This window comes from Alteromonas sp. 5NW40-0090 (assembly GCF_057552975.1).
The window spans coordinates 1-115,343 of record NZ_BAAJLT010000011.1 but is presented as its reverse complement, the minus strand read 5'-3'; the positions used below and the strand labels follow the sequence as shown (position 1 = coordinate 115,343).

The 115,343-nt window shown below is 42.6% G+C and carries 81 protein-coding genes (1 of these 81 running past the window's edge); 24 read left to right on the top strand and 57 right to left on the bottom strand.

Features of this window, described 5'->3' with window-relative positions; translation table 11 throughout:
* From AC27KT_RS14645 to AC27KT_RS14550, 20 genes are all read right to left on the bottom strand, one after another.
* Window positions 1–1,363: the 5' portion of a DUF2326 domain-containing protein gene (locus AC27KT_RS14645; RefSeq protein WP_487131134.1), read on the bottom strand. It extends 239 nt beyond the left edge of the window; the window shows 1,363 of its 1,602 coding nt (coding positions 1–1,363); the start codon lies at window positions 1,361–1,363; its stop codon lies off the left edge, out of view.
* Window positions 1,356–1,571 carry an ABC-three component system middle component 7 gene (locus AC27KT_RS14640; protein WP_487131132.1) on the bottom strand — a complete coding sequence of 72 codons (216 nt, stop codon included), beginning with the start codon at window positions 1,569–1,571 and terminating at the stop codon, window positions 1,356–1,358. Before AC27KT_RS14640 ends, AC27KT_RS14645 begins: the two co-directional genes overlap by 8 nt.
* Window positions 1,565–2,335, bottom strand: coding sequence for an ABC-three component system protein (locus AC27KT_RS14635; protein WP_487131130.1), 771 nt, complete (start codon window positions 2,333–2,335; stop codon window positions 1,565–1,567). Before AC27KT_RS14635 ends, AC27KT_RS14640 begins: the two co-directional genes overlap by 7 nt.
* Before the next feature lie 253 nt (window positions 2,336–2,588).
* Window positions 2,589–8,876: a DEAD/DEAH box helicase gene (locus AC27KT_RS14630; RefSeq protein ID WP_487131128.1), complete on the bottom strand. Its 6,288-nt coding sequence runs from the start codon at window positions 8,874–8,876 to the stop codon at window positions 2,589–2,591.
* Window positions 8,877–12,353: an STY4851/ECs_5259 family protein gene (locus AC27KT_RS14625; RefSeq protein WP_487131126.1), complete on the bottom strand. Its 3,477-nt coding sequence runs from the start codon at window positions 12,351–12,353 to the stop codon at window positions 8,877–8,879.
* An 86-nt stretch (window positions 12,354–12,439) separates the two neighbouring features.
* The gene (gene rmuC, locus AC27KT_RS14620; RefSeq protein ID WP_487131124.1) at window positions 12,440–14,092 is read right to left on the bottom strand and encodes a DNA recombination protein RmuC; all 1,653 of its coding nucleotides are present in this window, start codon (window positions 14,090–14,092) and stop codon (window positions 12,440–12,442) included.
* A 152-nt stretch (window positions 14,093–14,244) separates the two neighbouring features.
* A complete protein-coding gene (locus AC27KT_RS14615) occupies window positions 14,245–16,086 on the bottom strand; it encodes a DUF2357 domain-containing protein (RefSeq protein ID WP_487131122.1) in 1,842 nt (613 codons plus the stop codon).
* Window positions 16,086–18,509: an AAA family ATPase gene (locus tag AC27KT_RS14610; RefSeq protein WP_487131120.1), complete on the bottom strand. Its 2,424-nt coding sequence runs from the start codon at window positions 18,507–18,509 to the stop codon at window positions 16,086–16,088. Before AC27KT_RS14610 ends, AC27KT_RS14615 begins: the two co-directional genes overlap by 1 nt.
* Window positions 18,509–20,002, bottom strand: a complete 1,494-nt coding sequence (locus tag AC27KT_RS14605) for a hypothetical protein (RefSeq protein WP_487131118.1) — start codon at window positions 20,000–20,002, stop codon at window positions 18,509–18,511. The genes AC27KT_RS14610 and AC27KT_RS14605 overlap by 1 nt, the downstream gene beginning before the upstream one ends.
* Window positions 19,999–23,277 (bottom strand): DEAD/DEAH box helicase, encoded by a 3,279-nt coding sequence (locus AC27KT_RS14600; protein ID WP_487131116.1) that lies wholly within the window; start codon window positions 23,275–23,277, stop codon window positions 19,999–20,001. Before AC27KT_RS14600 ends, AC27KT_RS14605 begins: the two co-directional genes overlap by 4 nt.
* 4 nt (window positions 23,278–23,281) lie before the next feature.
* Window positions 23,282–24,763, bottom strand: a complete 1,482-nt coding sequence (locus tag AC27KT_RS14595) for a protein kinase domain-containing protein (RefSeq protein WP_487131114.1) — start codon at window positions 24,761–24,763, stop codon at window positions 23,282–23,284.
* A 24-nt stretch (window positions 24,764–24,787) separates the two neighbouring features.
* On the bottom strand, window positions 24,788–25,474 hold the full coding sequence (locus AC27KT_RS14590; RefSeq protein ID WP_487131112.1) for a PP2C family serine/threonine-protein phosphatase: 687 nt from the start codon (window positions 25,472–25,474) through the stop codon (window positions 24,788–24,790).
* The gene (locus AC27KT_RS14585; protein ID WP_487131110.1) at window positions 25,474–26,163 is read right to left on the bottom strand and encodes a vWA domain-containing protein; all 690 of its coding nucleotides are present in this window, start codon (window positions 26,161–26,163) and stop codon (window positions 25,474–25,476) included. Before AC27KT_RS14585 ends, AC27KT_RS14590 begins: the two co-directional genes overlap by 1 nt.
* A 51-nt stretch (window positions 26,164–26,214) precedes the next feature.
* Window positions 26,215–26,550 (bottom strand): hypothetical protein, encoded by a 336-nt coding sequence (locus AC27KT_RS14580; protein ID WP_458724226.1) that lies wholly within the window; start codon window positions 26,548–26,550, stop codon window positions 26,215–26,217.
* Between the two features lie 134 nt (window positions 26,551–26,684).
* Window positions 26,685–27,953 carry a hypothetical protein gene (locus AC27KT_RS14575; RefSeq protein ID WP_487131108.1) on the bottom strand — a complete coding sequence of 423 codons (1,269 nt, stop codon included), beginning with the start codon at window positions 27,951–27,953 and terminating at the stop codon, window positions 26,685–26,687.
* Between the two features lie 267 nt (window positions 27,954–28,220).
* Window positions 28,221–29,432: a restriction endonuclease subunit S gene (locus AC27KT_RS14570; protein WP_487131106.1), complete on the bottom strand. Its 1,212-nt coding sequence runs from the start codon at window positions 29,430–29,432 to the stop codon at window positions 28,221–28,223.
* The gene (locus tag AC27KT_RS14565) at window positions 29,429–31,003 is read right to left on the bottom strand and encodes a class I SAM-dependent DNA methyltransferase (protein ID WP_487131104.1); all 1,575 of its coding nucleotides are present in this window, start codon (window positions 31,001–31,003) and stop codon (window positions 29,429–29,431) included. Before AC27KT_RS14565 ends, AC27KT_RS14570 begins: the two co-directional genes overlap by 4 nt.
* 54 nt (window positions 31,004–31,057) lie before the next feature.
* Window positions 31,058–31,354 (bottom strand): hypothetical protein, encoded by a 297-nt coding sequence (locus AC27KT_RS14560; protein WP_487131102.1) that lies wholly within the window; start codon window positions 31,352–31,354, stop codon window positions 31,058–31,060.
* Window positions 31,355–31,364: 10 nt separating this feature from the next.
* Window positions 31,365–34,751, bottom strand: a complete 3,387-nt coding sequence (locus AC27KT_RS14555) for a type I restriction endonuclease subunit R (RefSeq protein ID WP_487131100.1) — start codon at window positions 34,749–34,751, stop codon at window positions 31,365–31,367.
* A gap of 72 nt (window positions 34,752–34,823) precedes the next feature.
* The gene (locus AC27KT_RS14550; protein WP_487131098.1) at window positions 34,824–36,329 is read right to left on the bottom strand and encodes a sigma-54 interaction domain-containing protein; all 1,506 of its coding nucleotides are present in this window, start codon (window positions 36,327–36,329) and stop codon (window positions 34,824–34,826) included.
* Between the two features lie 162 nt (window positions 36,330–36,491).
* Between AC27KT_RS14550 and dinB the strand changes: the two genes are divergently transcribed.
* A complete protein-coding gene (gene dinB / locus AC27KT_RS14545; protein ID WP_487131096.1) occupies window positions 36,492–37,586 on the top strand; it encodes a DNA polymerase IV in 1,095 nt (364 codons plus the stop codon).
* Window positions 37,587–37,624: 38 nt separating this feature from the next.
* Here the strand turns inward: dinB and AC27KT_RS14540 are convergent, their stop codons facing one another.
* The 14 genes from AC27KT_RS14540 to bamJ all read right to left on the bottom strand — a co-directional run bounded on the left by AC27KT_RS14540 (window position 37,625) and on the right by bamJ (window position 54,725).
* Complete coding sequence (locus AC27KT_RS14540; RefSeq protein WP_487131094.1) at window positions 37,625–38,206, bottom strand: hypothetical protein; 582 nt, start codon at window positions 38,204–38,206, stop codon at window positions 37,625–37,627.
* Window positions 38,199–40,964 (bottom strand): hypothetical protein, encoded by a 2,766-nt coding sequence (locus AC27KT_RS14535; protein ID WP_487131092.1) that lies wholly within the window; start codon window positions 40,962–40,964, stop codon window positions 38,199–38,201. The genes AC27KT_RS14540 and AC27KT_RS14535 overlap by 8 nt, the downstream gene beginning before the upstream one ends.
* Window positions 40,965–40,981: 17 nt before the next feature.
* Window positions 40,982–43,264, bottom strand: a complete 2,283-nt coding sequence (locus AC27KT_RS14530) for a hypothetical protein (protein ID WP_487131090.1) — start codon at window positions 43,262–43,264, stop codon at window positions 40,982–40,984.
* Window positions 43,254–44,480: a site-specific integrase gene (locus tag AC27KT_RS14525; RefSeq protein WP_487131088.1), complete on the bottom strand. Its 1,227-nt coding sequence runs from the start codon at window positions 44,478–44,480 to the stop codon at window positions 43,254–43,256. The genes AC27KT_RS14530 and AC27KT_RS14525 overlap by 11 nt, the downstream gene beginning before the upstream one ends.
* A gap of 424 nt (window positions 44,481–44,904) precedes the next feature.
* Complete coding sequence (nqrM, locus tag AC27KT_RS14520) at window positions 44,905–45,138, bottom strand: (Na+)-NQR maturation NqrM (protein WP_014950791.1); 234 nt, start codon at window positions 45,136–45,138, stop codon at window positions 44,905–44,907.
* Window positions 45,139–45,147: 9 nt separating this feature from the next.
* Window positions 45,148–46,173 (bottom strand): FAD:protein FMN transferase, encoded by a 1,026-nt coding sequence (locus AC27KT_RS14515; protein WP_487131086.1) that lies wholly within the window; start codon window positions 46,171–46,173, stop codon window positions 45,148–45,150.
* A gap of 134 nt (window positions 46,174–46,307) precedes the next feature.
* The gene (nqrF, locus tag AC27KT_RS14510; RefSeq protein ID WP_014950793.1) at window positions 46,308–47,540 is read right to left on the bottom strand and encodes an NADH:ubiquinone reductase (Na(+)-transporting) subunit F; all 1,233 of its coding nucleotides are present in this window, start codon (window positions 47,538–47,540) and stop codon (window positions 46,308–46,310) included.
* A gap of 20 nt (window positions 47,541–47,560) precedes the next feature.
* Entirely contained in the window at window positions 47,561–48,169 is a 609-nt protein-coding gene (nqrE, locus tag AC27KT_RS14505; RefSeq protein WP_487131084.1) for an NADH:ubiquinone reductase (Na(+)-transporting) subunit E, read from the bottom strand.
* Between the two features lie 3 nt (window positions 48,170–48,172).
* Window positions 48,173–48,805, bottom strand: a complete 633-nt coding sequence (locus tag AC27KT_RS14500) for an NADH:ubiquinone reductase (Na(+)-transporting) subunit D (RefSeq protein WP_014950795.1) — start codon at window positions 48,803–48,805, stop codon at window positions 48,173–48,175.
* Between the two features lie 10 nt (window positions 48,806–48,815).
* A complete protein-coding gene (locus AC27KT_RS14495; RefSeq protein ID WP_014950796.1) occupies window positions 48,816–49,580 on the bottom strand; it encodes a Na(+)-translocating NADH-quinone reductase subunit C in 765 nt (254 codons plus the stop codon).
* Window positions 49,570–50,772, bottom strand: a complete 1,203-nt coding sequence (locus AC27KT_RS14490; protein ID WP_014950797.1) for an NADH:ubiquinone reductase (Na(+)-transporting) subunit B — start codon at window positions 50,770–50,772, stop codon at window positions 49,570–49,572. The genes AC27KT_RS14495 and AC27KT_RS14490 overlap by 11 nt, the downstream gene beginning before the upstream one ends.
* Before the next feature lie 3 nt (window positions 50,773–50,775).
* A complete protein-coding gene (locus AC27KT_RS14485; RefSeq protein ID WP_487131081.1) occupies window positions 50,776–52,116 on the bottom strand; it encodes a Na(+)-translocating NADH-quinone reductase subunit A in 1,341 nt (446 codons plus the stop codon).
* 512 nt (window positions 52,117–52,628) lie between these two features.
* The gene (fabV, locus tag AC27KT_RS14480; protein ID WP_487131079.1) at window positions 52,629–53,807 is read right to left on the bottom strand and encodes an enoyl-ACP reductase FabV; all 1,179 of its coding nucleotides are present in this window, start codon (window positions 53,805–53,807) and stop codon (window positions 52,629–52,631) included.
* A gap of 297 nt (window positions 53,808–54,104) precedes the next feature.
* Window positions 54,105–54,725 (bottom strand): BamJ family beta-barrel-assembly machinery protein, encoded by a 621-nt coding sequence (gene bamJ, locus AC27KT_RS14475; RefSeq protein ID WP_014950800.1) that lies wholly within the window; start codon window positions 54,723–54,725, stop codon window positions 54,105–54,107.
* Window positions 54,726–54,958: 233 nt separating this feature from the next.
* On the opposite strand from bamJ, the gene ppc reads away from it, so the two are divergent.
* The gene (gene ppc / locus AC27KT_RS14470) at window positions 54,959–57,580 is read left to right on the top strand and encodes a phosphoenolpyruvate carboxylase (RefSeq protein ID WP_487131077.1); all 2,622 of its coding nucleotides are present in this window, start codon (window positions 54,959–54,961) and stop codon (window positions 57,578–57,580) included.
* A gap of 63 nt (window positions 57,581–57,643) precedes the next feature.
* Here ppc and AC27KT_RS14465 read toward each other — a convergent pair whose 3' ends face one another.
* On the bottom strand, window positions 57,644–58,675 hold the full coding sequence (locus AC27KT_RS14465; RefSeq protein WP_487131075.1) for an alpha/beta hydrolase family protein: 1,032 nt from the start codon (window positions 58,673–58,675) through the stop codon (window positions 57,644–57,646).
* Window positions 58,676–58,896: 221 nt separating this feature from the next.
* On the opposite strand from AC27KT_RS14465, the gene AC27KT_RS14460 reads away from it, so the two are divergent.
* On the top strand, window positions 58,897–59,685 hold the full coding sequence (locus AC27KT_RS14460; RefSeq protein ID WP_487131073.1) for a DUF2071 domain-containing protein: 789 nt from the start codon (window positions 58,897–58,899) through the stop codon (window positions 59,683–59,685).
* Between the two features lie 211 nt (window positions 59,686–59,896).
* Here AC27KT_RS14460 and mdh read toward each other — a convergent pair whose 3' ends face one another.
* The gene (mdh, locus tag AC27KT_RS14455; RefSeq protein WP_014950802.1) at window positions 59,897–60,835 is read right to left on the bottom strand and encodes a malate dehydrogenase; all 939 of its coding nucleotides are present in this window, start codon (window positions 60,833–60,835) and stop codon (window positions 59,897–59,899) included.
* A 237-nt stretch (window positions 60,836–61,072) separates the two neighbouring features.
* Here mdh and argR point away from each other — a divergent pair, with 237 nt between their 5' ends.
* Window positions 61,073–61,537: a transcriptional regulator ArgR gene (gene argR / locus AC27KT_RS14450; protein ID WP_025253953.1), complete on the top strand. Its 465-nt coding sequence runs from the start codon at window positions 61,073–61,075 to the stop codon at window positions 61,535–61,537.
* An 84-nt stretch (window positions 61,538–61,621) separates the two neighbouring features.
* On the opposite strand, the gene AC27KT_RS14445 is transcribed toward argR, so the two are convergent.
* Both AC27KT_RS14445 and AC27KT_RS14440 read right to left on the bottom strand, forming a co-directional pair.
* Complete coding sequence (locus tag AC27KT_RS14445) at window positions 61,622–62,305, bottom strand: type 1 glutamine amidotransferase domain-containing protein (protein ID WP_487131070.1); 684 nt, start codon at window positions 62,303–62,305, stop codon at window positions 61,622–61,624.
* Between the two features lie 193 nt (window positions 62,306–62,498).
* A complete protein-coding gene (locus tag AC27KT_RS14440) occupies window positions 62,499–65,672 on the bottom strand; it encodes a TonB-dependent receptor (protein WP_487131068.1) in 3,174 nt (1,057 codons plus the stop codon).
* 386 nt (window positions 65,673–66,058) lie between these two features.
* On the opposite strand from AC27KT_RS14440, the gene AC27KT_RS14435 reads away from it, so the two are divergent.
* The 5 genes from AC27KT_RS14435 (at window position 66,059) to AC27KT_RS14415 (ending at window position 70,950) form a co-directional block, all read left to right on the top strand.
* Window positions 66,059–66,952 (top strand): type 2 periplasmic-binding domain-containing protein, encoded by an 894-nt coding sequence (locus AC27KT_RS14435; protein ID WP_487131066.1) that lies wholly within the window; start codon window positions 66,059–66,061, stop codon window positions 66,950–66,952.
* Window positions 66,952–67,905, top strand: coding sequence for a hypothetical protein (locus AC27KT_RS14430; protein WP_487131064.1), 954 nt, complete (start codon window positions 66,952–66,954; stop codon window positions 67,903–67,905). The genes AC27KT_RS14435 and AC27KT_RS14430 overlap by 1 nt, the downstream gene beginning before the upstream one ends.
* Before the next feature lie 188 nt (window positions 67,906–68,093).
* On the top strand, window positions 68,094–68,717 hold the full coding sequence (udk, locus tag AC27KT_RS14425; RefSeq protein WP_014950808.1) for a uridine kinase: 624 nt from the start codon (window positions 68,094–68,096) through the stop codon (window positions 68,715–68,717).
* Window positions 68,718–68,729: 12 nt separating this feature from the next.
* On the top strand, window positions 68,730–69,941 hold the full coding sequence (locus AC27KT_RS14420; RefSeq protein WP_239302097.1) for a NupC/NupG family nucleoside CNT transporter: 1,212 nt from the start codon (window positions 68,730–68,732) through the stop codon (window positions 69,939–69,941).
* A gap of 169 nt (window positions 69,942–70,110) precedes the next feature.
* A complete protein-coding gene (locus tag AC27KT_RS14415; RefSeq protein ID WP_014950810.1) occupies window positions 70,111–70,950 on the top strand; it encodes an isopenicillin N synthase family dioxygenase in 840 nt (279 codons plus the stop codon).
* Window positions 70,951–71,005: 55 nt separating this feature from the next.
* Here AC27KT_RS14415 and AC27KT_RS14410 read toward each other — a convergent pair whose 3' ends face one another.
* A complete protein-coding gene (locus AC27KT_RS14410; RefSeq protein ID WP_487131060.1) occupies window positions 71,006–72,163 on the bottom strand; it encodes a tetratricopeptide repeat protein in 1,158 nt (385 codons plus the stop codon).
* Window positions 72,164–72,472: 309 nt separating this feature from the next.
* On the opposite strand from AC27KT_RS14410, the gene AC27KT_RS14405 reads away from it, so the two are divergent.
* From AC27KT_RS14405 to AC27KT_RS14395, 3 genes are all read left to right on the top strand, one after another.
* Window positions 72,473–72,979, top strand: a complete 507-nt coding sequence (locus AC27KT_RS14405; RefSeq protein WP_487131058.1) for a fasciclin domain-containing protein — start codon at window positions 72,473–72,475, stop codon at window positions 72,977–72,979.
* 236 nt (window positions 72,980–73,215) lie between these two features.
* Window positions 73,216–73,635, top strand: coding sequence for an MAPEG family protein (locus AC27KT_RS14400; protein WP_487131056.1), 420 nt, complete (start codon window positions 73,216–73,218; stop codon window positions 73,633–73,635).
* A 208-nt stretch (window positions 73,636–73,843) separates the two neighbouring features.
* Window positions 73,844–74,827: a GGDEF domain-containing response regulator gene (locus AC27KT_RS14395; protein ID WP_487131054.1), complete on the top strand. Its 984-nt coding sequence runs from the start codon at window positions 73,844–73,846 to the stop codon at window positions 74,825–74,827.
* On the opposite strand, the gene AC27KT_RS14390 is transcribed toward AC27KT_RS14395, so the two are convergent.
* From AC27KT_RS14390 to AC27KT_RS14375, 4 genes are all read right to left on the bottom strand, one after another.
* Window positions 74,824–75,510 (bottom strand): 3'-5' exonuclease, encoded by a 687-nt coding sequence (locus AC27KT_RS14390; RefSeq protein WP_487131052.1) that lies wholly within the window; start codon window positions 75,508–75,510, stop codon window positions 74,824–74,826. The genes AC27KT_RS14395 and AC27KT_RS14390 overlap by 4 nt on opposite strands.
* 5 nt (window positions 75,511–75,515) lie before the next feature.
* Complete coding sequence (locus tag AC27KT_RS14385; protein WP_487131050.1) at window positions 75,516–77,345, bottom strand: putative nucleotidyltransferase substrate binding domain-containing protein; 1,830 nt, start codon at window positions 77,343–77,345, stop codon at window positions 75,516–75,518.
* Between the two features lie 98 nt (window positions 77,346–77,443).
* Window positions 77,444–79,150, bottom strand: a complete 1,707-nt coding sequence (locus AC27KT_RS14380; protein WP_014980378.1) for a sodium:solute symporter family protein — start codon at window positions 79,148–79,150, stop codon at window positions 77,444–77,446.
* Window positions 79,151–79,153: 3 nt separating this feature from the next.
* The gene (locus AC27KT_RS14375) at window positions 79,154–79,420 is read right to left on the bottom strand and encodes a DUF4212 domain-containing protein (RefSeq protein WP_039216401.1); all 267 of its coding nucleotides are present in this window, start codon (window positions 79,418–79,420) and stop codon (window positions 79,154–79,156) included.
* 257 nt (window positions 79,421–79,677) lie between these two features.
* On the opposite strand from AC27KT_RS14375, the gene AC27KT_RS14370 reads away from it, so the two are divergent.
* A complete protein-coding gene (locus AC27KT_RS14370) occupies window positions 79,678–83,121 on the top strand; it encodes a PAS domain-containing hybrid sensor histidine kinase/response regulator (protein ID WP_487131047.1) in 3,444 nt (1,147 codons plus the stop codon).
* Window positions 83,122–83,132: 11 nt separating this feature from the next.
* Here the strand turns inward: AC27KT_RS14370 and AC27KT_RS14365 are convergent, their stop codons facing one another.
* A complete protein-coding gene (locus AC27KT_RS14365) occupies window positions 83,133–83,756 on the bottom strand; it encodes a mechanosensitive ion channel domain-containing protein (RefSeq protein ID WP_458731245.1) in 624 nt (207 codons plus the stop codon).
* Between the two features lie 274 nt (window positions 83,757–84,030).
* Here AC27KT_RS14365 and rimK point away from each other — a divergent pair, with 274 nt between their 5' ends.
* From rimK to AC27KT_RS14345, 4 genes are all read left to right on the top strand, one after another.
* On the top strand, window positions 84,031–84,936 hold the full coding sequence (gene rimK / locus AC27KT_RS14360; RefSeq protein ID WP_039216404.1) for a 30S ribosomal protein S6--L-glutamate ligase: 906 nt from the start codon (window positions 84,031–84,033) through the stop codon (window positions 84,934–84,936).
* Window positions 84,937–84,978: 42 nt separating this feature from the next.
* On the top strand, window positions 84,979–86,010 hold the full coding sequence (locus tag AC27KT_RS14355; protein ID WP_487131044.1) for a succinylglutamate desuccinylase/aspartoacylase family protein: 1,032 nt from the start codon (window positions 84,979–84,981) through the stop codon (window positions 86,008–86,010).
* Window positions 86,011–86,027: 17 nt separating this feature from the next.
* The gene (locus AC27KT_RS14350; protein ID WP_474874399.1) at window positions 86,028–86,462 is read left to right on the top strand and encodes an ATP-dependent zinc protease family protein; all 435 of its coding nucleotides are present in this window, start codon (window positions 86,028–86,030) and stop codon (window positions 86,460–86,462) included.
* 97 nt (window positions 86,463–86,559) lie between these two features.
* A complete protein-coding gene (locus AC27KT_RS14345; RefSeq protein ID WP_487131042.1) occupies window positions 86,560–87,531 on the top strand; it encodes a type 2 periplasmic-binding domain-containing protein in 972 nt (323 codons plus the stop codon).
* Here AC27KT_RS14345 and AC27KT_RS14340 read toward each other — a convergent pair.
* The gene (locus AC27KT_RS14340; RefSeq protein WP_474874397.1) at window positions 87,491–88,135 is read right to left on the bottom strand and encodes a response regulator; all 645 of its coding nucleotides are present in this window, start codon (window positions 88,133–88,135) and stop codon (window positions 87,491–87,493) included. The two genes, AC27KT_RS14345 and AC27KT_RS14340, sit on opposite strands and share 41 nt — an antisense overlap.
* Window positions 88,136–88,152: 17 nt before the next feature.
* Window positions 88,153–90,099 carry an acetate--CoA ligase gene (gene acs / locus AC27KT_RS14335; protein ID WP_487131039.1) on the bottom strand — a complete coding sequence of 649 codons (1,947 nt, stop codon included), beginning with the start codon at window positions 90,097–90,099 and terminating at the stop codon, window positions 88,153–88,155.
* Window positions 90,100–90,356: 257 nt separating this feature from the next.
* On the opposite strand from acs, the gene AC27KT_RS14330 reads away from it, so the two are divergent.
* Window positions 90,357–91,520 carry a DcaP family trimeric outer membrane transporter gene (locus AC27KT_RS14330; RefSeq protein WP_487131037.1) on the top strand — a complete coding sequence of 388 codons (1,164 nt, stop codon included), beginning with the start codon at window positions 90,357–90,359 and terminating at the stop codon, window positions 91,518–91,520.
* A 203-nt stretch (window positions 91,521–91,723) separates the two neighbouring features.
* Here AC27KT_RS14330 and AC27KT_RS14325 read toward each other — a convergent pair whose 3' ends face one another.
* From AC27KT_RS14325 to AC27KT_RS14315, 3 genes are all read right to left on the bottom strand, one after another.
* Window positions 91,724–92,878, bottom strand: coding sequence for a Na/Pi symporter (locus AC27KT_RS14325; RefSeq protein ID WP_487131271.1), 1,155 nt, complete (start codon window positions 92,876–92,878; stop codon window positions 91,724–91,726).
* Between the two features lie 101 nt (window positions 92,879–92,979).
* A complete protein-coding gene (locus AC27KT_RS14320) occupies window positions 92,980–94,032 on the bottom strand; it encodes an aldo/keto reductase (RefSeq protein WP_487131035.1) in 1,053 nt (350 codons plus the stop codon).
* Window positions 94,033–94,122: 90 nt separating this feature from the next.
* Complete coding sequence (locus AC27KT_RS14315) at window positions 94,123–95,181, bottom strand: chemotaxis protein (RefSeq protein ID WP_487131033.1); 1,059 nt, start codon at window positions 95,179–95,181, stop codon at window positions 94,123–94,125.
* A gap of 378 nt (window positions 95,182–95,559) precedes the next feature.
* Between AC27KT_RS14315 and AC27KT_RS14310 the strand changes: the two genes are divergently transcribed.
* The 6 genes from AC27KT_RS14310 to AC27KT_RS14285 all read left to right on the top strand — a co-directional run bounded on the left by AC27KT_RS14310 (window position 95,560) and on the right by AC27KT_RS14285 (window position 104,520).
* Complete coding sequence (locus AC27KT_RS14310) at window positions 95,560–98,037, top strand: S8 family peptidase (RefSeq protein WP_487131031.1); 2,478 nt, start codon at window positions 95,560–95,562, stop codon at window positions 98,035–98,037.
* A 92-nt stretch (window positions 98,038–98,129) separates the two neighbouring features.
* On the top strand, window positions 98,130–98,975 hold the full coding sequence (locus tag AC27KT_RS14305; protein ID WP_487131029.1) for a DUF6689 family protein: 846 nt from the start codon (window positions 98,130–98,132) through the stop codon (window positions 98,973–98,975).
* Between the two features lie 159 nt (window positions 98,976–99,134).
* Window positions 99,135–99,974, top strand: coding sequence for a GAF domain-containing protein (locus AC27KT_RS14300; RefSeq protein WP_487131027.1), 840 nt, complete (start codon window positions 99,135–99,137; stop codon window positions 99,972–99,974).
* 79 nt (window positions 99,975–100,053) lie between these two features.
* The gene (locus AC27KT_RS14295) at window positions 100,054–103,212 is read left to right on the top strand and encodes a protein kinase domain-containing protein (protein ID WP_487131025.1); all 3,159 of its coding nucleotides are present in this window, start codon (window positions 100,054–100,056) and stop codon (window positions 103,210–103,212) included.
* Window positions 103,205–103,894 (top strand): sensor histidine kinase, encoded by a 690-nt coding sequence (locus tag AC27KT_RS14290; RefSeq protein WP_487131023.1) that lies wholly within the window; start codon window positions 103,205–103,207, stop codon window positions 103,892–103,894. Before AC27KT_RS14295 ends, AC27KT_RS14290 begins: the two co-directional genes overlap by 8 nt.
* Window positions 103,891–104,520 carry a response regulator gene (locus AC27KT_RS14285; RefSeq protein WP_487131021.1) on the top strand — a complete coding sequence of 210 codons (630 nt, stop codon included), beginning with the start codon at window positions 103,891–103,893 and terminating at the stop codon, window positions 104,518–104,520. The genes AC27KT_RS14290 and AC27KT_RS14285 overlap by 4 nt, the downstream gene beginning before the upstream one ends.
* A gap of 138 nt (window positions 104,521–104,658) precedes the next feature.
* Here AC27KT_RS14285 and AC27KT_RS14280 read toward each other — a convergent pair whose 3' ends face one another.
* The 8 genes from AC27KT_RS14280 to AC27KT_RS14245 all read right to left on the bottom strand — a co-directional run bounded on the left by AC27KT_RS14280 (window position 104,659) and on the right by AC27KT_RS14245 (window position 115,281).
* On the bottom strand, window positions 104,659–107,106 hold the full coding sequence (locus AC27KT_RS14280) for a S8 family serine peptidase (RefSeq protein ID WP_487131019.1): 2,448 nt from the start codon (window positions 107,104–107,106) through the stop codon (window positions 104,659–104,661).
* Between the two features lie 232 nt (window positions 107,107–107,338).
* Window positions 107,339–107,887: a hypothetical protein gene (locus AC27KT_RS14275; protein WP_487131017.1), complete on the bottom strand. Its 549-nt coding sequence runs from the start codon at window positions 107,885–107,887 to the stop codon at window positions 107,339–107,341.
* 108 nt (window positions 107,888–107,995) lie between these two features.
* The gene (locus AC27KT_RS14270) at window positions 107,996–108,613 is read right to left on the bottom strand and encodes an ankyrin repeat domain-containing protein (protein WP_487131015.1); all 618 of its coding nucleotides are present in this window, start codon (window positions 108,611–108,613) and stop codon (window positions 107,996–107,998) included.
* Between the two features lie 150 nt (window positions 108,614–108,763).
* The gene (locus tag AC27KT_RS14265; protein ID WP_487131013.1) at window positions 108,764–110,380 is read right to left on the bottom strand and encodes a catalase; all 1,617 of its coding nucleotides are present in this window, start codon (window positions 110,378–110,380) and stop codon (window positions 108,764–108,766) included.
* Window positions 110,377–110,553 carry a hypothetical protein gene (locus AC27KT_RS14260; RefSeq protein WP_155279885.1) on the bottom strand — a complete coding sequence of 59 codons (177 nt, stop codon included), beginning with the start codon at window positions 110,551–110,553 and terminating at the stop codon, window positions 110,377–110,379. The genes AC27KT_RS14265 and AC27KT_RS14260 overlap by 4 nt, the downstream gene beginning before the upstream one ends.
* A gap of 274 nt (window positions 110,554–110,827) precedes the next feature.
* Entirely contained in the window at window positions 110,828–112,180 is a 1,353-nt protein-coding gene (locus tag AC27KT_RS14255) for an alkaline phosphatase PhoX (RefSeq protein WP_487131010.1), read from the bottom strand.
* A gap of 319 nt (window positions 112,181–112,499) precedes the next feature.
* Complete coding sequence (locus AC27KT_RS14250; RefSeq protein ID WP_487131008.1) at window positions 112,500–114,581, bottom strand: S8 family serine peptidase; 2,082 nt, start codon at window positions 114,579–114,581, stop codon at window positions 112,500–112,502.
* 379 nt (window positions 114,582–114,960) lie between these two features.
* On the bottom strand, window positions 114,961–115,281 hold the full coding sequence (locus AC27KT_RS14245; RefSeq protein ID WP_487131006.1) for a hypothetical protein: 321 nt from the start codon (window positions 115,279–115,281) through the stop codon (window positions 114,961–114,963).
* Between the last annotated feature and the right edge of the window lie 62 nt (window positions 115,282–115,343).

Genomic DNA, 115,343 nt, shown 5'->3' with positions numbered 1-115,343 from the left:
CTAGAAACGTTAAATCCAATGCAATCATATTGGCAAACCCTTTACCAGTTCCTCGATCATCTCCATGAATGAATTTGTAGTCCGTGCCTTTCAAAGACAATGATGGTGTTATTGCCTTATTGTGATATATGTTTTCAATCCAGTTCTTCATCCCACGGTTCAAGGACTTTTCTATCTCGTCGACTGAGCTTTTTATAGCTTCAGCAATTTCATTTTTTAACTGAAATATTTCTTCTTTAAGTTTACTTGCTCTACTCCAATATTTGTTTTGATTTATCATGTCTCGGTTGGCTCGATCAAGATCAATCAATCTTTCGAGCAAATATACTGATTCCTCTTTTGAGTTTACTATTTTTAACAGTTCTTCATCTATTCTTTCTATATCGAGATCTATAAGAGATATATTTTCCGTTAATAACTTTTTCTCAGCATTTAGATGCTGTTTAAGTATCTTCGTTATTCCTCTATGAAAACTTTCAACCTTTTCTAATCTTTCTGTGTCTATCTCAGGAAAGAAATCTATAACTGCTTTAAAGCTCTTCTTATTTCTTATCTTAGTACCATCTATGTTAGATTCTATTCTATCTAATTTCAAAATAAGAGAATTTCGCTTATCTAGCAGTTTATCTTTTTCCTTTTTCAATGAAAGATTCTTATCATTAATTATAGACTTGATATCAGTGACATTCTTTTTCAAAGAGTCTTTTATAGAATGAATTTCATCCGAAAGCTCGTTAATACTGTTAACATTCTTATTGTATTGTGTTTTTGTTATTTTTATAACTGCACCAGAACCGAATGTGCCTTTTATATCACTCAATCTTTTGGTCTTTTCTGATCTCTTTTCTTCTAAATTTGAAATTCGCCAATACTCTCCATATAATTTAAGCACTCTTTTTCGAATGCTATCCCAACTGTCTTTTTTCACAATATCTAACGGTCTTTTGTCATCGTAGTTATTTCTTTGAGATACTCTAAAAAAGCCACTAACACATTCACGAAATGAAATATCTAACTCATTAGGTAGATATTTTTCTTTGAGGAAAGCAGTGTACTCTTTTATAGTTTTTATCTCTTGAGCTTCAACAAAGTACACCGAGTCGGGTTCTGCGGTATCGCGCAAGAATGAGTATTTTTTATCGAAGTAAAATTCTATGCCTACTTTTAAATCACCAACGTTTTTTATTACATCGTCACATTTAATCGGAAAATCATTTCCCCCAAATGCGAAGTCAATAAGCATAAGAATTGATGACTTACCAATAGAATTTTGAGCATCATCTGCTCCAACGACTGAATTTAAACCCGCATCAAAAGTCAAAGGTGTTTCAACGATCTTTTCACAACTGATAGATTTAAGCACGATATATTACTCCATCTTTAACATCGATCTTCCCTAATATGTAGAGCATATCCAAAGCATCAATGTAACTAGCTATATCTGAATATTTTTTCTTATTGACTTGGTATAGCTCTACAAGCTCAATCGGTGATTGCAATGCATCTAATATTTGACAGGCTTTATATAAACTACTTTCTTCTAAAGATATTGTTTTATTAGGAACTAGCACTCCGAGAAAACCTCACAATTCTGTATAAAATAAGAAACCAATACCTCGGCCTTATCTCTTTCCGTTATGCCTGTGTTTGTCATAAACCAATTGCACAATTTTTCAAAAATTTCTTTTTGATCATAACCTTTCATCAATAGAAGCGTGTAGTAACTTTTAACCTGTGCATAAATAAATGCTGATTTTGCTTTTTCTTGAAGTTCGAGTAGCTTTAGTGCTTCCCGTATAGGGACAAAAAAGCTTACAACGTATTGCTTAACCTTCATTTCATTTATTATTCCAAAAGTATCGTCTGTTTTATCACTTACTTTTAAGGCATCGTGCGATAGTTTGGTCTTTGCAATTGTTTGCTCATCCATCGCACCTATTTTTGACGCGACTAATGATATGTCCTTATGGAGTGTTTGCTTGTCCCAAGTTGCGGCTAGCTCTTTCGCTTTATTTATATTCTTTTTTATAGCGACAAGTTGCCTGTATTCTTCTACAGTTTTTTGTGTATCGTAGACCTTGTGACACTCCTTACACAAAGCGATAAAGTTTGGTTCTGAATCAATATCAACTTCCAAAACTTCTTCATTTTCTAAAATTTTCTTTTCACGCTCAGTTGCATTCAAGGGATATATATGAGCGACATCAAACACCCTAACTGTCTTTCCGCCTTTTTTTATTACCAAATTCCGACTACATAATGGACACGCCCCTTGCACTTCACATAAGAGGCTCATTTTAACCGTGTCGTTTACATTAGCTCTTCTTGCTTTCATATTTATAAAGCCCATGTTCTAGACGAACTTTTAGGTACATACATCAAAATATACAAAATTAGAAATAACACCGATTTTTTCTGATTACCGTCGATAGATGCTTGTTGGTATGGGCTAACTTCAAAAGAAAACTGTTAGGCCAATGTGACTACTAGCTTTATCGAGCACAGTGAATCAAACTCGTTTAATTAAATCTAATCTAAACTTGTCGAGGTTAATCATCTCATGTAAGTCATGTACCGAAACGGCTAGACTAATCTTCGAATCTAACCACAACCTGTGTCCCGTGCCGCTCACTTTCATTAGCAACCTTAACTTTAAAGCTTGATAATGCTTCTTCGGGGCTACTGTTCGAAAAATCAAAACTAAGCTCGTAGCTCGGAACGCGATAATTGTTATCTACAATCCAATAGGCTAAACCTTGGTCAAGCCTTACTAACAATTTACTACCGTCAGAAAAGAAAACTTCTAACCGTCTGTAATGTGGTAAATTCCGTTTTTCTTTGGTATACGCAAATACCTTGATGTCAGAGTAAGCCAACACTTTTTGAATAGCCCGATCGCGGCTTTCAGAGTCTCCAAAATTGTCCCATAGTTTTGCTTTATAATTTGAAGATGAAGGTTCAGCACTATGAATTAATATTTCAGGAGTATCCCAACGGACGGCTACGTCGCGAAGGCCTTCAAGAAGCTCTGACAGTAGCGAAACCATCAAAGGTGTATTCAAATACCTATCGTAATAAGACACTTTTACGATATTTTTTGCTGTATCTGGATTGTCTAATAACTCAAACTGAGCCGGAGCTTTTGATTTGATAAAATCCCAAAACCTGCTTCCGAACCCAGAAACAAACCCATTGATTTCGTGCCTAATTTCAATTTCACAAGCGTTTGAATTAACTGTAGTATTGTGTCTTGTATAGGCGGCAAGATCGACTGCTTGATGAGGTGTAAGCTGCTGTTGATATGTTGCTTTAACTATGGGGGCGCTATTCCCAGTTTCAAAGAACAAGTGACCAGGTACGCCTAAGTTGTCTCCAGGTTGGCGACACCCCCACTTAGTTACAAATCTATCAGATTGTAATTCTATTAAGGTAAAGTCAACATCGTTGCTTTTAACGAGTGAGACGACATGCGATTTAACATAAGAGTTAAGTTGTTCAATAATTTCAGTATCCGCGCTTTCTAACTTTGCCTCATCGACAGCTAATTGAATATCGCAGCCAACTACCGACTGTTCCATTAAGAACTTTCTAAAATCGCGATTCAACAAGTCCCAATCTGCCGTGTCACCTTTCAAAAATATTCGTAATATAGGGTTAGATGACGCGAGAATACCGTCTCCTATAGCAGCCCTCAAAGGCCTAGTCTCTAACTCTGTATTCTCTCCAAATAACTTGTCACTTAAATCCAACTTTAACAAGCTTAACCAATGCTCATTGAAGAATTCTAACGCTGCTTTTCTATCAAGTTCTTTTGCTTTAAATTGCGTGTCATAGCTCAATAAACAATGATGACAAGCACTTTCACAATTCGCTTTGCAATGAAGTTTATTTATTGCTTTTTTTAATAATTCAGGAAGCTTGTCAGACACAGAAGACATAAATCCTGAACCACCTCCGGCTCTATCAAAAAGATAAATAGATTGAGCTTCCATACCATCTACTAAGGATGGTGAGACAGTAATTCCCACTTCCTCTTCTGCAATGCCTAGAAACTCAGTTGCAGCTTGTCTTAAGGCTACCGACGCTGAGAGGGCAATCGTTTTATTATTAACAAAAGTCGAGCAGTTTGGATCTTTTATCTGAAGTTCAAGTACGTCTGTTCGGTCTTCTACGCCAAAACTAATGTTCTTTTTGATTTTCCAGTCATCAAAACTTCCAGGACATATCGAACTATCATTATCCTTTCCCCCCCTGAGTCGCTTATGTCCAAGATCGCTAGAAAATTGGCTAAACTCGTCAAAATTTGAAGGTTCACTTCTTCCGCACTCCAAACAGATAGAGTAGCCTTGAGAAGTATTTCCATCATTAAAATGGAATACATGTCCATTAGATGTAGACCTAAAACGGCCTAAATCTTCGTTGACCAGGTTGACCCATTCACCATTAGCAGTAATCCAAGGCTCTCTCACAGGTAAATATTTAGGTCTTGAAATATCGTTATGAGTGGCCTCATAGATATCAACAGCAAACCCACTCGGTTCTGTAAATGTTTTTATATTTTCACTTTCAATTGGTTTACCGCATACAGAGCACTCTGTTGCTTCTTTTATTAAGTGACTCGAACCACTAGCCCCGCAAGAACTGCACCTCCATGCATACTTAAAGCCTTGAGGTTCTTTTGCTTTATCTTGGTCTGTTGGTACTTTCCAGTTTAGAAGTATCCCACCGGATTTAAAGACTTGCCCGTCAATAACAACTTCAGCTCCAGGCGCGAACTCTCTAATAGCCGAAACCATGTCCCTAGAAGGAAAATCTCTAGCCATCATTTTGTTATCAATACGATGACGATTTAGCTGATCATTTAGTCTATTTTTGTTTTCTTCAGCTATTGTTTGCAGTTGGGACAAGTTTATAGTGTTGAAATTGGCAATATGTGTAGGGAAACCATAACCAGGAAGAAAGCCACTTGTTGCTAGCTCGCTTAACAAATATTCGCACTCGACTCGTGTTATTTGTATATCAACTGCTTTCTCGGCACGTTTGTCACCGCCTATCAATCCTTGTTTTTCTTTGAGTAACCTATCTCGGCCATTTAACCAGTTCTCGCAAATTCTATTGAAATCCTTTCCAGCTCTTAATAACAATTCATCAGCTGACATTCGAGCCAAACAAGTCCCTCTAGTAAGCACTGTTAGCTTCGATATTTGCGATTGTGACCATACTCCTGAACCTCCATTAAGCAAATCTAAAAATTTTTTCGCAGGTGTTAACCCTCTAGACTCCGCGTCACCAAAAAAGGCGATACAATTTAGCTTGGTTAAATCTTGGTCACTCAGTAAGGTATTTAAGAAAAACGCCAAACACAAAGCATTGACATGCCTTTGAACTAATATTTGACTTTGGAAAGTAACTTTGGGAACAAATGTTGGTGTAGTAAAAGGCCACTTTGTATTACTGAAGATTAGGTTACCGTGAGGGTTTTGTTTACACAATGTAAAAGCAACAGCTCGGTTTTCTCCTCTTCGACCCGCTCGACCGGAACGTTGTAGATAGTTAGCAGGATGAGGGGGAGCATTATTCATAGCAACGACTGATATGCCTCCAATATCGACTCCCATCTCCATTGTTGTTGAACAGGATAGAATATTCAATTTGCCTTTCTTAAAATCATCTTCATATTGGCGAAGTCTAGAACCAGAAAGTTGTGCGGAATGCTCTACAGCTCTTATGAATGGTACTTGCTCGACTATTCGATCGTTTAAGTCAGTCCATATTCCAGAGCTTCTTATGACTTCAACATCGGCATTCTCCAGCAGCCATTTTTTCGCTTCGATTAGCTCTTCCTTTCTACTGTTACCTTTACCAAAGGGCGCGTCATAAATAGGGAGTTTAATTGGCTGACACACATACTTTTTTGGATCAGCGTATGAAGGCAAATATGGCGAAATGCCGTCGAGTGTCGTATCTAATACTTTATTGGTAATAGGACATTTCCATGCATTAGTTATCAAAGAAAACTCTACTTGTTTCCTGAGTTCTAGAAAGAAATTGCCGTCTCCAGTTTTAGTGAAAATCCCTACTTTGTCGCTTTTTAATACTTCAAAAGCCTGCTTCAATAAATTGCTGACTAATATCTGGTTAGCTTTAGTTTCAAGATCTATACTCAACCATGCTCTTAGAAGGTTAACCAAAGTAGGCAAACGGTCTGAATGACGGTTATAGGTCGGCCAAACAACTGTCCAGCCTGCTTCTTTGCGTGACAAGCCTAGTTGAGGATTCAACTCTTTTTGTCGAATTTTTTCGCCTAACCAGTTCCGCGTTGACTGAGATACTTCGACGGCAAAATTGCTTCGGACAAAAAAGTCGATACAAATTTTTAAAAAATCTTTCCAGCTATCTAGAGATTTCTTGCCTATCAGCTCAGTTGGTAGTTCATGCACCTTGTTTAACTTGGGATAGTTGAGCTTAACTAGCCCCATAGTTTCTGAATTATTCGCTCTCTTGGGTCGTCTTAGAAACTCTCTTTCAAGTACCATTCTTGAAATTCGCTCTACTCCAACCTCTTGTGTAAAAACTTTAGGAGCTAACCTTTTGTAAACGTCCATCATCCATTTAGATATCGACTTCTCGCCATTAGCTAAACTTCCTTCAAGACTTTGCCAAGGGACGCCAACCATGACATCGCCACTGAACTTTGCTAATTCCTCAAGCTTATCTGTAATCATTCTATCAAAAGTTACCTTCATGCTATCAGGTACAGTTGATTGTGTAGCTCTTAATGCATCAATTTCAGCTTCGATATTTTGTATGTCTTCAGCATTACCTGAAGCGTCAGCTTGTGCTCTCAATAAGTGATGATAAATGAGTGATCTAGCTCTATTCCTTTCTGCATCTTGTTGAAGTTTTGCAGCTATTCGAGCTGTCCCCTGCCTGCTATCAGTAAATGTAATCAAACGACGACCATTAAATGGCCCATGCGCTTCAAGGTCTTTACCTTCCGGAGCATATTCTAATAAGGTCTGCACTGCTGTAGTAATATGAGAGGGTGCCCCCAGCCTTGCTGGTCGAAACAAGTGCTCATTGTTATTAGGAGCATTACAGGAAGGGCAACGTACGGGACTATCAATTGACTGATTTAAGTGAATCGGAATAGCATCTGGTTCATCACTATCAAGCTCACTATTGGTTCTAGACAGTCTATCAATAATCGACTGTTTTCCTGGCACTCCAGATATTACAACCTTGCCGATATCAACTATTGGAGTGTCGTCTAGTTCGGATTCATCATCTTCATTTCGTTCTAGCTCTAAAGAAAAGTCATCTTCAACTTCAAAATCATCTGTAAGCGTCAGCCTTCCATCAGACAGTCTTTTAGCGTGCAAGTGAACATCACTACAGTCATTACAAATTTTCAACTCATAAACTGGTGCTCCGCAGTCACATTTTTCGCGCCTGTCGAAATATACACTCCCAAACTGCCAACGGGGGTCATCTAGCGGCTTTTCTTTGTGTAAACAATTCTTGTCTACACAAGCCCATAAACCAGACATGGTGGTGTGAAATAGGTGGGCTCTAAGTGGTAGAAATGTATCCGTCCGTCCTTTTTTATAATCCCTAGCCGTACCAGAGCATAAATCTAGCCAGTTTAGTGCTTCTTGCTTTTTATCCTTGCCATTCGCTTCACTCGCAAATAAAGTTGAACAAATTTCACTTAAGGTTGCAACTGGTGGTTCACTCTTAACAAATAACTCTCTCAGCTTCAGCGATAACGGGTTTGAACTTAACGCTTCAAATCTTTGCTGTGATAACAAATCCGAACTATCTAATTGAGATATCTCATTATTGGACGAGTTATTAGATTCTACGCGAGGTAAACTTGGAAACTCCCTTTCACCGCCGATTACCACTACTTGCTCTAACGCAACGCCTGCTATATCCGCCAAGAACTTCTGTAATTCATCCTTGCTATCTTTTCCTCCAATCGTGGCTGATGTAGCAACAAAACGAACATTTTTAGGATCTACTTCAAACGTCGATACCACGCGTCTTAATAACAGCGATAATTCAGCGGCCTGTGACCCTAAATAAGTATGCGCTTCATCAAGAATGATCCACTCTAACTTCCCCTTAGACTGTTCAATAATTGGTTTGTCATCTTTACGAACGAGCATGTACTCTAGCATCGTCGCGTTAGTAACAATGATCGGTGGTACATAGGCCCTTAAATCTTTCCTATTATCTACTTCTCTTGGGTATTCTGGATTTTTTCTTAGAGGTAAGTTAGGCGTTTCACCATTGTATAAACTAAATCGGACTTGCTTGTTTAGCCCGTGAGTCCAAGCTCTAAGGCGATCTCTTTGACTATTTATCAACGCGTTTAGCGGATACAAAAACAGTGCTCGGCAGCCTTGAAGTCCACTTCCTTTCTCAGCCTCTTGTTGTAAGCTATTTAACACGGGCACTAAGAAACACTCAGTTTTACCAGAGCCTGTACCGCTGCTTACTAACACAGATTTAGGTTTCTCTGCCGTTAGTGCTTTCCAAGCGTCAACTTGATGAGTGTATGGACTCCACGTAGATGAAAACTTGTAGTCTTTTTTTAAGTCCTTAGGGGGGTTCTCCATTGCTTCGACTAATGAAGGGGCCAGCAAATTGCCAGACAAGTCTTGCATCGTTGCATCAGCTTCTTTCCAACCAAATTTACCTTCAAATACAGGATCGCCTAACAAACAACCTGGTTCTCCAGGAGAGGAGTTAAATTTTTCTTTTAATAAACGAGTTAGAGGCTCATTAGCAATGTTCAATAAACCAATCGTCGAGTTGGCTGAGCGATTCACTAAATCTTTTGTTAAAGAAGAGAAATAATTGTTATCCATTTAAATTTTTTGTCCTAATCCGTAAATGAAGCCAACGGTATAAGCTGCTGTAAACCACTCTTTATCAAACCGAATTACATTGCGCATACTGTGAACATCTAGTGAAGAGCTTATTACTCCAGATCCCTTCTTACTTGCATGGTGAATGCCCAGTAAAACAGGAGTTAAAACGACTGAGGTACGCCATTTAGGTAAGTCACGAACTAAACAACTCAATAGTTGAATTGCTCTAGTATTGTCATTAGGAAGCAACCTATTTGTTAGCTCGTCTGTTAGGCTAGGCCAGCTTTCTTCAGCATTACGTCGAACTAGATCTTGATATTTTGAATCGTCATTTCGTGAGACTAGGGCATTGCAGGCGGTCTTTGCAGCGTCGAGTTCTGAAAAAATTTCAAAGCCTTTGTCTTTCTGACCAAAAATAAAATGCTTTAGTGCTCTTACGGCAATTGTTGATGTAGCCGAAAGGTGCGAGAGAGCGTCTAACCAATTTAAACACTGCGTTACTAGCAATTCATGCCCATTTGGCATAGCACTGAGCGCGTCTGCTAACTGCTTTTGCTTCTGTCCGAATGCTTTTTGCCATGCCTCGGGAGAAATACACTCCCATAAAAATGGCAGTTCTTGTGAAAATTTTTCTACATAGATACTCTTTTCAGAATCGTCAATAAACTTTAAGAATAGTTGTGCCATAGCTAAATCATTTTTTGTAAATCGCTCCCACAAAGCAAAAGTCGTGAGTGGTAGTAAATGAAATTCAGTGATGTAAGCATCAACAATTTTCCAATCTTTATGATTTAGGTCATCAGCGATTTCGGAAATAGCCCTATCAAACATTTGCTGGCGAACATTATAGTCAGACTCAGCTATTGCAGCTCTCAGGGGACTCGATTTAGTAGCATAACATTCTGTAGTGCTATTAGAATGACCCTCAATTATCAAGCGAGGACGTATTTTAGAATTTCTTTTTGGCTCAAAAACCAACCAAGGCCCAGTGTGTTTGGATAGATTAGGTACTAACCATCGATTAGTACAAACACCTTGTACTTTTATCGGAGGCAATTCAAACCCTCTCTCTTCTGGAAAATGGAGTGGCTTGGCTAATAAAATAGGTAAGTCTTTTTCTGACCTACTAATTGAACTGTCTTCAATATCATTAAGATACAAAGAATAACCATTTGATATCTCATCTGATTCTAAAAAACATGAATAGTGCACGATTCTAATGCTAATTACTTTTTCAGTACCAGACCTCACATTTACATCCATGTAAGCGTCTAAATCTTCCGACAGTGCAAATAACTGTTTGACTTCACTTTGAAAGTCAATCAATGGCTTTATCAAATGAAAGCTACCAGTAACTAACTCTCTATCTAATGTTAGCTTTATCGTTATATTAGCTAGCTTTAACAGTTCCAGAGGGTCGTTTGAACGCAAACTAAAGTCAATGTAATAGTCTTGGTGTAAGCTTGGGTCATTGTGTTGTATCTCAAGTTGAACTGTCCTTAACTCTTCCATCGTAATCAATGCGTTATGTTTAAGTTGACCGCCATCACTATCTACAAATCGACCGCCTGAGGTTGGAAATGGCAACTCAACACTAACAGGCTGATTACTGCGTTCAAAATCGAGTAAAACGTTTATTACTCTAGGGTTTTCGCCGTGAGCAGTGACTTTCAAACTATAAACAGAGCCTTCTCTATTAGTTGAATAATCAATTTGAGAACTCGAAATAGAAACAGACCTAAGCTGATTAGAGCAGAAAACGATTTCTCCTTGGTTAAAATAATCAACACAGCTATTGAACGAGATTTTTAAATCTCTCGGTAAAACGATCAGTTTTTTCCGGTACACTAGCTTACCGCCATCAAAAACACCGATATCAACAGCGCCGACAGCTGCTGCCAAATCCCCACGCCAGTTTCCACCTCGAACTCGCCAATAAATCTGAGAGATTGGTACTTCAGAATAAAAACTTTCTCCCACAACTTTAGTGATGTGTGGATTGCCAACTATAACCGCAACACTACTATTTTTTTGATGTAACTTATGCTCAGACCAAATTCGGTAGATAACGTTTGCTGGGGGTGATTCCAATTTGACTTTTATTTGGTATGTTTCGTCAGCGTCTACTCTAAACACAGAAGTATTCGTAATATCACAGACAGTCCTTCCATCTTCTGTACAACCTACATCTTCAAAAGAATCTCCGACCAAATGACCTTCTGCGGGAAGTATCACCCTCAAAATAGCTTCTGATGTACATACATCACCTTGACCTTGGTATTCCCAACTATCGTTTTTAGTTTGCACAAATCCAGTAGGTAGGTCTGGCTCTATTGCTTCACCACCTTTTAACAGGTGTCTTTCCGAAATAGCATTACCTTTACGATAAAAGCACAATTGCCAGTCTTCATGGCTTCCTGCTGATGGCAACGTTTTTATTAGTGGTGAGACTTTGAATTCTTCATTGCGCACAAGAGTAAGTGTTGCTATGGGCAGCTTTTTAGAACCGTTAATCGCTATCAAATCTAATTTATTACCGACTTTTTCTACTTGCCAAAAGTCCTTAAGGTCGGTTTCCGTCACCATACTTGGAAAGTTGATAACGTTTTTTATCGAGTACGAATTCCCTTTATTTTGAAGTCGGCGACATAGGTACACAGGGACATCTGATTTTTTCTTCACTTTCGACGAATGCACAATCAAGCTACTTATTAGAGCATTACCTTCATCCCCTTCCAAAGAAATAGGGAAGTGAGTGCGCCAGGCAGGAAAATTCTTATTTAAGTGTTCAACAGGGTCGTTTATTACGGCTAGATCATAATTTTCTCTTAGACCTATTACTGTTTGAATCACTTCGCCAACTAAGGTTATGAACTCAGCTTTGTGAAAGGCTGTAGCCAACATGTCCTTTCTTTTTTCGGCAAAATAGGGCGGAGTATAACCAGCTTCAGAGTATTGAATTGAGTCTTTCAAAACACCACGCAAATAACGGTCGAAGCCTGTGTTTTGCTTTAGTAACCCTAGCGGAATGCCGCCTTCAAATATAATTGTGCCTAAATACTGCTTTCCCTGAGTATTTTCCAATAGCTCCCTTTTCCATTTCTTTAATCCTTTCGTTACGATACTTCGAATTGTGGAATGAGTGAACTCATCATCTGATAGTTCCAATGACCGAGTAATACTGTCCCAACTCCAAGCACCTCCCTGATAATTTCTGCGCCACCACTCAGATGCATACAGAACAAAAAGAGCGTCCCACCTGGGCAAACGAGCTTCAATATTTTCAATACCAAAGGCCGCACTCATACTTAAGCAATTGGCTAATTGACTGTATTCATCCTGGCTGACTTGATAAGCAAATAAAGGCCGACCATCAGAGAAATCTAACTTACGGGAAGATAAAAACGCATCGAAAAACTTTTGAGGAACTAAAGAATTTAGTCCAGGACTTTTAGGTTTATTTATAACATCCATATTCTGTACTCCTATCCAAACACAAGACTATAGAAATAGTAGGGAAATAAAAAGCCATATCTCTGAAATATATGGCTTACTATCACTTATGCAGGTTTTTCTTCTAGAACAGATAGGTCAGCTTTTTCAATTAACTCAGGCGGCAAATCTTTATTGTTGCCTATTCTCAAACCCTTCATTTTTTCAGCCCGCTGAATTAGGTTACCCCTTCCCTCGCCGAGTTTTTTCATTGCTTCACCGTAGCTTCCTTCAGCACGCTCTAAATGAGAACCAAGCTTTTTCATATCATCAACAAAGCCGACTAATTTGTCGTAGATAGCTCCGGCCTTTTTTGCGATCTCCTGCGCATTTTGGTTTTGATATTCTACTCGCCACATGTTGTTGATGGTTTTCAGCGCAACCATTAGGTTTGTTGGACTAACCAGCATAATATTTCTTTCTAATGCCAATTGAATTAGCTCGCTGTCTTTTTCTACAGCTAGGTTGAATGCAGGTTCCACAGGAATAAACATCAACACATAATCGAGAGACTGAACACCGTGTAAGTCGTGGTAATTTTTGGTGGTCAGTTGCTTTATGTGGTTTTTAATCGCGTTTATATGCTCCTTTAATGCCTGCTGGCGAGTTGCATCATCTTCGGCATTAAAGTAACGCTCGTAAGCAGTCAGCACCATCTTTGAATCAATGACCACATCCTTTTCACCAGGCAAATGGACAATCACATCTGGCTTGAATGAACTGCCATCCTCGTTTTTTAATGAAACTTGAGTAACATATTCATGACCCAAGCGTAAGCCAGATTCTTGTAATACTCGTTCGAGTACAACTTCTCCCCATGTTCCTTGTTTTTTGTTATCGCCTTTGAGCGCCTTGGTTAGAGCCACAGCCTCTTTGGTCATTTGTTCATTTAACGCTTTTAAACTATGCACTTCTTGTTTTAGGGCATGGCGCTCTTTTGCTTCATTAGTGTAGACTTCGGTTACTTGCTTACTAAAAACACCTATTTGAGTTTTTAGCGGTGAAAGCAGCGAGTCCAGTGACAACTTATTTTGTTGTGACATTTCACCTGTTTTTTCTTTGAAGAGCTTATTTGCAGTATTTTCAAATTCTTTAATGAAACGTTGTTCTGTGCGTTCGAGCAGTTCGATCTTTTCCTGTTGTCCTTTTTTAGACTCCAGTAATGCTGATTTTTGGCTCGTCAGTTCAGTAATTTTCAAATCTTTCTCTGCCAAAGCAGACTTCAATTGTTTAACTTCGCCCTGAACTTCGACAAAACCTTTTAACTTTTCAGCGAGTTGTGCCTTTTCACTTGATAGCTGAGTAATTTGACCTTGGAGCGATTTAACTTGTTTGCTAAGTATTGTTGACTCTTCGAATAAAGTTGAATAGCGGTCATTCTTTTCTTCAAGATGAGCGCTTATTCGACTGAGTTCGGCTTTGCTTTCTGACAATAAGGATTCAACTAGACGCTTTTGCTCTTCTAATTCGTTTGAATGCTCTTCTATATTGGATAGGTGCTTTACGGTAACCTCCGCTGCGGCCAGTTTAGAAGATAGGATAGAATTATTGCTTTTCGCTAAATCAAGCTCTTCTTGTACAGTGATAAGCTCCTTCTTAAGTTCTTCATCTTCGTTAAGCTCAAACTGTGCTTGAGGTTTTTTTAGATACAATATGGCACCGATAACAGCTAAAAATGTGACTGATGCCATTATTGTGGTTTGGATAAATAAGTCGTTCATTTTTGAATACTCCAAAGTTGATAACGAAAGGAGTATTGCCAAACTTAGACCAAAGAAGAATTATCTATATAAATCATGGGTGTAGAAATAAACCCTCTATATAAAGAGCCCGTTAAAAATAACGATGATTACGTATATGTAACTTTTATTACCTATACATCTATAAGAGTATAAAATCTACCAATCCGCGCAAAGTCGTTTAAGAGGTCACTATCTAAGACCTTATTTGGTACGACTTTTAACATGCGGTTGCCATCCGCTTTTCGATTAACTTCCCACACGTGATTACAGTTAGAATTTCGAATGGCGAAGCAATTGTCATCCCTAGAAACCCATTGGTCTTCATCAGCTTTTGCACCACAACAAGGGCAATACAACAGCTCTTCAAACCTTTCTGCGGCCTCCGTCACGACATCAATTGCCTTAGCGATGGAAACATCTTGTTTATGCTCTCCCTTGAACTCTAATAACTTCGGCTTTACATCTATAAGTGGCTTTATCATTGTGACGCTATTATTTTCAAGCTGCCAATGTTGTTTCGCATTTATACTCTCTAAAAATCGTATCAGGGCTGACGGAATTTTATATAGCGTATTTCCAAGAGCTTGAACTACTTGGCTAGCTAACCACTTTGAAATCAATATTGCTAACTGTTCTAAAGAGTAAAAATTGATAGGAGAAGTACAAAGATTATATTTATCCATCTCTTCATCAGCACTAATAGAAAGCAATACTCTTTGAGAGTTTTCCATTAACTCTGTATCTGATAAGTCGGTGAAATTGGTGAAACATGGTACAAAGCTAAGATTCTGTCCAGATGAATCCAATCTAATTTCACCGACATCTGTCACCTCAAGCGAAACAGTTTGAACACCATTTCTTTCAAATGAATTTGGTGTCAATTCAACAAAACCGAGTTCATGAAGCGTTCGTTTCACTAAGTCGCAACAATATTGCGAATATGCACTAGACAGTTTCTTATTTCGCTCAAAGATTTGTTTAGGGTCGAGGTTATTAGCTTGCTGAGTATCTAGCCAACAGTTCCACAACCTTGCCACATGACGATAGTTCTGGTCATGTGACAAAACATTAGTCATATTTAGTTTTAGTGGTACATGAACCCTGTTAGTTAAAGAAATATACAAACCGGAATGCTGTAATGTTCTTACTTTTTTTAGCATCTTTGTTAACAGTTCAAGCGTGGCAACGCCATGAATTGCGGCATCATCTGCCTGTTCATCATCGGAGAAACCTTCTCCCCACAGTGTGAAGATAGTCTTGCGCAACTCGAAATAAATACCTTCTGCATTTTGGAAGCTCACCGCTTGTTGAAATATTTCTTCTAATCTTTTTACCTCTAATATGCGCTTTACCAAGTAGTGTTCAACATTCTCCAGCAGCTTTACATACACTCGATTTTCGTAGATGTTAAGCTGATCTTCACTTTCCAAAGCGAGTATTTGTTTAGGAATAACTCCTGTCAGAGTTCTAGCCTGCCAACACTCTGAATGTGAAGCCAAGTGAGCATTTGCGGAGCTTGCTATCTTTTTTGCTCTAGATACTGGGACAAGGTGCTCTTCATAAATCAACTCCATTCTTGGTCGCCTGGCAATTTCTTGCAGATGACCCTTTTTAAGAACATCAATTAGCAACTCTTCGAACTTTGTGAGTTCAAAGCGCGCAAGCAACTTATCGGGTATTAAAAAAGAGCGCGCCTTGTCCAAATCAACTGCATCTTGGTATGCCAGTATTGCACTTTCAATAATTTCTAATTCAATCTCACGTTGTTCCGACTTTTCACTATGAAAAAATGAACCTATCTGAGATCCGATGTGAAACTTCTCAGTTCCATCATTGATCAGAAGGTCGTCTGGCTGGATGTTTGAATGCCCATTGAAAGTACACGATTTCTGAGCCGCATATCTTCCAGACACAATATTCTCAGGAAGCTGTTTTACTAACTTCCCGTTAAATCTGTCATACCAAGTAACCATTAAAGGCTACTCTTTTTCTTCAATTCATTATTTAAGAGTTTAAAGCTCGCTTCAGGCTTGGAATTGAAGCCTTGAGTACGCCAAAACTCGCTTAATGCATCAATAAGGCTTGAAATATCTTCTTGCTCAGTGTCATAGCGGCCAGTCGCTTTTCCAGTTCTTAACACCTTAGTGGCTAACATATGGTCTAAGGCAAAACCTAAATCACTACCACATTCGAGCATAACGGGTATGAACCTACTAAGGTGTCTTTCTAGTCTATTGCCCCAACTGACATTTAACTCTTCCTCTAAAAGCATTGAAAACTCAGAATCATCAAGGTCTTTAATAAGTTTATTGACTGTGTTGCTATGTTTTTTTGTTGCGGCGTTGAAAGCTTCCTCTAGTGAATCGAAACTGTATGTAACTGGCTCAAGATCCTTGTTGATATGAAAGGTGCTTTTATGTCGTGGAAGCTCCATAACATGAGCACGGTCATAGGTCTTATCTGCAAATTCGAAAGTTGTTTCATCGTGGTTGGCTGTACCAATAAACCAAAGATTCTCAGGTATTTTGATTTTTCTACCATCAATCAACTTTTCAGGCCCGTTTGGCTGCCCCGTTGTCATCAACGTCAGAATACGGTCTTTGGGATCTAATTCTAAAGCAGACAAAAACTCAGCAAAATATTGCTCTGGTCTCGAAAGGTTCATTTCATCCAATAAAACGATGTAAGGACGGTCACTGTATGCCGGAGATTGTGCTTCATAAAGTGCTTGCAAAGTTTCTTGCTCGTAAAACTTCTTCTCGAACGCATTAAAGTGACCAATTAAATCTCCTTTATCACGCCAGCCAGCTTGAACAGATATGGTTTTCACACCACCGCCAACAGCTCTTGCAAATGCTTTTGCTAGGCTTGTTTTACCTGTGCCGCTTATCCCTTGTAGAATATGCAAACGGCTCATGGCAAGGCCAGCGATAAACAATCGAATGTCTTCAAGTCGATAGTACAATTCCTTCTGCTCGTAAGAGTCCCAAGCAATGCGATGTTGAAGCTCGTTTGCAAAGTCTTTTAGTGACGGAACAAATTCTGTTCTCCCTTTAGCTCTTAGCTTACTGTCAAGTTCTAAAAGCGCTGGGAACGCGGTCTTAGCTTGTTGCTTGTTCACGAGATCATCAACATCTGCACTTAATTGATCAACTGCCGCCTTTAACAATTGATTATGTTTTTCCAAAGCTTGTTTCTGTTTTTGAATCTGCTCTAACTCAATAACAGACATTCTATTTTTCGTGAGCTGCACTTTATTTTGCTGTAACTCTGCATGAGCATTGCTGTACTCCTGCTCTAGTGCCTCGTACGTCTTTTTGAGTTCTTTGAACTTCTCTTCAAGCTGTTCGCTAGGCTTTTCATCTAATTGTGAACGAAGGGTGTTTACTGTTTGCTTGTAATGATTAAGTTGCTCTAAAACCTCTTGCGGCGTAGCGTCTTCAAACTGTCTTTCTAATTCTTTAAAAGAACTTAGCTTTGCAAGTAATTGCTTTTCACCTTGATCATACTGAGCGATTTGCTTCTCAAGGTTTGCTTTCTGGTTTTCGAGTGAAGATATTTGATAAGCGAATTCTTTTTCGATTTCATCTTTAAGTGAAGTTTTATAACTGCTCGCTTCTTCGTCGGTTAATTGAGCTTGCTTACGCTTCCTTTCAATTAGCGCTTTTTCTTGGTTTAGCTGAAACTCTTTTTCATCTAATTCAGCTTCTTTAGCGAATAACTGTTGTAGCTTTTCATCCAGCAAAGTCTTTTCAGCTTCGTTTAACGTTTGCTTTGACTTGTTTAGTTCCTCTATTTCTTTCTCAAGTTTTAGCTTTTTCTCTTCCAATGATTCACGAAGCTTAGTTTGTTTTTCTTCAAATGAATTGAGCATTTCTATATGTTTTGCTGCAAATCCACTTTCAGCATCAAGTTCTTGCTCCTTCAACTCTTCTAGTTTTATGGCTAATTCAGCTCTATCTTCAGCAATTTTCTTTTTACTTGCCAACAGCTCTTTAGATTGCTTATCTAGCTCTTTCTTTTCAGCCTCGGCTTTCTTTTTTAGTTCTTCTTGTGCCGCTTCTAGTTGCTTCTGTCTCGCTAAGCTTTGTTTAACATCCAATTCTACTTGCTTGTTTTGCTCTACTAACTTCTTAAGCTCGCCAACCAAAGTTTGAATATCATTACCAAAGCTCTCTGAGGCTGCTTTCTTTTGTTGTTCACTAGCCGCATTATAAGAAGATGCTGCTGTCTTAAATTTTTCAGCCATAGCACCGAAAACAGAGCTGCTTTCGCTTTCTATTAAGTTATCTACAGCAGCCAGTGCATTATCTAATTTATGAACTTCTGTATTTGCTGTGTTTACTGTGGTGCTAGCGGTTGCCTGCGGCTTCCTTGCTCGGTTTCTTTTTCCCATTATTTACTTCCTAATAAACTTTCTAAAACTACTAATAATTCAATTGTTGATTCGAAGTGACTCATAGCCTCTTCTTTCGACAAAACTTCGCCACTGGCGTGGCTGGCCTTCTTATTTCTGGCATCGGCAAGACGAACTGCATTGTCTAACCAATTAGGCAGTTGAGTTGATAATTGCTCTACAACTTTCGGAAAAGTGAGCAACATTGCGGCAAGCATAGGCTTTAATGATTGCTCGCCTCTTGTCATTGCTGACTGAACCTGGCCCCCCCTTACGGTTGCTAGCCTGTTCGCTGCATAGGCACTAACGCCGCTTATTCCTAAATAAATTTGCTCAATAAGTCTTTTGTCATGCTGAAAAATAGGTCTATTACCGTTCCACCGCATGACTAGAACCTCCCAATCACTTCTGGCTTGATTGGGCTTCATAAAGGTTTTTAACCAAGCTTCGATGATTTTTTGCAACTCATTCAACAACCCTTCCAAAACCTCTGACCTAATTGTTTGAGATTGTTCAACCTGATTCTTAAATCGCAGTGTTGCTAATACATGTTTTTCTATCAGCGAATATTCTTGAACCCATGAGTAGTTTGCTAACAATTCTATTTTTGCCTGCTCCTCAAATAGCTGTTCTTGCTGCTTGTAATTGAGCGTATGTTCATCTTGAGCGATCCCCATAACCTCACTAACTCTGGAAGCAAAATGTTTATTTGAATCCAGCACCTGTTCAGCAACTTCATTTAGCTCCGGAAGTGTTTCCGTTAGTCCCGTTGGATCAGATAAATACCACGAGCGCTCACCAGAAATTGTTGAAAATAACTTGGTGTGGATAAACGCTGCGATAGGCTCAGGCTCAATAAACTCAATGGAATAGGTAACTTCTAACGTATCGTCAGATACATAAAAATCAGCTTGCTTTAACTGGTTCAATACTCTGCGATAGGCTCTTAAGCTGGTGTTCATTTGCTCTGAAGTTGGCGCTTCTGGCTTAACGGTATTACTGATTAACAAGGGCTTCACTAACTTACCTGAGCCTTTGCTTCGAACAAATTGTGGAAAGCGCTCAGTGAAATCCATGCTTTCTATATGGGGTAGTGTCGAGAGCACTCTCGGTAGCAATTTCCCTGTTATCGCATCTTGAAGCATGTAATAGCAAGTCTTCTCGTTTGTAGAGTTTTCTACACCTAAAAACAACTCCCTGGCTTTTTCTGTCTGCTTCCAACCATCGAGATAACCATCATTAGTTAATTGAGCCAAAATGTATTTAATAAGCTCTTTATCTAAATTGCTATATCGACATAATTTTTCGTTGTCATGGCACCCCGCCAAAATAAGCTTTAGCACTAACATCTGAAAAATATTCAAACTTGGTTTACTTTTGGGCGCAGCTACTCGCCATAGATAAAACGGCCAAAAGATATCCTTTTCATTCTGGTATCGATTCATCTTATTTTTTAAATAGCAAACATCCTGAATATCTTTATGCGTAATCATGACTTCACCTCACATAATTCGTGGATGAATGCCCACACTTGAGGAATGGCTTTTTGGGCTGTCTCACTTGAAAACATCTCTTTGTCACCAACAACTTTGATTAAACTCTTAGCTCGACTAAACGCTACGTTTAAACGGTTTGGTGTGCGAATGAAGCCATATTTTTTTCGATATGCATTCTCATCTGATGCTTTAATGTTATTTGAGCGAACCGTCGATAGGATCACCACATCAAACTCCTTTCCTTGAAACGCATCAACAGAGCCAACTCGAATTTTTTCGTCTCCCTCTTCAGTGGTTTTAAAGCCAGGCAGGTACTCCCAACCATCTTCTAATTTTTGGCAAATGCCTACTTGCGCAAGCTTATTAAAAATTAACTCTCGTTGGGCTGCAAAGAAGGTAATTACACCTACACTTAAATTAGGATTTTCTGCAAAAAGCGCTTGCACTTCACTAACAACTTTTTGTGCTTCGCAATCACGTTGCCAACTAGTCCCTGAACGTTGCTCTTTGCCAGACTGAAGCGGCAGGTCAATCCACTCGGCCACTTTACCCTTGTACTTAGCAATACCGAGATCGAAACGATCTTTGCTTAAGCCTGCTTCAAGTTTTGGCTCTCCTTCAGCTTCATAAAACGAACGACTTACAAAGCTACCGATATCTGGATGCATTCTGAACTGGGTATCTAACATCACAGTTCGTTGAATTCCGTCTTTGGCTTGGCGAGCCTTTAATTGCGTATATAGTCGCTCGAAAAGACTCATCTTGATTGCTTTAGCAGTCTCTTGTTGCAAGTCACCTGCTTCAATCATTTCTTTTTCAATGTCAGGTTCTAACATTTGCGGTAGTTGAAAGTGATCTCCAACTAATACGATTCGCTTCGCAGCTAAAGCCATTGGAATAAACAAATCAAGCGGGTTTGCTCTGGCAGCCTCATCTACAATAACGGTATCAAAGGTAAAGTCTCCGCCGACTTCATCCAAAGAAGCGTTAATTTGCTCTTTATATTTTACAACTTTTTGACCAGCAGAGCGTTGACATGATGCACCAATTGACGTCGTGTAATCTCTTACGCTATCGGCAAGGTAATCCGGTTGATACTTGATTAACTCCAAATACTCTTCGATAACGTCTGGTATTCCCGCAGCACAATTCATTGCGTGCTTAGCGATAACCTCATTCAATTGATGTAGCGTTGATATTTCTTCTTTTGAAAGCTCAACTTGTAACGACTTAGGTCGGTAATCGGGGATTAAATCATCGAGTAACTTATTTTTAATTTCTCTGAGTTTTTCAAAGTCTTCAGCACTAAGTGTCAACTTCTCGATAATTTCATCTAGAGCTTCTACTTCTTCTTCAAATCGCCCTGTTCTGCGTAAAGCAGATATACACTTGAAAGACTGTTCATAGCCATCATCGTCATACGCTCGCTCAGAGGTTCGTAAACCTCTAACTTGGCGCAGCAACAAACCATTAGAAGGCGCGTTGTTCTCATCAACTTGAGTGTCAAATTGTTGCTCAAGTTTTGCCTTCAAGGACTGAGGTATATCAAAACCGTGGTTTATTCTAAGATTATCGATATCTTCAAGAAGACTTTTTATCCGCTCGTGTTTTTGCTTTTTATCTACACGCGACGCTAATATGGCTGCTATGTCTTTTCGAATATTATTTATAATTTTATAACTGCTGTCGTTTTGAGCTAACTCATTCGCAACTTCAGTCAAATTATGTATTTGTTTCTTGCTCCATTGCTCCAAAAGAAAGGGGGCGCGCGCGTTGTCATCCGCTCTAATGGCGGGAATACCAAACGCTTCAGATCTGGCAATGACATTATCCACCGCATCATTTTGATAGCTGGTAAGTAGTATTTGCCCCGTTAATTTACTTTTATGTTCTTCCGCCAACCTATTTTGTAGTGCACTAATAACTTGAGTTTTACCTGTGCCTGGAGGCCCAAGAATTAACGCTATATCAGGGGTATTCAAAGCAACGTCTAGTGCTTCTATCTGTTTTGCTGTTGGCTCACCTTTGAATGAACTTCGCGCGGCTGCAGTGAGCGGCTTCAGTTTGTGTTTGGCCTGCTTTTGCCTAGATATACTAAAATCTTGGTCTTCCAATAACAGACGTAGATCTTTCATTGGGTTCAAGAAGTTTGTAATAGCATCCCTAGCCTGCTCGCGTCGCTGTGTCTGTACAATTGAGCCACTAATCGACAAATAAATAACACCTTTTTCTTCGGGCTTTCCGTAAGAGTTTAAATTGAGCGTTATATACTGATTAGTGTGCCCCGAAAATCTAGCAGAAATACTTTCTACCTTTTCATCCTTCTCAAGCCCGATATCACCAATATTATTCTCTAACCAGCTAGGCAAGCGCTTGTTTATCTCTAACGTATGGTTAGGCTCTTCTCTTAAAGTTGCGGCAATCTGTTTAACATTCTCAATATCTTTTTCTTGGAAGTAAAACTTCCACTTAACACCATCAACTGAGTCTTCTTTATCGATTTTGATATAACGAACAAAGCCAGCGTTATTGGCAAGTTCCACCGCCTTTTCTTTAACTTTTTGGTTGTATTGGTTCCACAAGTTTATGTATGTTGAATTATCACGATTTAACTCCTCAAGTTTTTGCTTAACTAAAGGGTCTTGAATGCGAGCTGCAACCGTATAGTCGACAAACGACAACTCACAATCTAACGAACTTAAATTGAACTTAATTTTACGATGTAGCTTTTTAACTGATTTCGCCCACACTCTTTGTTCGGGCGTAAATTGCACTTCAAGTAAGCTATTTTTACCTACAATCGTTAACCCTCTATTATCCGCGACGCTTGCATTAGATACCGCCGTTAACACTTTCGACTGATTATTAACTTCAAGTACAAACTCGCTTTTTAGCCATTCCGCTACGCTATCAATGTCTTTATTTTTTAGCTTTGCAAGTTTAGAAACTTGCTCAATAATGTTCTCGTCTACAGACACTTGTAGCTCATGAAAATCAAAATAATTTGGTAAGCAAGGTATCGTCTGAATAAGCACCTTGTTTTCTTGCTTAGAGATTGGTATCCAAATAAAGTGCTCAATATCACCATAGCTATCAAATACTTCTGCATTGGTAACTTGTGCCAAAAGCTCATTTTGCTTTATAAACAGCTCATCGTGGATTACATGAAAAGAGATATCTTGCTTAATATCAAGCGCCGAGATAGCCTCCTCTTCAATGGCAATTTCAATAATCGTTTCTTGAGTTAAATGTCTTAAGTCTTGCGTAACCATCAGCCTACCACCTCAACCTAAATAAATTAGCTATTTGTGGCTCCGGCGTATCAACGATCGGCACAATTATTAACCACCTATTCGCTCTTGTTGAGGCAGATATGGGCGTTTTAGAGTTGAACGTTTGAAGTTTATGTTTGTCGAGTTCTGACCTAAAGTCTGCAAAACCCATCTCAAAAGATTTAGCACCTATCGGAGTGATCTCTAAACCCTCTTTTGAAAAGCTTAGGGATAATAGTTCTTGTGATTCAGGCCAGTACAGGGAACCAGGACAAGAGTTTTTAATTACAATGGTTTCACCAATATTAAGCGTTTGGTTGCACCCAGTATTTATGTAAGCATCACGAACATCAGCATTTTCTAAAGCCGTGATCGACTCATCGTACAAATAGTTACGAATATACAAAATTTGGCGGCCGCCCATTAACGAATCACAGAAAGGACATTCTAGTTTTCGGTCACGCACCACATAGTTAAAAGAAGCATGGCATTCGCTGTTTTGGCACTTCACTAACATATGCGTAAGCTTTTCCAGAACCTCCGCCCATTCAGCTAAACTTGGCCTGGCTAGCGGTTCGTCTTTACCCGCGTTGAAGCACTGCTCGAATAAATTATAAAGTGGGTTTAACGCTACCAGTTCTAGTGGTATGCCTTTGGGATCATCTTCATCGAGGGCATTAGAATGATCTGTTGGGTGGTATATCCAAGGTAGCTCGCCCGCAAACGCTCTCTCTTCGTCTTCAGGTGTACCATTTTCAACCACCTCACCAATAAATGGGTGATTAGTTGTCAATAATTTCATCGCAACAACTGCAAAACTCCATGCATCTGTTAGCGACGAAACAAGGCTATCGCCATTAACTACTTCTGGAGCACCAAACCCTGGGCTAAAGATTCGACCTGCCTGCCCTTCTTGTTCTACTGAATCAAAGCTTTCGCGCTGATTAATGCAGATATTGTCACAATCAATCAGCCATACTTCAGAGTAATCAGCGTTTTCTGAAACAAATATATTAGCTGGTGATAAATCACCATAAGCTAATCCCCTCGCATGGAGATCTGACAGTGTTCTGGCAAGCTTTGCCAAAATAGTCATCCGACGCTTTAAGCCACCTGTATATAAGTAATGATCTATTGACCCCTCTGAATCGATTAACTCTTCAGTTTCATTCATAACTTTTTCTAGTGGAATTAACCCGTCCATCAGTTCCATTGCATAACCAAAGTTATTTCCTTTCATAGCAATGCGCGAGAAGGGTTTAGCAATGTTTAATTGCTCTAAAGGCTGCCTCATTAACCAATGAACATGCTCAAGCCATTTTCTTTTTTTATTTTTGTCTGGCTGCGTACTCATTTTTACCAGCACGTTATCAATCTGAGTTGAGCAAACAACTCCTTGCCCACCGTGTCCAATTTTTTTAACTAACTCAAAATCTTGTCCAAAAGTGTCAGTAACTATCCGTTTTTTAGTTTGTCCACTTGCCATTTTTATATCCCTTATTCTGCACAGCTAGCTCAAAACCATTAATGCAAGTGTTTTGTCATCTGTGTGATTAGGTGTACCCCAGTTCCTAAATTCATTTTTTAACCAAGCCTTGGCTTGTCTAATGCTTTTGCCATTAGTGCTTTCTACAATCGAATAAACGAACGCCAGTTCCATACCTTGATTAAGATCTTCACTAATACCGTCTGTCATCAACGCAATCACATCGCCTACTTTCAATCGCTGCTTTGTAACTTGCCAGTCTGAAAACTGTTTAGATTTTCCTAAGCCTGTAGTGACGTTGCCAAAATCGTTTGTATCTAGCTGCTCAGTTGCCTGTTGCGGAGTTAAAATTAATCCGTCACCTAACTGAAACGTTCTAAGCTCTCCTTCATCAGAAACCCAAGCAATCAAACACGTTGTCACCGCATCGCTGGCTTTAATATCGCCAAGCGAGTCCAGCCAATGTTGGTAAATCCGCTTGATAAGCGATTTGCTCTCAATATTGAAATCAACCGTTTTGATAACTTCAAAAGCAGCTCGACATGCTTGCCTTGATCCTATATCCGAATGAGGCTTAGACCCCATGCCATCGCAAACCACAGCTAGCCAACCATTTGGCACTCGCTTTACTAGCACTGAATCTTGATTAGCCTGACCATTTAACAAATGACCAGGCCCAATAACAGAAACGCTTAAATGGCGAATGCTCATCACAAGCCTTCTAGGTCTAAGCCTAAATCATCGTCATCGTTATCTAACTCATCAAAGTTGATAGGGGCAAGTTCGTTAGGCGTTCTACTTTGAGAGCGAGCTGTTACGCTCATTGTGACTGCTCTAAAAAAGCGGTGAATATCTCTGGCTTCATTACCTTTAAATACTGGCGCTTCTAAGTCATTGTTGAATGCTTCGAGTACATCGATATTAGCTTCAGCCCCTATTGCCATTGCAAAGCGACTGGCTTTTTGACCTCGCTCACTGTTAGTTAAACGTTCTAAACCAGCTTGCCAACTGTCGGTTGGAATACCGTCAGAAAGTAAAATTAACACAGGGCGATAGTCGCGGGAGGTAATAATTTCTTTATCTTCTAGCACCTCTGTAGCCAATTCGAACGCATGACCCATTGGTGTGCGACCAAACGCATCCAGTGGTTTCATAGCCTCAATTTCAGAAGCTTTAGCCAGTGGTAAATGCATTTCTGCGCTTTCGCCACCAAAAGTAATTAGCCCCACGTGAATTTCAGCTTGTCGCGCTGATTCTTGTTTAAATGTAGACACCATGTTCTGAATGGCTTCATTCAGCGCTTCGTCTTTCCCTTTTACCGACATACTTCCACTGGTATCTGCCAAAATAATAACTGGGAGTGCTCTTGCTTTTGCTACTGCGAACTTTTTTAGACTCATTTTTGTTTCTATCCTTTTAACTTAGATTGACGTAATTCAATCAACTGCAAATTAATGTAAGTGTTTATGGCTGTGCTTGAATGGACGGATCTTTCTGAGATCTTTGTTTCGGAAGGCTGTCAATACTGTTCCATTTGACGACACAACAAGCTGGATTCCATTCATCGCTTTTAATTCCGGCTCAATAGAGCCATATCTTTCAATTTCTTTTTTACCAATAACATAGTAGGTAGCGCGTCTCGCGTGAATAACGCGACCGTATTTATAAGCAAGCATTACCTGCTTTTTAGATATTCCTCTTTGCCCTTCTCTTGTCTTCGCGTGCTGGCTATTTGTTAGATCTGGTGCAATTAAAAGTCGCTCATCTTCTTTCACAATAAAGGTCATCTATTCTTCCTCATATGTTTGGATACACATGAGATAGCGAAAATCAGACCATCACGTATAACATTGTTTTATATAGACTTTAATTAAATCACGCCTATTTAATAGTAAATATAATTACTTTAAGATAAAAATAATTAACCTCTAGCCGCTGCAATAGACTCTTCGTAGGCTTTATCCCAATCCTCATATTTAAAGGCGTTTTTTACATTTTCTATAAACTCCTTCTTATTGAGGGTTTCGTAGGTTAAATCTTTAAACTCACACCTAAGTTCCATTTTTTTGATTAGCTTTTCTGCATAAGGGAAGACTTCATCCAATTGATCCATTACCCACTCTTTAATTTTTGCGTCATTCGTTGGATCTCCCACTTTAATCGTCATTCGTTCAGGTGGGTTAACTTTTAAAATTGGTAGATATAAATCTGCAATAGCTTTTTTAGAGTCGTCGATACTTTGCTGTAAATTCTTTTGCACCGCTTCGCCGTGCTTCACTAGCTTTTCTTTAAGAGCATCGATTTTCTGTAAGAACAGTTCTTTATTACGAACCAGTAACACTCGCCCCCTGTCTTTGCCCAATGATGAAGTAAACTGGTCTCGGATGTCTTTTAAGTGTTTTTCCAACTCTTTAGAAGAAAGTTCGTGATTTTTTGCTAATAAATCGAAACTTGTCTTAAAGCGACCTTCTAGCTTAGTTTTGTCAGTGCCTACAGCTTGCAATGCCTCTGGCATGGTTATTTTTTGACGCTGAACTGCTGCTCCTGTCATTGATAATTCAACATACTGCAAATATGAGCTATAAACCCTGACTTGCCGAGTTACATCGAACTTGACTAGGGGGTTACTTTTTATCGAGCTTTCAATTGACTCAATCGTGTTTTCACCCAATGGATTATTAGGAATTTCAGGAATAGTATCTGCTACTTCTGCACGTTGCTCGGATGTTTTACACGCTGCTAACGCAATTGCTTTGGCTGCTGGTGATAAACGTGTAGATGCTTCTTGTGCTTGCTGAGGCGTCAACTTAACGGCATTAAAGCCTAAGCTAGTAGATTGTTCACTTTCTAAATATAGCGCGGTTGGGGTAAAACTATATCCTTCTCCATCTATAATGATTAGAGCAAAGCGTAAGCTTGAAATATGGTTTATGTTGATACCGTGGGTATTTAAGTGGGAAATTGCTTCAATGTCACCAAAGCCCATTCTGATCGACTTTTCATCGGCATCCAGGCAGACGATAGTCATCTCTTCACCAAGATGAAAAGCTGCTTCTACTAACTTTTCAGCCACCGCAAATCGAAGACCTGGTGCGGCATAAATGATTGATTCCTTTGCTTGCTCAACTAGTTTGCATAGTTTATCTGTATCGATATTAGTAAAAAACTGAGATCCCTTTTTTTCCTGCATACATTTAACTCCTTTTAATTAGTTTTGGTTTATTGAGCCATATTATTTTTCAAACACATGTGCTTTTAGATTCTTGTTGATGGGTATCGAAGGTTAGACACCTAAAAAATTCGAACGTCACTTGCTGTGCTTTGTTCACTATCGTTTAATGCGCAATCTAGGGATTCACGGATGTAGTTTTCATCTTGTGGTTTAACGCCCGATAGTTGGCGCTCTTAAATGATGTTAAGTAATTGTCACATAAAACATCCTTGTCTTTACTGGGCTTTACAGCTCTCCTGAAAACGCTTTTTGGCTTAAAGAATTAAACAGATTATCAATCTCTGTTTCATCAAACTTTTGGACTGTTTTCTTAACGTGGCTTTGAATATTTAAAAATTCCATTTGTAGATTTAATGGAGGATTAATTACAGTCAACTCTTTAATTTTACCGACATTGAGTATTCCCATAGTTCCTCCATGAGACATATTAGCTATTTTGGTTAGCATTTCTTTAGTCGTTAAAAGGAACTTCATGAACCAAGGATTCGCTACTTCACTATCAAACTTCACTTTCATTAATCGAGGGTTAATTATTCCTTTTTTGTACTTGTTAGGAACAACTGAGATTTTGCCAAAGCTACCGACAAGACTAATGAGCATATCACCTTCATTTATCGAGCAAGATTTCAAAGTTTCAAATTTTTCTGAGTCAATGTAGTAGTCTCCAAATTCAAGATCATCTTTGATTACCTGCTCCTGTCCATAAATTTTGTATCCGCTCTCAACGTAATCTTCTTTTTTCAGAGCGGAACCAAATGGCCCAGCTTTTATTGAATATTTTTCTTTCGCTGCAATATCTTCAACTTTCTTAACTTCCCACCCCTTAGGGTTAGTCACCGGATCGCCGAACATATCTAAAAACACGCTGCGAAGAAACTCGTCGGCGAGGTCGATGGCTTGTTGGCGTTTACGGCGGATAGCATTGGCTTTATCTAAAATCGCCGCAATTCGCTTTTGCTCGTCGAGTGGTGGTAATGGGATTTCGACTTTCTTTAAATCCGTCAAATTAGTACGAGTACGTGTACTGCCCCGACTAAACTTCAAAACTTTTCTCTGTCCTGTAGGAGAGTTCAAATAATGGCACAAATATTTATAATCAATAAGCGACTTATCACCTCTAAACCGCACAACATCTGCAACTATAATTCCGGCAGGTGAACCTTCGGGAATTATACAGGCGGTTCCAACTGCACCAAGTTTAGCGATACAAACATCGCCAGCTTTGTATGAATGCCGACTTATTGAATTGGCTTTTTCTTGCGAAACAAATTTAAGATCTTTAGTTAAATATTTATTTGGCTTAATGTTTTTCAACTGAATCAAGGGAACTCCAGATTCAGTATATTCAGAAGACTTTAAGTTTGAGCCAAAAGGGCCATCCACAAAGTTTCCTTTTTCACCTTCTAACGAGCCAAGTGTCACCAAAGGCCAATTCACAACATCTTCTCCAATTCTTGTAAGTCAGCCAGAATTTCATTTTCCAATTCAACTAGCTTACCTAAGATTTCTTTTGGTGGATCGTATTGCTCTTCTTCATATACCACTTCTTTATAGCGGTTAATGGATAAGTCATATTTATTTGCAGCGATATCGGTTTTGCTGACCCAGAAATGTTTTTTATCGTCTGTAACAATGCGATCATTTTCTTCAGTTTCAGCAGCGTTCTTATCACGAGCTTTGAACGACTCAACTAAATCTTCTAAGTCGTTTTCTTTAATGATGGTGCGTTTATCGTCCAAAGAGAAGCCATCGTTCTGTAAGTCATAGAACCACACATGGTCGGTTACAGAGCCTTTGGTAATAAACAAAACCGCCGTCGAAACTCCCGCGTACGGCTTGAATACACCTGAAGGCAGTGACACAACGCCTTGTAATTCGTTATTTTCAACAATGTGTTTACGCAATTGCTGGTGCGCTTTTGATGAGCCAAATAAAACGCCGTCTGGAACGATAATCGCGGTTTTCCCACCGTTTTTCAGCATACGAAGAATTTGAGCAACAAATAACAGCTCGGTCTTTTTGGTTTTGACCATACGTAAAATGGCGTCGTCTACGTCTTCTTCGTCTAAGCTGCCTTTGAATGGCGGGTTAGCTAAAATCATCGAGAAGGCATCTTTACTTTGCTCTGGGTAGCGCTCGGCAAAACGGCCACTTAAAGTGTCTTGATAATGAATATCTGGCTCGGCAATACCGTGCATTACTAAGTTCATTGCAGCGATACGTAACATGGTGGAGTCAAAGTCAAAACCGTGGAACATGTCAGTGTCTACATGGTCACGATGCTCTAGCAACAGGTCACCACTGTAAATTTTTACCTGCTGCTCTTGGCCTTTTTCATCGATAACTGTTTCGGTATGAATGCCCTCAGGAGAGGTGTATTTCTCTAATAGGTATTCATAAGCCACGCTTAAAAAACCAGCTGTGCCACAGGCAGGATCGCATATGCGGTCATTTACCTCTGGATCTAACATTTCCACCATAGCGCGAATGATATGGCGCGGTGTACGAAACTGACCGTTAATGCCTGCTGTGGTCAATTTGCTCAGGAGGTATTCGTACAAATCCCCTTTGGTATCACTATCTTCTAACGGCAGTTTATTGATCATCTCAACCGCCGAGACCATCAAGGTTGGCTTTTGGATCATGCATTGGGCGTCTTTCATAAAGCCGCTAAACAATGAACCTTCACCAGCAATGTCTTTAAAATGCGGGAATACTTCGTCTCGCACAACTTTTAACATGGTATCTGCATCTTGGTGATGGAAACGATGCCAACGAATATGTTGCTGTTCCTCGCTAAAGCGACGCTTAAAACTGGTGCCTCGCAGCTGCGCACGTTTTTCATCGCGCTGCTCGTGTAAGTCGAGTAAACGGGCATACATTAGGAAAGTAATCTGCTCGATAACGGTAAGTGGGTTTGCGATGCCTCCCGTCCAAAATTCAGACCAAAGTTTGTCTACACTGCTTTTTAATTCGCCTGTGATCATAGTGCTCTCTTTATACTTCATATGTCCGCGCCAAAATGAAGGCACGGGCTATAACTGTTCAATTCGCTGATTAAATTACGTGAGTTGGTAAGATGTGATGGAGCGTTTATTAATGCCGTATAAGCCTTCGCGCTTTTTGGTGTTAGGAAGTGTCTTTGCTCTTACCGAAAAACCTTTTTTTACCACGTAATCCAACATGGTTTGTTCACAATCTACTTCAATACAATCGGTGAGTTTATTACCTTTTTCGCTAACGCGAAATGCAACCTTGCCCGTTTGAGTATTTTTCATTCGAACCGGATACAGATGGTCTCCTGACTCGTGTAATAGTTTAAGTCGCATACTCATTCGCGATTTTGTTATACCAGTCATTTTCATTTCCTTAATCACTTCTTCCTTCAATCGTTGAGATAGGGTCAGGTAGTTCGAGCGATTTTAGCAAAGCGAACACATCGTTTTCACTGTTACCTAATACACCTTCATAAATTCGGTTGTATGGCGCTTTGTCTAAGTCGGCCATTTTTATGCCGCCGCTGCGAGCGATATGACCGACTAACATATCGATTATACGCTGTGCTTGTGCGTTCATACGATGGTTTTGTAAGTGCTCGGTAAAACTTTTTTCAATGTATTTCGCATCCATACCAACAATGCTTCGAAGTAATGTATCAAGCGACTTACTCGACTCTGGATAAAACGATTTTAACGTTGCGATATCCACATCAGCATGACGTGTATGGATAATACTGTTTAACTGTAAAACCTCGCTTTCGGAAACAGCCTGGCCGTTTCTAATCTTTTGTAATACCGGATGGCTATCAAAAATTGGTTTTAATGCTTCTTCAACCTTCTGCAAATAAATCTTGTAATCAATAGATTCAATTTTGGAAGCGCGAGCACTGATTTCATATTCAGCAGCATCTTCCTTAATATCGAGCAATTTTGTTGGTGCAGGAGGCGGTAAAATCTCTCCTTCTAGAAGCCACATGATATCACGCAGTGCTAAACGAGATTGCTCCAGCTTTTCAAAGGTTGGAAAAAGCCAATATTCATCGCTGAGCAACAGTTTAATGTATTCAGCCTTATCTTGGACTTGTTTCATATTGACTGGTAAACGGTCAATTACAGAGAAGATTTCAGCTTTTAGCTCGCCAAGTTCAGTTGGCGCTTCAAACAACGTTTGCTGAGTTTGCGCAATGAGAATGTCCCAGCGTATAGCTTTACTCTGTTTGCGGGTGTCTAACCACTGCATCAGCGGTGCGATTTCTGTTTCTAGCAAATGCACCGTTTGTTTTGCGTATTGATTCAGCAGCTTTTCATCTGACATTTGCTCGACAATTTGCCAGCTATCGCGAATATTGATATTGCGTTTATCAAGTGCATCGATATCTTGTTTAAGCAACTTAGCTACTACTAAGAACGACTCGCGTTCAAACTTGTTGAGTGCAGTAGAGGCAAGCAGCATACGCATCTCAAAACGCTTCTGAGCTAACGATTTGGTAATAGTTGGCTCTATTTCCTCATAATCGAATTCGAAATAGTCAAAGTTATTCCAGTGGTCAAAAATTAAGAAGCGTGTTTTGTCTTTGCCCTTGCCAAATAGATCGGGGCATAAACGTGTACCACGTCCAATCATTTGCCAGAATTTAACCTTTGACTTAACAGGTTTTGCGAACACTAAATTGACCACTTCTGGCACATCAATACCCGTATCTAACATATCTACCGATATCGCTAGAGTGATATCTTTCTCTGGCTCGCCTTCTATCCCTTTGAATTGATCAATGAGGGCTTCTGCTCGTGGTTCGTCAGAGTGAATAACCTCACAGAAGCCATCACTTAACTCTGGATACATTTCGTCAAACAATTCTTTGAGCAAACGAGCGTGGTCGATACGGCGAGCAAAGATAATCGACTTGCCAATGAACTGTTCGTCTTTATCTTTGATACCATTTTCCATCAAGTTTCGAATTATTTGACGATTGGTATCAAGGTTCATAACCGCTTTATCGATGTCTTGAGCGTTAAACTCTAGCTCGTTTGGATCTTCGCCCTTGTCTTCTAGTTCCGCGATTTGCTCATCCGTTAATGAGCGCTGATTTATCCCTTCTCGTAGAAACTTAGTCGTCATTGTCATGATATCGAATGGCACTAAGTGATCTTCTGCAATGGCTTTTTCCAGTGGGTAATTCGCCGTTGGGCTTTTGTAGTCGCAACCAAATAGCTGGCAGGTAGAGCGAGATACCATTTCTACTGGCGTAGCCGTAAGACCGACTTGCAGACAATCGTAGTATTTAAAGATATTACCAAACACGTTATATACCGAACGATGTGATTCGTCTGCGATAATTAGATCGAAATAACCCACGTCGAACTCTTCATAAATACTCATCATGCCTGGGTAAGTAGCGATAAAAATACGCGCACTGTCGCGATATTTCTTTTCACTCTTACCCACTACATAAGGCTTAGCTTGCAAGAAGTCGACAAAAGCTTTGTTGGCTTGTTTACGCAACTCTTTGCGGTCACATAAAAATAGAATTCGTTTAGCCCACTTTGCTTCTTGGAGTGATTTAGTTAATGCTATTGAAACCCTAGTTTTACCAGTCCCCGTAGCTTGAACGATTAATGCCTTCCGGCGTTTTAGTTCGAACGTTTCATGAACACGTGTGATTGTTTCTAATTGATAGCGTCGGCCAGCGATACCGTGATCTATTTCAACCGTAGATAACGGCTGTTTCTCGACTCGCTGAAACTTCACCAAATGCTGTAGTGAGCTTTTAGAGTAATAACCATAAATTTTACGGGGTGGATACTTTTGAACGTCATCCCAGATGTATATGTCGTGCCCGTTGGTATAAAACATAACAGGGCGTTGCCCATACTGCTTTTCTAATGCATCTGCATAATCTTTTGCTTGTTTTTTACCTAGCCGAGCATCTTTTGAAGTTCGCTTAGCTTCTACTACTGCAAGCGGCTTGCCGTCGTCATCCCATAGCACATAATCAACATAGCCTATGAACGTCTTTGTTGGTTGATATTGAACTTCTATTTCTTGACCAACTTGCTCTGTGGATGTGCCATCATCAGACACATCCCAACCCACTTCCCTCAATTCTGAGTCGATGAGATATTTTCGTGTAGCGCTTTCATCGAAGTTTAAAGTTTGAGAAGCGACTTTGCTGAAATCCGTAAAGTATTGCATTGCAGCTTTATCGGCAACGGCTGTGGCCTGCTTATTCTTTTGAAGTAGCTCTTGATAGGCTTTGCGCTGCTCTTCTAACTCAGCCATTGCTTGTTTATGCAATGCTTCGCTTTGCTCAAGCTTTTTCTTTAATTGGCCGTCAGGTTTTTCTACTTCTTTGAATTCCGGAATAGCATCACTTTGTACATTGTGAAACGCACAATATAGCCACGCACCGACATGGTAAGCTTGCTTAACCGCAAACAATGCATCAGCTGTGGTGCCCTTGTTATCGTGAACGGCTTTGTTGCCTAAGTTTTTAAGTAAATGAAACTTATCTAGAATTGCCGACGATGACAGCTGAACAAAGTCCTCCCCCTTTAACTGTTCGTTAAATGTTGCACGGGGTAAACAAGGTAACTTAAGAGTTCGATAAATCCAGCCAACCAAATGTTCACTGTATGAGCGCAGCTTAATAAGCGAGCCAACAGGGTCTGAATAGGTGTATTCTTCAGCGTAACCGCCAAAGTCAGCTAGCTCAGGCCAGTCATTTCGTAAAAACTCAAAATTCATCGATTGCTTCATTCCGATTGATTTCCCTATTCCTTAAATTGCAGGTCGAGTGCCAAGTTTTTATTCAATAGCGCTGTAGGCATACTACTCTATTTCAATTCCAAGTGTTTCTATCCACTTAGTGATCACTTGTTGGCTATTTAAGCCTATCATTTTTGCTGCTTTCGTTTTGTTATTACCCGCAGCTTTCATTGCCGCTTTCACATACTTTTTCTTATATTTTTCAACAAGGTTGTTTATATCTACTCGTTGACCAAGTGATAAAGTCACGTCTGACTCATCAGTTGTTGAATTACGAATTATGAGAGCTTTTTGAATATCTACGTCGGTTATTGTTTCTGCGTCTGACCACAGAAAAGCACGATTAATTGTGTTCCATAACTCTCGGATGTTGCCGTGCCAAAGCTGTGACTTGATAAACTTTATTCCCTTTTCAGAAATATTCTTACTTTTATAACCTGGATATTTGTTAGCTGCTTGGTTGAGTTCATCAACTAATTCCAAGACTAATGGCTCAATATCTTCAAGGCGTTCTCTAAGTGGTGGAATATGTAGTAGACCAACTGCTAGGCGATAGAATAAGTCTTCCCTGAATTCACCTTGCTCAACAAGTTCCAGCAAATCCCTATGAGTCGCGGCAATAATCCTTACATCTACTGTTATCGTTTTTTTGTCACCAACTCTGGTAATTTCGCCCTGCTGTAACGCTCGCAACAGCTTTACTTGAACACTCGGCGTTAACTCCCCTACTTCATCAAGAAATAATGTGCCGCCATTAGCTTGTTCAAATAAACCCTCGTGTTTTTCGTTTGCGCCAGTGAAAGCACCTTTAACATGCCCAAACAAAATAGAATCTACTAGAGACTCTGGCAATGCTCCGCAGTTAACAGTTTTGAGTGGCTTGCCAGCTCTAGGACTTGCCGCATGAATAGCATTTGCAATGACTTCTTTACCCGTTCCCGTCTCACCCAACACTAAAGCTGGCAACTCAAGCTCGGTTTCAGCTACTCGCTTAGCTTTTGTGATTAGATTTTGCATTATCTGTGACTGAGCAGTGATGTTGTCGAACTGTTTGTGAGATGAAGGCGCTTTTACAGCTTTATCTGCGATGCTTTTCGCAGCTGATTTAACATAGGTCTCACCAAAATCGACTGGTACATCAACATTTTCGATGGTGTTATCACGTTTAGACTGAATGAAATACGTGTTGTGTTTACCTTTACCGACTAGTACCGATGCTACGCTCATTGCGGGTGTACCGGAGGTAATATTGATATAAAGCTCTTTACTTTCTTCTGATAGCTTTGAAACCCACTTTTCTGTTTCTCTTATTATTGTAGGGTAATCGGTTGGGCCTGCTATATTAGCTTTAAATATTGAAACATTGTCGGATGGACGACCGGACTCTCTGAGTTTCTTTATTAACCACTTCTCATAGGGTTGCCAATCACTTTCCCAATCGTTGGCAAAGATAAATATACGGTCGAATGCTTGGGGATTTTGCAGTGCTATCGTCGAAATAGCAGCATGTTCGTTTAGCTGCATATTCCTGATATCAGTGTTACCTATCCATGTATAAAGTGTATTCACGAGCTTTAGGTTCGTCCATGCGTTCCAACAGATAACTTATCTTACACAAAATAATTTTTTTTACTAATGTCTAAGTCGTCAACCTATTGCCTCTAAAGAAGTTATCTACCAACACCGCCAAGCACCATTACCATGGATAAATAAACAGTACATGTATACAATATGGACTCCGATGATTTTAATCACTTTAAAATGAAACAAAGAAAAATTATTCACGTCGATATGGATGCGTTTTACGTGTCAGTCGAAATCAGGGATAACCCAACACTAATTGATAAACCTGTTGCAGTTGGAGGCAGCCGAACATCTAGAGGAGTTCTTTCTACCTGTAATTATATTGCTAGGCAATTTGGAGTCAGAAGTGCTATGCCAACCAGCATGGCTCTTAAAAAATGCCCTGATCTTGTGTTAGTGCAAGGAAGAATGGAGGTCTATAAAACGGTAAGTGCGGAGATCCGTGAAATTTTTGAGCGTTATACAGACATAATTGAACCCCTCAGTCTTGACGAGGCCTATCTAGATGTTTCTCAAAGTAATTTGTTTGGAGGTTCTGCCACATTAATTGCAAGAGATATATGCCGCACTATTTTTGAAGAATTGGATCTTACAGCCTCAGCAGGTGTTGCTCCGATTAAATTTTTAGCGAAAGTCGCTTCCGATATCAATAAACCTAATGGAATTTACGTCATCGCACCGAACGAAGTAGATCTATTCATTGATAATATGGAGTTAAAAAAAATACCTGGTGTTGGGAAAGTGACAAATGAAAAGCTTAAGGCTGAAAACTTTGTATATGGGCGGGATATTAAAGCATCAAACTTAGAGTATCTGGTTTCTAGGTACGGAAAGCTTGGTCATTTACTTTGGGAAAGGTGCAATGGAGTGGATGATAGGCCCGTAATGACTAGCAGAACAAGGAAGTCTGTAGGGGTTGAGCGAACGTTCCCAGAAGACATTTTTGATATAGTAACGCTAGAAGAAATTTTACTTCAAAAACTGCTACCAGAACTCGAACGAAGAGCCGAGAAGCACCTAGAAAGTAGGTCAATTGGAAAGGTAGGAGTCAAAGTGAAGTTTTCTGATTTTCATCAGACCACTAAAGAATTCGCAACAGACAAACTCGATGGTTCCATCTTATCTGAATTACTTAGAGAAGCCTTTTCTAGGGGGAATGGCAAACGAGTTCGCCTTCTCGGAGTTCAGATTGGTTTATCGCCAAGTAAAAATTATAACGAGCAAATTTCATTTGAATGGTAATCTACTTGATATAAAAACGTGAATACAATTCAAGTGAATTAACCTGTTGTAAACTTCCGTTGTAAGTCTAACGGTAACCTTCCTATCGCCATATCAACTGTCTCTTTTACATGTTTGCGCTTCAAAGTCTGGTTTTCTTTTCGAAGCTGTTGAAGCTCGTCAACAATCCGTTCTTTCTTTTTTATTCTGATACCTGTTCTTGACTGAGGGTCAGTTAAAGAGTCCTGCTTTCTTTCGAAAAGTGAGAACAACGATTCATTTATGATGTCAAAATATTCTCTGATTCCTTTTTTCGCATCACTATCTTTGTCCCTCCCATAAAATATATTATTCGCGCTTTGTTCAATAGCTCTACCTACATCACTTTTCTTAATTGAGTAGACGCTTTTAGGAGTTTTAGGAGAAGCAACCTTGTTATAGTCATCAATAGCAGCTTTTCTCTCAAAATATAATTTATTAATTGTCGCCCAAGCCCTGTATAGATAGTGGGCTTGGTCTTTGGGGAGCCAGCTTGGCTCACTTCTTCCTATTGGCTCTAAAACTTCTTGAGGCTCACCTTGTTGATCAAGACTGTTCAGGAACTCTTCCGATTCTAATTTATCTAGTTCTTCGTTACGCATACATTGCCTGCTCAGCTTTCAGCTTTTTCTCTACACTATTGATTGCCTTTCTTATGACTAACAGAATTTTATCAACTGATTCGTTATTTTCTGAGGATTTAAGTTCATTAATTCGCTTGTAGCTAGAGCGTAATGTAGGCAGATGAGATTGAACCATAAACCCCATAACATCTTCATTTAGGCATTCTTTCACAAACGGCAACACTGTTTGCCATATTCCCCTGAGGTTTCCCTTAGTAATTACAGCATTCGTACAGCTCAAACAAAACACAGGTTTCGCGTTATGAGGTTGAATATCTCCCATTTCTGCACATTTAGCTCGAATCTCTCCACCTTCACGCGGTACACACGTTGCAAAATAGGAAGGATTAAGAGAAATAACACGTCTTTCGATAGATTCCTTCAGAGTTCGAATTGAATTATTTGTAATTGCATTTGTCATAGATACAGCTTTTTTTACATACCGAGCAAACCCTCCGAGATATTCACTGTCCACTTTGTCAGAGTCCGATATGATAGTATCAACCAGAGAATTGAGCACTTTTATTCGTGCCACTTTAACTATACTTTTTGCCTCTTTTTCTCGTAAATAGGCCATAAAAAACGATTCATCAAGATGACAAAACTGGTGACGAATTACTGCACCAATGTCCCCCTGATACCGTGTTAGCACAGCTTCAGCCCATATATGGCGAAATGAGTGTGGGGTTGGATAACGGATATCAGTTAGCAATTCACCAATGATGGTGGTAATCGCAGCTCTGTCGAGAATATTTTCTATGTCATCTTTGTTAGACTTCAGCCACGTTTTGGTATCCTCTGGCATCGATTCATCTATTAACCGCTTATAATCAAAATCCTCTATGTTTCCTGATTTACTGAACTCTACAAGTTTTTCTTTCAGTTCTGTACTTCGGGCGAGCTCAATTTTCGCAGCGTTTGACTTTATTTCTTTACCGGAATTTATAAGATGTTGAACTCTTGAACTGGATAAATCGTAAGACGCTTGTAAAACGCTAAATTTATTTTTTTCATCTAGTGACATTTCCTGGGTGGGAATATTAGATAATCTTTCTAATTCAAGCGCGTCGTTAAAAGGCTTGTAGTTTAGAGCGAAGTGTCCCCAATTACTCTGAATACGGGTTGAGATCGCTCTACCTGATTCATTCGAAGTAGGTTGGTTAAGTGCGCGCCCCCGATTTATGTACAAGCACGGTTGATCTTCGGCGGAATTGAATAACTCGTTTAATTGGGCTGCAACTTGATAGCATTGTGACGTAATTTCGCGGTCTATCTTGCTAGTACCGTTTGTTTTAGGACAATACCATTTCAATTTAAAGCGAAATGGGACATGAGAGTTATCTAGTATGTCCAAATTAGCGTGACCAGAAATTGCCTTTAACGGAAAACCGAACTCAGACTTACGGTAACCAAGCCAAGAGACGACTAGTGAGGTCATTGCATCTCCTACGCGGTCAAACTCTTGGACTAAAGAGGCGTAGCTTCGAGTCTTATTTTTTAACAGTTTTGCAATCCATTTATTTAATGAAGCTATAAACAAGTCACTACTTAGCTTGCCTTTACCTATTACTTCATCCATTTTCGTATAAATATCGTCAACAGTGAGTTTTTTAAGCTGGTCAGTATTGAGTTCAGTTTTGTTTAGTGACCGTAAATAGCCTTCCCATACAGACTTTGGCTTTTTTGCACCACCAAAATCATAATATTTCTGCAACATTAGCACTCGAATTACTTCTATTGCATCGAATCGCATTCCTAATCCCAACTCTAGCACTAAACGATGAATATTCTCCTCATCGAGTGATTCTACCTTATTGAACTGCATCTCATACTGTTCACATAGTGAAAACTTAATACATTGATAGAAATCGTTATAGTTTTGATTACCTTCTAGTATGATGCCCTGCTTCGCTTGTTCAAATGTGCCTAGCATCGTTTCTAATATCACCTCTCGATGTCTAGCTCCCCAGTCTGGAGTCTGCAAATTTCTTATAGTTGATTTACAAATCAGGGTGTAAAAGTAGTCGCGGTGAAAAACTCCTCTCAAGTGGTCAACATAATACTGCCCCATTTCTAATGTTAACGTATTAAAGCTGCCTCCTTGTTTATATTCAGGTAAAGCAAGCCCCAACGCTCCCTCACACGCTATGCCTATTTTTTTTTCTAAAACTTTTTTAGTTAAACCAATTTCTATCAAACCATCAACACCGAGCGAGTGCATTTTGGAACGTATATCTACGAAGTTACAATCCGTAAAACACGCCCTATAAGCAGGAGGAGACAGGCGGTTGTAACATCCCTTTTCGGTCACTTTCTGAGTAAGTACGTTAATATAAAAGTCTTCTGCATTGTTTTTATTTAGCGTTCTCGCTTCGTTAAAATTGAGATAGCCGCCCAATTGCATCAGAATATTGAAAGTAGCTAACGGAGGGTGCGAGTGAGTTTGTCTTGCGCTATTGGCTACGGCTAGCTTAGCGTATTCCTTTAAAGTTAAAGAGTAAGATTGGCCCTCTAGAGTTAGTGTACAAATTTCTCCTAACATTATGTGAGGCAGATCAAAAACGCTAAAATCTAATTTCGTTTTACTACCTTTGGTATTTTTGAATATCAATACCTCATCAAAAATGCTTCCCAAGTCATCACGAAAAGAATCGAAAGAACAAAGCTTTTCATTTTGGTCTTGCCAGAATCTCATCCAAGAGGAGCTTTTATGTCGTTTAAGACTTAAATTACCCATTCTACGCCTACCTTATTTCATATTGAGTGAAATACACTTACACACACTCCTGCATTTCTCATTTTTTTAAAGAGTTCCTGCCCTTCAGATATTGAAGCTTTGCTTAGACTCGATAAAACATGCTCCATCCACTCAACAGTAGGAAGTGCAGACCTGTAGAAATAATCTGGATTTCTGCATAAGATTTTTTTGTAATTATGTTCAAACTCATAAATGAAGTTCATCATCTTGCATACAGTCACAGGACTATCCAAAACGTAAATCGGAGCAAAGGCTTCATTTTCATCAGCTGAATATGACATTACCCCGACTTCATTTATTGCGCCTTTTTTCTGATTTGTGACAACTCGTAAACGAGAAAGTATTTCTTCTTTTTTATATGAGATGGTATCAGTGATGCTCGCGAATTCGTGATTGAAGGATGCTTTTTCTTTCTCCTCGCTCTCTTTGCTTAATCCAGAAAAATCCAGATCAAAAACGTTATTAATTAGATCAATCATGACTGAGCGGGTAATGCGACCAGAAGAATTTATCCACTCTTCATTATCTGGGGTAAGATAACTAGTCTTTTCAGTTTTATTTGTATGAGAGTTAAAATTAATCAAGTAATGTAATGTATAGGGGTCGCTGTATGCATGTACGGCAGAGTTTTTTATTGCCTGTAAACCGAACATAGAAGGCATACATGGGGCATTCGATTCTGCGACCAAAGCCTTTCTTTCAGGTAGTGGTGTGTTTTTTGGTACTCGCACGACATTTTGTACGTGGATGCCATTCTTAATAAGAGCCTTGAGAGCCATGGGCATCAGCATAGGAACCTCACCACTTATGTAATGAGCATGACGCAGTTCTTCATCAATCATAGGCTGGCTGAGTGTGTTGTACAATTCACCAGTTAACGAACTATTTCCTTTAGATAAAGCTATGTTAGTTAACTTTTGTGCTTCAAGTGAAGGGATTATTTGAGCTTCGGTTTGTTCAATGTAGGTAAGCAATGCTTTCCCTTCAAGTTTCTTAGTCGATAAGGAACGTGTGTTATAAAAAGCATCTGCTCTGCCTTTGAAATACTCACACTCAATACTTCTTACCTTTCCTCCAACAACAACAAGTCGAAAATCTTCCCTGCTCAATTTTGATATATCAGACGGCTGTACTGTCAAACACGCCATCAACCAAGCAAACATCATACTCTCCAATTCTGTAACAGGAAGTGAGTCGTTTGAGTTTATTAGTTGATAAAGGATATCAAGAGAGAATAAATTTCCTAGCCCGCTAGGGGTGAAGTTTTGTCTTAATTTGTATGGGCTTAAATCGCCTTGGCGAGTCAGAAACGTTTGTCTTAAAGAATCGTTGCTATACAAAACTAACTTATTCTCTTCTAGATATTGATCTGGAGAATTTGACTGAATTACCAAAGCTACGGCTAACTCTGAATACGTGGATGGATTTTTTTTATTTTTATGCGTCATCAGTAATTGGTAAACGACTTTACCAATAAACTTAGCCCTAGAATGCCTATCCATCTTTTTGAAACTATCAAAGTTGGAACCCGCTGGCAGTATACCGCTCTCTTTCAATAGCGTACGTAAGGCTAGCTTCGCTTTATAGATCTCAAGTATAACAACTGAGGCAACACATTGTAGAGAGCTAATGGAAAGTTTTGGCGAGGCAAAAACATTGTATAGCTCATTCCCAACACCTATGTTTTCATCTCTTAACCAATCTAAAGCACCAAAATAGCTTGCTAAAGACACTTGAGCTTTATTTATATTTGGACTAACTTTCGTTTTTAACAAATCAAGTAGATAGAGTCTTTCGTTTGAAGAAAGAGTGCTGTCAAATTCAATATCTCTAAAAGCTAGCTCAATTAATGCTTTTAATTTGACTAATCCACTTAACCCTCCGTGATTATTTAGCTTATCAAACATATAAGCTTCATATTCTTTCAAAGCTCTGTATCGACTGTTTATGTTGGTTGCATTTAACCACTCAACAAAATGATTCGCTGTTTGACTAACGAGCGGTTTACTCGATGTAGCCGCAGATTCAGAAGTAAATGCAAAGTTATATGCCGCTACTACGACTCTGAAAAGTAGAGCTTTATCTTTATCGTGTTCACTATCCAAAGTAAGAAGCCGTTCTGGACAATCCCGAAGTTTTGGAATCAATAATGAAGTATCACTGAGAGGTCGTCGCATCATTGCGATCGGACGGTCGCGCAGTAACATTTCACTAAGTTCTGACTCAAGAATATCTGAATCCCGTTGTACGCTCTTCTCTAGTTTTTTATCAAAAGACATCAGTCACTTCTCGAAGCAATGTTTCTCTATATCCACAAGAATGTATATAACTTTTAGTTACTTCTATAGCCCCTCGGCCATCAACTTTGTGTCCCAGTCTTCTTGCTGTTTCGATGTAAACACTAGATGTTGTGGTTATCGATTCAATTCGTTTATTTTGACCTTCGCATAGATTGTAAAAAAGATCTGTTCCAAAACTATGACGTAAAGTGTGATAACTCCAGTCAACATCAATTCTTTGCAAGTTGCTATACAGCTCTTTATGTTTGCTTGTCTCTTCTATTAACTCACTCTTAATTTTAAGAAACACATCAGAAGGAAATCCCTTACTAATACATCTGCCATTGCTATCATTATTTGAGTTTGAGACAAGTAAATGGTTGGAATCCGTTTTCGGACGTTCAGTCTTATAGTAGCGATACATTTTCTCAAGTAGTTGCCTTGGAATGTAAAGTGTTCTTGAGCGACCCATTTTGGTGTAAAGCGAGCTCAGATGGTACTCAAATTCATCTTTACTTGGATTGCTTTTCAGCTCTTTAAACAAGCTAAGTAAGCCTTTGTATCTCTTCTTGTTAGCATAGAAATCGTTGAGTAAGAAACCTTGATTTTCTTTGGCTCTACACCCTAAGTCCCCCCCATTTCTTAACACTATTTCATGAAGTAGTGTTTCAGCCTTTCTATAAAATAATTCACGAGTTGACGGTAAAAGATAGTTAATGTGAGAGGAACGTTTTGAATTGTTTCGTGCAATGGGCCTCAGTGATGGTTTTATAAAAATTTCTTTATGTCTGTTATCAAAATAATAGGCCAGAAAATTGTAGTAAGAAGTAAGTGAATCAGCTGCATCGAGGACAACTTGTTCACTTTTATTACACTCATTAATGAGATATTCGTTAACGTACGTGTTGATTAACTCGGGGGGAAAAGCACTGTGAGTGTTAAGAGAAACATGCTCTTCAGAAGTGTAGTTATCAATCCACTCTAAAAACCTTCCGAGGTGATTACAAATCTTGTAGCCAGCATCGTGGCCTATTTCCTTTTCCTCAATGAAATCATTGTATCGACCAGTCACCTCATTTCTTACTTTTTTTCTTATTATTTTTAATCCCAAAATTTCGGTGTAACGAGCAAAAATACAAGGCAGGACTAAGGGGTCATATGAGTTATCTAAGTAAATATGACATTTGTTAATGGTATTATCGTACTCTCTAAACATGCGCTCTTTTTAGTTTCTTCTTAATATAGACAAAGCATAGTAGAAGAATCGAATTACATACAATTTTTCCTTCAAATTAATACCCTAAAGTTTAAAAACAATCCATGTCGACGTGGATAATTTTTCGCATTACCTGCCTTTCTACTCTAGCTTTAAAATAAAACTGTACAAAAAGACAGTATATTATTATTAATCCTGAATTACACTATCTAATCATGGGTTCTAAATAGCATTGATAGCTCGAACAATGGCATTCCAACCAAGTAGAAGTACGAGCGAATTTATAGAAGCGATGGTGATTTCAAGTAAATATAACAACCAAAACGACGTAAACGAGGCTGCTGGCATACTCCCCAAATAAAAAAAGCGCTGTCGATTGACTCAAACAGCGCTTTTAAACCCTAAGCCAACAATGGTTTCAGCATTACAGTATTTGGTTTTGCTTCCACTCGTTTAGCTTTTTCTGGCGGGCTTCTTCTTTTTCCATGCGTGACTTCTTACGGTCACACGGTTCTGGACAGTCACAGGCCTTTTCAATACCTAGTGCACCTAAGCCACCACAGCTTCCAGAAATTGATTTTTTCTGAAAAAGGTAACCTACGGCCATAGCCAGTACCATTGTGAGAAAGAAACCAAAAGCAAGGATGAATGTAGACATTGCTACCCCCTAATTATGAACTGTGACCAGTTTATCAAATTCTGGCGACGCATACTCTTCAAATCCATCTTCTGTGCGACGAATGAGGAATACAGCAAGTTGTTCTTGCTCAGCGACCGCTATCGCTTGTTCCCACCCCATTACGTTAAACGCCGTGGCTAGACCATCTGACGTCATAGATGAAGGGTGTACTACAGTAACCGACACCAAGTTGTGTGAGATAGGTTTGCCCGTCGTGGGGTCGATTAGGTGCGAGTAGCGAACGCCGTCTTCTTCGTAATAGTTACGGTAGTCACCCGATGTAGCAACCGCGTTTTCCCCTATTGAGACAACTTTTTGAACAGCGCGTTCAGTGGTAACTGGCTTTTCAATGGCAATAAGCCATTCACTACCGTCGCCGCGTTCGCCTTTCACACGCATTTCACCACCTATTTCTACAAGGTAGTTTTCAATGTTGTGCTTTTCAAGGATCTCTGCCACTTCATCAACGCCAAAACCTTTAGCAATAGTCGACAAGTCGACATAAAGCATTGGGTGACTTTTCTTTAAACCTGTAGGCGTAGTTGACAGCTTCTTATAACCCACATATTCGCGAATATCGTCGATGTCTGTCTGACTTGGTACTTTTTCAGGGCGTTTAGTTGGGCCAAACCCCCACAAATTAACCAATGGGCCAACGGTAACATCAAGTACACCGCCACTAAGATTAGCCAAGCGCAGCGCTTCATTTACCACGGTTAACGTATCTGGCGACACGGCGAAGTTGTCGGTGTAGCGATATTGATTAAACCTGGATAGCTCCGACGTTGGGTCGTAAGTAGACATCATCTTATTAACGTCAACAAGGCGAGCATCTATTTCAGCCTGTAAGCCTTCTACCGGTGTCTCCACTACGAGGTACTTAACATTGTAAGTTGTGCCCATTGTCTGCCCTTGAAGGTGCACTACAGGCGTTTTTTCGTCGCTACAGCTTGCAAGTACAAGAATACCAATAGCAACAAAAGCGAGAAAAATTCGAATACCGAATCGGATCACGATGTTGTCCTTAGCTAATTTGCACATAATTCACTAATAATGTGCATTAAACGTTGTGCTTCAACAAAAAAGGGGCTTTCGCCCCTTTTAATATGCTTAATAACTTTTAAGCGAGTAGCTCTTAAATTAAACGCCTAGCCACCGAAGTCATCTAGCATGATGTTTTCGTCCTCAACACCTAAATCTTTAAGCATGTTGATTACGGCCGCGTTCATCATAGGTGGTCCACACATGTAGAACTCACAGTCTTCTGGTGCAGGGTGATCTTTCAAGTAGTTCTCTAGAAGTACTTGGTGGATAAACCCAGTGTAACCTTCCCAATTGTCCTCTGGCTGAGGATCAGAAAGTGCTACATGCCACTCGAAGTTATCGTTTTCTGCTGCTAGCTCGTCGAAGTCTTCTGTATAGAACATTTCACGAAGTGAACGTGCACCGTACCAGAAGCTCATCTTACGCTTAGACTTAAGACGACGAAGCTGATCGAAGATGTGTGAACGCATTGGGGCCATACCTGCACCACCACCTACGAATACCATTTCGTTTTCAGTTTCTTTCGCGAAGAATTCACCGAATGGACCAGAGATAGTTGCTTTGTCACCTTCTTTCAGGCTCCAAATGTACGATGACATTTTACCCGCAGGTAGGCTTAAATTATTAGGTGGCGGCGTAGCGATACGCACGTTCAACATAATAATGCCTTCTTCTTCTGGGTAGTTCGCCATTGAGTAAGCACGAATAGTCTCTTCGTCTACTTTAGACTCGATGTCGAAGAAGCCAAAACGCTCCCAGTCACCGCGGTATTCTTCAGGAATATCGAACTCTTTGTACTTAACGTGGTGAGCTGGCGCTTCAATCTGAATATAACCACCTGCACGGAAAGGTACGCTTTCACCGTTAGGAATTTTAAGCTTCAGTTCTTTGATGAAGGTTGCTTTGTTATCGTTAGAGATAACTTCACAATCCCACTTCTTAACACCAAATACCGACTCTTCCAGCTCAATTTCCATGTCTTGCTTAATAGCAACCTGACATGAAAGACGGCAGCCTTCGCGCGCTTCACCTTTGGTGATGTGGTCTAGTTCAGTTGGAAGAATCTCACCACCACCTGAGTGTACATCTACACGACACTGGCCACATGAGCCACCGCCACCACAAGCAGACGATACGAAGTAACCTGCGTCAGCTAGTGCACCAAGAAGTTTGCCACCCGGTGCAGTTTTGATTGCCTTGTCTGGGTCACCATTGATAGTGATAGTTACATCACCACTTGGTACCAATTTAGACTTGGCAAACATAATGATAAATACTAGCGCCAATACGATGGCAATAAACATGCCGACGCCAAGAAATATTTCTACGTTATTCATTTATATGCTCCCGAGCTCTATTACAGCTGAATACCAGTGAATGACTGGAAGCCAAGTGCCATTAGGCCAGCGATCATGAATACAGAACCAAGACCACGAACACCATCAGGCATATCAGCATACTTCAGCTTTTCACGTACTGCCGCTAGCAATACAATTGCTAGTGCCCAGCCCATACCACTACCAACGCCGTAAACGATGCTTTCACTGAAGTTGTATTCACGCTGCACCGCAAACGCCACACCACCGAAGATTGCACAGTTAACGGTAATTAGCGGAAGGAAGATACCTAGTGCGTTGTAAAGCGCAGGGAAGAACTTGTCTAAGCTCATCTCTAGAATCTGTACCAACGCCGCGATAACACCGATAAACGTTAGGAAGTTAAGGAAGCTTAGGTCAGCTTCTGGGAAACCTGCCCATGCTAGTGCGCCTGGAGCAAGAATGTTTACATAAATAACTTGGTTAACAGGTACAGAGATACCTAGTACCACGATAACAGCAACACCAAGACCCATAGCAGTTTTAACTTTCTTAGATACCGCAAGGAAGGTACACATACCCAAGAAAAGTGATAACGCCATGTTCTCAACGAAAATTGAGCGAACAAATAACGACAAATAATGTTCCATGACTTACTCCTTAGGCTCTACTTGCTCTGGACGGATAGTACGGATAAACCAAATCATACCGCCGATTAAGAAGAATGAGCTGAATGGTAGGATTAACAAACCGTTACCCTGATACCAGCCACCGTTTTGAACCAGTGGAAGGATTTCGAAACCTAAAATAGTACCGAAACCAAATAGCTCTTTAATTGTACCAATAACAATTAGAATGAAAGAGTAACCCAAGCCGTTACCAATACCATCAAGGAAGCTCATCAGAGGTGGGCTCTTCATGGCGTAAGCTTCAGCACGACCCATTACGATACAGTTAGTAATAATCAGACCAACGAATACCGACAGCTGCTTCGATATTTCATACGAATACGCTTTCAGAATTTGGTCAACAACGATTACCAACGATGCAATGATGGTCATCTGGATAATAATTCGAACGCTAGATGGAATCTGGTTACGAATTAGTGAAATAAACAAGTTTGAGAACGCTACAACGCTTGTAAGCGCAAGCGACATTACCAATGCTGTTTCCAGCTTAGTGGTAATTGCCAGTGCTGAACAGATACCCAATACCTGTAGGGCGATCGGGTTGTTGTCCAGGATTGGCCCAAAGAGGGCCTTTTTCATTTCTTTAGTATCTGCCATGAGACTTCCCTTATGAACGCCATGCTTGGTTCTTCAGGAACTGGCCGAAGCCTTGCTCGCCCACCCAGTAACGAATAGTGTTTTCAACACCGTTGCTGGTTAGGGTTGCACCTGAAAGCGCATCGATAGTGTGAGGATTGCTAGGGTTAGCATTTTTCACTACACGAATAGCAACTTCGCCATTCTCGTAAAGCTCTTTGCCGTCCCATTTGTCCTGCCAAGCAGGATTTTGCACTTCACCACCTAGTCCTGGCGTTTCTTTTTGCTGATAGTAAATAAGCTCGCGAACCGTTTGGCCGTCTGCGTCTACCGCTAAGAAACCGTACATAAGATCCCAAAGGCCGCTGCCGTGTACAGGAAGGATGATACGAGAAACATCACCTGCGTCGTCGCGAACTAAGTAAACACTTGCCACGTTAGGGCGGCGTTGGAAACCAACATTGCTGTTAGTTACCTTTGTGCTGTACTCAGTTTCTTTGGCTGCTTTATACATATCGTAATCTGGCTTAGGCGCTTCTACGAAAGTACCTTCGTCAAGATTAACAAAACGCTGTTCTACTCGCTCGCTGTACGTGCTTTCAATTGCGCTATTGCTCATGCCCATTTCATAAAGGCCTGCAGCATTAAGAATGTTGCTCTTTTTATCTAGAGCTGCGTTTGTTTGTTGTAGAGAGCGAAGGCCAACAGCCGCGCCAGAAACAACAATTGAACAAACTAAACATACGGCAACAACAATACCTACCGTTTTGCCTAAAGATTCTTTCTTAGCCGACACGTGCTACCCTCCGCTTGATATTGCTTTGTGCGACGAAATAGTCGAACAGTGGCGCCCACAAGTTAGCAAATAGAATTGCTAGCATTACACCTTCAGGGAAGGCTGGGTTTAGGACGCGGATTAGTACCGTCATGAAACCAATGAAGATACCGTAAGCCCACTTACCTTGGTTTGTGAACGACGCAGAAACTGGGTCTGTCGCCATAAAGAACATACCAAAAGCAAGACCACCAACAACAAAGTGCCAATGTGCAGGCATTGCAAACATAGGGTTAGTATCGCTGCCGATTAGGTTTAACAAGGTTGCGAAGAACGCCACACCAATTGCTACACCAGCAACAATGCGCCAGCTTGCTATACGCATGTACATGATGAACAAGCCACCAAGAATGATAGCAAGGGTAGACACCTCACCCGCTGAACCTGAAATAGTACCGATGAAGCTGTTCATCCACTGATCCATGTTCGCGTAATCAAGGTTGCCAGAAGCCGCTTGGCTTAGAGACGTTGCACCAGAATAACCATCTGCCGCTACCCATACTTGGTCACCTGAAATTTGTGCAGGGTACGCAAAGTAAAGGAATGCACGACCAGACAATGCTGGGTTTAGGAAGTTACGACCTGTACCACCGAATACTTCTTTAGCAATTACAACACCGAAAGTAATACCTAGTGCAACTTGCCATAGAGGAATAGTAGCTGGAAGTGTTAGTGCGAACAGTACCGATGTAACGAAGAAACCTTCGTTAACTTCGTGCTTGCGCACAGACGCGAACAATACTTCCCAGAAACCACCTACCGCGAACGTTACCGCGTAGATTGGCAGCCAGAAACATGCGCCATAGAAGAATAGACCTAATGTACCCGCATTTGCCAAGTCACCGCCAAGGGCAGCGAATAGGCCTGCTTGCCACGTATCAGGTAGTGTTCCTGCACCAGCAGCAATTGCTTCTTGCGCTTGGAAACCAATGTTATACATACCAAAGAACATAGCTGGGAATGTTGCCATCCATACCATGATCATGATGCGCTTAAGGTCAATGCTGTCACGCACGTGCGTGTTGGCTTTGTTTACTTTACCTGGGGTGTAGAAAATGGTCGCCGCAGCTTCGTAAAGCGCATACCACTTTTCATGTTTACCACCTGGTTCGAAGTTTGGTTCGATTTTTTCTAAATACGCTTTTAAACCCATGACTTAACCCTCTTTCTCTATCGTGGTCAAACAGTCGCGTAAGATAGGAGCGTAGTTGTATTTGCCAGGGCATACATAAGTACACAATGCCAAATCTTCTTCGTCCAGCTCTAAGCAACCCAACGTCTGAGCACCGTCAGTATCACCAGAAATCAGGTCCCTAAGCAGAAGCGTAGGAATGATATCTAGGGGCATAACGCGTTCGTAATTACCAATTGGAACCATAGAACGTTCAGAACCATTGGTAGTTGTTGTCATATCAAATTTCTTGCTGCCACTTAGGTGACCTAAGTAAGCACGAGTCACTGAGTGCTTATCTGAACCTGGAGTGATCCAGCCAAATAGCTTTTTCTCGCGACCTTCTTTTAGAAGTGAAACTTGGGTGTGGAAACGACCAAGGAAGCCGTGAACACCCATCGCTGTCGTACCGCTAAGTACAGAACCAGAGATAACACGTACTTCACCGTCTACTTGCTCACTAGCAGTAAGCTCGGTCAAGTCTGCGCCAATTACGGTGCGCACTAGGCGTGGGTTGGTTGCTGCAGGACCTGCAAGTGAAATAACACGACGGTTATCTAGCTCGCCAGATGTCAGCAATGCACCGATTGCCATAACGTCTTGGTAGTTGATGTGCCAAACCGTTTTGTTCATGCCAGCAGAATCAAGGAAGTGGATGTGAGTACCCGGTAGGCCCGCAGGGTGAGGACCGCCAAATTCTTCAACATCAACTGCCGCATCGCCAGTAGCAACAGACGCACCTGCCGCTTTACAAACGTAAGTCTTGCCACCGCTCAATTGCGTTAATGCTTTAAGACCATTTACGAAATCGTCTTGGCGCTCAGCAATAATCACTGCAGGATCTGCTGCTAGTGGATTGGTATCCATTGCTGTAACGAAAATTGAACTTGGAACAGAGTCTAGCTTAGGAGATTTGCTAAATGGACGTGTACGCAACGCTGTCCACATGCCTGACTCTACAAGGATTGACTGAAGTTGCTCGCGTGTTGCGCTCGCGATCTGGTCAGCTGCAATTTTATCAAATATCACAGCATCGCTGCCGTTCATTTTGATAACTACAGACTGAAGAACACGTTTTGCACCACGGTTAACCTCTACCACTTCACCCGCAGCTGGGGCAGTGAATTTAACGCCAGGGTTCTTTTTATCTTCAAAAAGAACCTGACCTTTCTTCACTACATCGCCAACTTGGACGTGCATGGTAGGGCGCATACCCACATATTCTTCTCCCAGAATGGCAACGCGCGTTGCAGCAGATGCATCAGCAATCTCCTGCTTTGGCGCTCCCTCAATTGGGAGGTCGAGACCTTTCTTGATTTTTATCATATGTAATCGCACTACTCTAATAGAAATACCCTTTTGCATGACCGCAGAAAACCTGCCTGTCAGCATGCAAAAGCGCACTATTAACAGGTGTAGAACACCTTTTCGTTGTTGATTGATGGAACTTGCTGCAATTGCTACGGTCAGCCTGTTATGAAGCCGTAACGCATAATTCCTTTTGCGGACGCTTAATTCGCCCTTTCTTTATAGACCACCAGCAGAAATTTACACTTATTATTGTTGTTGTGTAGCTGCAATCGCTACTGCTGTTTTGGTAGAGGCAGAAAAGGCCCCTACTTAATTTCGGGATTTTAGCATTAACCCATACGTTTGTGCCACGCTATTTCAAGATAAAGGCAAATTTTTCTACAATTTAATGTAAACCTTTGGTCTTATTCATTTACATTTTGCGGATCCATACGCCGTATCAACTTGTAATCAGGTACAAAAAAGCCGTCAAATCAGACGGCTTTTGCGCATATAAGCATTAGGTTAATTAATAATAAGTTTAGATTTTACCAATTAACCATTGGGTCAACTTCACTGTCGTAATCAACACTTGAAATGTCGAAACCAAACAGCTTTAAGAACTCATGGTTGTAACCTTTATAGTCACTTAAGTCATGAAAGTTCTCTTGTGTCACTTGATCCCATAACGCCTTAATTTTTGCCTGTGTTGCATCGTTAGTTTCTTTGCCATCCATGCGATAGCGATTTGCTTCATCTAACGTTGGTGTATCGCCGAACAGGCACTGTGTGAACAAGCCATGGATCTGCTCAATACACCCTTCGTGCGTGCCTTCCTCTTTCATCACTTTGTAAATAAGTGAAATATACAAAGGCATTACGGGAATGGCTGAGCTTGCCTGCGTTACCAATGCCTTCAACGAGCTCACATTGGCTTGCACAAGCAAATCACTGTTTTTACCAATAATGGCTGCGGCAGCGCGATCTAGGTCTTCTTTCGCTTTACCAATCGTCGCTTGACCATAAATAGGCCATGTTAGTTCTTTACCGATATAGGTATATGCGGTGGTTTTACAGCCTTCAGCAAGCACATCGGCTTCACGTAAGAAGTCCATCCAACGTTCCCAATCTTCGCCGCCCATTACTTTAATGGTGTTAAGGATTTCTTCATCGTTGGCTGGCTCTAGCGACACTTCATGCACTTTGTCTTTATCAGTATCGTAGGTTTTCGTAGTGTACGCCTGCCCTACTGGCTTAAGCGTAGATTTATACGTAACGCCTGTTTCTGGGTCGGTTCTACGCGGGGATGCAAGGCTATAAATAACCAAATCAACCTTGCCCATTTCAGCTTTGATTTTTTCGATAGTTTCATTTTTGATTTCATCGGAAAACGCATCGCCATTAATAGTTTCTGCATACAAACCTTTTGCTTTGGCTTTTTCGTGGAATGCAGCCGTGTTGTACCAACCGGCAGTACCCGTTTTGCGTTCCGTTGGTGCTTTTTCAAAACACACACCCAGCGTTTTTGCGCCATAGCCAAACGCAGAAGTAATGCGTGATGCTAAGCCATATCCCGTTGAGCTACCAATAACCAATACATTTTTAGGGCCTTCGCCTAAGTCGCCTTTTGCTTCTACATAAGCAATTTGTTCGTCAACCGCCGTTGCACAGCCAACAGGGTGCGCGTTTGTACAAATGAAGCCTCTCACTTTAGGCTTGATAATCATAATAATTTTCCTTATTTGAGCGTGGGGCTATTGTAATGCCGAAGCCACTGATAACAACTCGGAGCAGATGAAACCTAGCATATCGCAAACGCAAGGCGACACCAATGAAACAACGTACCAAATTGAGGTTTGCTTTGTAATTAAGAGAAAAGACAGAGAAGAGAAGAAAAGAGAAAGAAACATTAGGCCATAACGCTAAACTTAGCGAAGTGCGGGCTAATATTTAAAGTGCTATGAACTATGAATAAGAAGAGATGGAACACAGGTGTACAGAACTGCACACCTGTGAACAACACATTAACCTAGAACGTCAAGTAGCTCTACGTCAAAGATAAGCGTGCTGTACGGAGCAATAGCTGCACCCGCGCCTTGCTCACCGTAGGCAAGATCGTGTGGCACGTATAAGCGATACTTAGCACCTACTTTCATAAGCTGTAGCGCTTCAGTCCAACCTTTAATTACGCCGCCTACTGGGAATTCAGCTGGCTGACCGCGCTCGTAAGAGCTGTCAAACGTAGTACCGTTAATAAGTGTACCGTGGTAGTGAACACGTACAGTGCTAGCCGCAACTGGCGTTTCACCGTCGCCTTCAGCGATAACTTCATACTGAAGACCAGACTCAGTTACAGTTACTTCATCACGCTTTGCGTTTTCTTCAAGGTATTTTGTGCCTTCTTCAATAACCGCTTTGCTCGCTTCTTCTTTAGCCGCTTGCATACGCTTGTGAATTTCGCCGAACGCATCACGCAGTGTGTCGTTGTCAACCTGAGGGGCTTGACCTGCGAAGGCGTCTTTTAGGCCAGCTACAACAGCGTCAATCGCTAGTCCGTCAAACGGATTTGACTGTAATTGTTGACCCATTTGAAAACCAATGCCGTAACTCGCTTGGGTTTCTACTGTATTGAATGTATCAGTCACAAGAACTCCTGAAATTAAATTACAAATGCAGTACAAATTTCAAACAAAACGCATATCGCGAGAATGTTTCTGCATTTTCCGGTGCAAGAGTGTACCACACCATAAAATATCTTGCTTTGAGCAATATTAACTAGGGTGCAAAAGTATCAAAATGTTGTAAATTATAACCGAAAGTGGTTAGACAAGTCGCAAAGGACACAGTATGGTTAGGCCCATATATTTAGGAGGAAAGCATGCAAACACACTACGATGCTGAACTGAAAGATACCGTTCGATACCTTGGTAAAACCCTTGGTGAAACAATCAAAAATCAATTAGGTCAGGAGTGGCTAGACCGTATTGAAAAGATTCGAAAAGGCGGCCGAGCTTCTTATCAGGGAGACGCTACTTGTAGCGAAGAACTGAAAGAAACTTTCAAAACAATGTCTGACAGCGATTTGCTTACTGTTGGCCGTGCCTTCGCACAATTCTTGAACTTAGGTAATATTGCCGAGCAAGAATACAACGCAGCAATGAATGTTGATGCATCGATAGATGCACTGTTCAAACACCTAGATAAAGCTGAGTTAACCGCAGAGAAAGTTCAAGATGCGGTTGCTAAGCTAAACATCGATCTTGTACTGACCGCGCATCCTACTGAAGTTACGCGCCGTACACTTATCCACAAACATAAAGAATTGGCGAACTGCCTTCAGGCCATTCACCAAGAATCGCTTAATGACGTTGAGCGTAAAAAAATTGAAACCCGCATTGCCGACCTTATTGCACAGGCTTGGCACACTGAAGAAATTCGTTCTGTACGCCCTACTCCTGTTGATGAGGCGCGCTGGGGCTTCTCGGTTATTGAAAACTCATTGTGGGAAGCGGTACCTGATTTCATGCGCGAGCTTGACGGCCGTTTAAATGAAGATTATGAAGTTTCACTGCCGCTAGATGCTTCTCCTGTTCAATTTAGTTCTTGGATGGGCGGCGACAGAGACGGCAACCCATTTGTAACGTCAAAAGTGACTGAGCAAGTTCTCTTGCTTGCCAGAAAGCGTGCAGCCAAGCTTTTCGCTATTGATCTTGATCGCTTGCAAGTTGAGCTTTCAATGTACGACTGCAACGACGCGTTACGCGAGAAAGTTGGTGATGCAAACGAACCTTATCGCGCTTTACTTCGCCCTATTGTTGACAAGTTCATCGCAACTCGCGACGGCATTAGCGACTACTTAGCAGGTAAAAACCCAGATACTTCAAACTGGATAGAAAGCGACGATGAGCTAATCGAGCCGTTAATGCTTTGCTACCAGTCATTGTTAGACTGCGGTATGCAAGTCGTTGCGAATGGTCTGTTACTAGACACTATTCGCCGTGCTCGAGTATTCGGTATTCACCTTCTACGCCTTGATGTTCGTCAAGATTCTGAGCGTCACGCTGACGTCTTTAGCGAATTAACTCGCTATCTTGGTCTTGGTGACTATGCACAGTGGAGCGAAGCCGACAAGCAAGCATTCTTATTGCGCGAGCTTGGCTCTAAACGCCCGCTTTTCCCTGCTCAATGGGACGCGTCTGATGACGTAAAAGAAGTACTTGATACGTGTAAGGTTATTGCGAAGCACAGCAAGCACGGCTTTGGTATTTATATCATCTCTATGGCCAGTGAGCCGTCAGATGTCATGGCCGTTCAGCTGCTACTTCAAGAAAGCGGTGTAGATTGGCCAATGCCAGTGGCGCCATTGTTCGAAACGCTAGACGATTTGAACAACTCACCTGACGTAATGCGTAAATTGCTGTCTATTGACTGGTATCGCGGTTACGTGAAGGGCCGTCAGTTCGTTATGATCGGTTACTCTGATTCAGCGAAAGACGCTGGTGCGTTAGCTGCTGGCTGGGCACAGTATCAGTCGCAAGAAGCATTGGTTGCCATTGCAGAAGAATTCGACGTAAGCCTAACGCTATTCCACGGACGTGGCGGTACAATTGGCCGCGGTGGATTGCCAGCACACGCTGCTATTTACTCACAACCCCCTGGCTCACTAGAAGGTGGATTCCGCGTAACAGAACAGGGCGAAACCATTCGCTACAAGTTCGGCATGCCTAAACTGGCTAAACGCAGCTTAGGTATTTACGCTAGCGCTATAATTGAAGCCATGTTGTTCCCGCCTCCGGCACCGAAAGAAGAATGGCGAGAGCTAATTACCGCAATGGCAGCGCAAGGTCGCGACAACTACCGCGCAACAGTACGCCATGATGAAGAATTCGTACCTTACTTCCGTGTAGCAACGCCAGAGCAAGAGTTAGGTAAGTTACCACTAGGTAGCCGACCTGCGAAGCGTAAGCCTCAAGGCGGTATTGAGAGCCTACGTGCGATCCCATGGATATTTGCCTGGGCACAAACACGTTTAGTTTTGCCAAGCTGGTTAGGCGTTATGCGTGCTATCGATAGCGTGAAGACCCCTGAGAACGAGAAAGTGGTTAACGAGATGTTCAGCGAGTGGCCGTTCTACCGTTCACGTCTTTCTATGCTTGACATGGTGTTCCATAAAGCTGACCCACGTATTAGCGAAGCTTATGACGAGCGCTTGGTACCAAAAGAGCTTAAACACTTTGGTGAAGCATTGCGTAGCGAGCTTAAAGAAAGCATCTCGTCACTCTTGGCTATCACAGGCGATGACGACATTATGAAGAACGACCCGCAGGGTAAAGAGTCGATGGAGATCCGTGCAGGATACCTTCAGCCACTTCATTACCTGCAAATTGAGCTTCTAGATCGTATCCGTAAAGCCGGTGATGATGCACAGAACACCAGTCTAGAACGCGCCATGATGGTTACCATTGCCGGTATTGCCATCGGTATGCGTAATACTGGTTAAGTATGCTAATCCTTTAAACCAAAGAAGCCCGCTCCGTATTTCGTTGCGGGCTTTTTTATTGCGTTACTGAAAGTGCACCGCTAACCAACTATTGATTTCGCTTTCCACCTCATCGCGATAGAAAGTTAAACTGTGATCGCCGTTTTCGTAAACAACCAGCTTATGCGAGTGGTTATTGTCTTTTAGATGCTGTGCCGCCTTAAGCGAATGGGAAACATCAACGCGCATATCTGCACTTCCGTGCACTAGCAAAATAGGTACATTCGGATTTAGCTCATCAATCCATTTTACCGCTGAGCGTTCATCAAGGGCTTTTGTTTGGTTTTGCTCCATATTCGGAACAAGTTTATTAAGCAGCGCCCGCATGTCTGGACGGCGTGCCACAGCTGTATGCAAATCAGACGGGCCTGCTACAATAACTGCGCTGGCAATGTCACTTGTGTTCTTTCGAAGCGCCTGCCATGTCATCATGCCGCCACGACTCACGCCATATAAGGCAATCTTGTTAGAGTCGACATTAGGTAACTGTTTGGCTATTTCAATCAGTCGCAAAACGTCGTTTACATCATCGCCGCCAAATTCATCTTTCCCTTGGCTAAATTTAGCACCGCGGTAGTTACTCGCCAAGACAACATAGCCCTGCTGCGCAAGCGGCATTAAACGATCAACAACGGCTATTCGCGTTACATTATGCTTATGGTTACCACCGCGATTATAAATAATCACAGGGAGTTTTTTGTCACCAACATTTTTTGGCGACACCATAACACCTGAAATTTTCAATCCATCCGACTCGTATTCAATCCACTGGGCACTTGTATCCTTCATGAGTGCATTGAACTTTTTAGGGTTGACCGCTTTTTGCCATCGATCCACAAACGTAACTTTTTGATTATTACTTTGCACATGTGCAAACCATGCTTTGTAATCGATAAAGGGAAGTGCATCGCCTTTGAGCGTGAATGCTTCAGGCAACTGAGCAAACGCAGTGTCTGCAAATGGCGCTGTATTGCTTGTAGCAGCAACAGTATTTGCGTTAATGCACAAAGTTGAAAGTGCGATGGAAAGTAAAACAGTGCGCTTTAAAAGCCTCATAAAACATCCTTGTTGAATGCAAATAAAAAACAGTCAGAATGAGTCTAGTAAATAACGAAAACGTATGCGACTCAACAAAATACGAACCTGATTAGTAACAAAATTTGTCGTTGTGCATTGAATTAAACAGCCAATAGCGAAGCAGGTTTCTGCTTGTAGACGAAACTAAACGTTACTCTTCTTTTTCAACTTGTATTTATCTATTAAAGCAAGGAGGTATTGTGCAGGAATCAAGGAAGCTAGAAGACTATTTGATCGGTAGACCTAAACCAAGTGGAATTGATGTGCTATGCAGTTTAGAGAATTTTGCAATTATTACTTATGCAGTACCAGCCAAACGTTTTGAAGGAATTTTCCCAGAGAGGTTTCAACTCGACACAATTGAAATAAATGGTCAAGAACTTGGGCTTATATCCGTGGTACCTTTTATTGACGTTGATTTCACTTCCGCCGTGTTCCCCTTCCCTAAATTTACAATGGGGCAAACCAATTATCGCATTTACATCATCGATAAAGAAACAGGTGAGCGTTGTGTCTGGTTTCTTGGTACTACACTCGATTCCTGGACGCTAGCCGTTCCTCGATACGTTTGGAACTTACCTTGGCATTCAGGAAGGGTAAGTTTTAATTGTGAACGAGATGAAGTGAGTGGCCTCTACAACAAATATCAAATGATTACGGCGTCTGATTGGGCCCCTGCATCGGTAGAGTTAGTACAAGATGAAAATGACAAACTTAATTTCCCCGGTTTTCCCGACACAGAATCTGCTTTAGTTTATTTAACCCACCCTCTCGCTGGTTTTTATTATCGAAGGGATAACAAACTGGGGACTTATCGCGTCTGGCATAAAGAACTAGCTGTTAAACCCGCTAAACTTGTATCTGCGAGTTTCAAGCTTTTATCTGATCTCGACATTGTTAAAGAGTCAGAACAACATTCGCCTTACAGCGTCCTGATAGAACCCATAAATGAGTTTACTATTTACTTGCCACCGACTGTCATTAAATAACGCGAAGAGCTTATAAGCTCCTGTACCAAGGATGCCGCGACAAAGCCTACAAAGACGCAACAAAAAAGGCTGGATACGTAAGGTCGTAACAGACTGTCTGCAGCAGGGATGCCGCAGCCAAGCCTCCATGGATGGAATCTCGGCGTGTCTGTGTAGGCCTTACGTATCCAGCCTTTTCAAGCGGATGCTAATGCATCCGCTTTAAGCATTATTAGCCGTTTACGAAGTCTACGCCTAGCTTGATGTCACCACGTAGGCCTTCAAGCATGTCGTTTTTCGCTTTTTCTTCAAACGCGCTTAGCTCACCGTATGGCAAGATTTCTTCAACACCGTTTGCACCAAGGCGAACTGGGTGTGCGAAGAATGCTGCGTCGTCGCTATCGTCAGTCTGTACGTAAGTGTACTCAACCACGTTCTCACCTTGCATTGCTGCGACTAGAGATAGACAGAAACGTGCCGCTGCTTGACCCATAGATAGGGTTGCAGAACCGCCGCCCGCTTTAGCTTCAACCACTTCAGTACCCGCGTTTTGGATACGAGTAGTTAGGCTAGCAACTTCTTCGTCTGTGAACTCTACGCCTTCAACTTGTGAAAGTAGAGGAAGGATAGTTGTACCAGAGTGACCGCCGATTACCGGTACGTGCACAGAAGATACGTCTACACCTTTAAGTTCAGCAACAAAGGTTTCAGCACGGATAACGTCTAGTGTCGTTACACCGAAAAGCTTGTTCTTGTCGTAAACGCCCTTTGCTTTTAGCGTTTCAGCTGCAATAGCAACAGTAGTGTTAACTGGGTTAGTGATGATACCAACACACGCGTTCGGGCAGTTATCAGCTACACCTTCGATTAGGTTTTTAACAATGCCGGCGTTGATGTTGAACAGATCAGAACGATCCATACCTGGCTTACGAGGCATACCAGCTGGAATTAGAACAACGTCTGCTCCAGTTAGTGCATCAGCTAGGTCATCTTTACCGTGACCGGTTACTTTTACCGCAGTGGGGATGTGGCTCAAATCAACGGCAACACCAGGAACAACTGGCGCAACGTCGTATAGCGCTAAATCTGAACCTGCTGGCAATTGTGTTTTCAACAACAAAGACAGCGCCTGACCAATACCACCGGCAGCACCTAACACGGCTACTTTCATACCATTTCTCCTATGGGATTACTTCACGTATTTAAACGGAACGTCACACTAATGCAACGCGGGGGAAAACTCAATCACCGGATCGTCTTATTAACGTTATTTATGGCGATTTTCATTCGATATTCATTATCATGAATGATTATGCAAAGAAATTGCGCAAAGTCTACCTGTACGGCACAATAAGCGCATACTAAATATAATTCCTAACGATAACCCTTAAAATAGAAAAGAGCGCTAATGGCAAACGCAAAACAAGAGCAACTCATCAAGGCTTTTAAAGAAATTCTTAAAGCGGAAAGTTATGGTTCGCAGGGCGAGATTGTTGATGCTTTAAAAGCACAAGGTTTCGACAACATCAGCCAATCTAAAATCTCTAGAATGCTAAGCAAATTCGGCGCGGTACGCACGCGAAATGCCCGAGGTGATATGGTGTATTGCCTGCCTCCAGAGCTAGGTATGCCTACGGCTAAAAGCCCTCTTAAACAGCTGGTACTGGATATCGTTCACAACAATGTAATGGTAATCATTAGAACCAGCCCTGGTGCTGCGCAGCTTATTGCGCGCTTGCTTGACTCACTGAGTAAGAAAGACGGGGTTTTGGGCACCATTGCAGGTGACGACACTATTTTCATCGCGCCAGCGGATGTAACAAGAATTGAAGAGCTAAGACAACGCGTTGAAGATTTATTCGAAAATGTCTAGCTAGTTCGTCAAGAACTCGGTAACCGAAAACAAGAAACCGCATACATGATGCGGTTTCCAACTAGCTCCTAAGCGAATGCTTCCTTAAGACAGTAATTTGATAAGCGCATCTGCAGTTGGGCGTGATGACGGTGGGTTCTGTCCTGTCACCAGTAAACCATCAGTACACACTTTTACGGCGAAATCGTCTGCACTTTCATATTTACCGCCCTTTTTCACTAGCTCGTCTTCAACTAGGTATGGGACAACATCGGTAAGCTCCATTGCTGCTTCTTCGCTATTGGAGAAGCCTGTCACAGCTTTTCCGTCCACCAAGTACTTGCCATCTGGAGTTTTCACATCTTTAAGCACAATTGGCGCATGACACACGGCACCAACAGGTTTGTTTGCCGCAATTGTGTCTTCAATAAGTTTGATTGAGTGGGCGTTATCTGACAGATCCCACAAAGGACCATGACCACCTGGGTAGAATACGGCGTCGAACTCATCTGCGCGTACATCTTCAAGCGGTATAGTCGAAGCGATTGCGCTACGCGCTAATTCATCTTTCGTGTATCGAATTGCATCATCAGTCATGGCATCGTCAGATAAACTATTAGGGTCGATAGGCACCTGACCTCCCATCGGCGATGCCAACGTAATTGTGTAGCCTTGGTCTTTAAATGCGTAATAGGGTGCGGCAAACTCCTCAAGCCACATACCTGTTTTCTCACCCGTGTTACCCATAATTTCGTGAGATGTCATTATCATTAACATACGTTTTGACATAAGCCCTCCTTGCGAGCATTTAAAAAATGTAACGCTAATTATTTCGTTTAATGAAGGGCCTTAGATCACTAAAAAAGAGGAGGAACGATTAGTAGCAAATGAGTGAGATAAGTCGCAGGCATAAAAAAGTGCCACTTCCTGTTAAGGAGAGTGGCACCTAACACTACAACTTGTAGTTGGTGTTTACTACAGCTTAGAAGCGGTAGTTAACACCTACGCGGATTTCCCATAGAGAAGGACTGCGAGACACGCTTTGCTCTGGAAGAGAAACAGCGCTGTACTCGTATTGACCTGCGTCATTGAAGCTTGCATTTAACACTTCATCACCACCGAAGCTACCCTGACGGAAGTCACCCCATTGGTCGTTGATCAAGTTGGTCAAGTTTTCAATTACGAAGAACGCGCTTGCTGTGTGGCCTTCATAGAAGCCAGGAAGCTCTTGAGAAACACGTAAGTCAGCTTTGAACCACCAGTCAGCAGTTTCACTGTTACGCTCAAGAATCTCGCCACGTTCGAAGCCGTTGTTTTCAACCCAACGATTAAACAGTCTTTCTGCTTCTTCTGCTGTTTGTAGCACGTCACCATCACGGTTAGTTTGATCTACAAACACAACATTCGCGTCATTTACTTCAGGAATGTAAATAAGCTGACGAGCAAATACACCATCCCATGGGAATGCTGAATTGTTGCTATGAACGTAAGAGAAAGGCTTACCTTCGTTAGCCGTTGCAAACAAGTTGAAACGCGTTGCATAACCGTCAAAGAACTCAGCAGTATAGCCTAGTGAGAAGTTAAAACGGTTGCCAACAGCATAGTCAGACGTTGCCGCAGAAGGATTGTTAGGATCGCTAGTTGCAAAGTTCGCGTAGTTCGAGAAAGCAACTGCGCTAGTCATTGGGTTAGCATCTTCTGCATCAACATAAGCGTATGAAGCGCCCATATCGAAGCCATTGTCCCACTCTTTGCTTACGCCAATTGAAAGTACAAGTGAACTACCGTCGTCACTTGAATCTACGTTACCAAGGATAAAGTCAGACGTCTCGTTACGGTCCGCGTCAATGCGCTCGTAAATTGGACGACCGTCAAAACGATTTTGACCTGAGTAAACGATGTTTGCATCTCTAACAATCGCTGAGTCTTGGCGATCGGTATAGATCATATCAGCGTTAATTAGGTAGTCATTTTCAGTTACGTAGGTGAAACCTAGCGCGTATTTCCACTCAGACGGAATTTCAAAGTCTGGGTCAGTTGCGTTAGTGTTACCGTCACCATCCGTTAGGCTAGTGTTCGCTACTACGTCAAATAGCTCTTGTGGTACGTCGTAAATCGGACGACCTTGGCCAGTTAGCTCTAGGTCAAACAATGAAGTAGTGCCACTTACGAAGCCATTGATTTGACGTTCACGAGTACCGATGTTTGTTACACCGTCGTTAGAGTATGCATTTGAGATCCAAACGTTAGGGTTACCACCAGAGTAAAGACCTAAACCACCGCGTAGCTCTAAGCTTTCGTTAACTGTGTAAGTAAAACCAAAACGCGGTTGAAGAAGGTCAATACCGTCTACGTTTGCCGTGTTTTCGAAGCCGTAACGCTCAGTGAAGTTTTCATTCAAGCGAGGCGTGTCGTCAGAACCGTACGTATCGTAACGAAGACCGGCCATAATTTTTAGGTCGTCAGTTAGATAGAACTCGTCTTGTACGTAGAACGTGGTTACGTCAAATGCAAAAGAAGCACCTGCGTCAGCTGGGTTGTTTGTGCCCGCTGAGTTATTGTAATAAATACGGTCAACTAGGCCTGCTTCAAAATCATCAATGCTGTTGAAGCGGTATTCACCTACCGTGTGCTGCATAAACAGGTTAAATACGTCAGTTTCTTCGTATTCAACACCCGCTGTAATTTCGTGATCACCCCAGAAATAAGTACCAGCAAGCTTGAAGTTAAACACTTCGTAGTTAAGGTCGTTTGACTGACGAGAGTCATCAGGACCAATATAAATACGACCACCGCCGTCAGTAACAATTTGCGCTTCTGCAAAACCAGATGCAGCGTCTAGCGACTGCTGACGATTATCTAGGTCAGTGTGACCAATACGAAGCTCTGTCGTGAAATCGTCAGTCCAGTTTGAGTAAAGTGAACCAACAATTGTAGTTAGCTCAGCGCCACGCTCGTAGAAGTGGTTGCTAAGAGAAAGGTTAGTTGAACCACCATCAGATTGGCTTACGCTGAAACCGTCGTTCCAGTTGTAAACTAATGAAGCGCGGTGGTCTGCATTGATGTTCCAATCTAGTTTAATAAGAATTTTTTCATCTTCAACTGGTGCAGAGCCTGGCGTTCCACCAACATCGTAGCCGTAAACGTTTTGCGCGATTTGTGATACGCGGTCGATGTCGTCTTGAGTTACACGGCCGCCAAGCGCGTTGTAATCATATAACTGAACGCCTTCAAGCTTCTCGTATGCAGCAAAAAGGAAAAGGCTATCTTTAATTAGTGGAAGACCAACGTTGAAACCGTAACGTTTTTCAGTGTAGTTACCGTTGTCACGCTCTACGCTGTCAACTTCGTCGCCGCGGTAAGAATCAGACGTAAAGTCATAGAAAACACCGCCGTGAACTTCATTTGTACCTGATTTGGTTACTGCGTTGATGTTACACGCAGTGAAGCCGCCGTATTCTACGTCAAAAGGAGCAAGCTCAACCGCTACTTGTTGAATAGCGTCATAAGAGAAAGGCATACGCTCAGTTGGGAAGCCATTGCTGTTTAGACCGAAGTTGTCATTCATGCGAATACCATCTAGGGTCAAGCTGTTGTTACGCGGGCTTGCACCACCACAGCTAATTGAGTCGTTGAAGCTTTCATCAACGAAAACACGAGGGTCAACACGCACAATATCACCGATGCTACGGTTAATAGCAGGCGTATTTTCTAGCGCTTCAAGGTTGAATACTGTTTGTGGTCCTGTTGCACCAAACGCTGTAGCTGTTAATGCGCTACCGCTTACAGAGATAACTTCGATATCGCTTGCGTCTTCTAGCGTAAGGTTAACACCAAATGGGTTACCTAATTCAAGGAATACGCTATCTATAGTAGTGTCTTGGTACTCGTCAGAATCAATAACGATTCTGTAAGGACCACCAACGCGAAGGCCGCGAAGGTTAAACGTACCGTTAGTACCCACAACTACTTCGCGTGCTGTACCAGTAGGTTCGTGAATAACAGTAACAGATGTTCCCGCAGCAGGTGCACCTGTAGGGGTAAGGATGCGGCCTTCCATTGCAGATGACGTTTCTTGCGCCATTGCAGTGGTCGACAAACCGATTGACAGCGCAACCGCAGCCGCAATGCGGCTGAATTTAGCTGATGAGCTCATGTGTGTGTTTCCCTTTTTGTTTAAAATTCTTTTTTTAACACGGTCTAGTGTAGTGCAAAAATATCACATCTAGCCTGTGCTTATACCCGAATGTTTTAAATTGTCTTAAACGTTCGTGTCAGTTTTATTACAGTTTTACATTTTTATTTAACAGCAATCGCCCGAGGCTATTGAGTTTGAAAATTATTTCTTGACCATATGGTCAAGTTAATTTACTTGTTATTATTATTGTCAATCCATAACGATTAGCTGGACCTATTCTTGACAGATATACGACTAATAAACAGCGTTTAATAAAAATCAGGTTTACCCATAAAAATAAACTAAAAATCAAATACATAACTCTTTAAAATAAACTTACCTATTGCAATAAATAACCTTAACTGATGAAATCACACTATAAATCGTTAATTCATTTGGTCGTTTTTTTGACGAATTTCAGAATTGTTGCCTCCGGGAAATGGATAATTTTTATTATCGCTGCAATCACCTGCGGTGCGGTGAACTATTTCCAACACTCAGCCACGTACACTGATATTGCCCCTCAAACTGGTCAAAATATGAGCTGCAAGACAGACCTTGTGGGAAATTTCGATGTTTTTTCTGTTTATGTAACCGACGGCAGAATAGCTGAAATGGCAAAGGAGAAACTGTGCAGCGACCAAACTATTAAGCGACAATTCGGCGAAGTAAAGATAATCATCGGACAAAGCGATTACGACACGTTTCGTTATATCAATCACGGCGTTGTCGATTTGGCGTTGGTCAAGAGCAACGTAGTTGATGCTTTCGGAGCAGATCAGATTTACGGCTTAACTAAGATCGCGTCGCATCCTAACTATTCGGCATTTTTCATTGCTTTACGAGAAAGACCCGAACTTTCAAAAGAGTATCTTTTAGGAAAGCGCATTGGCTTATTGGACTATCCTAGCAGTCGCTCAGGCCATATTGTACCGAAGACTGTGATGCAAGACTTAGGGCTGAGCGACAATAATGTCGACATTGTATATTTTAGTTCTCATCAAGAACTAAGACGCGCGCTGCTTGCCGGTGATGTGGACATAATTTCTTCTTACTGGGCTGAAGAAGATAAAGAAAGGTTTTCACGAAACTACGCCACGCCGCTTTTAGAGAGCGTAAGCGGAATGCAATGGTTTTTGAAAATGCAAACGCAGAATACAGACTTGTTTTGTGCAATGCAGTCCGTCGTTCACGATATAGCGATGTCTCACCCCAGACCCTATTACAAAACTATTACATTGGAAGAGGGGTGTAACTAATGGGTAATAAAAAGGTTTATTTCAAGTCCAAGCCCCTAATTGCTATTAACGTTTTAGCTTTGATAGTAGCACTACAATGTGTGGCGATAACCGCACAATATTTCTCATACCAATCTTCTGTTCATCAAGCGCTTGATAATGTTCAGCGAAGAATTAGTTTAGATAGCGCCTTTTTAGATGTGGGTAATAAAACACTTAACACGCCAGTCAATCAATTCGCGATTCACCGATATCTGAGTAGATTGAACAGCAGCCTCAAAGAAAAAGACTATCCAGTTCTGGTAAAGGGTATTCAAGGTATAGAAACGAATTCTGAAGACTTCAGCCCATACCCCGGTAAACTGTCTTCGCGTTTCGTTAATGCTGAACAAGACATTATCGTCGAACTTCGTCATAAACTTCCTTCAAGCGCCTTAACGTTCAGTTGGATTGCTTTAATTGCGTCACTCTTTGTAGCGCCGCTATTCTTTATTTCGAATAGAACAAGAAAGGCTCGCAAAGCGCTTGAAGAAGTCATCCCCCCTGCGCCTAAGCTTGTAATTAATTTAAAAGACAAGACCATTTCAAATGGTATAGACGATAAAGTGGTTACGCTCCAAAACAAGCCGTTATGCTTTTACACTGCGTTAGTCAAATATTGTATAGAGTACCCACATACCCCTCTTCCTCCGCATAAGGATGTACCTTCTGAATTACTTACGCTAGCGAACAGAAGTTTTGGACGGCTTATTGAGCTTGGGCATACTAAACGCAAACGCCCTGATTTCAATGCGAACCTGGACAAAACCCTTAGTGAAATAAGAGCCGCCCTCGATGAAGTGTTTTCGTCTTACAACGAAGAAAAAGAAAAGTATTATCCGCCTCGTGCTCAGGGAGAAGGTTCGCGTTCAAAGCAACACTCTTACGCATTGCCACCGATAAAAGAAGAGGATATCGAAATTATTGGTAATTAATTAAAAACTGACCAATTGGAGAACTTTTTTGTATTTTAGGCGAGTTTAAAAAACAGCCCGCAATACCTTGAAAACACAATAAAGTTCTAGCAAAGACCGCGCCCAAAAGTAATAACTTGTGAATATAACATTGATTCGCGAGGCCTAAACGCGTATCTTTGCACCAACAAAACCAGCTTTATAGTACTATGCAATCGCCACTAATTATTGCCATTTCTGGAGCTTCCGGCTCTGGGAAGTCTCTTTTTACAAAAAATTTGTTTAACGGCTTCAGTGCTCAAGGCCGCCCTGTTCAAGTGCTGCGTGAAGATCACTATTACCGCGCACAAGATCATCTTCCCATGGAGCAGCGTGAGAAGAATAACTACGATCATCCCAATGCGTTTGAACATGAGTTATTAAAAGCACACTTGCAAGCATTGCGTGACGGTCAACCCATCGACTACCCGCACTACTGCTATAAAACGCACACTCGTTTACCGGAAACGGAGCGCCTAAACCCCGCCCCAGTCATCATTCTTGAAGGCATTATGTTGCTTGCTCGAACAGACTTGTTACCCTTGTACGACGTGAAAATTTTCATCGACACTCCTCTTGATATTTGTTTGATGCGCCGGATGATGCGCGATCTGAAAGAACGAGGTCGTAGCATAGAATCAGTGGCCAAGCAGTACGAAGAAACTGTGAAGCCTATGTATCATCAATTTATCGAACCTAGCCGCTTCACTGCCGACGTAGTAGTGACGCAAGGTGGCAAAAACCAAATTGCATTAGATGTGATTAAATCACACATTCAGCAAGCGCTTCTTTAAGGGAACATTACTATGGTAGGTTTACTGGGCATTGCAGTCCTTCTGGGTATTGCTTTCGCGTTATCATCGGCGAAACGCAGTATAAATTGGCGCACCGTTGGCGGCGCATTTGCTATTCAAGCATCAGTTGGCGCGTTTGTCCTGTATTCTGAAACAGGTAAAGAAGTATTGTTGAGTGCAACCAAATTTGTTGCCAACATCATTGCTTACAGCCAAGAGGGCATAAACTTTCTGTTTGGCCCTATTGGCGACAAGTCAATTGCGTTTATCTTCGCTTTTAACGTACTTCCCGTTATTGTCTTTTTCTCTGCTCTCATCGCGGTTCTTTATCACCTTAAAGTGATGGGTGTCATCATCAAAGTAATCGGTGGTTTCTTACAAAAGACGCTGGGTACCAGTCGCCCTGAATCCATGTCCTCTGCTGCCAACATTTTTGTCGGTCAAACCGAAGCGCCTTTAGTAGTTCGTCCTTTCATCCCACATATGACGAGCTCTGAGCTGTTTGCCATTATGGTAGGCGGGCTTGCGTCAATTGCAGGTTCTGTGATGGCTGGTTATGCCGGTATGGGCGTTGACCTTAAATACCTACTGGCGGCAAGTTTTATGGCTGCGCCAGGTGGCTTGTTGATGGCAAAAATCATCTTGCCTGAAACCAGTAAACCCAATGAAGATTTACATGACGTAGATGCGGAAGATACCGGCTACGCCAATGTTTTTGATGCTGCAGCCAGTGGCGCAGCGTCAGGCATGCAGCTTGCGTTAAACGTAGGCGCCATGCTGCTCGCTTTCATAGCGTTAATTGCCATGTTCAACGGCCTTATTGGCTGGACAGCAGAGCTATTTGGCTATGAAAACGTTACGTTTGAAGGGATCCTGGGTTATGTACTTCAACCTCTCGCATGGGCAATCGGCGTACCATGGGAGGAAGCACAACTTGCAGGTAGCTTCATTGGTCAGAAAATGGTGGTCAACGAATTCGTTGCTTACCTTAACTTCCTAGAAAACCAATCGCAGCTATCTGAAGCATCTCAGGCCATTATCACCTTTGCACTTTGTGGTTTTGCAAACTTCTCTTCTATCGCTATTTTGATGGGTGGAATTGGTGCTATGGCACCAACACGCAGAAAGGAAATTGCGAGACTGGGGTTAAAAGCTGTTATTGCTGCAACGTTATCTAACTTAATGAGTGCCGCGCTAGCGGGCTTTTACCTCTCTCTTGGTTAAATTTCATTAATTTGGACCAGTTGGTCAAGATTTTACTAGACTAACTGGTCAGGTTTCTGTAAATTACGCGCAAATTCTTCGCGGGGTTGATTCATGTCAATTTCTGCGACTTTTTTCTGTAGCCCGTCTACCTTTATAATGCCGCAGTCAAAATATACGGGATAAAGTTATGCAATTAGTTGCTGTTGATTATCAAGCGGAAAACGCACAAGAAGAATTCGTGAAGTCACTTCGCGAGACAGGGTTCGGTGTTTTAAAAAATCACCCTATCCAACAGTCATTAGTTCAAGGTATTTACGACAATTGGCAGGGCTTCTTCGACAGTGAAGAGAAGAATGATTACCTGTACAACAAGGGTAAACAAGACGGATTTTTCCCTCAGAGCGTTTCTGAGGTAGCCAAAGGCTTTACGAAAAAAGACATTAAAGAGTATTACCACTTCTATCCGTGGGGTCAGTGTCCAGAAGCACTACACCCGCAGATTTCCCAGTACTATGGGGAAGCAAATACACTAGCGAAAGAGCTATTGGGTTGGATAGAAAAACATTCTCCTTCAGAGGTGAGCGATAAGTACAGTCAACCGCTAGGTGACATGATCAAAGATTCTGATCAAACCTTGCTACGTATACTGCACTACCCACCACTAAAAGGTGATGAAGAAGTAGACGCAATTCGCGCAGCTGCACACGAAGATATTAATTTGATTACTATCTTGCCAGCAGCAAACGAGCCAGGATTGCAAGTACAAGCTAAAGACGGTAGTTGGATTGAAGTTCCATGTGATTTCGGGAACTTGATTGTGAATATTGGCGACATGCTTCAAGAAGCATCAGGCGGATACTTCCCATCAACTACGCATAGGGTTGTAAACCCAGATGGCGCAGATATGACGAAATCTCGTATCTCACTGCCACTGTTCTTACACCCAAGACCGGATGTTGTTCTTTCAGAACGTCATACCGCAGGGTCATACCTGCAAGAGCGCCTTCGTGAGCTGGGCGTTATATAAATTAAGTTCCTTTTGTAGTGTTATTCTTTTGCCGCAGCTAGTCTGCGGCTTTTTTTTAGCTGCTCGCCAATGCTGCCAGCTTCGACGAATAGCGCTGCTTTTCTTGTTCATTTGGGGAATGTCTCACAGCCCTTTCTAGATAACGCTGTGCTTCGCTGGCATCACCTAATTCATGATATGCTTTGGCCATACCGAACAGAATCTCGTGACGAACGCTATCGAGTTTTAACCCTCGTTCGTAATGCGTTATAGCAACTGCAATGTTGCCAGACTCAAAAGCCTGCTCCCCTAATATATAATGATAGAAAGGGTTACTTTTTCTCTTTTTTTCAACCATTTGTGTAATGAGCAGTGCTTCCTCACGTCTATCTTGGTGAGTATAGAGAATAGATAAGTTTTCCCATGCAGTAAGATTTTCATCATTGAGCGACAGTGCATGTTTGTAAGTCAACTCTGCTTGGTCATAAGCATCGACCATTCTATATAGCACACCTAAGTTCACCCAGCTTTGCTGTAATTCGGGAGATAACTGAGCGGCTGCGCGAAAATAGCTGTAAGCACGAGTGTAGCTATTGGCGACCAGTGCATCTGCCCCCTTATTGTTGTAGTACATAGATACTATTTTGTTTTTTGACACAGGCCTGCGAGGAAAATAATTTCGCAGCATTTGTGGGTCAAAATCCACGTCTGCCCACGTCCCTCCGACTAATGCTATTTGGCTGTCACTAGGCATTGAGATACGCATGTTAATATGCCCGTTTAGTAAGCTATATCCTTCTCTTCGCGTCCAGTATTCCGGAATATCTACTTCATAGAAAGTTGCGTCTAAACCTACATGCTCTGCCAGCGCGTACGTCATAATTGATAAAGATAAACAGTTTGCGGCTCGGTTATTAAACGTTGAATCCGCAGTAGTATTTGCACTATTGCGATATAGCATGCCGTAATCTGAATGATCGAAGATTGCTTTCACAAGTCCTTTAACATTTTTCTGCGAAATACTTTTGACATATACCGCTTTTTCAGCAAAAAGCTGAGCGTCTTCACCTAAACGAAAAATTTCGTCGATGGTCTCTACGGGAAACAAATGGTAGGACGGGAAGAGGCTGTCGTTTAATAGAGTAGGCGGCGATACTGTATGTGTACGGTCGGTAGACTGACAAGCGCCGAGCAAGCTACAAAATAGTAGAAAGAAAACTAGTCGAGTATTCATATTAGGCACCTTTTCTAGTTACTCGATAGTTTAAAATTATAGCACCAAAACGATTTTTTACATTTTATTTACAACCTATAAAGACGTACTTTCAGCGCAGAAAACAGTAATAATAGGGCTTACTGGCAGGCCTACTACTTCCATCCAATCATTGCTGATTGTCTCTTTATTGGTATTACATAAAGTTAATCATCAAATTACAGGATAGCGCCGTAACTACCTTCAATTCAGTAACTTTCGCTAGGTAGTAAGCAATACGAAGGATAGTGAATTTCACTTAATGCTAATTTACATGTTGAAGGAAATACTATGAAAAAATTAATGAGTGCGTTATTTATCGTCTTTCTGAGCACCAACGTTTTCGCTGGGCATCATGCCGAAGGTGAGCAAAAAGACATTGTTGATACAGCTGCAAGCAATAAAATGTTTTCAACACTTGTCGCCGCTGTGAAATCTGCCGACTTGGTCAGTACGTTAAAAGGAGAGGGCCCTTTTACCGTATTTGCCCCGACTGATGATGCATTTGCTGCATTACCTGACGGTACAATTGAAATGCTGCTCAAACCAGAGAACAAACAGACGTTAACTAAAATTCTTACTTACCACGTTGTGGCAGGTAAAGTAACAGCAAAGGATGTTTCAGCACTGACTGATGCCACCACGGTAGAAGGTGGTAAGGTCATGGTCTCTACTACCATGAAAAAAGTAATGATAAACGACGCGCAAGTTATCAAAGCTGATGTGATGACCAGCAACGGCGTTATTCATGTTATCGATTCAGTATTACTTCCCGCCGATGTAAAGGCGTCACTGTAATTTATCCGACAAAAATGTAAAAGAAGAGCATAGACCGACGATGCTTGGTCTTTGCTCCTCTAAATTAATACATAGATCTCTTCCAACAATTACCGCGTAAATAAAGACAGTTCAAAAAAAGCCTTTAAATGACCTTGTCAAAACCTAAGAGTGGAAAATAGATAAAGGCCTTCAACTCGATGTCACTAGACTTATAAATATCAAAGGTCTATCACTGAACCAGAGAAGGAGTTCAAATGTTTGCGGTTTACACATATAGTATTGCTGGGCTACTAGTCATTAGTTTAACTGTGTTTGTTCAAAACATCGTAGCCGCTGTTGCACATAGAAAGCAGTCTCGCTACATTCCTGGCAAAGTCAGTGAAGAATTAAGCCATGATAGCTTTGTATTTAGAAGCCACAGAACCTTTCATAACTCGCTTGAAAATATTCATCAATTTACCCTGCCCGCCCTACTTTGCATGTTCCTTGGAGCGCAAACAGACGTGCTCGCCATTTTGGTCTGGGCATTCGCAGTAAGTCGTATCATTCATATGGCGCTTTACTATGCTGTTGCCACGGAAAAGAACCCTAGCCCAAGAAGCTATTTTTACATGATAGGAGCGCTTTGCACGCTTGGCGTTTATGGGCTCGCGTTTACTAGTCTATTTATCTAAAGCACAAATTCGTCGTGAAAACTGAATAGATGCGTTCTTTTCTAGAAAAAAAAGCTGCAGGTCATTAAAGTTTTTTGAGAAAAGGCAGATAAATCAGAAGCTAAATTCAGCGCCTAAATATTACACTTTTGATTAATGTTCTTTTCGTGATTCAGGCGTATTCTTATTATTTGAACACTCGACCATGCCCATGTGTTTAGGAGATCCAGTGTATATTGACCAAGTCGGCGGTCGTACGTTAGCTGATTGCAACGTATTGATAGTCGATGACCAAGCTAGCAGCAGGCTCGTATTAGAAACTTTACTCGAAGAAACAGTAACTTGTTTTTCTGTTGACTCTGGTAAGGAGGCTATAGAGTATTGCAAGCACAACACGCCTGACTTGATCCTCATGGATGTTTCCATGCCAGAAATGGACGGACACCGTACCACTGCGCTGCTTCGCGCCACCCCCTCTTGCGAACATATACCGGTCATTTTCGTAACGTCTTCTTCATCTGAAGAGGAAGAGTCACGCTGTTGGGCATCGGGTTGTGTAGACTTTGTAGTAAAGCCTGTCAACGCCTGTACGCTGCGCAATCGCGTTAAGTCACATATTCAACACAAACTTAGAAGCGATTTCTTAGAAACGCTGATTTATCTCGACAAACTGACCGGGGCCTACAACAGGCACTATTTGGATGACTTTTTACCCCGACTTGTAAGAGACAGCGAGCGTAACGCTTCTCCTTTGGCTCTTGTAATCTTTGATGTTGATCACTTCAAACTGTTTAACGATATGTATGGACATTTAGATGGAGATAGCTGTTTATGGAAGGTCAGCAAAACGATAAGTGACGCACTCCTTCGGCCTATGGACAAGTTAGTTAGAATTGGTGGTGAAGAGTTCTTAGTGATTTTGCCAAGCACTGATGTGGAGGGGGCAGTAGCTGTCGCCGAACGTTTATTGCAAACCGTTTACGACCTCAATATTATTCATAGTTCCTCTGAGTATGGGCGTGTAACATTAAGTGCTGGCTTAGCGATAAAAAACGCCAACGATGATAAAACGATTGATTACGTAATGCTTGAAGCAGATAAAAACTTGTATTCAGCTAAAACCTCTGGCAGAAATCGGTTAGTGTCCCCTTCACTTTCGCCTACAAAAAAAGAAAAAATTACCGGCTCTTCACAACCAATGAAAAGTGTCTAGCTATCGCCTAATTGAATGCGTCCAACTGCTCCAGTGTGAATTAAGCAGTCCAGCGTAGCTTCTCTCGATATACCTAATTCCGTCAGTTGAGCTAGGAAGAGCTGCAGTGTAGCTAACGCATCATCTAGCGCATTATGCTCATTAAAAGCAGGAAGGCCTAAGCGTTGACGGCAGACACTCAGCGTAGCGCTATTACTTGGCAAAACTTGATGCCGCTTATTTAGCTGATATAGCGCAAGCTGCAGGGTATCAATGTAAAGCACATTTATCTTTGGTACACCGCACTGTTTAAAAGCTCTGTTTAAAGCCATTAAGTCCAGCCTAGCGTTGTGAAAAATAAGTACGTGTTGTTGAAATAACGGTACGAGTGCATCAATTGCCCCCGCTAGGTTTTCTCCTTTTTGCAAAACATCAAGGGTTAATCCATGAATCACGGGGCTTTGCCCTAAATCTGCGGTTGTGTTAATGACATGATAACCGCAAGAAGACAAATCAATACGGCTACCTATACCACTCACATAACCCACGGAAGTAATTTGTGTTGTAGAAGGGTTTAGGGACGTAAGCTCTAAATCAACTGCGGTAAACGATGTTTTATAAACGTCAAGATTGCTAAGGCGCTGCTTCAGCTTAGCTTTGCTAGAGAGCGTCTGTGAGCATGCCTTTATCCACTTCTTAATCATATTGGTTAACTTACGCCGCCAGAAAACTTCATCACCATGGCTTGATTGGTTCTCTCTATCGCTTTAAATGCCGCTTTAAGCTGATGCTTCTCAATGGAGGATAAGCTGGATATCGACACTCGGTTGTCGGTAACGTTGTTTTCAAGTTGATGGCGCCAGCGCAGGCGATTCAGGAAAAGCCAAATATCGCGAAGATTTGTTGCATCGCGCTTTGATAACTGAGAGCGGTCAGACAGAGCTTCCAGACGAGCAAGTGTATTAGGTAAAGTCACGCCATCGGCTAAAGCGTAAATTCGGGCGATATTATTAATTAAAGCGACGGCACGGGTTTTAAGATCGATAACGTCTTTTTGTTTTCTGCCCTTTTCATAAACAAACTTCTGAAACATGGAAAGCGGCACCGATATTTCATTACTATGTCTGGCAAGTGCAGCTAAAAACATGTTTTGCTGCATCGAAGGCGCACGCCGTTTTTGAAGCTGCTTGAATAAGCTTATATCTCCCGCTGCACATCGAACATCAAGAAAAATATTAAAATGCATAATCGCATCTTTGGTGGGCGCTTTTACCCATTGTTTCGCCTCTTCAAAAGCTTCATCCAATGACAACCTAAGCTTGGGGTTACTGGCCATAATATTGCCATCGCACAGTTTAATACCGCACTTCGCTAACCCGTTGCACACGTACTGAGCCATATTTGAAAAGTATGCGGATTGCGCTTCGGTAGGTCGTTCTGCAAGAAGCAAACCGTTGTCTTGATCTGAGCCCATTGTTTGGTCTTCTCTCGCTTGCGAGCCATACACCAACCACGCAAACATCATGGGAGCTTTACCGTTAGCTTGTTGGAAAAAGCCAATGAGTTTTCTGGTCATAATATCGGTTGCTTGTGACAGTATTTTTCCAGCAATATCGTAATCCCCCGCTTTTTTCGCGTGAGCAGAGAAATAGTGAGGCAGTTGCCAAGAGAGTCGCGTGAGTTCATATAAGTTCTCGGCTTTGCTTAGTTCACCAATGATGAACAGTACGTTCCCCCGCTGATGACGAATAATATCGCTGGCCGTTACCATTCCAAGTGGCACTTGCGTGTGGTGGTCGATAATAGGCAAATGATGAATATTTTTATCTGTCATTAGCGCTAATGCATCAAAAAGCGTTCTGTTTCCCATAATTTGGGCGGGGTTAGCCGTCATTATCTGACTAACAGGAAGATGAGTGTCTAAAGATGCCGCAACTACTCTCGACCTTAAGTCGCGATCAGTAATAATACCAATAAGCTTCTCTTCTTGCGTAACCAGCAAAGAAGAAACTTTTTGCGACGTCATTAACTGAGCAGCAACCGTAATGGGCGTTTGAGCATCAACGGAAACCGGGGCTTTTTCGATAGCATCAGTAAGGCCTTTGTAGAGCCACATTGAATTACTATCTGCTATAGCGTGACTTTGAAGTGCATTATTTCTAAGCCCATCAAAAAAGTGCCGTATTACTGGTATCTCTAGTAAAGGCTCAATGGCAAACGCATCAAAACAATAGACCAACCCTGGGCTGTCGACCGTTATGCTTAGTGGAAAATTGCCCTTTTCCATTATATTCGTATAACCGAAATAGTCCCCATCACTCAAATGGCGCGTGGGAGCATCGGAATCTTTCACAGAAAACTGTCCACTTTGAATAAGAAATAGCGACACCTTATCTTTGAGAACATCGTTGACATTGTCAGTCGTTAAATAGATAAGTTCTGTGTGCTTCACCAACGCGTGTTTCTGATCATTATCTAGTAGCTCAAAAGGCGCTGATGTATTGAGAAAGTCTTCAACTTGCTTAGCCATTGCAGTCATAGAAATTGTCCGGTACACAAAAAGAAAAAACCAACCTACTCACTTTCGCCAGTAGATTGGTTTTATTTTGCTAAAGCCTATCTTTAGGCAACATTAGCTTAGTGCGCTGATGCTTCACCCGCTCCCTTAGGATAACGAATGCTTTCAACCAGTTCTTGGATTTCTTCTGGCGCTTCATCTGTTGCTTTAAACACAAGGAAAGCCACAATGAAGTTCACCATCATGCCCAAAGTACCAATGCCTTCAGGAGAGATACCAAACCACCAGTTGTCAGGCGTATTCGCTGCTGGATTTACAAACTTAAAGTAAATAATGTAAGCCGCAGTAAACGCGATACCTGAAATCATCCCAGCAATAGCACCTTTATCGTTCATGCGCTTGCTAAAGATTCCCATGATAATTGCCGGGAAGAAACTCGACGCAGCCAAGCCGAAGGCAAATGCCACCACCTGCGCCACAAATCCAGGTGGATTAATACCGAAGTAACCCGCTATCACTATCGCCACACCAGCAGCCAGGCGCGCATACATAAGCTCGGCTTTATCGGTAATGTTTGGCATAAAGTTTCGTTTCAGTAAATCATGGGAAACGGAGGTTGAAATAACCAGCAGCAAGCCTGCGGACGTTGACAGTGCTGCTGCCACACCACCCGCTGCAACTAGTGCAATAACCCACGCAGGTAAGTTCGCAATTTCAGGGTTAGCCAATACCATGATATCGCGGTCAACTTTCATTTCGTTGCGCTCGTCACCCGAATAGAACATCTTGCCATCACCGTTCTTATCTTCATATGATATAAGGCCAGTTTGCTCCCAGTTTTTAATCCACGACGGCGCTTCTTCATAGCTGGTTCCCGTCATTTCAGGCCCATTAATAGTTTCAATCATATTCACACGGGCAAACGCTGCTAGCGACGGTGCTGTAGTGTAAAGAATGGCGATAAATGCTAAGGCATAGCCTGCAGATTTCCGCGCATCGTGAACTTTAGGCACAGTGAAGAAGCGAACGATTACGTGTGGAAGACCCGCTGTACCTACCATTAGTGCAAAAGTGATGAAGAATACATCGATAGTACTTTTCGTTCCCGACGTATATTCGTTGAACCCGAGTTCGACGGATAAATTATCGAGTTTCTGCAGCATATGCACCCCCGAACCGTCTGCTAAAGTAGCGCCAAAACCGGTTTGCGGCAGGATATGCCCTGTTACCATCATAGAGATAAACACGGCTGGCACAATGTAGGCGAAAATCATTACACAATACTGTGCAACTTGTGTGTAAGTAATGCCTTTCATACCACCAAGTACCGTGTAGAAGAACACGATAACCATACCGATAACTACGCCAGACACAATATCCACTTCTAAGAAGCGGCTGAATACCACGCCTACGCCACGCATTTGACCTGCTACATAGGTAAAGCAAACGAAGATTGCACAAAATACCGCAACGGTACGTGCTGTTTGTGAATAGTAACGATCACCAATAAAGTCAGGTACCGTAAACTTACCGAACTTACGTAGGTAAGGTGCTAAACAAAGTGCCAATAGAACATAGCCGCCGGTCCAACCCATCAGGTATACCGCACCATCATATCCCATAAATGAGATAAGACCCGCCATCGAAATAAATGATGCTGCCGACATCCAGTCTGCCGCTGTAGCCATACCGTTCATAACAGGCGGTACGCCACCACCTGCTACATAAAAGTCATTTGTCGACCCGGCGCGGGCCCAAATTGCAATTGCAATATACAGCGCGAATGACGCGCCAACGATAATAAATGTTAAAGTTTGAACGTCCATGATTTACTCCTCATCTACGCCGTAGCGTTTGTCCATGGCGTTCATCTTCGCCATATAGACAAAGATCAATGCAACAAATACGTAAATTGAGCCCTGTTGTGCAAACCAGAAGCCTAATTTAAAGCCAAAAAACTGAATTTCATTTAAGATATCGACAAACAGTATGCCGGCACCAAATGATACGATGAACCAAACGACTAAAAGCTTAGCTAGGAGTGCTAGGTTTTCACTCCAGTAGGCTTTTTTGTCCTCTTCGTTTCTAAATGCCATTGTTTCACCCTCATGTCAGGTTAACTAGTTGTTATGATTTTACAATTCCCTAACGCTCGGCTTTGTTAACGTTATTGCTGCGTTTGAAAATTTTGCATAAAGCAGAATCAAAGCAGCAAAAGTCAAGCATCTAGGAGGTCAGCTACTACTCTAGACCTGAGGTGTGAATTTCAAAATGAGACCATGGTCGTAGGTAGACCATGGTCGAAATGATTATAATATCGGCACAGTTGTTAAAACTAAGTTAAAGGAAGATTATGGTTTTTGGTTGGGTAACGCTTGCAGTCTTGTACCTCTTTTTGCTGTTTTCATTGGCAAGTTGGGGAGAGAAGAATTCGCCTACAGCAAGAGCATTAACTTCCCATCCCGCCATTTATTCATTGGCGTTAGCAATATATTGTACCGCTTGGACGTTTTTTGGCATGGTGGGGCAAGCAAGCAGAGATACATGGATTTATCTGCCAATTATGCTTGGCCCAATCCTAGTGTACGTGCTGGGATACAAATTTATTTATAAGCTGACATTAGTCAGTAAAAAGCAGCATATTACTACCATCTCCGACTTTATTGCCTCTCGTTACGGTAAGCGACAAACCGTTGCCCTGGTAGTAACCCTGATTGCATTACTCGCCACCATCCCCTATATCGCGCTCCAGTTAAAAGCGGTTGGCGCTACCTTTCAACTGTTAACTCAGCAACCCAACAGTAATGGTATTATCATCGCAGCCACAGGCTTTATCGCTGTTTTTGCTATCTATTTTGGTACACGCCAAACCGACGTTACAGAATACAGGCGTGGTCTAATGCTAGCCATAGCCTTTGAGTCAACCATTAAGCTACTTGCCTTAGTGTTAGTCGCCATTGTCGGCTATAGCGCTTGGAAACACACGCAATCAGGTGCATTCTTCGAAAGCTTTACGAATGAGGTAGCACTTGCTCAATTTGGCTCATTTAGCTTCATCGCACAAACAATTATGGCCGCGGCAGCCATTGTTTGCTTACCTCGTCAGTTTCATGTAGCCATTATTGATAATTTAAGCTTAGGTCATTTACGCACTGCGCGCTGGCTGTTTCCGCTGTACCTCACTATTATTTCTGCTGTTATCCCTGTTATCGCTATTGCGGGTAAAGCCATTTTTGCAGGTCAAGGCATCGAGCCCGACTCTTACGTTTTATCACTCGCTATGTTTTCTGAGTCAGCATTGCTTCAGGTCATTGTTTTTGTGGGAGGACTCTCTGCGGCCACCGCTATGATTATTGTCGCCACGTTAACGCTAAGTACCATGCTTACTAATGACGTGATATTGCCGCGTATTCTTGCATTTTCCGGCAACACTGATGATAAAAAAGACGTGTCGAAAAGGATCCGCCTTATCCGCCGTATCGTTATTGCCTTCATTTTATTAATGGCCTTTTTATACCACCAGCAAATGACCAGCAGTCGGTCTCTGCACTCTATTGGTCTTATTGCGTTTTCTCTTGTAATACAGCTAATGCCTGCCATTGTTGGCGGCCTATATTGGAAACGCGCTCACGCCCATGGTGTCTACGCAGGGCTCATGGTAGGGCTTGTTATCTGGGTACTGTGGTTAGTGCTTCCCATTGTGAGTGAACAAGTGTCTCAGATGGAACAAAACGAGCTTATTAGTCAAGGCGCCATGATTAGCTTGGCAGCAAATAGCCTTGTTTACATTCTATTTTCCCATTTTGCGCCCCAGCGTCTCATTGACAGAATGCAAGCAGAAGCGTTTGTTTCACCCGCTATATCTGGTACTAATACGGTTAAATCACAAGCGACCAATGTCACCGTGTCTGATCTTATCACCCTGCTTTCAACCTTTATGGGAACAGGCCGCTGCGATCAACTTCTTACTCAATATCAGCAGTTAAATAATTGCCAGCTAAATCATACTGATACGCCGGATGAGTCTTTTTTATCGTTTTGTGAACGGGCTCTCGGTGGTGTGATTGGAGCATCGAGCGCTAAGGTATTACTAGACAGTGCGCTGCGCGGTAAAAAAATGGATTTTACGGAGGTCATTAACTTCTTCGACGATACCACACAAGCGATGCAGTTTAATATGACGGCGCTATTAACCTCGCTTGAAAACATGGATCAGGGAATTAGCGTGGTAGATAAACATTTGAATTTAGTCGCTTGGAATAAACGCTACGCCAACCTCTATACCTACCCAGATAACTTACTTGCTGTGGGCACGCCTATTGAAAAGCTCATTCGATACAACGCGTCGCAAGGCGAGTTTGGAACTCACAATGTCGATGCTGAAGTAGAAAAACGTTTGGCGCACTTGCGATCAGGTATGCCCCATCGCTTTACTCGTCAGCGCAAAGATGGTCGAGTAATTGAAATGGTAGGTAATCCGCTACCTGGCGGCGGTTTTGTAACAAGCTTCAACGACATCACCGGGCACGTGGAAATTCAGCAAGCGTTAGAAGAATCGAATATTGATCTGGAAGCCCGTATTAAGAAACGCACGGAAGAAGTGCACTCCATTAACGCCGAGCTTCGCCTTGAAATAGAACGCCGCTCAGAGGCCGAGAAAGAATTGATAAGAGCACGAAAAGCCGCAGAAGACGCCAACGCCAGTAAGACTCGTTTCTTAGCCCTTGCCAGTCATGACGTACTGCAGCCACTTAATGCAGCTAAGCTCTATGTAAGTGCGTTGGAAGAACAGGAACTCTCTGATCAGGCCCAAGCTATTATTCAAAAGCTTGGTCATAGCGTTACGTCGAGTGAAACCCTTATCGGCACCTTATTAGATATCGCGCGTTTAGACCAAGGTGAAATGAAGCCCGACATCGAATCTATCGATGTTCACGTGCTACTCTCTCCGCTTGTTGATGAAATGGCCATGCGAGCCCGCGAGAAAGGTCTGGCCTTCAAAGCCATCATTCGCCCTTGCTGGGTTAAAGCTGACAAAACGTATTTATACCGAATAACCCAGAATTTGCTGTCAAATGCTGTGAAGTACACGGAAATGGGTCGAGTTTTATTTGTCGTAAAACCGGTGAAAGAAACCGTCTATTTCAAGGTTATCGACACAGGTATTGGTATATCAAATGATAAAAAAGACAGCATATTCGGCGACTTTTTCCGCGCGAACGAAAGTAAAGAGCATGGCTTAGGTCTAGGCTTGGGTGTTGTACGCCGCTTAAGTTTGCAGTTAAACAGTGATATTAGCGTTAACTCGAAAGTTGGAAAGGGAAGCTGTTTTTCATTTTCGCTTACCAAAGCTGAGCCCAAACTGGTATCTAATGTTATTGCAAAACCACGCAGCACCACATTTACTGGAATGAATGTACTCTGTGTGGACGACCAACGGGAAAATTTGGACGCCATGCAAACCTTATTACAAAAATGGGGAGTGAACGTTTTCTTAGCGAATAACTGGGATGATGCTCTGAAGGTCTGTGAGGTTATCCAGCCTCAAATCTTGCTAATGGATTATCAACTAAGCCACGATAGCGAGAAAAACGGGCTGGCGCTGATTGAAGAAATAAGACATCGATTAAACATCGTAGTGCCGGCAGCGCTGATAACAGCAACACCAGATGAGAGCCTAGTTACACAATGCAAAGCACAAGGCGTTAACTTTTTAGCCAAGCCGCTAAAACCAGCGAAGCTTCGTGCGCTACTTCAAAGTATGACCCGCTATATAAGAGAAGCGAAAAACGTTTAATGAAGACGCGCTTACAATAACTCGTCATGTGGTTTGGCTTCTTCTGTCTTAACCACCGGCGTTTCTACGCTCGACTTTGCGACGACTTTGCCCATTGCGCCCCACTTTTCTTTCGGGTTGAGTAGCACTGGGCGAGTAAGAATCAAATTGTTAGGGTACATTAAAGTTTCGCGGTCGGCGGTCAGTAAGCGCGTGCTAAATGGGCCAACATCCGCAATCACTCCCTCAATATAGTTGTCCCCATCAAGAATACGCACGTAGTTGCCGCGACGATAGGCTACATTGGTCAATAAAATAAAGTACGCAGTAATGTTGCTTATAAGCGACCAGCTTGCAAATAGCGCTACCCCAGTCACCGTTATGATAGACGTAGAAAGTACAAGTAAGCCCGAGAAATCAATGCCCCAAGCCAGTAAAAGAAGGGAAAGCGAGACCGTAGCTACGATCACACGCGCAGCAAAAAGCCCTTTTAAGGCGCTGTTAGATTTAAGTTTTGACTTTACGATATTCGTTTCTAACTTTGGCAGTAATTTCCGCGACATTGCCAAATAGATAAGCAAAACTAAACCACTGAACACGACGTTTGACTGGTACTGAGTTAACCACGCCAAAAAACCATGCCACCACTCATTCATTCACTCTTTCCTTACTGTTTTTGTAATGCATATTGGCGCTCTTACCTGTTTTTACTTAAAGAAGGCCATGGCGCTCTAATGCTAACGTGAATAAAAAACAAGTTCATGCATTAAAAGCAATCGACACAACAAGAATTATTCGTAAGACACTCTCTATCACTTCTATTAGTATGCGCGCAAAAATGACTTGTCTAATTAATAATCACGTTCTAACTTGGTAACTGACACGTCGATTCAACGACAAAACAAATCACAAACTACAGGCTTTTTCATAATGCGCATCGCTATTCTTTCAAGAAATCCACGTCTTTACTCTACTTCACGCTTGGTGGAAGCTGGGCAGGCTCGCGGGCATCAGGTCGACGTTATCGACACTATGCACTGCTACATGGATATCACGAGCGCGCGACCGTCTGTTCGCTACAATGGTAAAAAACTGCCTTACTATGATGCAGTGATCCCTCGTATAGGTGCGTCTGTTAGCTTTTATGGCACCTCTGTCGTGCGTCAATTTGAAATGATGGGGACGTATAGCCTTAACGAGTCAGTAGCGATTAGCCGTTCTCGGGATAAACTGCGCTCGCTACAGCTGCTTTCGCGCAAAGGCATTGGCATGCCTAGAACCGGCTTTGCTCACCACCCAGATAAAATTGATGATGTAATCAAGACAGTTGGTGGCGCACCCGTGGTTATTAAGCTGCTAGAGGGGACGCAAGGTATTGGTGTGGTGTTGGCTGACACGCAAAAAGCCGCAGAGTCTATTATCGAAGCTTTTATGGGCCTAAACGCCAGTATTTTAGTGCAAGAGTTCATTAAAGAAGCGGGCGGTGCTGATATTCGCTGCTTCGTGGTCGGTGGAAAAGTGGTAGCAGCCATGAAGCGTCAGGCAGCGCCTGGTGAGTTTCGTTCTAACCTTCACCGAGGCGGTCAAGCAAGCTTGGTTCGCTTGAGCCCCGCAGAACGCAAAACAGCAGTCGATGCGGCGAAGACCATGGGACTTAATTGTTGCGGTGTAGATATTCTTCGCTCCAACAACGGCCCTGTTGTAATGGAAGTAAACTCATCGCCGGGCTTAGAAGGTATCGAGAAAGCAACCAATAAAGACGTTGCCAGCATGATTATTGAGTTCATTGAAAAGAGTGCCGAGCCGCATAAAACGAAAACCCGTGGAAAAGGCTAACCCTTTTAACCTATGCAATAACGTAATTATAGGAAAACGTTAGTGGTAAATGATGTTTTAAAAATTGGGGGTGAAAATATTGCTCCTGGCGAAACAAAAAAAATTGAGCTAGAAATGCCGCCGCTCTACACGGCCACCAATATGAGCATTCCCGTTTATGTAAAACGAGGAAAGCGACCAGGACCTGTGATGTTCGTTAGCGCTGCCATTCATGGTGACGAGTTAAATGGTATTGAAATTGTAGGGCGACTTATCCGCTCAAAGACTATTGAACGTTTAAGAGGTACCTTAATTGCCGTGCCTATGGTTAATGTGTATGGCGTACTAAACCAATCACGTTATTTACCCGACAGACGAGATCTAAACCGTAGTTTTCCCGGCAGTAAAAAGGGTTCGCTTGCCGGTAGGTTAGCCAACTTGTTTTTCAAAGAGGTGGTGAGTAAGTGCGACGTAGGCATTGATCTTCATACTGGGGCTATACATCGCAGTAACTTACCGCAAATTCGCGCAGACCTAGACGACCCTGAAGTACTAGAAATGGCCAAGGCATTCGGCGTACCTGTGCTGCTCAATGCTGAATTACGCGACGGTTCCTTGCGAGAATCAGCCAGTGAAAGTGGCGTTAAAATTTTACTTTACGAAGCAGGCCAGGCACTGCGATACGACGAATTTTCCATTCGAGCGGGCGTAAGAGGCATTATTAATACTATGCGCCACTTGGGAATGCTGAATAAAAGTAGAAGCAAAGGCCATAGTATTGAGCGCTTTATTGCAAGGCAAAGTGGGTGGGTTCGCGCGCCTGAGAGTGGCTTTGTGACACACTTAGCTCAACTTGGTGACCACGTAGAAAAAGGCGACAAACTGGCCATTATTGCCGACCCGTTCGGCAACTATTTGGATAGCCTTGAAAGCCCAGCTGAAGGCGTTGTAATTGGTAAACAAAACATTCCGCTTACCCAAGAAGGTGAAGCCGTTTACCATATTGCATACTTCTCAGAGCCTGATACTGTTGCTGAACACGTAGAGCTATTACAAGACAATTTATTACCACCAGAACAGGGGCCTGTTCTTTAACATTGGTAGAAAAACTGATGAACAATAAGAAAATTGTTGGTGCGGTAGAACTGTGCGATTTACCTAAACTTGCTATCTCCGATTTGAACGTGCGTGTGGATACCGGAGCAGCGACTTCTTCGCTTCATGTAGACAATATTGAAGAGTTCGAACAAGACGGTGAACTATGGATTAAATTTGATATTCACCCAGACATTCACAACGTTGAACGTGTGGTGCGCCGCGAAGCGCGCGTCGAAGGACAAAAGCGCGTGAAGAGCTCAACGGCTACACGTGAAAAGCGATATGTTATAATTACGCCTATAATAATGGACGGCTACCAATGGGATATTCAATTAACCCTTACGGACCGTTCGGAAATGACCTACTTAATGTTGCTAGGACGTGAAGCAATGAGTGGCCAATTTATTGTAGACCCTGAACACGACTTTTTGCTAACAGGAAAAGATTAGCAATAAAGTCTTAAGGCGCTTTATCTGCGTATTGAACCTTAGATAATCTTTAGTTGAGGCGTGCAGACAAGTTTTCACCAAATGCGTGAGTAAAAATATGGACATTAAAGCTAAAGCGCTAAGTGCTAGCGTTCTTCTAATCAGTATATTCACACAACATGACGTGTGTGGACAGCAACAGTCCTTCGATGAGGTAAGTACAGACTTGCCTCATACTGTTTTGCGCTTGCCAAACGTGCACCCTGGTAGGGATGCAGTCTATTCCTATGCAAAATCACTGCTTACTGAAGCTTTGCGTGTTACAGAGCCTCACTACGGCACCTTTGAACTCACTGTTAGCGACCAAGAAACTGCGCAAGAGCGACAGTTACGTAGCCTAGAGCACAATATGCTAGACGTAACTTGGAGCGTTACCTCAACAGAGCGAGAGCGTCAGTTTCTTCCTATCCGCATTCCAATCATGGCCGGTCTCTTCGGTAAACGTGCACTGTTTGTCAAAGAAGGTGATGTTCGACTAAAAGAAGTGAAAAGCCTTGCGGACCTGCAAAAGTTTCGCGCGGTTCTAGGCTATGACTGGCCCGACACCAAGATTTTTCGCGCAAACGACATTCCGGTATTAGAAACGACCTATCGCGCTTCGTTCCGCATTGTTTTGGAAGGGTTTGCCGATATCTTCCCAAGAAGCGTAATGGAAATTAGCGAAGAGTTTGCCGACAAAACCTTGTCAAAGGGGTTAGCTATTGACGAACACCTTATCATTTCCTACCCCAGCCCCATCTTTTTCTTCGTAGCAAGCGACAATCAGGCTTTGGCAGGGCGGATCGCGGAAGGCCTTTTACAGCTTTTCGAGACGGGAAAATTTCAGATGCTATTGCTAGCTCACGATAACTTTAAAGAAGCGATGGCAATTACCGAAAGGCGAACGGTCCTTGAAATTGACAATCCTTTGCTTAGTGAGCAAAGCCGATTGGCATTAGAAAAATTCTTACCTGAGTTTGCCGCTTCAAAGGCCGTGCTTGAGTTCGACGCTACTGGACCGGCGGCTCTAACTCAAGTTGTGAAGCAATAAGTACCGCTTGTGTTCGGTTGTTTATACCCAGCTTCTTGAAAATAGCGGTAACATGCGCTTTTACAGTGGCCTCAGCAATATCTAAATTGAAGCCTATCTGCTTGTTCAGTAAACCGTCTCGCATGTAACAAAGAACCTTGTATTGCGAGGGCGTCAGCGACGCTACCTTGTCAGCCAGTTCAGAAAACGCTTCGTTTACTTCATCCACATTTTCGCTTAAATTTTCAGGCAGCCATACGTCGCCATCTAAAATGGCCTCTACGGCATTGGCTATGTCCTGTGCACTGGCAGTTTTAGGAATGAAGCCGAGTGCCCCTACGCTGATAATCTTTGAAATGAGAGTTGTGTCTTCCGTGCCAGAAACCACGGCAACAGGGAGTTCAGGAAAAAGTTTACGGATATGCAGCAAGCCAAATAAATCATTGCTTCCCGGCATGTGCAAATCAAGCAGCAATAAGTCGATATCCTCGTTATTGAGAATATCGACTGTCGTGTTTAGATCTCCCGCCTCTTTAAGGGTTAAGGCCGGAAGTGACAACGACAACGCGCCTCTTAGTGCATCGCGATACAGCGGATGATCATCTGCGATTAGAAGGGTTATCATTGTCTATATCCTTAGTTCTACTTATTTAGACGTTCCTCTATCAGTGTATCAACAACCGATGGATCCGCCAATGTAGATGTATCACCTAATTGCTCGTGCTCATTGGCAGCTATTTTACGCAAGATACGGCGCATGATTTTACCAGAGCGTGTTTTAGGTAGCCCTCTTGACCACTGAATCATATCAGGTGTAGCGATAGGGCTTAGCTCTTGACGTACCCACGCTTTGAGTTCTTTAGTCAGGGCTTCGTCTGCTTCAACCCCTTCATTTGGCGTTACGTATACGTAAATCCCCTGCCCTTTAATATCGTGAGGGAAACCTACAACAGCGGCTTCTGCCACTTTAGGATGAGCAACAAGCGCACTTTCTATTTCAGCCGTGCCTAAGCGGTGACCCGATACGTTTAGCACATCATCTACGCGCCCCGTGATCCAGTAAAAGCCATCTTCGTCACAACGTGCGCCATCACCTGTAAAGTACACACCTTTATAAGCACTGAAATAGGTATTTATAAAGCGCTGATGGTCACCGTAAACCGTGCGAGCTTGGCTTGGCCAGCTATCTTTAATAACCAAGTTACCTTCTGCTTCCCCTTCAAGTTCATTGCCATCAGCATCAAATAGCGCTGGCTGTATACCAAAGAACGGGCGAGTAGCAGAACCTGGTTTTAATTCTGTCGCGCCTGGCAGCGGTAAAATCATATGACCACCCGTTTCAGTCTGCCACCATGTATCGATAATAGGGCAGCGGCCCTTGCCTATAACACGGTGATACCATTCCCACGCTTCTGGATTAATTGGTTCACCCACAGTACCGAGCAAGCGAAGTGACGACACATCACACCCCTCAGCCGGCACGTCACCGTGTGCCATCAACGCACGAATAGCTGTTGGCGCGGTGTACAGACTATTTACTTTGTATTTTTCTACTACTTGCGCAATACGTTTAACGTCTGGATAGGTGGGTACACCCTCAAAGAACACTTGTGATGCAGCGTTGACCATAGGCCCGTAAACCATATAGCTGTGACCTGTGATCCAACCCACATCGGCAGTACACCAATACACATCATCGTCTTTGTAATCGAAAGCATATTTGAAGGTCATAGCGGAATAAAGTAGATAACCGCCTGTGGTGTGCACCACGCCTTTTGGTGTACCTGTAGACCCCGAAGTATAAAGAATAAACAGTGGGTCTTCTGCGTTCATAACCTCGGGCTCACACTGGGCAGACATTCCGTCAACAGCTTCATGCCACCACACATCGTGCTTCGCATTCCAGTCCACGTCGCCGCCTGTTAATTTATGTACCAAAACATGTGTAATAGACGGGCAGGCATCATCGGCTAACGCTTTATCCACATTTGCTTTAAGCGGAATGCTTCTTCCTGCACGGCGACCTTCATCGGCGGTGATAACAACCTTCGCGTTACTGTCGTTAATACGATCGGCTATGGCGTTAGGCGAGAATCCACCAAAAATGACCGAATGAACCGCACCAATGCGTGCGCATGCCAACATAGCGTAGGCAGCCTCGGGTACCATTGGCATATATATGGCGACACGATCGCCTTTGGCGACCCCCATCTCTTTAAGCGCATTCGCTAATTTACATACTTCATAATGAACTTGTTGATATGTCACATCTTGACTATCTTCTGGTGAGTCGCCTTCCCAGTGAAAGGCAACTTTTGTGGCATTATCAGCTAGATGGCGGTCAATACAGTTATAGCTGGCGTTTAACTCTCCATCTTCGAACCATTTGATAGACACATCGTTTTCACCAAACATGGTGTTTTTAATTTTGGTTGGCTTTTGGTACCACTCAAGCATGGACGCATGTTCAGCCCAGAACGCTTCGGGCTGCTCTACTGACTGCTTGTACATCTCGTCATACTGCGATGCAGTCAAGTGAGTAGATTGAAGAATGTTCTCAGGTACGGGGTAAGTTTTGCTGGCGGTCATAAAGATTGCCTCCAATATCAATAATGTAAAATTCTTGTTGTATGGTGAAACACTCTAGCTATTCACCCGCAAAGCAAAATGAGACTTTGGTCTTAGCAGCCTACAACTAAGGTGCTAGTTAAAAGGTTAGACTAAAAGTATTACGACTATAGTCTTATGCGACCATCGGCTTATTTAAATTTGAGATAATAAGTACACAATCAATAATGTTAACGTTGAATTTACATTTATTTAACCACTTTTTTGGAACAGACACGATGAAAGCTAAAATAAAAAATACCGCTACTGCCGTAGCGCTGTGCCTGGCAGCAGCAGGCGGCACAGCACAAGCAGCAACAATTGGCGACACTAGTGTGAAATTCACGGGCTATATTAAAGTTGACGCTATGGTAAGTGACTATTCAGATGGCACAATCGCCTCGGGTAGCGTAGGTCGAGATTTTTATATACCTTCACTGACTCCCGTTGGTGGCGTTGACGAAGACCCTCAGTTTGACGCTCACATCAGAACCTCACGATTCCGCTTTGCTACTTCAACACCCACTGCCGAAGGTGACACTATTAATGGTGTATTCGAACTCGACTTCGTTGTAACAAGCGGCGGTGATGAGCGTATTAGTAACTCCTATGTTCCTCGTGTTCGTCACGCTTACCTTACCTACAAAAACTGGTTGGTAGGTCAAACATGGACAACCTTTATGGATGTAGGCTCATTACCAGAATCACTTGATTTCATTGGTACCACTGACGGGATCACGTTTGGCCGTCAAGTCATGGTGAGATATACCAATGGCGGCCTTCAGATTGCGCTCGAAAATCCGGAATCAACCATTACGCCGTTCGGTGGTGGTAGCAGGATCACAAGTGATGACAGCAGCGTTCCAGATTTAGTTGCGGCCTACACCACTAAGCAAGATTGGGGCTATGTAAAAGTGGCCGGTTTAGTTAGACAGCTTTCCTATGATAATGCGGCAGGTATCGATGCTGATGAGACAAGTTTTGGTGTGTCAGTCACGGGTAAATACAACCTTTCAAATGGCGATGACATTCGCTTCACATTCAATACGGGTAAAGGTTTAGGCCGATACTCAGCACTTAACGCTGTAAATGGTGCGGTTCTTACTGAAAGCGGCGACCTTGAGGCGATTGATTCAACCGGTTACGGCATTGCTTATCGCCACAAATGGAGTGAGAAAGCACGCAGCAGTATTATGTTTTCAGCGTTTGAAGCAGACAACGATGTAACGCTTACTGGCTTAAATACAACGGAAAGTACCTACAGTACTCGTGTGAACTATTTGTATTCACCCACGAAGGCACTTACCGTAGGTGCTGAATATGCGTTCGCAAAACGCGAAATTGAAGCTGGTCTTGAAGGCGACATGAATCGCTTCCAGGTTTCTGCTAAGTACGCATTTTAATAAGTAAGCAGCTTTGCAAACTAGAACGGCGTCTCTGAGCTCAGAGACGCCGTTTTTTATTTACCGGACGGTTGCTAAATACGTTTAACGCCTACGCTATATCAGTCCGCACAGATAATTATCACGCTAACCTGTATTAAACCATTAGAAACAGTCAGTCCGCCTTTATCTTTGTGGTGCATATTAAAATTGCTTGTACGCTTTTATATGGTCGTAAATATAATTCCCAGTGGTACTGCAAAAAACAACCCACCCACGTAAGCTGCTCCGTACATTTTTCTCTCTGCAGCTAAGACAGATAATTGATACGAGAGATTGATAGGAATATTACGTAAAACAGGAACCCCATAAATAAGTGTGACACCCAACACATTGTAAATAAGGTGTACCAGCGCTATCTGTAACGCAAAACCGCTGTTCACACCCGCCACGCCTAACGCTGCAATAAGGGCGGTTATGCAAGTTCCAATATTAGCACCAAGAGTAAACGGGTAGATTTCACGGGCTTTTAATACGCCAGCTCCTACTAAGGGCACCATGAGTGATGTCGTCGTTGATGATGACTGCACCAACACCGTCATTAGCGCGCCAGATGTAATGCCCGATATAGGCCCCTGCCCTATGCTTCTGTGTAGTAAATCCTTTGCTTTTCCTACCATAAGCGACTTCATGATCTTTCCCATGTAGGTGATAGAAACCATGATAAGCCCAATGCCAATTAGAATTTTGGCGATACCTGGGTAGACAGAAGGCAAAAACTCAAGGAACTGAGAAACTAAGTCGGTTACTGGCTGCGTAGCCGCCTTTATCGGGTTAAATCCGCTTACGCCCAGCGCCTCTGGGGTATGAATAAGTGTTACAATCTGGCCACTCAAATATTCTAAGATACCAAAGGCCATTTCTAGCGGTAGAAAAATAAGTACCGAAAGAACATTGAAAAAGTCATGAATAGTGGCTGCATTAAAAGCACGCTGAAATTCTTCTTTTTTAGCGACATGCCCTAGGCTAACTAAGGTATTAGTAATACTAGTCCCGATGTTCGCCCCCATCATCATGGGTACCGCAATGGTTATAGGTAAACCACCTGCAACCATACCAACAATAATAGAAGTCACCGTGCTTGAAGACTGAATTAACGCAGTCGAAACCATGCCAATGATAAGCCCCATTATTGGATTTGATGCAAAATTAAAAAGTTCTCTAGCGTGATCACCAGCGGCATATTTGAAACCACTTCCAATCATGCTCACCGCAAGCAGCATGACATAAACAAGAAGTGTAAGAAGCAGCCATCGGTGCCAGTTATTGTTCTTCTCTGCGGTGCTGGCTGAAAGTATTTGTGGGTCAATCATTAAGATAACGAGTACGAGTTAAGACAGAAAAAACCATACTATTACGACCGTGTGACACAAAAATGACGGGATATACCCGCCATTATTCATCAAAAAAGCACTAATTATTAAAAGCCTAAAGGATACTTTCTAAATACATTGTGAATTTCATTCAACGTCTCGCTTGAGAGCTCTATGTCAAACGCATCAATGTTCTCTTTTAACTGAGGCATTGTTGTAGCCCCAATGATAGTAGACGTAACACCGGGCACCTGCTGACACCACGCCAATGCGAGTTGCGAAGGCATTATTCCTGCTTTTTCCGCAATTTTCATATATTCCGATGTAGCTGCTTGCGCTGGCGCTTTATCTCTAAACAGTCCCATGCGCTGCGCCAGTGTCCACCTGCTACCTTCCGGTCTTGCGCCGTTCTGGTATTTGCCGCTCAGCATACCCGTTGCTAGCGGTGACCACGGTAAATACGCAATATTCTCCAGCTCACACATTTCGATTAAATATGGCCAGTCTTTCGCATGGAGCAAACTGAATTCATTTTGAATAGAAACAGGTAGCGGCATATTGAGCTCTTTACAGAGCATTAGAAAGGCATGAATACCCCAAGGGGTGTCGTCCGATAGCCCCCAATGTCTTATTTTTCCTTCATCTAATGTGCGCTTAATTCCCATCAGAATATCCCGCATACCGTCCAACTCTTTTTCCCGGCTAGTTTTGGTAGGGTCAGCACCATCAGGCCAATGTTTACCGAAATGTGGTGTTACTCTGTTTGGCCAATGTAGCTGGTAAACATCAATGTAGTCAGTTTTTAAACGCTCCAGCGAATAGGTAAGCGCATTAGCGATAGCGTCAGATGTAATGGGACCTGCATTGCGAATGTACTTTAAGCCACTGCCGGCGATTTTAGTCATTAATACAATATCAGAGCGCTTTGCTTCATTTCGCGAAATCCAATTGCCGATAATGCGCTCTGTATCGCCGTACGTATCGACATTGGGAGGAACGGGATACATTTCCGCGGTATCTAGAAAGTTCACGCCTTTATCAAGGGCGTAAGCTATTTGTTCATCTGCATCTTGCTGAGTGTTTTGAATGCCCCATGTCATTGTTCCTAAACAGATGTCTGACACCTGTAGGTCGCTATTTCCTAAGCGGTTAAACTTCATCTTTGCTTCTACCTTGGCTTATACCTTGTTAATGCAATAGTGAGTCGGCCGCTTTAGAAAATCTACTTACTTTTAGCTTTTAAATGAAAGCTATGAGACTTTCTTATTGGCCAACTCGGCTTCTACGCTGGCGAGCCGCGCCTCAATATCTCTTTTCGACTCGACCATTTCATTCGCCAGCTCTGCGAGTGACTTTAACTCTGCAAACCCTAACTTTCTGGTATCAATCACTTGATACTGACGCTTGCAGCGATAAAAGAAAGTGAGAAAGTTAACAAATGCACGATGAAATGTCGCAAAACTCTTTATCAGCACCAGAATTAAAACGACAGACGTAAGCGCGGCAATACTTAAGCTATAAATACGCACTTGCGCTTCTTGTTGTTCAATCACCGGCTGCAATGCAGCATCAACGGCTTTCAATTGAGTTTCAACATTATGGGCGCTTTGTCTAAATTCCCCACGAAGCCCCTCATTGTGGGTTACTCCATAGGTAGTGAATGCGTCAATTAACTGTAAAAGCGCTTCTCTGTACTGGACCAAGGTGCCTTTTAGTAAAGCGGTGCCTCCACTTTCTGACATTAAACGCTCACTTAACGTCATCATCTGCTTCGCGTAAGTTCCCTCTTGGCTAATCTGAAAGTTACGCGTAGAAAGTTGAATGCGGGTTAACAGCTCATTTGCTTGTGGGCTTCGTGCCAGCTCACCTTCATTAAGTGTATTTTCTAACTCGGTAATACGCACTCTCAAACCGTCGTTTTGCGTTAATCCAATTCGCTCTTGCAGTGACACCACTTGTCGAAATGTACCGCTATAGGCTTCCATAGAAGACGACAAACTTTCAACGTCAGCCACGGGTAATCGATATTCGTCAAACAGGGGAACAACAGACGATAGCCGACCTTGAAACTCATAGGCTTGCTGAAGAAACTTATCGAAATAAACCGTCTCGTGGCGAAGAAGAAAGTCTTTTTCGTGCCGCCGCATTTGCAGCAGATCCTGCCCCATCCTTAGCAACACATCACGCTGCTGGTGTAACCCAATAAGTCGCTGTGTAAAATAATGCTGGCTAACCACCAATACGCCCATACCGATAACACAAACAAGGGTCATTAATACTAGACGAGATTTAATAGAATCGAATTTCATGACAAGCTCCTCTGGGGAGAAAAGCGGGCACCAGCCACATAACAAAAAGCTAATAAACCCTGAAAACACATCAACATACGTCATCAATATAGATCGTTCACAGGTACTTTATTATTAAACCTTTGTAGCATTTTTGAGCATTCCTTTAACTAAAATAATCTCACAATTAGGGTGAAACCCCTATGTTATGCACCTTTTCAAAAAGCCACTATTAAGGCGTACCTTGCTGCGATGACGTAATTCGATATACGCCGCGTGACAACATATAACTGGCTTTCCGTTATATACAACGCGTTCAATCGTGCTGATGACAATATTGATGACGATATTCTCTGTAGTACCAAAGAAAACCGCAGCCTCAAGAATTTGGAGAAGAATATGAAGAAGTTCGCCCTATCTACCTTAGCTGCTGCAATGCTTGCAAGCCCATCAGCTCAAACGTTAGCTGATGCTTACATCGGCTCTCAAATGGCCGATAAACTAGTGTCTTTGTCCCCTACAGAATCATTAATGGCAGTGGTGACCTATGATCAAATGTCACCTCTTGCCGAGTCTCAAATAACGCAACTATTGAATTTGGGTATTACCGAAGGCGTTCAATTTAAAAACTTACCTATTATTGGGGTAGTGGCGACTAAGTCACAAATTGAGGCCATTGCACAATTCGACGGCGTACGTTCAGTGTTCGCTAACCGTGAAATGAGTCTTTTCAACGCAGACGCACGGGAAATAACAGGTGTAGCTGATTTGCAGGGCGAGGCATTTGCATCGCGCAACAACGTGGAGTTTACTGGTAAAGGTTCAACGGTTTTAGTCATTGACTCTGGTATTGATGCGTCGCACCAGGACCATTTCTTCGGTGACACTGTGGTTGATAACGTGCAAGCAATTCTAAATCCTGGCGCGCTGTCAATTGTTGGTATAACCGGCCCTACATTATCAAACCAGGTTAATACAGACTTAAACTCAGGTCACGGTACTCATGTAACAGGCACTATTGCAGGTACTGGCGCTATGTCTGGCGGCAAGCACCGAGGCGCAGCACCCGATGCAGATATTATTGGTTATGGTTCAGGGGCAGCGGTACTGCTACTTGATACCATCGGCGGTTTTGATTACGCAATTAGCAAGCAATACACCTTTGACAACCCTATCAAAGTCATCAGCAATTCATGGGGCTCAAGCGGCAAGTATGAACCGCTTGGACCAGTATCATTAGCAAGCTATAAAGCACACACAATGGGAATGATCAGTGTCTTCGCGGCGGGAAATAGCGGCCCAGGTGAAGACTCGCATAACCCATACGCGCAAATTCCTTGGGGCATTTCTGTGGGAGCGGGAGATAAGTTCGGCAAACTTGCTGACTTCTCGTCTCGCGGTCTTAAAGGTGAATCCGGCGATTTCACAATGCCAGATGGCACTGAATGGACGTACACTAACGAAGTGAGCATTGTTGCTCCTGGTGTTGATATCATTTCTACACGCGCTGTATTAAACGCAGCAGCCAATGGTGGTGATGGTGATGTTGGTGCGATAGAGCCTCAAAACATACCTTTCTACACCATGATTTCTGGTACCTCTATGGCCACACCGCATGTGTCAGGCATTATTGCGTTGATGCTAGAAGCTAACCCAAATCTTGATAACTTAACTATTAAGCGTCTGCTTCAAGAAACCGCTACAAATATGCCTGGTTACGAGCGTTGGGAAGTGGGTGCGGGTTATGTTAATGCACGCTCTGCGGTTGCTGCTGCGCTACTTGAAGATATGGACCATAAGGTGACGGTTAATAACCTTGACTCTAAGACCTTTAAAGCCAACGCTTTAGTGACCACCAGCGACCGTGTAGAAAACTTCGATGTTTTTTACTCACCAGTAGGCGCACCTGAAGTCATTGAGTTTGAAGTAGGTACAGAAGAAGTACTTGTAAAGGCCTCTGCCGACAGTTTCGCAAATCTGACCAAGCTTGTGCTAGTCGCGCCAGACGGCACTGAGTATCGTGGCAACCTCACTACGCCAGTACTTACTACTACCATGCGTGTCGCTGCACCTGCAATGCCTGGCACATGGGGCGTATACGTTTATGGTTTAACATCACTCTCTGGTGTAGAAGCTGATCCATTGGGTTTAACTAACGGCCCAGGTTTACCTGAAACATTTAACGTGACTGTGTCGTTTGAAAATAGCGGCGGCTTTGAAGGTATGGACGATGTTGAAGGTCATCCTCAGCAAAATGCCATTGAGTTCGCTGTTAGTGAGCGCCTAATGGACGCCATCAACAGCCGTGGCTTTTCACCAGATGCTCGCCTGAAACGCAAAGATTTTGCCCGCTATGCAGTGATGGGGGGTGCTGTAAGACAGTACCGTGACCTACTGAACGAAGAACGCCCAAACATTGGTTCAGTACCTGGGTTTGACAAGGCATTCATCGAGTCGGTAATGGTTAATGGTGGCGCGCTTAAAGACAAGCTTCGTACACAAGCACCTGTATTAAGAAGTGTAAACGGTAGCGCAGACCCGTTTGCAAGTGTTACCAAATTAGACATTGCGTATTCACTTGTTCAAATGTTAGGTCTTGAGGAAGCGGCACTTAGCTTTGACCCAAGCGCCGACATCGTTGTTGACTATAATGGCGAGCAAGTCGTGCTAGAAGACCAAGACAGCATTCCAGCTGACATGAAAGGCTATGTGCAACTTGCCCTTACCTTGTCACTAATTAACGCTGAATTTGGTGTAGAGCAGAGCCCATTTAGCATTACACCAACGATCACTGCGAGCTTCTCGCCAGATACAGTGATAACTAGAGCGCATTATGCTGTGCTTGCTTCACGCTTCTTTACCCAATACTTTGAATAAAATCGCAAACCACTGAAAAGGGTGCCATTATTTATATTGATAATGGCACCATTTTAGGTTAAATTTTAACCAATACTGAAAGAGGTCATCCTATGATGTTTACTGCGATGAAATTCAGACAACTTACCACCGTTGTTGCCACCACAGCTCTACTTTTGTTTTCCACTGCACAAGCACAGGTAGTCACGCCTGCAACTCTCACTGTCGACGACAATAAGATTCAGGCCAAACTGACGCTAAGCAGCTTAATTGAAGTAGATTTAACTGTAGAGTTCGAAAACAGTATTGGCCTTAATGCTAACAACATTGACATTACCGCTGAGCTGCTTGACCCCACAGATTTAACCATTACAGACCGCCTGCCCTCAGCATTAACAAGCGCTGTTTCGGGTTTCCCGGTTCTTGTATCAATCTCTCCGAAAGCTGACGCCGGTTTTGGATTTGAAGGTTTAGCGACGGTTGAGCTTTACACTAAAGCTATTCACTACACGCCAACCATTCCATGGCGCTTGTTTACGTCTCACGACGGTGGCGAATTTGAAGATATAACTGTACTCATGTCATCAGGTAGTATCCGCGCGCGTGGCAGCACAGGTCAATTTTCTGATTTTATTATCTTATTAGACAATCGCCCGGCAACATCTGTTATCAATGACAAAGTTGCTTCTTTAAGCTCGATAGTAAATGGTAATCGCGATAAAATTTCGGCGCTACTAGAAGCAGCGATAGACAGTGGAATAAACGATGTCCAGTCCGCATTGGCGGTAAACGATGACGATGCGGCTTTGGTTGCTGTAGATAGTCTTATATCGCTTGTTGATAATGCGTCTGGTAGTGAAATTGCAGATGTGTGGCGCTCAAGTGGTGATGTTGTGAATGTGAAAGGTTTACTACTTACTCAGCTACAAACATTACGCTTTAGTTTAAGAACATTGTAAGTCATAGACCAACAGTCTTTGACAAGTTTAATTGCGTTGAAATCTACGCAATTAAACTAGCGTTTGGCGTCACTGATAAGCAAGAAACTCTCTTATTTGTGTGATTTTATACAAACAGATGGGAGGAAATGGCACCAGTGACGCGACGAGGAATATGCCATGCCGTTACAAATAGCCTTTACCGAGAATAACGGAAGCGTAAGTGAGCACTTGCTTTTTGAAGGTCGCGAGTATCAGGTCGGCCGCGCTGAAAGCGCGGACATCGTTATTCCCCACCCCCAAGTTTCTCGCTCTCATATTGTATTACGAGCTAGCAAACAAGCTGACAACGATCACGTTTGGCAGCTAAATGACATGAGCTCTACAGGGTGCTTCAGTGCGGGAATTCAGATAAAGCACCTGACGCTAGACAAGCCACATGTATTACAGCTTGGTCCAGTACCCTGTGAATTTACTCCCCTTGCGCTCAATAATGTGGTCAAACTTGACAGCCAACGGGAGTGGAGAAAGCAACAACTAAAGCAGTACCAAACGCAGCTTCAACAGTGTAATAGCAGTACTGCTCTTATTAACCTTGCCAGAGAATGTTTAACCCAATCATTAGGGTGTGAACGGGCATCACTCATTTTGTTTGATAAGATAAATAACTATCAACTCGGGGTAGGCTATGAAAGCTGGATGCAAGGTGAGGACTTTACCGGTAGCCGTACTATCATCAACCAGTGCATGCAAGCTAACGCTGTTCGTGCCATTGGCAATATTGTTTGCGATAAATCGTTAAACAAGCAGCATAGTATAATCAGTCACGGCATTCAGGCTGCCATCTGTGTACCTGTTTGTATTGATGAAAAGCCCGTTGGCGTATTATACGCAGACTCGACGCTGGGACGCCGTTACTTCACCCAAACGGACATAAATTTTGCCACTTCTTTAGCGAATATGATTTCGATGCGTTTGTTATTCCACACAATTGAGCATAAACTTTCACTTATAAGCTAGAATAAAAATAACAATTTAGTGACGCAGTTCGTCTATTCGATTGCGTTGCTGTAGTGGTTAGTGAAGTGTGGAGAAGGCTTTGAACAGGCCCGATGTATTCTCGTCGCAAAACAACTCTCTTAAAACTGAGGCGCTAGCTTTAGGGACTCCTATTGCGCCAAATTCCCGTCTAGCTAACCGGTTTCGGATTGTTGAACAACTTGGTTCAGGTGCTCAGGCCGCCGTTTTCAGCGCCATCGACGAATTACTTGATGTGAAAGTTGCACTTAAGGTCATTGAGGGTGGTGCCAGCGACCCTGTTAAAATGCAAACCATCCGCAATGAAGTCAACATCGCTAGGCAACTACAGCATCCTAATATCATCCGTGTTCATGACGTTTTCTCTGATGGAGATACCGCCTTTTTTACAATGGCGTTTATTGAAGGCGAGCCTCTGTATACACGCATTCAACAACCTATCAGCAAAGCCGATTTCGACAAGTGGCAGCAACAGCTCGTTGAGGCACTGCTAGCCTGTAAATCGATAGGCATTAAACATGGCGATATAAAGCCAGACAATATTCTTCTTGATCACAATGCAGACATTAAACTGATCGACTTCGGAATTGGGCAGAGCGCTACGTCTGGCGCTCAAACGAGCGGACACCAACGCTATACCGCTCCTGAAGTCATCCAAACTGGAAAAGCGAGCGAACACTCTGACACCTACAGCTTAGGAAGAGTTTTAGAAGATATGCTGGGGTGTGTTCAAAAGGAAGGATTGGGCTTTTCTCATTACCTGTGGACGAAAAAACGCAATGCTTGTATTGATCAATTAACACACCATTTGCCAGCGAAGAGACTCTCTTTGGAGCAAGCGCTTAACATCAGCTCATCAGGCGATAATGGCAGTGCTAATGTGACTTACAAAACCCTTGTCACCTTTTCCGCCATTGCCATATTGGTACTTGTGATTAGCGCCAGCATTTTTTCTTACTCTTGGTATCAAAAAACGCAACCCAGTCTGCCCTCTGATACTCCTATTCAGCTACTCGTATTAAATGACCCTCAATATCCACTTTTAGATACGATAAACACGTTGCTGCGCTATCCCCTGTCTACTCATCCTCACATTGTTTTAGATGATAAAGCGCAAACCCAATCATTGGTGTCAAACCTTGCGTTATCCCCATTTGATAACGACAATGACAGAGTAGATTTAGCGGCTTCCACGTCGGTAAACAGCGTATTATTACTTGATGCTACGCCTACCAGTAGCGATAGTTACTTACTTCACGCCAGCGTACTTAGTATGCCCGCTAACGAACCTATTTTTACCGTGTCGCATAATGTAAATGCAAACACCCTGTCCGATGATTTAAGTGTATTTGCTAACAAGCTCATTCAATCGCTATTTGACGCTATCAAAACGCAATCGCCTCAACCACTTCCTGACTTACGCTACCTTGATGCCTTGGATACCGCTTGGCAAAAAGGAGAAGCGTTAAATAGCGCAGACACCGTTGAGGCGATTATAGCAACCACACCGGACTATCCGGGTGGATGGGTGGCAAAGGCTCGAAACGATTTAAATACGGGCGACTATGACGGTGCCAGGCAAGCGGTAGAAACCTTATTCCAACTCTCTGACTTGGCAGTGTATTGGCGTTTACAAGGCGAGCTATTAAGAGCAGAGCTAAACGAAGATCTATCTCTTGCTCAACAATCAATAGATGCGCTTGTTTCTCAGTTCCCTGACAGACCAGACTTGCTGTCGATGCGTGCAGACATATATCAGTGGGCTGGCGAAGATGCCAAAGCAATGTCCGACTATAAAGCGGCTTTAGCCCTTCGCCCCAATAATGGACAACTTTGGTTTGAACTTGCTCGTCTGCAAATTATTAATGGGGACATTGAAACTGCCACCAGCGACTCATTAACTCGAGCACTCGTAGCGTTTCGTCAAGCCAAAGATCCCCGAGGCGAGAGTTTAGTACTTAACGCTTTTGGCATTGCTTACCTACGTACAGCTGACAATGTGGCTGCAGCGCAGTATTTTAAAGACGCACTGGCATTGCGTGATGCAAAAACGCAGCCCTCTCAGCGGGCTAAAACCTTAGCCAACCTTGCCATCGCCACATCTCTTACGGGCGACTATGCCACCGCAGAGGCGTCATTAGAAGAAGCGGTAAAACTACTCCACGATTTAGGTGACTTGGCACAAGAAGCCCATGTAAACGATACACTAGGTTTTATGTTTGAAGAGCGAGGCCAGTTCGCAAGAGCGTTAGAGTACTACAAACGCGGTCTTGATATTCGTGTGCAAACCGATGACAAGGTGCTTCAGCCGCAAAGTATGAGCAATGTGGCCTACATGCATTTTCTAATTGGAGATATCTCTCTTGCTGAGATTTACTGGCAGCAGGCGAAAATACTATTTGAAAGAAATGGGGACGAATCCCACTTACTTCGAACCCATCAAAACCTTGCACAGTTGAGTTTGGTAAAAGGGGACAAAAATACTGCTTCTCAATATTTAAGTACCGTCGACAAAAAGCTTGGAAATCAGCATAACCAAGAGAGAATGATAAACCACCTGCTATTCAGCTACTTAAACTTTGCAAACGGAAACTTGACTGAAGCCACGCAGCATGCCGCTGACGCAAGACGCTTAGCTCAGTCTTCTGAAGATGCCAGAGCAAAAACCGAGGTATTACTATGGCATGGAGAGATGTGTTTACTTACCGCAAACTGGTTATGCCTAGAAAACAGTCTTGAAACCGTGACGCCTACCATTAGCGAAGATCGCCACGAGCAGTTTGCCGTTTATCAATGGTTGACGTTGGGATTGAAGCATCATAAAGGCACACTAAATAACGAACGTGACGAGATCTACACTACACTTGTCGATAACACCAACGTGCCGGTAATCACTGAAATTAAAATTCTGCTCGACATGCAGCAGCGGCTTTCTTTGAATGAAAATAGCAGCGCAATGGAGAAGCTTCGCTCGCTCATTAAACCCTCTTACTACCAGCAATACTTGCAGTGGCTATATATAAAAGCGTCGTCTGGTGATGAAGAGTCCATCGAAAAGTTAAAGCAAAAATTAGCGTTATATCCTACCTATTGGCGGAACCACCTTTACTATCGCGCCATACCAGGTAAAGAAGACACGGTGGATGACTTAACATCCAAATGGCTATCTCAATTACCTGAGCAACAGGTTGGAGACTACAGGAACGCCTATTTTGACTGACTTGGCCACCGAGATAGAGAACATTAAAGCGTTACAAGCGACACTTCAGGCTCGATTAGATGCTGACCAAGAAATGCTGCAGCAGTTGGCGAAAAGGCTATGGGCTCAACAAGAATCAGAAAAAGCGAAGCTTTCTCGAGAATTACATGATGGGATTGGTCAGTTGCTCACAGGGCTGACACGCAGGCTGCAAGCATTATCAACCTCATCGCCTGAACTTGAAGCACTACACGGCATCGCGGAAATGGCGCTAAATGATGTTAGACAATTATCGCGGCTAATGAGTCCAACAATTCTTGATGACTTAGGTCTTAAACCAGCACTTAATTGGCTGTGTCGTAATTTGCTTAGTGGTGAAGATATTGAATATCATACCGAAATAACCGTACCGCCTGATCTGTCCAAAGACATAAGCACATTATTATTTAGAATTGCGCAAGAAACGCTGGTTAATGCTATAAAACACAGTGAGGCCACTAATCTTACTTTATCAATTTCTTACCATCACCATGTTATTCGTTTAGATATCATTGATAATGGTGTAGGGTTTGATAGTAAAACAATAGAGCCTGGCATAGGCCTTTCTAGTATTCGCGACAGAGCCGAAGCGTTCAACGCAACGCTGGAAATAGAGTCTGCTGCTGGGCAAGGCACAAGAACAACAGTAACGGTACCCGTATGACAATTCGTGTAGTGCTTGCCGATGACCATGTACTTATGCGTCAGGGCGTATCTCAGATGCTAAATGCGACCCCAGATATTTCCGTCATCGGAGAATGTGACGATGGTGTTGAGCTTATTACTGCTGTACTGAAACTTTCTCCCGATGTTATTTTGATGGACATTTCAATGCCACGAATGAGCGGGCTAGTGGCGATTGATAAAATTTTATCTCAGCGCAGCGACGCAAAAATTCTTGTGCTGTCTATGCATAACGAAGTGGAATACATTGAAGCCATGCGCGATGCTGGCGCAAAAGGTTATATATTAAAAGAATCCTCCGGCGAGAGTCTGGTTGAAGCCATTAAGAAAGTGGCCTCAAACAAAACCTGTTTTCCCAATGAATTAACCCAATCATCTAGCGATCAATGTCAGAAGCACGTATCGCCGCTAAGCGTATTAACTAGACGAGAGCGAGAGGTATTCTTCTTAGTTGCTGCAGGCAACACCAGCAAGAAGATTGCTGAACTCTTAGATATGAGCTTAAAAACCGCAGAAAACCACCGAAGCAACATATACAAGAAGCTTAATTTAAGTAGCTCTGCAGAGCTTATAAGAATGGCCGGGAAAGCAGGCTTGCTAGAGTAACTGGTATTTATTTACAGTTTAGAACTCTTTTCCTTTCCTCTTTTTGCATTTTCAGCGAATACTGATTGCAGTATGTAAATCCCAAACAAAAAAAAGGGCCTTGCTTCATCTGAAACAAGGCCCCTCTTACACTACAAATTAAAGTTCTGCGTACTGCGTTAGGATAAACGCGGCTTCGCCTCTAGATACCCCACTTTGTGGGTTGAAGAAAGCTTTGATTGTAGGCTGTAGGTCAAATGGACCTTGCTCTACTTTTACTTCCACCTGCATTAGCCCTGCAGCCAGTGCCTGTTGAACATAGCCGCGATACTCAGGCGCAATTTCATCAGTATCTTCAACTTCCACCGCTTCACCAAGCACAATAGCGATAACCTTTTCAGAGTCAAAGCTGTTCGCGGCATCTTCAAGGCCTAATGCTTGAACCATAGAGTACGCCATTTCTTCTTTGCTCACCTGCATGTTGCTACCAAAGAAGTCACCGTCAGCTTGCATTACGGGCTGCGTATTCATCTCTAAATCTCCCAACACTGCCCCAGTCGCCGTGGCAGAGTTGACCGCTGCAGCATGCTCAGCACTTACATCGGTATAGTTAACCGTGTTTCCGTCGTTGGTTTGACGAAGGTTTGCACTAAGCGCCAGCGTATCAGCAAGCTCTACACGAGTTAGTGGAGCGTCTGGCGCAAATCCACTTTCTTTTGCATCCATTAGCTCATTGGCAACAACGTATTCAATGAATGCTTTAGCTGGATGGCCTTGTGCATCATCAATACCTGTATAACCAGATGTGACTAACAAGCGAATATTCACATCGTTAGTGCCAGGAATACCCACACCGTTTGTAACACCTAGTGGGTCAACTGACACACCACTAATGCTGCCAATTCCGCGGCTATATAGTTTCCATGTACCCGGCATACCTGGGGCAGCTGTGCCAACAGAAGAGCCTAAAACAGGAAGTCCGATGCCAGAACCGTAGGTATTTCCTGCAGGATCTTCTAATACGAACGCTGTTGCCGTTTCGATTGACGCGCTCGCCACCACCATAGATACGTCAGACGTTACTTCAAACTCTTCTACAGGTGACTCACCAACGGGTAGGTAAGTCGTAGGTAGCGTAAAGCTTTTGCCTTCAGCTACGTTAGCAAAGGCGTTAAACTCGCGATTTTTCTTCACGGTATCGCCAAATACTTCTTCACCGTTAAGCACTGCAGTTACCGCAGCATAAGCGTTAACATAACCAGCACCCACTTCCCACTCGTCCATGCCTGCCATTGGTGTTGCGGTTTCCTGAAGAATACGCTTCACATCTTCCCACTGAAGGTTTGGATTCGCTTCTAGCATTAGTGCAACAATACCTGACACATGCGGCGCAGCCATTGATGTACCGCTAGATACGGTATAAAACGGTAGGTGTTGTGGTTCAATCATTTCCGCGTCATCAGCTGCACTTAAACCGCCTAAGCTAGACAGTGATGCACGAGCAGAAATAACGTCTACACCTGGCGCTGTTACGGTAGGACGGTCTTCCCACGTGAACACTTCACCATCAACGACCGCTTGACCACCTTTTCCGTCGACACCGCGAGAACTAAAGTCAGCTAGCTCGCCCTGCTTGTTACCCGCAGCCACTGTAATTACCCAAGGTGCCTTTTTGAAGTTACCGGTAATTGTCGATTCGCCTGGGCCTGAGTTACCTGCCGAGAACACGGTAATAATACCGTTGTCTGCCAGTGCTTTAGTCACAACGTTTGTTGGATCATCTGGGTTAAATTCTGTACCTACATCGCCAGTGTTACCGAACGAGTTAGAAATAACACGAATGTTGTAATCGAACTGGTGTGTTAACGCGTAGTCGAAACCACCGATCGTATCTAAAATGAATAGACCTGCGCCCGAGCCATAACCGATGATGTCTGCGCCCGGTGCTACACCTGCATGCAATCCACCGCTCTTAGCGCCGTTACCGCCTACTGTGCCTGCCACGTGAGTACCGTGACCGCCTAGAATATCGGTATTAGATACGTTTTCTTGGTATGTAATCGGTAAAATGCCGCTGTAACTATTTAGATTGACCTGCGCCAGAACGTTTTGAACAACGTGATCAGGGAATGCTAAATCGCTGTGTGTACCGTCAACACCCGAGTCGTTTACCACTACGCCAATACCTTTACCTGATACTGGCATGCCATTTATGCGAATATCGCGGTCAGCTTGTAGTGCCTGTACACCCGTAATTTGGGTAGACTCATGGTTTTCTAGTTCTAGTGGGTCGTTGTTCCACACTGACACCACGTCATCGCGCTGATAAAGTGCTTCAACTTGCTGTTTGTTCGCTAGCACACCAACAATAGGCACGTTGCGAAGGCTAACACCGCCAGTGATACCTAACGATTCAAGCGCTGTAATTTGTTCTGTTGTGGCAGGTCCCTTACCTTCAAATGTAACAATAACTTGTTGTAGTTCTAGTGGCGAAGCAGCAAGTGCATCAGCCAATGTTTTATCGAAAGTTTTTGCATTCACCATGCTCGCTGGTAAGGCACAAGCAATAGCTACTGATAATACTGTTTTGTTATTAAGGAACTTCATAATACACCTCTCTTTGAGTACCCCTTGAGTATTTAACAACCAAAGAAGCAAAACTATGGGGAGTTCCCCCTATTCGATGTAATTTATAAAAGCGTTGAAAAATCAGAAATTTAAAAAGAAAAAAGCCCTCACAAATGGAGGGCTAAAAACACCAACTATCGAGAAACATAGACAAGTTGGAGGGAACGAACGTGGTACAGGAAATAAACCACTCTCTCGAATTGAAGAAGCCTTATAGTTTGCGCTTTCTGAAAGAAGTAAGCGCGAGCAAAATTAGCATCGCACTGGCAAATGAAGCAGGTTCGCTAACTTGTGTTGAGCCATTTGTAGACTCAACAGTTTTAACCAGTTGAAACAAGCCACCTGCGCAGCGGTCGCCATTTTCAAAAAACACGCACGAGTCTGATGCTCCTAGCCCGGCTAAACCTGAACTAATAGTGAATTCGTATGGAACGCTTGAGTCTTCTATAAAAAATTGAAAACCTTCACCGCTTTCATCACCAAACACACCATCTTCTAAATCAACGATTGCAAATGCATCTTCAGCAATATCAGCTTCGAAAATATTGTAAACGGTGCCATCGAACTCTAGCTGAAAGAAAAACGATAGCCATGTGTTCATATTGAACTGGGTTTCGTTTTCATCAAAAGTGATTTGCCCAATTAAGCTGGTTTGGTCAGCTTCGTCACCTAACACTAATCGAGTGAAATCATAGGTGATTACGCCGGCGAAAGAAGGCGCAGAAAACAGAACGAACACAGCGGCAAATAATGACTTCATAGTAAACCCACGTCTAAATTCCTATGGGCTTAGTATTGAACTTAATGCATTGAATACAAATAGGGAGTTCCCCCTAGTTGTATTCAATGGTATCTAATATGACGTGGTTTAATTAGCGTTTTGTTCGCGTAGTACTTTTGCTAATTCGTAATTACCTTGCGAAAGAGCGATATCCGCTACCGAATTGCCCGCTTTATCCATGTGAGCTGGGTTAGCCCCTTTATCGATAAGCGTATTGATAATTTCTTGTCTATCGAAAAGACTCGCAAACATCAATGCGGTCTGCCCCTGTGCGTTCTCTTCGTCTATATCACAATCGGCAAATACAAGCTGTTTGGCTACACTTACATGCCCTTTGAAGATGGCGCCCATTAGCGCAGTATTACCGCGATTGTCTTCCTGGCACGGGTTGGCATTAGCTTTACTGATTAGAAAACTCACGGTTTCGGTGTGCCCGTGGTACGCCGCTAGAATAAGCGCGGTATAGCCTTTGTCATCGGCTACATCAACATCTAGACCGGCCTGATAAAATGCACCTAGCATGGCGCTATCACCTTCTCGCGCTGCGTCGAAATAGCGTGCTTTTAAAGCCTCCATATTAGGCATAGTGGCACGTTGTTGTGTATTAGTTTGAGTGGATGTTTCAGTTGCCGCGCTAGTATAAAAACTGCTAAAGGTGACAACAACGAACAGTGCTGCCGTAAGTGTTTGCTTTAAAAAAGACATTGTGCCCCCTTACTGGTAAATCTAAATTTGGTTACTACAAAACTGTTTTCAGCAAAGCTGTTACAGAAAGGTTGTTGAAGAAAAATTGTTTGAGAAAAATGGGAGTTACTCAACACTGTGATGTAACTCCCAACCCTAGTGCTACTTAGCTTATTGCATAAGTGCCGTTAGGCTTTCTGCAACCTGCTTTGCTTTTGCAGCGCGTGCTGCCTGTTGCTCCATCAAGTCTTTCGCCGTTTGACGAACTTTAGACATTGGTACTTTCGCTAGTTTAGCTACGCCTTTGCCATAGTCCTTATCAGCGTTGTACATATAAGCACTGATAATGACGCGAATTTCTTCTTCAGGCACCGATGCCAATGCACCACCTAAGTTACTAATTAGGTGCGCTTGACCTTCTTTAGTCAGATTTCTGAAAAACTCACCCGCTTGCTTGAAGTTCTGTTCTTTATAGAACGGAATTTGTTGTGTCATACCTGCAAGTGGCTTACTTGAATAACGAAACGCTGGGTCTTCGTTTAGGTCAAGACGACGGCTTGGCTGATAGTTCACATCGCGATTAGAGCTGGTTGTGCGAAGCTGACCGTGTTGCTCGTGGTTATTGATAACGGCATTTTTCGGCGCGTTAATCGGAATACGGTACGCATTAACGCCTAAACGATAGCGCTGCGTGTCAGCATACGAGAACAAGCGACCTTGAAGCATTCTGTCTTCTGACGGCTCGATACCAGGAATTAAATTGCTCGGAGCAAATGCCGCTTGTTCAGTTTCTTCAAAGAAGTTATCTGGAACACGGTTAAGCACTAGGCGACCAATCTTTTTAGCCGGGACGAGCGATTCAGGCCAAATCTTAGTGGTATCAAGTGGGTTAAACTCAAAATCATCCAGTTGCTCAGGCTCTAGCTCTTGTAAATAAAGATCCCAAGACGCTGTTTCACCTTTTTCACCAATTCGCGTGTAAATGTCGGTTGTATGCGGCTGCATATCCATTCCCTGCACTTTCATCGCTTCTTCATTGGTGAAGTTCTTAATTGGCTGATTAGACTTCCACGTAAATTTCACGTACTTGTAATTACCTTCGTCATCAACAAACTTGAAAGCATGAACCCCTGAACCATCCATATTTAGATAGCTTGCCGGTGTGCCGTAGTCAGAGAAAAGCATAGTTAACGTGTGCGTTGACTCTGGTACGTGCGAGAAGAAATCAAAAATGCGTTTAGGCTCTTGCTTGTTCGTTACCGGCGATGGTTTAAATGCGTGAACCATGTCTGGGAACTTGATTGCATCGCGAATAAAGAAAACCGGGAAGTTATTACCTACTAGATCCCAGTTACCTTGTTCAGTGTAAAACTTCACCGCAAACCCTCGAGGGTCACGCAATGTCTCTGGTGACAAATGGCCATGTACTACCGATGAAAAACGAACAAAAACGTCGGTCTTTTTACCTGCTGATTGGAACGGCGCAGCCAGTGTTTCATCTGAAAGGTCGACTAGGTTCTCATAATACCCATAGACGCCTGTACCACGGGCGTGAACAACACGCTCAGGAATACGCTCTCGGTCAAATGCCGCTAGCTTTTCAATAAGGTGAGAGTCTTGTAGTAAAACCGGTCCCCATGGGCCTGCTGTTTGCGAGTTTTGGTTATCGCCTACTGGCGCACCATTTTGACGGGTTAGTGTGTCAGCGCTTACGCCTAAGGTAAGCATACTGGCAGCTACGCCGCCTAGGATAAACTTGGTTAACGTTGATTTCATTGAGGTTCTCACAGCTGTACTCCCACATGAAGGTTGGTACGAGGTTTAGGGGCTTTGACTTCTACGCAAACTTGGTCGCCATAATAGTTATCAGCGTAATTGCATTGCGTTCGAATGGGTTGATTCGTTGTGGAGGAAACACGGTGGCTATTCGCCGTTGTTAGCTTTTTTAATAGTGCGCTCATTTGGCTCTCCTTCTTAAGTTGAGAGCATTATCATTAATTGAGCAAAACTATTAAAACGGGTTAAAACGATTCAGATAATTAATTTATTAGATTGTAAAGATACTAGCTAATCGAGAAAAGGTATGAAAGTCAGTAAATGATGCGTGACGAAAGAAAGGTTGATAGAAGTTTGCACTTCACATTTGGGGAATAGCAGCGCCATTTGAAAGCAATAAGAATAAATGACGCCAGTTTACTAGATAACCCTTAATACCTGGTCTCCAACCTCTGATCTCTAACCTTCAAGCCATGGCCCAGTTATAGCTAAGGTCTTCGTTGGAGAGTAAATATTCACGAAAAGTGTATTGCCGTCGGGCGAGAAACACGCGCCAGCTAGTTCTGTTTGCGCATGGAGCTTTGCAAAGTTATACACTTCTCCACTAGGTGTAACACCGCGTAAATGGTTATCAACAATGTCGGTATATTGGTCTTCGCACACCAATAGATGCCCGTTTGGACATACGGTTAGGTTATCGCCAAAATTATATAAGTTCTTGTCTTCACTTTCTAAAAATAGCTGAAGCTTGTCTTGTTTACCATCAGCAGAAGGAACAAGTTTCATCACCTGACCGAGCTGCTTTTGGCCGCCATTAGTACAGCAAAAATAAAGCTCATCTTCACCCCAATGTATACCTTCACCGCGAGCGAATAAAGCAGCACCTTTCTCATATCCTCTAGCGCGTAAGTCATCGTTCGGGCTTTCTGGGTTGTCTAACGCTATCCACTCAACGTCGAACCACGTAGCCAATGGCATAGTTGTGGAACTCCAGTTACGTGTATCAAACTGAGGTTTATTTTTTACTACCAGGGCTTCTAATTGGCCGCCAGCTGCCAAGTTAGCGTACTCGTTAGGTACAAAGCGATATAGCAAGCTGTCACCCTGATCTTCAGTCAGGTAAACAATACCAGTTTTGGGATCAACACACGCCGCTTCATGGTTAAAACGACCCATTGCTTTAAGCGGTTTAGCTTCAATGAGTGAGTCAGCGTTTGCGGGTACTTCAAAAATGTAGCCATGATCTTTGTTTACTACATCGCCGTTAGGACCATGAGGTCGATCTACAGATTCTTCACAGGTTAGCCACGTCCCCCAAGGCGTAATGCCGCCCGAGCAGTTTCTAACGGTGCCAGTAAGGCTTATAAACTCTCGCTCTACCTTTTGCGTGGTAAGGTTGTACACCATTGTTGTGGTACCGCCTGGTAAAGCAACCCCACTATGATAGTTGTCGTAGGCCAACTCGCTAGCATGCTTTTGAATAGACTGAGGCTGAGTACTTATATGTTTGGGGTGCAGCTCATGGTTACGTATAAGCGCCACTTTGTCGCTACTGCCTTCTACAGGCAAACAACCCATACCGTCCGCTCTGTCAGGTACATGCATACCATCAGACATGCTATCTCCAAGGCCAGATATAATTTTATAGCTAAAGCCTTTAGGTAAATCGAGCAGCTTTTGAGGGTCGGCGACTAACGCGCCATAGCCTTCACTAATCGGCATAGACGCCAAATCCAACTTTTTACCAAAAGCACTGCTAGCTAGGCCACCAAATGCCAAAGAACCCACTAAAAACTGGCGTCGTGTAATCATGAAAATCTCGCAAAACTGATAAACAGAGCATAGTACCCTTTAACTGTTACAGTATCACAACAAAGAGGTTAAATTTCCACTTCTTCGCTTCGTGCATATCTTACACCGATAGAAGGAACTGAATGCTGAGCCTTTTTAAATCCGATACTGCAGTGATCTGGTGTCGGAGCTCTTATATAAAAGCTGGAGGGGTTTTACGGTGTACTCTCACTACCGCCAAGTTTTATAGAATGAACAAGCGTCACCCCTAAATAACAATAAAAAAGCCCCGCAGTCGGTACCGAAGGGCTTTCACTATGATTACGCGTAACAATTTGTATTAGTTATTTGACGCGCTTGTTACCGTTGTTTCAATGGTAAATGGTGTTGCAACGCTGATAAAACCGGTTACTCGTAGCAGATAGGTACCCGCCATAGTAGGTTCGAATGCTAGGCTTTCTGGATTTGCTAACGAAGCACTAGAAGCAACTTCTTCACCGTTAGGATCAACAAGGTAAAAATCTAAGTCTGCTACCGCGTCCCACGATAGTGTTGACTCAATTTTTGTATCGCCGGCTTGAATTTCGAGCGGAAGTTCTTGTACCTCAAGGTTTTCAGCTGATGGACCCATTAGACCTTCGTCCGACTGTGTGCGCTCTGAGAACACAACATCGTTCGAAAGGAAAGAACCATCTACTTCAATGCGGTCTAAAGCAATATTTCTTGAACGCGTAACCAATGCAACATTATGTGCGCCCTCACCCATATTATCTAAAGTAAAAGTGACGAAACCTGGATTAAACTTATCGGTACCCGGAACGTGAACAACCTCACGTTCTACTAACTTACCATCTACGTAAAACTCAACGGTACCAGGGCGTTTTCTGCGTGTAACGATGGTGAAGCGCACACGATCACCGTTTACAACAGTGCTTACGGAAGACGATGTAGAAGTACCAATTTCTATCGAACCTTCATACGCGTCTTTTATTGCAAGCTCACGCCATGTACCTTCGTAGTTTAGCTTTTCATCGTTGTTGTCAATCGTTGTCCATTCACCTTTACTTGACCATACTGTGTCGCCGTCCATAAAAGCACGCATATTGCCTGTCGTTTCCATAGCTAATTGAATAGCAGCAGGAACATCGATGTAACCAGCACCCACTTCATGTGGTTGGTAGTCTGGCATTGGCTCTGCGGTTTCCATCATGATTGATTCAATTTGATCTGGTGATAAATCAGGATTTGCTTCCAACATAAGTGCAGCGACACCAGCAATAAACGGTGTAGCCATAGAAGTACCACTGATAGTGTGATAGTAAAGCGCGTACGATGGATCATTTAGATCAATAACTGGCCCCATTGCACCGATGACTGTATTGGGTGCACGTGTTGACGTTATGCTTTGACCTGGTGCCGTAATGTCAGGTTGCTTATATTGTACGTCAGCTACGCCTCGGCTAGAGAAATCTGCTAATAGCTTCTCGCTTGTACCTGCCGCAACATTAATTACCCATGGCGCAATAGCATATTGGTTAAGGGTATTTTCGTCTGGACCAGAATTAGATGCAGCGAAGCTTACTACCATACCATTTCGATACGCTTCATAAGATGCAACGTTAATTGGGTTATTGGGGTCAAAGTTAGCGCCATCGCCACCACCCCAGCTGTTTGTAATTACGTCTATACTTAAACGGTCCTGGTTGGCAATTGCGTAATCAAAGCCCAATAGACCATATAAGATAGATATCCCTTCACCTGCACCTAAGCCAACAATGCCTGCTTCAGGCGCGATACCATCTTCCGCGTGCGCTCGGCGGCTGTCGTCTTTAGATGCTTCACCTGTTCCCGCTACAGTACCCGCAACGTGTGTGCCGTGGCCTGAAGAAGTATCGCTATTTGGTACTTTTTCAACAAAAACGTTAATACCGCCAAGCAAGTCTAAATCGCCAACAATTTTTACGTTTTCAACTGTTGTTTCGCCAAGCTGCAGATCTGGGTGTGTTGCATCTACGCCAGAATCTAGCACAGCAACCGTTACACCGTTTCCGGTCAAACCTAACGTATCATGTACGATGTGGCCGCCCGTAATCTCGCCCGATGTGTAGTTATAATATTCAAGCGGCACATCTTGATAAATGCTTTTTATGTTGGGATTTGCAGCCAGTGCTTCAATTTGAGATTTTGTTAGTGTTGCTCCAACCATTGGCATAGTTTGCAATGCCAAATACGGTACGTGCAATTCTTGCATTAAGGCAGACACACCCGCTTTGTCTTTACCAGTAACGATAACCTTGTAAGTACTTTCGCCACTAGTGAGTGCTTCGGTAAGATTCGGTCCGATCAACGCGTCAGAATGTGCAAGCCCGCTAGCTGCTAACGCAATAGTAAGTAGTGATGATTTGAACAATGTAGATTTCATTGAGCTCTCCGGTTTTTATATTTTATTAGAATTTCATTTCTTCAACCGGGTTATAGTCTCCTAACGATATTTTTTTGACATAGGGAGCAACCCCTATATGTAAACAATTTGTAAAGAACCAATATAATTAACGTTCACTGCTCACCAACTTCACGTAAGCAGCAGTTCGATAAGGAAGTACCTTAATATTTCCAGATTGAAAGCTGACCGCCACAGCGCCCTCTTTAAGGTAACTCAAAGCATTCGTGGTGACGTCTTGTGAGTGGGATGCAGTCCAGTAATCACCTTTTTTAGTCTGCGGAAAGTATGCATGATGTATTGTTGCCCCACCTGCTTTGGGTGAAGGTTGTACGAGCGTTAATAGCTCATTTGGAGAAGGTCATCTCCAATGTTTATTGTTACAAAGCGCCAACTCATTTGCTTTCGAAATAAGGTGATGCGTTCCGCAACCAGCGGATTCGTAGAAGCAACTCCCTGCGTCTGGTACACCTACATTTAGTTTTTCGCTATACCAGCTGTAGCTCCAATAACTATCGAAAGGTGACTCATCATCCCTTCCAACCATCCAATATAATTTAGTACTGCTGTCATAAACACAATGCCATGGACCATCATTAGGCGACAGATATTCCCCATATTTATCCACTTTGGTAAATCGAGTCTCTTCTATTTCTAAGCTTTGATTAAAAAGTTGCGACAAACTAAATGACAGCCAAGAGGCTGTAGAAAAAAAGGCATAAAAAAAGCGCACCTAAGTGCGCT

Excerpts from the sequence above, each read along its gene's own strand:
- AC27KT_RS14490 (WP_014950797.1), bottom strand. The coding sequence starts at position 50,772 with ATGGGTTTAAAAGCGTATTTAGAAAAAATCGAACCAAACTTCGAACCA.
- acs (WP_487131039.1), bottom strand. The coding sequence starts at position 90,099 with ATGACCGCCAGCAAAACTTACCCCGTACCTGAGAACATTCTTCAATCT.
- AC27KT_RS14285 (WP_487131021.1), top strand. The coding sequence starts at position 103,891 with ATGACAATTCGTGTAGTGCTTGCCGATGACCATGTACTTATGCGTCAG.
- dinB (WP_487131096.1), top strand. The coding sequence starts at position 36,492 with ATGGACTCCGATGATTTTAATCACTTTAAAATGAAACAAAGAAAAATT.
- AC27KT_RS14525 (WP_487131088.1), bottom strand. The coding sequence starts at position 44,480 with ATGTTTAGAGAGTACGATAATACCATTAACAAATGTCATATTTACTTA.
- AC27KT_RS14250 (WP_487131008.1), bottom strand. The coding sequence starts at position 114,581 with ATGAAATCTACATTGTTCAAATCATCACTACTTACTATTGCGTTAGCA.
- AC27KT_RS14280 (WP_487131019.1), bottom strand. The coding sequence starts at position 107,106 with ATGAAGTTCCTTAATAACAAAACAGTATTATCAGTAGCTATTGCTTGT.
- AC27KT_RS14580 (WP_458724226.1), bottom strand. The coding sequence starts at position 26,550 with ATGACCTTTATTGTGAAAGAAGATGAGCGACTTTTAATTGCACCAGAT.
- AC27KT_RS14625 (WP_487131126.1), bottom strand. The coding sequence starts at position 12,353 with ATGGATGTTATAAATAAACCTAAAAGTCCTGGACTAAATTCTTTAGTT.
- AC27KT_RS14440 (WP_487131068.1), bottom strand. The coding sequence starts at position 65,672 with ATGAGCTCATCAGCTAAATTCAGCCGCATTGCGGCTGCGGTTGCGCTG.
- AC27KT_RS14420 (WP_239302097.1), top strand. The coding sequence starts at position 68,730 with ATGGTAGGTTTACTGGGCATTGCAGTCCTTCTGGGTATTGCTTTCGCG.
- rimK (WP_039216404.1), top strand. The coding sequence starts at position 84,031 with ATGCGCATCGCTATTCTTTCAAGAAATCCACGTCTTTACTCTACTTCA.
- AC27KT_RS14585 (WP_487131110.1), bottom strand. The coding sequence starts at position 26,163 with ATGAGTCTAAAAAAGTTCGCAGTAGCAAAAGCAAGAGCACTCCCAGTT.
- AC27KT_RS14310 (WP_487131031.1), top strand. The coding sequence starts at position 95,560 with ATGAAGAAGTTCGCCCTATCTACCTTAGCTGCTGCAATGCTTGCAAGC.
- AC27KT_RS14565 (WP_487131104.1), bottom strand. The coding sequence starts at position 31,003 with ATGAAGTATAAAGAGAGCACTATGATCACAGGCGAATTAAAAAGCAGT.
- mdh (WP_014950802.1), bottom strand. The coding sequence starts at position 60,835 with ATGAAAGTAGCCGTGTTAGGTGCTGCCGGTGGTATTGGTCAGGCGCTG.
- ppc (WP_487131077.1), top strand. The coding sequence starts at position 54,959 with ATGCAAACACACTACGATGCTGAACTGAAAGATACCGTTCGATACCTT.
- fabV (WP_487131079.1), bottom strand. The coding sequence starts at position 53,807 with ATGATTATCAAGCCTAAAGTGAGAGGCTTCATTTGTACAAACGCGCAC.
- AC27KT_RS14270 (WP_487131015.1), bottom strand. The coding sequence starts at position 108,613 with ATGTCTTTTTTAAAGCAAACACTTACGGCAGCACTGTTCGTTGTTGTC.
- AC27KT_RS14560 (WP_487131102.1), bottom strand. The coding sequence starts at position 31,354 with ATGACTGGTATAACAAAATCGCGAATGAGTATGCGACTTAAACTATTA.
- AC27KT_RS14555 (WP_487131100.1), bottom strand. The coding sequence starts at position 34,751 with ATGAAGCAATCGATGAATTTTGAGTTTTTACGAAATGACTGGCCTGAG.
- argR (WP_025253953.1), top strand. The coding sequence starts at position 61,073 with ATGGCAAACGCAAAACAAGAGCAACTCATCAAGGCTTTTAAAGAAATT.
- AC27KT_RS14415 (WP_014950810.1), top strand. The coding sequence starts at position 70,111 with ATGCAATTAGTTGCTGTTGATTATCAAGCGGAAAACGCACAAGAAGAA.
- AC27KT_RS14600 (WP_487131116.1), bottom strand. The coding sequence starts at position 23,277 with ATGGTTACGCAAGACTTAAGACATTTAACTCAAGAAACGATTATTGAA.
- nqrF (WP_014950793.1), bottom strand. The coding sequence starts at position 47,540 with ATGAATAACGTAGAAATATTTCTTGGCGTCGGCATGTTTATTGCCATC.
- AC27KT_RS14635 (WP_487131130.1), bottom strand. The coding sequence starts at position 2,335 with ATGAAAGCAAGAAGAGCTAATGTAAACGACACGGTTAAAATGAGCCTC.
- AC27KT_RS14610 (WP_487131120.1), bottom strand. The coding sequence starts at position 18,509 with ATGGGAAAAAGAAACCGAGCAAGGAAGCCGCAGGCAACCGCTAGCACC.
- AC27KT_RS14350 (WP_474874399.1), top strand. The coding sequence starts at position 86,028 with ATGAACAATAAGAAAATTGTTGGTGCGGTAGAACTGTGCGATTTACCT.
- AC27KT_RS14340 (WP_474874397.1), bottom strand. The coding sequence starts at position 88,135 with ATGATAACCCTTCTAATCGCAGATGATCATCCGCTGTATCGCGATGCA.
- AC27KT_RS14500 (WP_014950795.1), bottom strand. The coding sequence starts at position 48,805 with ATGGCAGATACTAAAGAAATGAAAAAGGCCCTCTTTGGGCCAATCCTG.
- AC27KT_RS14365 (WP_458731245.1), bottom strand. The coding sequence starts at position 83,756 with ATGAATGAGTGGTGGCATGGTTTTTTGGCGTGGTTAACTCAGTACCAG.
- AC27KT_RS14385 (WP_487131050.1), bottom strand. The coding sequence starts at position 77,345 with ATGACTGCAATGGCTAAGCAAGTTGAAGACTTTCTCAATACATCAGCG.
- AC27KT_RS14330 (WP_487131037.1), top strand. The coding sequence starts at position 90,357 with ATGAAAGCTAAAATAAAAAATACCGCTACTGCCGTAGCGCTGTGCCTG.
- nqrE (WP_487131084.1), bottom strand. The coding sequence starts at position 48,169 with ATGGAACATTATTTGTCGTTATTTGTTCGCTCAATTTTCGTTGAGAAC.
- AC27KT_RS14315 (WP_487131033.1), bottom strand. The coding sequence starts at position 95,181 with ATGAAATTCGATTCTATTAAATCTCGTCTAGTATTAATGACCCTTGTT.
- AC27KT_RS14405 (WP_487131058.1), top strand. The coding sequence starts at position 72,473 with ATGAAAAAATTAATGAGTGCGTTATTTATCGTCTTTCTGAGCACCAAC.
- AC27KT_RS14430 (WP_487131064.1), top strand. The coding sequence starts at position 66,952 with ATGGGTAATAAAAAGGTTTATTTCAAGTCCAAGCCCCTAATTGCTATT.
- udk (WP_014950808.1), top strand. The coding sequence starts at position 68,094 with ATGCAATCGCCACTAATTATTGCCATTTCTGGAGCTTCCGGCTCTGGG.
- AC27KT_RS14370 (WP_487131047.1), top strand. The coding sequence starts at position 79,678 with ATGGTTTTTGGTTGGGTAACGCTTGCAGTCTTGTACCTCTTTTTGCTG.
- rmuC (WP_487131124.1), bottom strand. The coding sequence starts at position 14,092 with ATGAACGACTTATTTATCCAAACCACAATAATGGCATCAGTCACATTT.
- AC27KT_RS14375 (WP_039216401.1), bottom strand. The coding sequence starts at position 79,420 with ATGGCATTTAGAAACGAAGAGGACAAAAAAGCCTACTGGAGTGAAAAC.
- AC27KT_RS14255 (WP_487131010.1), bottom strand. The coding sequence starts at position 112,180 with ATGATTACACGACGCCAGTTTTTAGTGGGTTCTTTGGCATTTGGTGGC.
- AC27KT_RS14595 (WP_487131114.1), bottom strand. The coding sequence starts at position 24,763 with ATGGCAAGTGGACAAACTAAAAAACGGATAGTTACTGACACTTTTGGA.
- AC27KT_RS14615 (WP_487131122.1), bottom strand. The coding sequence starts at position 16,086 with ATGGTTACTTGGTATGACAGATTTAACGGGAAGTTAGTAAAACAGCTT.
- AC27KT_RS14605 (WP_487131118.1), bottom strand. The coding sequence starts at position 20,002 with ATGATTACGCATAAAGATATTCAGGATGTTTGCTATTTAAAAAATAAG.
- AC27KT_RS14300 (WP_487131027.1), top strand. The coding sequence starts at position 99,135 with ATGCCGTTACAAATAGCCTTTACCGAGAATAACGGAAGCGTAAGTGAG.
- AC27KT_RS14380 (WP_014980378.1), bottom strand. The coding sequence starts at position 79,150 with ATGGACGTTCAAACTTTAACATTTATTATCGTTGGCGCGTCATTCGCG.
- AC27KT_RS14530 (WP_487131090.1), bottom strand. The coding sequence starts at position 43,264 with ATGTCTTTTGATAAAAAACTAGAGAAGAGCGTACAACGGGATTCAGAT.
- AC27KT_RS14575 (WP_487131108.1), bottom strand. The coding sequence starts at position 27,953 with ATGCAGGAAAAAAAGGGATCTCAGTTTTTTACTAATATCGATACAGAT.
- AC27KT_RS14305 (WP_487131029.1), top strand. The coding sequence starts at position 98,130 with ATGATGTTTACTGCGATGAAATTCAGACAACTTACCACCGTTGTTGCC.
- AC27KT_RS14275 (WP_487131017.1), bottom strand. The coding sequence starts at position 107,887 with ATGAAGTCATTATTTGCCGCTGTGTTCGTTCTGTTTTCTGCGCCTTCT.
- AC27KT_RS14540 (WP_487131094.1), bottom strand. The coding sequence starts at position 38,206 with ATGCGTAACGAAGAACTAGATAAATTAGAATCGGAAGAGTTCCTGAAC.
- AC27KT_RS14630 (WP_487131128.1), bottom strand. The coding sequence starts at position 8,876 with ATGGATAACAATTATTTCTCTTCTTTAACAAAAGATTTAGTGAATCGC.
- AC27KT_RS14590 (WP_487131112.1), bottom strand. The coding sequence starts at position 25,474 with ATGAGCATTCGCCATTTAAGCGTTTCTGTTATTGGGCCTGGTCATTTG.
- AC27KT_RS14435 (WP_487131066.1), top strand. The coding sequence starts at position 66,059 with ATGAAATCACACTATAAATCGTTAATTCATTTGGTCGTTTTTTTGACG.
- AC27KT_RS14260 (WP_155279885.1), bottom strand. The coding sequence starts at position 110,553 with ATGAGCGCACTATTAAAAAAGCTAACAACGGCGAATAGCCACCGTGTT.
- AC27KT_RS14320 (WP_487131035.1), bottom strand. The coding sequence starts at position 94,032 with ATGAAGTTTAACCGCTTAGGAAATAGCGACCTACAGGTGTCAGACATC.
- AC27KT_RS14345 (WP_487131042.1), top strand. The coding sequence starts at position 86,560 with ATGGACATTAAAGCTAAAGCGCTAAGTGCTAGCGTTCTTCTAATCAGT.
- AC27KT_RS14485 (WP_487131081.1), bottom strand. The coding sequence starts at position 52,116 with ATGATAAAAATCAAGAAAGGTCTCGACCTCCCAATTGAGGGAGCGCCA.
- AC27KT_RS14400 (WP_487131056.1), top strand. The coding sequence starts at position 73,216 with ATGTTTGCGGTTTACACATATAGTATTGCTGGGCTACTAGTCATTAGT.
- AC27KT_RS14535 (WP_487131092.1), bottom strand. The coding sequence starts at position 40,964 with ATGGGTAATTTAAGTCTTAAACGACATAAAAGCTCCTCTTGGATGAGA.
- AC27KT_RS14390 (WP_487131052.1), bottom strand. The coding sequence starts at position 75,510 with ATGATTAAGAAGTGGATAAAGGCATGCTCACAGACGCTCTCTAGCAAA.
- nqrM (WP_014950791.1), bottom strand. The coding sequence starts at position 45,138 with ATGTCTACATTCATCCTTGCTTTTGGTTTCTTTCTCACAATGGTACTG.
- AC27KT_RS14465 (WP_487131075.1), bottom strand. The coding sequence starts at position 58,675 with ATGAGGCTTTTAAAGCGCACTGTTTTACTTTCCATCGCACTTTCAACT.
- AC27KT_RS14410 (WP_487131060.1), bottom strand. The coding sequence starts at position 72,163 with ATGAATACTCGACTAGTTTTCTTTCTACTATTTTGTAGCTTGCTCGGC.
- AC27KT_RS14445 (WP_487131070.1), bottom strand. The coding sequence starts at position 62,305 with ATGTCAAAACGTATGTTAATGATAATGACATCTCACGAAATTATGGGT.